The organism is Pseudomonas sp. 10S5 (genome assembly GCF_035019745.1).
Classification (GTDB): domain Bacteria; phylum Pseudomonadota; class Gammaproteobacteria; order Pseudomonadales; family Pseudomonadaceae; genus Aquipseudomonas.
Genome location: NZ_JASJVL010000018.1, coordinates 1 through 107,111 on the forward strand (window position 1 = coordinate 1; position 107,111 = coordinate 107,111).

Annotated in this window: 91 protein-coding genes, 1 tRNA gene and 2 pseudogenes; 59 read left to right on the forward strand and 35 right to left on the reverse strand. The window is 54.6% G+C overall.

From position 1 onward, the window contains the following. Positions 1-124: 124 nt before the first annotated feature. The 9 genes from QN378_RS18345 to QN378_RS18385 form a co-directional block, all read right to left on the reverse strand. The gene (locus QN378_RS18345; RefSeq protein ID WP_322166369.1) at positions 125-1,555 is read right to left on the reverse strand and encodes a hypothetical protein; all 1,431 of its coding nucleotides are present in this window, start codon (positions 1,553-1,555) and stop codon (positions 125-127) included. 84 nt (positions 1,556-1,639) lie between these two features. After that, positions 1,640-2,788 carry an iron-containing alcohol dehydrogenase gene (locus QN378_RS18350; RefSeq protein ID WP_322166370.1) on the reverse strand — a complete coding sequence of 383 codons (1,149 nt, stop codon included), beginning with the start codon at positions 2,786-2,788 and terminating at the stop codon, positions 1,640-1,642. Between the two features lie 170 nt (positions 2,789-2,958). Continuing rightward, positions 2,959-4,332 carry a sigma-54 interaction domain-containing protein gene (locus QN378_RS18355; protein WP_323550772.1) on the reverse strand — a complete coding sequence of 458 codons (1,374 nt, stop codon included), beginning with the start codon at positions 4,330-4,332 and terminating at the stop codon, positions 2,959-2,961. 99 nt (positions 4,333-4,431) lie between these two features. Beyond that, positions 4,432-5,256: an ABC transporter permease gene (locus QN378_RS18360; RefSeq protein WP_322205633.1), complete on the reverse strand. Its 825-nt coding sequence runs from the start codon at positions 5,254-5,256 to the stop codon at positions 4,432-4,434. Between the two features lie 11 nt (positions 5,257-5,267). After that, positions 5,268-6,515 (reverse strand): ABC transporter permease, encoded by a 1,248-nt coding sequence (locus tag QN378_RS18365; RefSeq protein WP_322205634.1) that lies wholly within the window; start codon positions 6,513-6,515, stop codon positions 5,268-5,270. An 84-nt stretch (positions 6,516-6,599) separates the two neighbouring features. After that, positions 6,600-7,637, reverse strand: a complete 1,038-nt coding sequence (locus QN378_RS18370) for an ABC transporter substrate-binding protein (RefSeq protein WP_322205635.1) — start codon at positions 7,635-7,637, stop codon at positions 6,600-6,602. Positions 7,638-7,701: 64 nt separating this feature from the next. Next, positions 7,702-8,826, reverse strand: coding sequence for an ABC transporter ATP-binding protein (locus QN378_RS18375; protein ID WP_322205636.1), 1,125 nt, complete (start codon positions 8,824-8,826; stop codon positions 7,702-7,704). Between the two features lie 256 nt (positions 8,827-9,082). Then, complete coding sequence (locus QN378_RS18380) at positions 9,083-9,712, reverse strand: response regulator transcription factor (RefSeq protein ID WP_322205637.1); 630 nt, start codon at positions 9,710-9,712, stop codon at positions 9,083-9,085. 32 nt (positions 9,713-9,744) lie between these two features. Continuing rightward, positions 9,745-12,105, reverse strand: a complete 2,361-nt coding sequence (locus QN378_RS18385; RefSeq protein WP_416350631.1) for a PAS domain S-box protein — start codon at positions 12,103-12,105, stop codon at positions 9,745-9,747. Positions 12,106-12,286: 181 nt separating this feature from the next. Here QN378_RS18385 and QN378_RS18390 point away from each other — a divergent pair, with 181 nt between their 5' ends. Then, entirely contained in the window at positions 12,287-13,261 is a 975-nt protein-coding gene (locus tag QN378_RS18390; protein WP_323550770.1) for an alpha/beta hydrolase family protein, read from the forward strand. A 93-nt stretch (positions 13,262-13,354) separates the two neighbouring features. On the opposite strand, the gene QN378_RS18395 is transcribed toward QN378_RS18390, so the two are convergent. From QN378_RS18395 to QN378_RS18405, 3 genes are read right to left on the reverse strand one after another with little or no spacing between them, the layout of a single operon-like run. Next, positions 13,355-14,122 carry a DnaJ domain-containing protein gene (locus QN378_RS18395; protein ID WP_322205640.1) on the reverse strand — a complete coding sequence of 256 codons (768 nt, stop codon included), beginning with the start codon at positions 14,120-14,122 and terminating at the stop codon, positions 13,355-13,357. Then, positions 14,123-14,791, reverse strand: a complete 669-nt coding sequence (gene murU / locus QN378_RS18400; RefSeq protein ID WP_322205641.1) for an N-acetylmuramate alpha-1-phosphate uridylyltransferase MurU — start codon at positions 14,789-14,791, stop codon at positions 14,123-14,125. A gap of 19 nt (positions 14,792-14,810) precedes the next feature. Next, positions 14,811-15,836 (reverse strand): aminoglycoside phosphotransferase family protein, encoded by a 1,026-nt coding sequence (locus QN378_RS18405; protein WP_322205642.1) that lies wholly within the window; start codon positions 15,834-15,836, stop codon positions 14,811-14,813. Between the two features lie 129 nt (positions 15,837-15,965). Between QN378_RS18405 and QN378_RS23665 the strand changes: the two are divergent. From QN378_RS23665 to QN378_RS18460, 12 genes and pseudogenes are all read left to right on the forward strand, one after another. Beyond that, positions 15,966-16,161: pseudogene (locus QN378_RS23665) on the forward strand (hypothetical protein); the annotation flags it as partial. A gap of 74 nt (positions 16,162-16,235) precedes the next feature. Beyond that, positions 16,236-18,779 (forward strand): annotated as a pseudogene (locus QN378_RS18410) (LPS-assembly protein LptD); the annotation flags it as partial. After that, the gene (locus QN378_RS18415) at positions 18,754-20,100 is read left to right on the forward strand and encodes a peptidylprolyl isomerase (RefSeq protein WP_322205644.1); all 1,347 of its coding nucleotides are present in this window, start codon (positions 18,754-18,756) and stop codon (positions 20,098-20,100) included. The pseudogene QN378_RS18410 and the gene QN378_RS18415, both read left to right, overlap by 26 nt. Then, positions 20,097-21,086, forward strand: a complete 990-nt coding sequence (gene pdxA / locus QN378_RS18420) for a 4-hydroxythreonine-4-phosphate dehydrogenase PdxA (RefSeq protein WP_322205645.1) — start codon at positions 20,097-20,099, stop codon at positions 21,084-21,086. Before QN378_RS18415 ends, pdxA begins: the two co-directional genes overlap by 4 nt. After that, on the forward strand, positions 21,083-21,889 hold the full coding sequence (rsmA, locus tag QN378_RS18425; protein WP_322205646.1) for a 16S rRNA (adenine(1518)-N(6)/adenine(1519)-N(6))-dimethyltransferase RsmA: 807 nt from the start codon (positions 21,083-21,085) through the stop codon (positions 21,887-21,889). The genes pdxA and rsmA overlap by 4 nt, the downstream gene beginning before the upstream one ends. Positions 21,890-22,037: 148 nt before the next feature. Continuing rightward, positions 22,038-22,418, forward strand: coding sequence for a Co2+/Mg2+ efflux protein ApaG (gene apaG, locus QN378_RS18430; RefSeq protein ID WP_322205647.1), 381 nt, complete (start codon positions 22,038-22,040; stop codon positions 22,416-22,418). Then, positions 22,418-23,299 carry a symmetrical bis(5'-nucleosyl)-tetraphosphatase gene (locus tag QN378_RS18435; RefSeq protein WP_322205648.1) on the forward strand — a complete coding sequence of 294 codons (882 nt, stop codon included), beginning with the start codon at positions 22,418-22,420 and terminating at the stop codon, positions 23,297-23,299. Before apaG ends, QN378_RS18435 begins: the two co-directional genes overlap by 1 nt. A 35-nt stretch (positions 23,300-23,334) precedes the next feature. Further along, entirely contained in the window at positions 23,335-23,658 is a 324-nt protein-coding gene (glpE, locus tag QN378_RS18440) for a thiosulfate sulfurtransferase GlpE (RefSeq protein WP_323550769.1), read from the forward strand. A 286-nt stretch (positions 23,659-23,944) separates the two neighbouring features. Beyond that, positions 23,945-25,867 carry a PrkA family serine protein kinase gene (locus QN378_RS18445; RefSeq protein ID WP_322171194.1) on the forward strand — a complete coding sequence of 641 codons (1,923 nt, stop codon included), beginning with the start codon at positions 23,945-23,947 and terminating at the stop codon, positions 25,865-25,867. 139 nt (positions 25,868-26,006) lie between these two features. Continuing rightward, positions 26,007-27,278, forward strand: coding sequence for a YeaH/YhbH family protein (locus QN378_RS18450; RefSeq protein ID WP_323550768.1), 1,272 nt, complete (start codon positions 26,007-26,009; stop codon positions 27,276-27,278). Continuing rightward, on the forward strand, positions 27,275-28,837 hold the full coding sequence (locus QN378_RS18455) for a SpoVR family protein (protein WP_322205652.1): 1,563 nt from the start codon (positions 27,275-27,277) through the stop codon (positions 28,835-28,837). The genes QN378_RS18450 and QN378_RS18455 overlap by 4 nt, the downstream gene beginning before the upstream one ends. A gap of 136 nt (positions 28,838-28,973) precedes the next feature. Beyond that, positions 28,974-30,203 carry a multifunctional CCA addition/repair protein gene (locus QN378_RS18460; RefSeq protein WP_323550767.1) on the forward strand — a complete coding sequence of 410 codons (1,230 nt, stop codon included), beginning with the start codon at positions 28,974-28,976 and terminating at the stop codon, positions 30,201-30,203. A gap of 113 nt (positions 30,204-30,316) precedes the next feature. Here the strand turns inward: QN378_RS18460 and folK are convergent, their stop codons facing one another. Then, on the reverse strand, positions 30,317-30,823 hold the full coding sequence (folK, locus tag QN378_RS18465; protein ID WP_322205654.1) for a 2-amino-4-hydroxy-6-hydroxymethyldihydropteridine diphosphokinase: 507 nt from the start codon (positions 30,821-30,823) through the stop codon (positions 30,317-30,319). Then, positions 30,814-31,167, reverse strand: a complete 354-nt coding sequence (gene folB / locus QN378_RS18470; RefSeq protein ID WP_322205655.1) for a dihydroneopterin aldolase — start codon at positions 31,165-31,167, stop codon at positions 30,814-30,816. Before folB ends, folK begins: the two co-directional genes overlap by 10 nt. A gap of 74 nt (positions 31,168-31,241) precedes the next feature. On the opposite strand from folB, the gene plsY reads away from it, so the two are divergent. Further along, entirely contained in the window at positions 31,242-31,811 is a 570-nt protein-coding gene (plsY, locus tag QN378_RS18475) for a glycerol-3-phosphate 1-O-acyltransferase PlsY (protein WP_322205656.1), read from the forward strand. Positions 31,812-31,841: 30 nt separating this feature from the next. On the opposite strand, the gene tsaD is transcribed toward plsY, so the two are convergent. Next, entirely contained in the window at positions 31,842-32,867 is a 1,026-nt protein-coding gene (gene tsaD / locus QN378_RS18480; RefSeq protein WP_323550766.1) for a tRNA (adenosine(37)-N6)-threonylcarbamoyltransferase complex transferase subunit TsaD, read from the reverse strand. A 196-nt stretch (positions 32,868-33,063) separates the two neighbouring features. On the opposite strand from tsaD, the gene rpsU reads away from it, so the two are divergent. The 20 genes from rpsU to QN378_RS18580 all read left to right on the forward strand — a co-directional run bounded on the left by rpsU (position 33,064) and on the right by QN378_RS18580 (position 56,002). After that, positions 33,064-33,279: a 30S ribosomal protein S21 gene (gene rpsU / locus QN378_RS18485; protein WP_002551877.1), complete on the forward strand. Its 216-nt coding sequence runs from the start codon at positions 33,064-33,066 to the stop codon at positions 33,277-33,279. Between the two features lie 373 nt (positions 33,280-33,652). After that, on the forward strand, positions 33,653-35,599 hold the full coding sequence (gene dnaG, locus QN378_RS18490) for a DNA primase (RefSeq protein WP_323550726.1): 1,947 nt from the start codon (positions 33,653-33,655) through the stop codon (positions 35,597-35,599). A 67-nt stretch (positions 35,600-35,666) separates the two neighbouring features. After that, the gene (rpoD, locus tag QN378_RS18495; protein WP_322205659.1) at positions 35,667-37,517 is read left to right on the forward strand and encodes an RNA polymerase sigma factor RpoD; all 1,851 of its coding nucleotides are present in this window, start codon (positions 35,667-35,669) and stop codon (positions 37,515-37,517) included. A 133-nt stretch (positions 37,518-37,650) separates the two neighbouring features. Beyond that, positions 37,651-41,394: an EAL domain-containing protein gene (locus QN378_RS18500; RefSeq protein ID WP_323550725.1), complete on the forward strand. Its 3,744-nt coding sequence runs from the start codon at positions 37,651-37,653 to the stop codon at positions 41,392-41,394. A gap of 15 nt (positions 41,395-41,409) precedes the next feature. After that, positions 41,410-41,486, forward strand: a tRNA-Ile gene (locus tag QN378_RS18505). A gap of 125 nt (positions 41,487-41,611) precedes the next feature. Continuing rightward, the gene (locus tag QN378_RS18510) at positions 41,612-42,667 is read left to right on the forward strand and encodes a site-specific integrase (protein WP_323550724.1); all 1,056 of its coding nucleotides are present in this window, start codon (positions 41,612-41,614) and stop codon (positions 42,665-42,667) included. Positions 42,668-42,944: 277 nt separating this feature from the next. Next, positions 42,945-43,187: a plasmid-related protein gene (locus QN378_RS18515; RefSeq protein WP_256671992.1), complete on the forward strand. Its 243-nt coding sequence runs from the start codon at positions 42,945-42,947 to the stop codon at positions 43,185-43,187. Next, on the forward strand, positions 43,184-43,963 hold the full coding sequence (locus QN378_RS18520; protein ID WP_323550998.1) for a helix-turn-helix domain-containing protein: 780 nt from the start codon (positions 43,184-43,186) through the stop codon (positions 43,961-43,963). Before QN378_RS18515 ends, QN378_RS18520 begins: the two co-directional genes overlap by 4 nt. Positions 43,964-44,016: 53 nt before the next feature. Further along, positions 44,017-44,271: a hypothetical protein gene (locus tag QN378_RS18525; RefSeq protein ID WP_323550997.1), complete on the forward strand. Its 255-nt coding sequence runs from the start codon at positions 44,017-44,019 to the stop codon at positions 44,269-44,271. 305 nt (positions 44,272-44,576) lie between these two features. Continuing rightward, the gene (locus tag QN378_RS18530) at positions 44,577-45,056 is read left to right on the forward strand and encodes a hypothetical protein (protein ID WP_323550996.1); all 480 of its coding nucleotides are present in this window, start codon (positions 44,577-44,579) and stop codon (positions 45,054-45,056) included. Further along, positions 45,053-45,316, forward strand: a complete 264-nt coding sequence (locus QN378_RS18535) for an EexN family lipoprotein (protein ID WP_323550995.1) — start codon at positions 45,053-45,055, stop codon at positions 45,314-45,316. The genes QN378_RS18530 and QN378_RS18535 overlap by 4 nt, the downstream gene beginning before the upstream one ends. 1 nt (position 45,317) lies before the next feature. Then, positions 45,318-46,394 carry a type IV secretion system protein gene (locus tag QN378_RS18540; protein ID WP_323550994.1) on the forward strand — a complete coding sequence of 359 codons (1,077 nt, stop codon included), beginning with the start codon at positions 45,318-45,320 and terminating at the stop codon, positions 46,392-46,394. 1,208 nt (positions 46,395-47,602) lie between these two features. After that, the gene (locus QN378_RS18545) at positions 47,603-47,875 is read left to right on the forward strand and encodes an antitoxin VbhA family protein (protein ID WP_323550993.1); all 273 of its coding nucleotides are present in this window, start codon (positions 47,603-47,605) and stop codon (positions 47,873-47,875) included. Between the two features lie 323 nt (positions 47,876-48,198). Continuing rightward, on the forward strand, positions 48,199-48,627 hold the full coding sequence (locus tag QN378_RS18550) for a hypothetical protein (RefSeq protein ID WP_323550992.1): 429 nt from the start codon (positions 48,199-48,201) through the stop codon (positions 48,625-48,627). Positions 48,628-49,026: 399 nt separating this feature from the next. After that, positions 49,027-49,569, forward strand: a complete 543-nt coding sequence (locus QN378_RS18555; RefSeq protein ID WP_323550991.1) for a plasmid mobilization relaxosome protein MobC — start codon at positions 49,027-49,029, stop codon at positions 49,567-49,569. A gap of 132 nt (positions 49,570-49,701) precedes the next feature. Next, the gene (locus QN378_RS18560; RefSeq protein ID WP_323550990.1) at positions 49,702-50,688 is read left to right on the forward strand and encodes a hypothetical protein; all 987 of its coding nucleotides are present in this window, start codon (positions 49,702-49,704) and stop codon (positions 50,686-50,688) included. 460 nt (positions 50,689-51,148) lie between these two features. After that, positions 51,149-52,228, forward strand: coding sequence for an AAA family ATPase (locus tag QN378_RS18565; protein WP_323550989.1), 1,080 nt, complete (start codon positions 51,149-51,151; stop codon positions 52,226-52,228). Next, complete coding sequence (locus tag QN378_RS18570; protein ID WP_323550988.1) at positions 52,225-54,423, forward strand: S8 family peptidase; 2,199 nt, start codon at positions 52,225-52,227, stop codon at positions 54,421-54,423. Before QN378_RS18565 ends, QN378_RS18570 begins: the two co-directional genes overlap by 4 nt. A 214-nt stretch (positions 54,424-54,637) precedes the next feature. Continuing rightward, positions 54,638-55,276 (forward strand): DarT ssDNA thymidine ADP-ribosyltransferase family protein, encoded by a 639-nt coding sequence (locus QN378_RS18575; RefSeq protein ID WP_323550987.1) that lies wholly within the window; start codon positions 54,638-54,640, stop codon positions 55,274-55,276. An 18-nt stretch (positions 55,277-55,294) separates the two neighbouring features. Beyond that, positions 55,295-56,002: a DarT1-associated NADAR antitoxin family protein gene (locus tag QN378_RS18580; protein ID WP_323550986.1), complete on the forward strand. Its 708-nt coding sequence runs from the start codon at positions 55,295-55,297 to the stop codon at positions 56,000-56,002. 75 nt (positions 56,003-56,077) lie between these two features. On the opposite strand, the gene QN378_RS18585 is transcribed toward QN378_RS18580, so the two are convergent. From QN378_RS18585 to QN378_RS18600, 4 genes are all read right to left on the reverse strand, one after another. Further along, complete coding sequence (locus QN378_RS18585) at positions 56,078-56,689, reverse strand: SLATT domain-containing protein (protein WP_323550985.1); 612 nt, start codon at positions 56,687-56,689, stop codon at positions 56,078-56,080. Next, positions 56,686-57,993, reverse strand: a complete 1,308-nt coding sequence (locus QN378_RS18590; RefSeq protein WP_323550984.1) for an SMODS domain-containing nucleotidyltransferase — start codon at positions 57,991-57,993, stop codon at positions 56,686-56,688. The genes QN378_RS18585 and QN378_RS18590 overlap by 4 nt, the downstream gene beginning before the upstream one ends. A gap of 243 nt (positions 57,994-58,236) precedes the next feature. Next, a complete protein-coding gene (locus QN378_RS18595) occupies positions 58,237-58,872 on the reverse strand; it encodes a 3'-5' exonuclease (protein ID WP_323550983.1) in 636 nt (211 codons plus the stop codon). A gap of 541 nt (positions 58,873-59,413) precedes the next feature. Then, the gene (locus QN378_RS18600; RefSeq protein ID WP_322205666.1) at positions 59,414-60,115 is read right to left on the reverse strand and encodes a GntR family transcriptional regulator; all 702 of its coding nucleotides are present in this window, start codon (positions 60,113-60,115) and stop codon (positions 59,414-59,416) included. A 179-nt stretch (positions 60,116-60,294) separates the two neighbouring features. Between QN378_RS18600 and QN378_RS18605 the strand changes: the two genes are divergently transcribed. From QN378_RS18605 to QN378_RS18625, 5 genes are all read left to right on the forward strand, one after another. Next, the gene (locus QN378_RS18605) at positions 60,295-61,128 is read left to right on the forward strand and encodes a fumarylacetoacetate hydrolase family protein (RefSeq protein WP_323550982.1); all 834 of its coding nucleotides are present in this window, start codon (positions 60,295-60,297) and stop codon (positions 61,126-61,128) included. An 81-nt stretch (positions 61,129-61,209) separates the two neighbouring features. Further along, a complete protein-coding gene (locus QN378_RS18610) occupies positions 61,210-62,130 on the forward strand; it encodes a VOC family protein (protein ID WP_322205667.1) in 921 nt (306 codons plus the stop codon). 113 nt (positions 62,131-62,243) lie between these two features. Beyond that, on the forward strand, positions 62,244-63,863 hold the full coding sequence (locus QN378_RS18615; protein WP_323567420.1) for a bifunctional 3-(3-hydroxy-phenyl)propionate/3-hydroxycinnamic acid hydroxylase: 1,620 nt from the start codon (positions 62,244-62,246) through the stop codon (positions 63,861-63,863). A 68-nt stretch (positions 63,864-63,931) separates the two neighbouring features. Beyond that, positions 63,932-65,293 (forward strand): outer membrane beta-barrel protein, encoded by a 1,362-nt coding sequence (locus tag QN378_RS18620; protein ID WP_323550792.1) that lies wholly within the window; start codon positions 63,932-63,934, stop codon positions 65,291-65,293. Positions 65,294-65,351: 58 nt separating this feature from the next. Continuing rightward, the gene (locus tag QN378_RS18625) at positions 65,352-66,608 is read left to right on the forward strand and encodes an MFS transporter (protein ID WP_322205670.1); all 1,257 of its coding nucleotides are present in this window, start codon (positions 65,352-65,354) and stop codon (positions 66,606-66,608) included. Between the two features lie 25 nt (positions 66,609-66,633). Here the strand turns inward: QN378_RS18625 and QN378_RS18630 are convergent, their stop codons facing one another. Next, positions 66,634-67,533, reverse strand: coding sequence for a LysR substrate-binding domain-containing protein (locus tag QN378_RS18630; protein WP_323550791.1), 900 nt, complete (start codon positions 67,531-67,533; stop codon positions 66,634-66,636). 113 nt (positions 67,534-67,646) lie between these two features. On the opposite strand from QN378_RS18630, the gene QN378_RS18635 reads away from it, so the two are divergent. The 13 genes from QN378_RS18635 to QN378_RS18695 all read left to right on the forward strand — a co-directional run bounded on the left by QN378_RS18635 (position 67,647) and on the right by QN378_RS18695 (position 81,986). Next, a complete protein-coding gene (locus QN378_RS18635) occupies positions 67,647-68,222 on the forward strand; it encodes a nuclear transport factor 2 family protein (RefSeq protein WP_322205672.1) in 576 nt (191 codons plus the stop codon). 114 nt (positions 68,223-68,336) lie between these two features. Continuing rightward, entirely contained in the window at positions 68,337-69,671 is a 1,335-nt protein-coding gene (locus QN378_RS18640) for an MFS transporter (RefSeq protein ID WP_322205673.1), read from the forward strand. Between the two features lie 54 nt (positions 69,672-69,725). Further along, positions 69,726-71,087: an outer membrane beta-barrel protein gene (locus QN378_RS18645; RefSeq protein WP_323550790.1), complete on the forward strand. Its 1,362-nt coding sequence runs from the start codon at positions 69,726-69,728 to the stop codon at positions 71,085-71,087. A gap of 210 nt (positions 71,088-71,297) precedes the next feature. Then, positions 71,298-71,759, forward strand: a complete 462-nt coding sequence (locus QN378_RS18650; protein WP_322205675.1) for an Lrp/AsnC family transcriptional regulator — start codon at positions 71,298-71,300, stop codon at positions 71,757-71,759. Positions 71,760-71,977: 218 nt separating this feature from the next. Then, the gene (locus tag QN378_RS18655) at positions 71,978-73,657 is read left to right on the forward strand and encodes a flavin monoamine oxidase family protein (RefSeq protein WP_322205676.1); all 1,680 of its coding nucleotides are present in this window, start codon (positions 71,978-71,980) and stop codon (positions 73,655-73,657) included. A gap of 11 nt (positions 73,658-73,668) precedes the next feature. Then, a complete protein-coding gene (locus QN378_RS18660) occupies positions 73,669-74,469 on the forward strand; it encodes a carbon-nitrogen hydrolase family protein (RefSeq protein ID WP_322205677.1) in 801 nt (266 codons plus the stop codon). 65 nt (positions 74,470-74,534) lie between these two features. Next, positions 74,535-76,850 carry a pyrroloquinoline quinone biosynthesis protein PqqF gene (gene pqqF, locus QN378_RS18665; protein WP_323550789.1) on the forward strand — a complete coding sequence of 772 codons (2,316 nt, stop codon included), beginning with the start codon at positions 74,535-74,537 and terminating at the stop codon, positions 76,848-76,850. 121 nt (positions 76,851-76,971) lie between these two features. Continuing rightward, entirely contained in the window at positions 76,972-77,046 is a 75-nt protein-coding gene (gene pqqA, locus QN378_RS18670; RefSeq protein WP_003422658.1) for a pyrroloquinoline quinone precursor peptide PqqA, read from the forward strand. 56 nt (positions 77,047-77,102) lie between these two features. Continuing rightward, positions 77,103-78,014, forward strand: a complete 912-nt coding sequence (gene pqqB, locus QN378_RS18675) for a pyrroloquinoline quinone biosynthesis protein PqqB (RefSeq protein WP_322205679.1) — start codon at positions 77,103-77,105, stop codon at positions 78,012-78,014. Between the two features lie 8 nt (positions 78,015-78,022). Next, entirely contained in the window at positions 78,023-78,778 is a 756-nt protein-coding gene (pqqC, locus tag QN378_RS18680; protein ID WP_322205680.1) for a pyrroloquinoline-quinone synthase PqqC, read from the forward strand. Further along, on the forward strand, positions 78,775-79,050 hold the full coding sequence (gene pqqD, locus QN378_RS18685; protein ID WP_322205681.1) for a pyrroloquinoline quinone biosynthesis peptide chaperone PqqD: 276 nt from the start codon (positions 78,775-78,777) through the stop codon (positions 79,048-79,050). Before pqqC ends, pqqD begins: the two co-directional genes overlap by 4 nt. Positions 79,051-79,057: 7 nt before the next feature. Further along, positions 79,058-80,194, forward strand: a complete 1,137-nt coding sequence (gene pqqE, locus QN378_RS18690; RefSeq protein WP_322206954.1) for a pyrroloquinoline quinone biosynthesis protein PqqE — start codon at positions 79,058-79,060, stop codon at positions 80,192-80,194. After that, positions 80,160-81,986, forward strand: a complete 1,827-nt coding sequence (locus tag QN378_RS18695; RefSeq protein WP_323550788.1) for a S9 family peptidase — start codon at positions 80,160-80,162, stop codon at positions 81,984-81,986. Before pqqE ends, QN378_RS18695 begins: the two co-directional genes overlap by 35 nt. 169 nt (positions 81,987-82,155) lie before the next feature. On the opposite strand, the gene QN378_RS18700 is transcribed toward QN378_RS18695, so the two are convergent. From QN378_RS18700 to QN378_RS18710, 3 genes are all read right to left on the reverse strand, one after another. After that, positions 82,156-82,317, reverse strand: coding sequence for a YqaE/Pmp3 family membrane protein (locus QN378_RS18700; RefSeq protein ID WP_322205683.1), 162 nt, complete (start codon positions 82,315-82,317; stop codon positions 82,156-82,158). Between the two features lie 88 nt (positions 82,318-82,405). Next, complete coding sequence (locus QN378_RS18705) at positions 82,406-83,044, reverse strand: aminotransferase class III-fold pyridoxal phosphate-dependent enzyme (protein ID WP_322205684.1); 639 nt, start codon at positions 83,042-83,044, stop codon at positions 82,406-82,408. Next, positions 83,041-83,739 carry an MOSC domain-containing protein gene (locus tag QN378_RS18710; protein ID WP_323550787.1) on the reverse strand — a complete coding sequence of 233 codons (699 nt, stop codon included), beginning with the start codon at positions 83,737-83,739 and terminating at the stop codon, positions 83,041-83,043. The genes QN378_RS18705 and QN378_RS18710 overlap by 4 nt, the downstream gene beginning before the upstream one ends. A 103-nt stretch (positions 83,740-83,842) precedes the next feature. Between QN378_RS18710 and QN378_RS18715 the strand changes: the two genes are divergently transcribed. After that, positions 83,843-84,760, forward strand: a complete 918-nt coding sequence (locus QN378_RS18715) for a LysR family transcriptional regulator (protein WP_322205686.1) — start codon at positions 83,843-83,845, stop codon at positions 84,758-84,760. 246 nt (positions 84,761-85,006) lie between these two features. Here QN378_RS18715 and QN378_RS18720 read toward each other — a convergent pair whose 3' ends face one another. From QN378_RS18720 to bioB, 10 genes are all read right to left on the reverse strand, one after another. After that, the gene (locus QN378_RS18720; RefSeq protein WP_322205687.1) at positions 85,007-86,785 is read right to left on the reverse strand and encodes an acyl-CoA dehydrogenase C-terminal domain-containing protein; all 1,779 of its coding nucleotides are present in this window, start codon (positions 86,783-86,785) and stop codon (positions 85,007-85,009) included. Positions 86,786-86,908: 123 nt separating this feature from the next. After that, complete coding sequence (locus tag QN378_RS18725) at positions 86,909-88,705, reverse strand: acyl-CoA dehydrogenase C-terminal domain-containing protein (protein ID WP_322205688.1); 1,797 nt, start codon at positions 88,703-88,705, stop codon at positions 86,909-86,911. Between the two features lie 89 nt (positions 88,706-88,794). Beyond that, complete coding sequence (locus QN378_RS18730; RefSeq protein WP_322205689.1) at positions 88,795-90,084, reverse strand: GGDEF domain-containing protein; 1,290 nt, start codon at positions 90,082-90,084, stop codon at positions 88,795-88,797. Between the two features lie 213 nt (positions 90,085-90,297). Then, positions 90,298-92,103: a phenylacyl-CoA dehydrogenase gene (locus QN378_RS18735; protein WP_322205690.1), complete on the reverse strand. Its 1,806-nt coding sequence runs from the start codon at positions 92,101-92,103 to the stop codon at positions 90,298-90,300. Between the two features lie 258 nt (positions 92,104-92,361). Then, the gene (locus QN378_RS18740) at positions 92,362-92,700 is read right to left on the reverse strand and encodes a pyrroloquinoline quinone biosynthesis protein PqqE (protein ID WP_323550786.1); all 339 of its coding nucleotides are present in this window, start codon (positions 92,698-92,700) and stop codon (positions 92,362-92,364) included. A gap of 161 nt (positions 92,701-92,861) precedes the next feature. Next, complete coding sequence (gene bioD, locus QN378_RS18745; protein WP_322205693.1) at positions 92,862-93,542, reverse strand: dethiobiotin synthase; 681 nt, start codon at positions 93,540-93,542, stop codon at positions 92,862-92,864. Positions 93,543-93,557: 15 nt separating this feature from the next. Then, positions 93,558-94,379: a malonyl-ACP O-methyltransferase BioC gene (bioC, locus tag QN378_RS18750; RefSeq protein WP_322205694.1), complete on the reverse strand. Its 822-nt coding sequence runs from the start codon at positions 94,377-94,379 to the stop codon at positions 93,558-93,560. Next, complete coding sequence (locus QN378_RS18755; RefSeq protein ID WP_322205695.1) at positions 94,372-95,118, reverse strand: alpha/beta fold hydrolase; 747 nt, start codon at positions 95,116-95,118, stop codon at positions 94,372-94,374. Before QN378_RS18755 ends, bioC begins: the two co-directional genes overlap by 8 nt. After that, on the reverse strand, positions 95,111-96,301 hold the full coding sequence (bioF, locus tag QN378_RS18760; RefSeq protein WP_322205696.1) for an 8-amino-7-oxononanoate synthase: 1,191 nt from the start codon (positions 96,299-96,301) through the stop codon (positions 95,111-95,113). The genes QN378_RS18755 and bioF overlap by 8 nt, the downstream gene beginning before the upstream one ends. Before the next feature lie 122 nt (positions 96,302-96,423). Next, a complete protein-coding gene (bioB, locus tag QN378_RS18765) occupies positions 96,424-97,482 on the reverse strand; it encodes a biotin synthase BioB (protein WP_322205697.1) in 1,059 nt (352 codons plus the stop codon). 100 nt (positions 97,483-97,582) lie between these two features. Between bioB and QN378_RS18770 the strand changes: the two genes are divergently transcribed. The 3 genes from QN378_RS18770 (at position 97,583) to rarD (ending at position 100,410) form a co-directional block, all read left to right on the forward strand. After that, on the forward strand, positions 97,583-98,317 hold the full coding sequence (locus QN378_RS18770; RefSeq protein ID WP_322205698.1) for a ComF family protein: 735 nt from the start codon (positions 97,583-97,585) through the stop codon (positions 98,315-98,317). Between the two features lie 155 nt (positions 98,318-98,472). After that, positions 98,473-99,447: a serine/threonine protein kinase gene (locus tag QN378_RS18775; protein ID WP_322205699.1), complete on the forward strand. Its 975-nt coding sequence runs from the start codon at positions 98,473-98,475 to the stop codon at positions 99,445-99,447. A gap of 84 nt (positions 99,448-99,531) precedes the next feature. Beyond that, positions 99,532-100,410 (forward strand): EamA family transporter RarD, encoded by an 879-nt coding sequence (gene rarD, locus QN378_RS18780; protein WP_322205700.1) that lies wholly within the window; start codon positions 99,532-99,534, stop codon positions 100,408-100,410. A 165-nt stretch (positions 100,411-100,575) separates the two neighbouring features. Here the strand turns inward: rarD and QN378_RS18785 are convergent, their stop codons facing one another. After that, positions 100,576-101,094 (reverse strand): glycine cleavage system protein R, encoded by a 519-nt coding sequence (locus QN378_RS18785; RefSeq protein WP_322205701.1) that lies wholly within the window; start codon positions 101,092-101,094, stop codon positions 100,576-100,578. A 310-nt stretch (positions 101,095-101,404) separates the two neighbouring features. On the opposite strand from QN378_RS18785, the gene QN378_RS18790 reads away from it, so the two are divergent. Further along, on the forward strand, positions 101,405-103,582 hold the full coding sequence (locus QN378_RS18790) for a malate synthase G (protein ID WP_322205702.1): 2,178 nt from the start codon (positions 101,405-101,407) through the stop codon (positions 103,580-103,582). Between the two features lie 103 nt (positions 103,583-103,685). Here the strand turns inward: QN378_RS18790 and QN378_RS18795 are convergent, their stop codons facing one another. Further along, positions 103,686-104,132 (reverse strand): response regulator, encoded by a 447-nt coding sequence (locus tag QN378_RS18795; protein ID WP_322205704.1) that lies wholly within the window; start codon positions 104,130-104,132, stop codon positions 103,686-103,688. 249 nt (positions 104,133-104,381) lie between these two features. Between QN378_RS18795 and QN378_RS18800 the strand changes: the two genes are divergently transcribed. Together QN378_RS18800 and QN378_RS18805 are read left to right on the forward strand one after the other, a co-directional pair. Further along, the gene (locus QN378_RS18800; protein WP_322205705.1) at positions 104,382-106,316 is read left to right on the forward strand and encodes a putative nucleotidyltransferase substrate binding domain-containing protein; all 1,935 of its coding nucleotides are present in this window, start codon (positions 104,382-104,384) and stop codon (positions 106,314-106,316) included. Further along, positions 106,313-107,020: a 3'-5' exonuclease gene (locus tag QN378_RS18805; RefSeq protein ID WP_322205706.1), complete on the forward strand. Its 708-nt coding sequence runs from the start codon at positions 106,313-106,315 to the stop codon at positions 107,018-107,020. The genes QN378_RS18800 and QN378_RS18805 overlap by 4 nt, the downstream gene beginning before the upstream one ends. Positions 107,021-107,111 lie beyond the last annotated feature (91 nt).

The following is a 107,111-nucleotide window of genomic DNA, read 5'->3' on the forward strand; positions in this document are numbered from 1 at the left end:
GCTTGAGTCCAGTGGCATACAGAACTCAGGCCGCGTAGCTTATTCAATCACTGTCCAACATTTGGGGCGCAGTTCAGGGGATCGTGCTTATCTGTAGGAGCCAACGTGTTGCCGAAGGGTCAGTTCAATCACCCACCGTCTCAGGCACCGCACGCACAACCGGCTTCACCACCACCGGCTTGGCATCAACCGCGCCGACATCCTTGGTAAAGGTCTTGTCGTTCTCGCCCTTGAAGAAGTTTTTACCGTAAATCAGCAGGCACAGCACTACGCCGATGGCGAAGGCCCAACTGGCGCCTTTGACTGCCAACACCGCGCCGATTACCCCGGCTATCCCGAGGTCACGCTGGCTGCGGGCTTCGAGGATGCCCAAACGCACGCTGACATAACCTTGAATCAACAAGGTCAGCGCCAGCGCCACGCCCAAAATGGGTTGCACCAGTGTCACCACCGGCAGCAACAACAGGCCGGTATTGGTCCCCCAACGAAACGAGCCGACGCCGCCGTAAATCGATTTCATCGCCTTTGGCCCACCTTTGAAACGCTCGATCACAACCACCAACATGGCCGCCCATTTCGGCCCGCACATCGCCACGTCTGGACCAAACACGCTCATCAACGCGTTACGCGCTCCGAATATCAGGTGCGCACGGTCGGGGTTGTAGTCCACGTTTTCATCGGTTCGAATCTGCTGCGCTTCGTCGAGCAGCACCTTGGCGCTGAGCACGTCGCCGAAAACGATGATGTACACCGCCAACATGGTCGGGAACGCGGTAATGAACATCGACAGCGGCGGCATACCCAAGCCAAAGATCGTGTAGTTATTCCACAGCCCCATAAAGTCAGGTTTGCTGAAGCCCCACTGAATGGTCGGCCATGGCGCTTCATGGAACAGCGGCGCAATGACCACCGCCAGCAAGATGATCGGCAAAATGCCGAGCTTGGCGAAATTCCACCAGAGTTTGTTGCGCAGTTTCAGGGCTTGGAAGTGCTGGGAGAAAATCAGGTAAAACGCGATACCGATGGTGATCGAGATAGTCCACGGCAGTACGTCGAACTTGCCGCCCACCTGAAACACAGCGCTGACAGCACTCAACCCGGCGCCCATGATAATCCCGGATTTGATCGCCGAGGGCACGTAAGCCACCACTTTCTTCGCCATACCTGTTGCGCCTAGGGCGATGGAAAACACCCCAAGCATCATCTGAAACGCAATCAAGGCGTGCACACGCTCAGGCCCCATCGGGAAGTGCGCGCAGTACGCCATCAATAACGGCACCGCTGGCGTGATCCAGCCGGGCACGGTCGGGTCACCCAATAGATGGTGAGTGAGGTACAGCAGCCCATTGAGCATGACCACGGCCAACGCCACTTCAAAAGGCATGCCCAGCAGTTCGGTCATCAACGGAATGGCCGCCAAGTCCACGGCGCACATCAACAAGCCCTGGAGGTAATCCGGCATCTCGAAGTTGTAGTGAATGAACGGCAAACGCACTTTGAACGGGCCCAGCGGGATGTACGGGCTTTCGAGACCCGGTTCGGAAAGGTTGGACATGAACGGCACCTGTCTTATTGGTTTTAGTTGCGGTGTACGGCAGACGCCCGAAGCCAAGGGCTCGGGCGTCATTCGGGCGATCACTCAGTAAGCGGCGCGGTAGATTTTTTCGATGTCGGCGGCGGTGAGTTTGCGAGGGTTATTGCGCATCAGCCGGTCGATCTTGCTCGCTTCTTCGGCCATGGCTGGAATGGCGTCTTCTGGCACATTGAAGGCGCGCATCCCAGATGGAATGTCCACGGCGATGCACAAATCGGTCATGGCCTGAACAGCTTGATCGGCGGCGTCTTTGTCGCTGAGGTGCGCCGTCCGCACGCCCATGGCTTCGGCGATATCGCGGAAGCGTTCGACGCAGGCCATCTTGTTCCAAGCCATGACGTACGGCAGCAACAAGGCATTGCTGACGCCGTGGGCAATGTTGAAACGCCCACCCAACGGGTAAGCCAGCGCATGCACCGCGCCGACACCGGCATTACCAAATGCCATGCCGGCCATCAGGCTGGCGGTGGCCATGTCTTCGCGGGCGGCCAGGTTGGTCGGGTTGGCGTAAGCCTTGGGCAGCGCCTTGGCGATCAGCTTGATCGCGCCAATGGCCAGCGCGTCGGTAATCGCCGAGCTGTTGACCGATAAATACGATTCGATAGCGTGGACCAACGCATCAACACCGCTGGCCGCGGTCACGCTACGCGGGCAGCTCAGGGTCATGATCGGGCTGACCAACGCGACGTCCGGCAGCAAGTAATCGCTGACGATGCCTTTTTTCAGCTGCGCTTGTTTGTCCGAGAAAATCGCCACGTTGGTCACCTCCGAACCAGTGCCCGCCGTGGTGGGAATCGCAATCAGCGGCGGGCCTTTGCGCTTGACTTGATCGACGCCGAACAGCTCGGTCAACGGCCCATCGTGGTTGGCAAAGGCTGCGACGCCTTTGGCAATATCAATAGCGCTGCCGCCGCCGAGGCCGATCAGGCCGTCATGGCCGCCTTCGCGGTAGGCGCGGGTGCAGTCTTCAACGATGGAGATTTCCGGCTCGGGTTTGACCTGATCGAAAATGCCGTAGCGGCGGTCGCCAAGGTGGGCGAGAGCCAAATCGACAGTACCCGATTTAACCAAGATGGCATCGGTAACGATCAGCGGGTTGTTGATATTCAAGCGGGTCAGCTCAGCGGCCAGTTGCTCAATAGCAGCGGGACCGGTGATCAGTTTGTTGGCGATTTTGAACGCAGAGATACTCATCGGCTCGTCCTTTATTAGTTGTTTTGCGCGAGGGCGTGCCGGATGAATTGCGAAAGCTGTGCCAAAACTCGCAAAGCCCCACGGGGCAAGGGTAAGCACGAAAATGAGACCGTCAAAGGGGGTGGCAGCGATTAGTTTTCTAATCGCCAAATGGGCTACTGATTCAAATCCTAATCAGACCGTTCCCAACGCTTCATCTTCTGCACCACGGTTGCCTGGCTGACGCCCAACGCTTTGGCGGCCAGCCGCGTGGTCTTGTGTACCTGCAGCGCGGCACGAATGGCGGCGCGTTCGGCATTTTCCAGCACCTTGCGCAATGGCAAGCGGCTGTCGTCAGCGTGCAGGGGATTGAGGTTGAGGATTTCTTCGGGCAAGTCCAGTGCTTCGATGATATCGGCATGACTGGTAACCACCAGGCGTTCGACGATATTGATCAGCTCCCGAATATTTCCCGGCCATGCGTAATCGCATAGCACATCGAGGGCTTCGAGGCTCAATTGCACCTGCCGCTGATAACGGGCGTTAAAACTGTCCAGGTAGTAATGCAACAGCGGTGCAACTTCTTCACTGCGCTCGCGCAATGCCGGAATCACGATAGGCACAACGTTGAGCCGGTAATACAGATCGGCCCGGAAGCGTCCATCTGCCACCAGTTGCTTCAAGTCGTGATGGGTGGCGCTGATGATGCGCACGTCTACTTCCTTGAGTTCCAGGCCGCCGACCGGGATGAAGCGATTTTCTTCGATTACCTTGAGCAGCTTGACCTGCACCGCGAGCGGTAAATCGCCAATCTCATCGAGAAACAAGGTGCCGTGGTGGGCTAATTCCAGCAAACCGCGCTTGCCCTTGGGACCAGCACCGGTAAAGGCGCCAGGAGCATAGCCAAACAGCTCGGCTTCAATCAGGTTTTCCGGTAGAGCCCCGCAGTTCAGGGCCAAAAACGGTTCTTGAGCTCGATCACTGGCGTTGTGGATAAAGTGCGCGACCAAGGTTTTACCGACACCGGTTTCCCCTTGCAGCAGCACCTTCACTGTACTGTTGGCGACTTGCCGCGCTAAAGCAAACACTCTGCCGGACACCTCTTGATCGGCCATCAGCGGCGAATGCAACAAATTGTCGCGTTGACCAGCGTGGAGTTTGGCGGTGCTGTTGCGCAGTTGCTTGAGCTGTTGCAGCTCGTCGCGCTCGTGCTTCATGCGCAGCAATTCGGTCATGTCTCGCACAGTGCTGACCACATAGCGAATGCTTTGGTCAGCGCCAAGAATCGGCGTGGCGCTGACCAGTAGTTTCTTGCCCTGATGCAGGCTTTGCATCACCGACATCGGCTTGCCTTCCTGCAACACGCGCAGTGAGGCCGACTGGGAAATCACCCCTTCCTTGACCAGCTCCTTCATCGGTCGACCAATCAAGTCCGCGCTGTTGAGACCTGTCAAACGCTCGTAGGCCTTATTGACCTTCAGCGTCTTGCCGTCGCCGTCCGTGATGTAGACACCATCGTGCAACGCATTGAGCAGCTCTTCGAAACTGGCATCGTTGACGTTCACCTGAGGCTCCATGGCGCGGACGGAAAGGTGAGGATGTTACCTCAACCTTTCGCCAACAACTTGGCTTCTACAGAGGCGAAGCGTTTATACAACGACGACTCAAACCTCCTGCGTCCTCATCTTCTCGCTGCGCCCACGCAACCATTCCAGCACCAGCAGCAACACCACCGAGAACGCAATCAACATGGTTGCGGCAGCGGCAATGGTTGGGCTGAGGTTTTCGCGAATGCCACTGAACATCTGTCGAGGCAAGGTAACTTGTTCAGGGCCGGCGAGAAACAAGGTCACCACCACTTCATCAAAAGAGGTTGCGAAGGCGAACAGTGCTCCGGAAATCACTCCCGGCGCGATCAACGGCAACGTCACGCGGCGGAATGCAGTCAGCGGCGAGGCACCCAAGCTTGCAGCGGCGCGAACCAGATTATGGTTAAACCCCTGCAAGGTCGCTGACACCGTGATTATTACGAACGGAACACCTAGCACGGCGTGGACAAGAATCAGCGAGATGTAGCTATTTCCCATTCCCAGCGGCGCGAAAAACAAATAACTGGCCACGCCAACGATGACCACCGGCACCACCATCGGCGAAATCACCAAGGCCATGACCAACGCCTTGCCGGGAAAGTCACCACGGGTCAAGCCAATGGCAGCCAAGGTACCGAAACCCATGGCCAGAACGGTGGCGGCAGGGGCGATGATCATGCTGTTTTTCAGCGAGCGCATCCATTCCGCCGAGGTAAAAAAGTCCTGATACCAATGCATGGAAAAACCTTGCAGTGGATAAACCAGAAAACTGCCGGAGTTAAACGACAACGGAATGATCACCAGTACCGGCAGTACCAAAAATAACAGCACCAGCCCGCAAAGAATGCGCAGGGCGTAAAACCAGACCCGCTCAATGGGCGACGTGTAAGGGCTCAGCATGTTGACTCTCCTCAGCTCAAGCGCATACGGCTGGCGCCGACTAGCCAGCTATAAATCAGATAAAGCACGACGGTCGCCGTCAGCAGCAAACCGCCCAGCGCCGTGGCCATGCCCCAGTTGATGCTGGTGTTGGTGTAGAAGGCGACGAAGTAGCTGACCATTTGATCGTTCGGGCTGCCAAGCAGCGCCGGGGTGATGTAGTAACCGATCGACAATATGAACACCAGCAGACACCCCGCGCCGATACCTGCGTAGGTCTGCGGGAAGTACACCCGCCAGAAACTGATCATCGGGTGGCAGCCCAAAGAGATGGCGGCGCGCATGTACGTCGGTGAGATACCTTTCATGACGCTGTAAATCGGCAAGATCATGAATGGCAGCATGATGTGCACCATCGATATGTAAACCCCGGCTCGGTTAAACACCAGCTCCAGCGGTTTATCAATAACGCCCATCGACATCAACGCGCTGTTAATCAATCCGCTTGATTGCAGCAACACGATCCAGGCCGCTACTCGCACCAAAATTGAGGTCCAGAACGGTAACAGCACCATGATCATCAGCAAGTTGCTCTGCCGTGAAGGCAGGTTCGCCAGCAAATACGCCAGTGGATAAGCCAACAGCAGGCAGATCACGGTGATGACCAAGCCCATCCAAAAGGTGCGGCCGAAGATATCCAGGTAGATCGCTTGATCGGGGGTCGCGGGCGCCACTTCACCGAGGTCATTGATGCGGTGGTCAACGGCGGCCAACAAATAATAGGGTGTGATGCTACTGACATTACGGCGGATCGCTTGCCAATAGGCCGGATCGCCCCAGCGCTCATCGAGTGCTTCGAGTGCTTCTTTATAAGAGGTCGGTTCTGTTGCGAACGGCAAAGCACGCGCGGTTTTCGTCAGCAAGCTGCGGTAACCGGCCAGTTCCATGTTCAGGCGTTTGGACAGATCGCCCAGCGTTTGATTCTTGCGAGCCAGCGCCAGATCAACGCTCAGCGCTTGATACACCGGTTCAGGCGGCAGGCTTTTTCCGTCCCATTTCGCCACGGCGGCAACCGTATGCGGCAACGTTCCGACGACTTCCGGATTGTCAACGCTCTTGAATAACAGCGCAACGATGGGCACCAGGAACACCAACAGCAAAAACAGCACCAGCGGCGCGATCAATGCTTGAGCCTTCCAGCGATTAACCCGTTCAGCACGAGCCAGACGCTGCTTCAGGGTGGGGCTGGCGCCTTCGGTGAGGGGCACTGCGATGGCCATAACGAACTCCGAAAATCTCTGAACAATGGATGCAGCCCTCCTCTCGAAGAAAGGAGGGACTGGATCTAACTCAACGTAAACTGCTTACTTGGCAGCCCACGCGGTGAAGCGCTGCTCCAGTTGCTCACCGTTGTCAGCCCAGAAGCCGACGTCGATCTGCACTTGGTTTTTGATGTTTTCCGGGGTCGTCGGCATGTCTTTCAAGACGCCTTTGTCCAATAACGGGACAGCTTTGGTGTTAGCTGGGCCGTAAGCAATGTTCTCGGAATAGGTTTTTTGCTGTTCTGGACTAACCGAGTAAGCGATGAACTTCTTCGCTTCGGCTGCATTTTTCGAGCCCTTCGGAATCGCCCACGCGTCGAAGTCGTAGACGCCGCCATTCCAGACCACTTTCAGGTTGCTTTCTTTCTGCACAGCGGCGATACGGCCGTTGTAGGCCGAGCTCATCACCACGTCACCGGACGCGAGGAACTGCGGCGGTTGAGCGCCAGCTTCCCACCATTGGATAAACGGCTTGAGTTCATCGAGCTTTTTGAAAGCGCGGTCTTGACCGTCTTTGCCGGCCAGCACTTTGTAGACGTCTTTCGGTGCAACACCGTCAGCCATCAACGCAAATTCCAAGGTGTACTTGGCGCCTTTACGCAGGCCACGTTTTCCTGGGAATTTTTTGACGTTCCAGAAATCCGCCCAACCTGTTGGTGCGCTGGCCAGCTTGTCGGCGTTGTAAGCCAACACGGTGGACCACACGAAGAAGCCTACGCCGCAGGTCTGGATAGCGCCCGGAACGTAGTCAGCTTTGGTGCCGGGAAGTGAAGCCGGATCGATTTCTTCGAACATGCCTTCGTCGCAACCGCGCGACAGCTCAGGCGACTCGACTTCTACCAGATCCCAAGAAACGCTCTTGGTGTCGACCATGGTTTTGATTTTGGCCATCTCGCCGTTGTATTCACCCGCAATAATCTTACCGTTGCCGGCCTTTTCCCACGGTGCATAGAAAGCTTTTACCTGGGCGTCCTTGTTGGCACCGCCGAAGGAAATAACGGTCAGATCCGTTGCCGCCATGGCATTGGCCGCGCACATCATGCCCAGCGTAATAGCGGTGAACTTCAAAGATTTAAGCATTTATTGTTCTCTCCACAGTGTGCAGTGTTGGTTATACGTGGGGCGATTGATTCGCCTCTGACAGTTACAGCGCTTCCAGCAAGGGATCGAGTGCGCGAACGTGCTCGACCTGCCATCCAATTGGCACAACATCGCCGACAGTCAGCCCCGGATCGAGTTCCGCGACTGGCTGCTTAACGAAGAAGTCGGTTTTTCCTGCAACTTCCAGACGCACACGGACGTGGTCGCCCAGATAAATAAATTCAGCAACGCGACCGGAGAACCGGTTTACGCAGTTTTCACTGTGGCCGTTCACGCGAACGCGCTCAGGGCGGACCGACAGCGTCACCTGATCACCGATTTCGCCGACATTGACCGCCAATGCTTCGACCTTTTCGCCGCGGGCCAAGGCCACGACGCAGCGATCACCGGAGCGGCTGATCAAGTGGCCGTTAAGCCGATTGTTTTCGCCGATGAAGTTAGCGACAAACGTGTTTTTCGGCTCTTCATATAGCGTGCGAGGCGGTGCGATTTGCTGAATTTCGCCCTGATGGAAGACTGCCACCCGGTCCGACATGGTCAGCGCTTCGCCTTGGTCGTGGGTCACGTAAACCACGGTGACGCCAAGGCGCTGGTGAAGGTGCTTGATTTCCATCTGCATGTGTTCACGCAACTGTTTATCCAGCGCCCCCAAAGGCTCGTCCATCAGCACCAACTGCGGTTCAAACACCAACGCACGGGCCAACGCTACACGCTGCTGTTGGCCACCAGAAAGCTGCGCCGGGTAACGATGGGCGAAAGCGTCGAGCTGGACCATGCTTAAGGCACGCTTGACCCGATCGCTAAGATCGGATTTGTTAAAGCCACGCACCGAAAGCGGGAACGCCAGGTTCTCCGAAACCGTCATGTGCGGAAACAACGCATAGTTTTGGAACACCATGCCGATGTCGCGCTTGTGGGGCGGAACGTTGTTGATCGCGCGCCCGGCCAGCTTGATTTCGCCGGCAGTGGGCGTTTCAAAGCCGGCCAACATCATCAGGCTGGTGGTTTTGCCGGACCCGGAAGGCCCAAGCAACGTGAGGAACTCGCCTTTGCGAATTTCCAGATTGAGGTCTTTGACGATCAGGTTTTCGCCGTCGTAGCTTTTCTGTACGCCACGGAAGCTGACCAGAACATCACTCAACCCAGCGCTTGAATCGACGTCGCTCATTACCCACACCTTTGTTTGTCTGCCGTGGATCAAGCCTAGATCAGGCAGCGGCTCAGGCAAATCGGCGGGCGAGAGAGATTGCTGTAGGGATTGCCCTACAGTGATGACGCAAATAGGTATGTAATTGGAAATAGATACTTCGTTTGGAACAACGCTATCGCGATCAAGCCAGACCCTGAGGGCAACAATTACATTGCAGGAGCCGACTGGCTTAGGATGACAGGTGCCAAACATGTCGCAGACGGACATGCTTCCATCACAACAACTTATGCTCCAGCGCGTATTTCACCAAATCAGCCAAAGACGTGATGTGCAGCTTCTGCATCAAGCGCGCTTTGTGGGTGCTAATGGTTTTACTGCTCAGGGCCAACTGCTGGGCGATGTCATTGACGTTGGCACCTTGGGCCAAGCGTTCGAACACCGAGAACTCGCGCTCGGACAATAACGAATGCAGGGGTCGGCTATCGGTCAAGCCCACCTCAAAGACCATACGGTCCGCAAGATCTGGATCAATGTATCGTCCACCGGCTGCGACCCGGCGTATGGCTGTCAGTAGCAACGCGGGGTCACTGTCTTTGGTCGCATAACCGGCAGCGCCGACTTTCAATGCGCGCGCCGCCATTTGCGCTTCATCGTGCATCGAGAGCACCAAAATCGCTGGCGGATTGTTCAGCGCACGAATCCGTGGGATCGCTTCGAGGCCATTGACGCCAGGCATTGAAATGTCTAGCAGCACCACTTCGCATTCGACATGACGCAACGTGTCCAACAACTGCTCGCCGTTGCTGGCCTCACCCACAACTACCAAGTCTTTCGCTAACCCGATCAGCTGTTTAAGCCCTTCGCGGACGATAGTATGGTCTTCAGCTACCAATACACGAATCACTGTTCTCACTCCTGCCCAATGGCGTTGGATAATTAAACGGCCAGCGGAATATAGGCGCGCAAGGTTGTGCCCTCGCCCGACTCACTGTCCAGCTGCAAAGTGCCGCCCAACATCAGTACCCGTTCGCGCATGCCTACAACGCCGAACGAGGTCGACCTACCCTGCTCAGGCACAAAACCTCGTCCATCATCGGCGACGGTCATACACAACACCCCGTTTTCCAGCGTCAGGCTTAGCTCCACCGTGTGCGCTTGAGCGTGTCGCATCACGTTCGTCAGAGCCTCCTGAAGGATACGAAATAAGCCAATGGCCTTAGCATCGCTGAGCGCCGGCAGGTTGTCCGGAACCTCAACTAAACACGGAATCTGGGTTCGGGCTTCGAATCGCCGCGCTTGCCACTCGATGGCGGAAGCGATGCCTGCATCTAGAATCGGCGGACGCAGTGCAGTGGCAACGTCGCGCACCAATTGGAACAGCTGGGAAATGAGGCGCTTCATACTGTTTAGCCGGTCACGCAGGCCAGGATCAAGATCGGCGTAGGCCAATTCGCACATAGAGGTTTCCAGTTTAAGCACGGTCAGCATTTGCCCGAGTTCGTCATGCACTTCGCGGGCGATCCGCGCTTTCTCTTCTTCACGCACGCTTTCCAAGTGCGCCGACAATTCTCGCAATTGCTCGCGAGAGCTGGCCAATTGCAGCTCGATGCGCTTGCTCGCAGTAATGTCCCAAACAATGCCGTCCCAGACCATTCGATCATCGTCCAAGCGGCGAGCAATGGCCTTGATTTCCGCCCAACGCTCTTCGCCTTCCCGGGTCAGAATCCGTCCCTGCCACGCCCAATCGCTGTCGCTTCCCAAAGATCGATCCTGCACCAAGTGGTAACCAATCCGGTCATCGGGGTGTACCAGGTTACGCAACCCCATGCTCGGGTGGCGCAATGCAGCGGGCGCGTAACCCACCAACGTTTCACTGCCCTCGCTGATGTAGGCAAACTCCGGCTCACCACCGGATTGCGCACGCTCCAAACGAAATACCAGCCCCGGCACGTTAGCCGCGATGCCCTGCAATCGCGCTTCGCTTTCCTGAAGCGCCGCCACGGCACGTCTTCGATCAGTGACATCGGTGAGGAATACGACTAGGTATTCCGCATCCCTGAACCGCATAAAGCTGAGGGAGACATCAACCGGTAAAAAGCTGCCGTCGGCGCAAATACAGTTGGTTTCGAAGCTCTGCGGGCTTTCTTCGGTGGAACGGGCACGCTTCCAAAGGTTCAGCCAGCGGTCCATGTGCAGACCCGGCTCGAAATCAATCAGTGGCCGATCAACAACGCCGCCCTCGGCATACCCCAACATCGCTTCGGCGGCGTGATTGGCATAACGCACATGGCTGTCCCAATTGACCCAAAGAATGCCAACGGTGCTTTGGTCGATGGAAAACTGCGTCAAGCGCAGGGCTTTTTCGCTGGCTTGACGCCGTGCGATGTCTTCACGGGCAGCGTCAAGACTTTGCTCTAGAGCGTGTTGCTGACGACGCTGCCAGACCACAATCGCAAAGCATGCTAGGAACATGACAGTAACCAGCAACGTCAGGTTTTGCCAAAACCCGGGAGACTCGCTCAGCCGTGGGTATTTAGGCTGCAACCAGCGCGAGTGAAGTTGTTCAAGGTCGCGCGCGGGAATCGCATGCAGGGCGGCGGTAATAATGCCCGCCAACTCAGGCCAATCTTTGCGCGACGCCACCCGCAACAACTGTGGCAAACCGATGTCGCCCACTACCGCGAGCCCGATAAAATCCGGTTCGACGGACAACCGGCTGAGCTGCGCTTCATCGACTACGGCGTATTTAGCTTGCTGGCTCAGCAGTAGTTGCAACGCTTGACGCTCCAGCGGAACGCCTTGCAAGTTCAGATGGGTGTAGGTGCTGCGCAGATAATCCGCTACCGGGCTGGGCATCCGGACTGCGACGCGGTCATGACCGTCAAGTTTTTCAAGGTCCACCCCACCACCACTGCTGCGCTCACCCACGATTAGATTCGGGACGCGCATATATGGGTCGGAAAACAGCCAAAGCCGCAAGCTAGCGGGCGTTTGGGTCAAGCCAGGAGCGAGATCGATAGCACCTTGCTCTAAAGCAGTATCCAGCGCTGCTTGATCGGGATAGTTACGCCAGAGCAATTCAACTTGAAGGGTTTTCTCCAGCTCTTTCATTAGGTCGACGTTTGCACCCGACAATAGCTGCAATCGCTTGTCCAGTTGGGCGTAGGGCGCTTGCAACACCAATCCGATGCGCAACTGACCCCGCTGATTGAGCCAGGCACGCTGCTCCTGGCTCAACGCTGAAGCGGCCGCAACCGGCTGAGATGCGGCATGAGCCAAAAAAGGCAGCCCCGCCATAAGTAAAATCATTACAAAAAAAAGGCGCTGGCCGACGACCCGTATGCGCATCAATCGAATCATAAACGTGTCATTCCGTTGCTCCGTGAATTGCCGCTACTGCTGCGGTACGACCCAAACGCCTGACAAACACTGAACAACCCATTAGGCTGCAATAACGTTTCTGGCCATGGAATATCGGATGTCCTACACCTTTCGCGCATCGCTTCCCACATTGTGCCTGTCGCTGATTCTACCGTGTGCTCTGCCCGTGATGGCGGCTACTCAGGCGCCCACTAAAGATTCAGCCACTCAAGCCGCACCGCCTGAACGTCAACGGTTGCTTGAGCGCAGTCAGGAGGATGCTGCGGCCCTACGACGCCAACTGCCGTCTGAAGAAGTGCAGCAGCTGCAAGCGGGTGATGAAACGTTTGTCGCGTTGTGGAAACCGGCGAACATCGACCAACCCAAAGGCGTGGTCATTATCGTCCCAGGCGCGGACGAGTCGGCAGATTGGCCTCAAGTTGTCGGTCCATTGCGACGCAGGTTCCCTGATGAAGGCTGGGGTAGCTTAAGTCTCTCACTGCCGGATACACCAAATACCGGCAGTTTGCCGCGTATTGAGGACGTAGTGGCCGCAGCGCCGGCTAAAGACGCTAAAGTTGCCACCGCTCCAAAAAGCACAGAACCCGACAACACCGCCGAAGCTGACGCTGCGGCCAGCGTAGCCCGCGCGGCGGCGGCGGATGAACAGGCTAAAGCCGAAGCAGAGCGTATCTTCGCCCGAATCGAAAGTGGCATTGCTTATGCGAAACAGCAAAAGGCGCGCGGCATCGTATTGCTTGGGCACGGTAGCGGGGCCTATTGGGCCGCCCGATTCGTCAATGAGCGACCTTTGCCGTTGGTACAAAAACTGATATTGGTCAGCGCGCAAGAACCTCTGAACGCCAAGCCCACCTTGGACAAGTTTGCGACGACGCTCAAAGTCAAAACTGCGGATTTCGTTTACCAGGATTTGACGCAAAACCGCAATACAGCGCAGCAACGTCTAAAGGCCAGTAAACGCACGAAAAACCCTGGTTATACGCAAGTGACCTTGACCACACTGCCCGGAGACAGCCCCGCGCAGCAGGAACAGCTATTACGCCGCGTTCGAGGATGGCTGGAGCCCAAATAGACCGGACCATCCTATTGGCGAATGAATTGCTCTCACAGATCAAGCAATTTATCGGCGCGAGCCAATTCATTCGCAAAGTTGGCTTGTATCGCGTTAGCGGAAATTCCGTTGTTCACGAATCAAGGTGTAGGCCTGATGCAGCTCTTGGGTTCTGTCGGTCGCCTCTCGCACCTGCAAGACACTGGCCCCATTCCCTGCGACTTTGTCGGGATGATGGCGACTGAGTAGACGTCGGTAGGCGCGTTTGATCTGTGTCGGCTCAGCGTCCGCCTGCACACCCAACAAGCGCAACGCATCTTGATAAACATCAACGCTGACACCGAGCGGCCTTTTCTGCGGGTCATATTCACTGGCCAGTGTCTGAACCTTTATAGTCGTCCAGCCGAGCCACTTGCCCCATAGCAGGATCAACTCGCGCTCCTCCAGTGAAACTTTGCCGTCAGCCCAGGCCATGCGCCAACACGCTCGCAATAATCCTTCGGCCGCATGCGGCTGGGTTTTCATACGACGCAAATAGCCGCGTAGCCGTTCACGTCCTTTTTTGCCTCGATTGAACGCCAAGATCGCCCGCCGTTGAGCTGGCTCACTCAAGTCCATTCGACGCATTTCCTCGCGCGCCTGCTGAATGTGACCATCCACAACCCGGCCATTGTTCTTCGCCAGACGACCCAACAGGATGAACAGCAACTCGTCGTCACGGGGTACAGAACGGCCCCCCAATCGCTGACGCATATGGGCCCAGCTGTGCAGCGCCATACGCCGGTCCAAGGCTTGACCGAGCAGTGCACCCAGTAGCGCCCCCGGAATACTGGCGATAGCAAACCCGACTCCGGCGCCGATCACGGTAGTAGGCCACAGCATCTAGCAACTCACCGCAATCAATCGCTCAACTTCAGCAATCCGTTCATGTGTACCGACATCCACCCAGCGTCCGACGAAATGCTCACCTGAAACCAAATCGTGCGCCATGGCCGAGCGTAACAACGGCGCTAGCTTGAAAGCTCCCGCCTCGCAGCCGTCGAACAGCTGCGGATGCACAATGGCCATGCCACTGTAGGTCAACCGCGGAACCGTCTGACTGGGTTCAACCCGACCTTCCACCAGCGCGAAGTCACCTGCCAGGTGATGCGCAGGATTATCCACGAGCACTAAGTGCGCCAAACCGGCGATAGGCCGATGTAAGTTGGTGAAATCGTAGTCGGTCCAGATGTCTCCGTTGACGACCAGAAACGGTCTATCGCCCAGTAAGGGCAGAGCGCGAAAAATTCCGCCACCGGTTTCCAACGGCTCGCTCTCTGGCGAGTAACGAATGCTTAGGCCAAACCGTTCCCCGTCGCCGAGGCAGTCCTCGATCTGTTGACCAAGCCATGCGTGGTTAATCACTACCTCGGTAAAGCCGGCCGCGTACAAGGCCCGCAGGTGATATTCAATCAATGGCGCGTTCCCCACACGCACCAACGGCTTAGGTGTGTGCAAGGTCAAAGGACGTAAGCGTTCACCCTTGCCTGCGGCGAGAATCATCGCCTTCATGCGTTAACTACCTTCATTTTCATAAAACCGCTCCAACGGGTTGACGCAGACTTGCCAACAGTTCGCCCAGCTCAGCCAATTCCGGTCGTCGTGCCAATACAACTTCTATATAAGCAAAAAAACGGGGCACATCGGCCATGTAGCGGGGTTTACCGTCACGATGGCAAATACGCGCAAAAATGCCGATCACTTTCAAATGCCGCTGCACGCCCATCAGATCGCTGGCCCGCAGAAAATCTTCAAAGGTCTCTTGCACCGGAATACCCAAACTCAAAGCCGCCCGCCAATACGTCAGCAGCCAACCCTGGACCCGTTCTTCAGGCCAACTCAGAAACGCATCCTTGAACAGACACGTCACGTCATAAGTCACAGGCCCGTAGACCGCATCCTGAAAATCCAGCACCCCAGGATTGGGCTCACTGACCATCAAATTGCGCGGCATGTAGTCACGGTGTACCAATACCTTCGGCTGCGCCAATGCACTGTCGATCAGACGATCACTGGCTCGCTCCCAAAGCGCCAACTGTGCCGAGTCCATCTCGATACCCAAATGGCGCTTTACGTACCATTCAGGAAACAGTTCAAGCTCGCGACGCAGCAACGCAACGTCATAGCTGGGCAGCGGCGCATCCATAGGCAACTGTTGATAGGCCAACAACGTATCGAACGCATCGGCAAACAATGCGTCTGCATTTTGGGCATCGATCACATCGAGATAGGTCTTGTGACCCAGGTCGTTGAGCAAAAGAAAGCCACGAGTAAGGTCTTCGGCATATATTTTCGGAACATTAATTCCTGATTTACTTAATAAATTAGCGATATCCACGAACGGTTTACAGTTTTCTTGGGGTGGAGGTGCGTCCATGACAATAAAAGTTTGACCGGCACCCTCCCAACGGAAATACCGTCGAAAACTGGCATCGCTACTGGCCGCAGTCAACGTGGCCGGGGGTACGGCGCCCCAATCTTGCGCCGTGAACAACGCTGACAACTGCTTATCGAGCCAAACTTTCAGGTGTTGCAGGCGTACATCTTGATCTGGCATTACAAGGGTCTCCGACGGCGCTAGCCGTCAAGCGGGTCATGCTTTATTATCCGTCATCTTTTTCAGCCCATCGAGAGGCGTGCGGCCCCCCCGCGGGCCGATGGCGCGCAGGAAGCCCGGATTAATAAGATGGCATTGAAATCCCACGCATTTCGTAAAAAATTTCCGTTGCTCGTAACCGGCAGTTTGCTGGCGATGCAACCTTTGGCCACTCCATTCGCAGTAGCCGCAGAACAGTATGACTGTTCAGTCTCTGCTGCGGGTGCTTGGGATTGCGCGCCGAAAGTGAACGCAGTTCAGCTGCCACCGCGCCCCGTGCACAGCGTGGACGGTATCAGTACGAACGGCCAAAGCACTCCGGACGCTGGCTCAACGGCCGGCGAAAAAGTGCCCATCACGCTCGTCACCCAAGCGAAAGGCTATGGTCTGAAGTCGCGCAGTGCTGACTACAGCCACCTCGATTGGGTTCCTCGAGATAAGCTCACTCCCGCGCAATTGGCCGAAACTGGCCCCTATTGCTCTGGAGCGTATGTAGAGCCTATCCGTCCGGGCATGAACGACAACACGAAGATGAGCGACGCACCGATGTTTGTCGGTGCCAAAGCATCTCGTTATGAGCAAGAAGCTCAGGTCGCGACGCTGGCCGGTGACGTTGTATTGCGTCAAGGCAGCATGCAGGTCCAGTCCCAGGAGGCCAGCCTGTATCAGGCTGAAAACCGTGGCGAACTGAACGGCGATGTCCGCTTGCGTCAAAATGGGGCCTTGATCGTCGGTGACCACGCGCAGATCCAGCTCGACACCGGTGAAGCCCAAGTCGACAACGCTGAATACGTGATGCACAAGTCCAACGTGCGCGGCAGCGCTCTCTACGCCAAGCGTGCCGAGAACGCGATCATCCGCCTCAAGGACGGTACGTACACCACTTGCGAACCCAACAGTAACGCTTGGGAAATCAAGGGCAATAACATTACTCTGAACCCCGCAACCGGTTTCGGTACAGCGACTAACGCCACACTGCGAGTCCACGACATACCGGTGTTCTACACCCCGTATCTCTATTTTCCGATCGACAGCCGTCGCCAGTCAGGTTTCCTGCCCCCGAGCGTTTCAAGCGGCGGCAATTCCGGTGCAACACTGGTCACGCCGTACTACTTCAACCTGGCACCAAATTACGATGCCACGTTGTATCCTCGCTTCATGACCAAGCGTGGCACCATGCTGGAAGGCGAGTTCCGCTACCTGACCAAGTCGAGCGAAGGCACTATAGGTGGCGCGTTCCTCAATGATAAGGACAACGATCGTAAGCTGCAGACTGACGCCAAAGACACCCGTTGGATGGTCAACGTACAGGAGAAAAGCGGGCTGAATTCACGCTTGACGACGGACGTTGATTACACGGACATAAGCGATCCGTACTACTTTCAGGATCTTCAAAGCGACGTAATCGGTGTCGAGAAGCGCGACTATATCAACCAGCAAGGTGCTGTGAACTGGCGGGGCGACACCTACACCGCTCGCCTGAATCTGCAGGGTTACAAACTGGCCAGCGTCTCCGACATCACCCCATATAACCGTCTGCCGCAGATCACCTTTAACGGTGCGCTGCCATACCACCCCGGCGGATTGGATTTCGCGTATGAAACTGAAGCAGTGCGGTTTCAACGTGATTTGCAGTCGGGTAACTATTTCGACAAAGATGGTGTTGGTACCTCTCGGCTTGATAACAACGTCACCGGTCTCGCCCGATCAGACGGCGATCGCCTGAATCTTGCGCCGTCCATGAGCCTTCCAATGAGTTGGACCTACGGCTTTGTTACACCGAAGCTCAAGTACGTGTACACCAAATATGATCTGAGTTTAAGCGGGCTAGGACAGCAGCAGATCGTTGACGCCCAAACTGCCGCTGCGGCAGCGAACACCAAATACCTGAATGGCGAATTCAATAGCTCTATTGACCGCAGCATTCCGGTGTTCAGCGTCGACAGCGGTCTGTACTTCGACAGAAACACTCAATGGTTTGGCAAAAACTATCGTCAAACATTGGAACCGCGTCTGTACTACCTGAACGTTCCGTATAAAGACCAGAGTGACATCCCGATTTTCGACTCGGGTGAAACCACGTTCAACTACGGGTCACTGTTCCGCGACAATCGTTTTGTTGGCTCCGACCGTATTGGTGATGAAAACAAACTATCGCTGGGTATTACCAACCGCTGGATTGAAGATAACGGCTTTGAACGCCAGACCTTCAGTATCGGTGAAGCGGTGTACTTCAAGGATCGTAAAGTACAACTGCCAGGTATTGATTACGCCACTCGCGCAGATTCAACAGCCGGTCGCTCGCCGTATGCACTTGAATACGCTTACCGCTTTAACAGGGACTGGCGCGCGACGTCCGACTTCAACTGGGATCCGGACAGCAAGAAAACTCGTTCGGGCAGTGCGATGATGCACTACCAACCTGAAGACAACCCAAACAAGGTTGTTAACATTGGCTATCGCTATCGCAACGACCAGATTCGCTATGACCAGAACACCGGTACGTGGAAAGTGGGCGGTGGCGATCTTGGCACGCCAGGGCAACCGGGCTATATCAAGGATTACTACAAAATCCAGCAGCATGATTTTTCGGTCATCTGGCCGGTTGCTCCTCAATGGAACGTCATTAGCCGCTGGCAGTACGATTACAACCGCAACCGCACCCTCGAAGCCTTTGGTGGTTTTGAATATGACAACTGTTGCTGGAAGCTACGTCTGATTGATCGTTACTGGATTAACTATGACGAATTCAGCCAGGACATTACTCAGAACGAAAAAGGCGACCATGGCATCTTCTTACAAGTCGTACTGAAGGGACTTGGCGGTGTTCTCGGCCAAAAAGTTGAAAGTTTCCTCGACAAAGGCATCCAAGGTTATCGTGAACGTGAAGACCAAGCTTTCTAACTGTCTGCGCCCACTGATGTTGGGCGCGTTACTCCTGGGCACCGCAGCAAATGCTGAAGTGCAGTCCCTCGACAAGGTTGTGGCCATCGTCGACAACGACGTGATCATGCAAAGTCAACTGGATAAACGAGTCCACGAAGTTCAGCAGACCATCGCCAAACGCGGTGGCGGCGTGCCTCCAGCGAGTGTGCTGGATCAGCAAGTGATGGAGCGTTTGATCGTTGAGAACCTGCAACTGCAAATCGGTGATCGCTCCGGTATACGAATCACCGACGAAGAGCTGAACCAAGCGGTTGGCACTATCGCCCAACGTAACAATATGTCGATAGATCAGTTTCGTGCTGCGCTGACTCATGACGGCTTGTCTTATGAAGACGCTCGTGACCAGATTCGCCGGGAAATGATCATCAGCCGCGTCCGTCAACGTCGAGTGGCAGAGCGCATTCAAGTGTCGGAGCAAGAAGTGAAAAACTTCTTGGCATCCGACATGGGCAAGATGCAAATGTCCGAGGAGTATCACCTCGCCAACATTCTGATCGCGACCCCGGACAGTGCTTCCTCGGACGCCATCCAGGCCGCGAGCCATCAAGCTCAGGATATTTACCAGCAGCTTAAGAAGGGCGCTGACTTCAGCCAGTTGGCCATCGCTAAATCCAAAAGCGACAATGCGCTCGACGGCGGTGATATGGGCTGGCGCAAAGGCGCGCAGTTGCCACCTCCCTTTGACACGTTGCTCAGCAACATGACAGTTGGTGACATCACCCAACCCACGCGCACTCCCGGCGGTTTTATTATTTTGAAACTGATGGAAAAGCGCGGCGGCCAGGGCCAAGCACAGATGAAAGACGAAGTTCACGTTCGCCACATCCTGATCAAACCGAGTGAAATTCGTAGCGAAGACGAAACTCATCGCCTGGCTGAGCGCTTGTATGAGCGCATCAAAAATGGCGAAGATTTCAGTGAGTTGGCAAAAAGTTTCTCCGAAGACCCTGGCTCGGCGCTCAACGGCGGCGATCTGAATTGGGTTGATCCGAACCAACTGGTGCCGGAATTCCGCGCTGTCATGGCCGACAGCCCAGTAGGTGTGTTGTCCAAACCGTTCAAGACTGCTTACGGTTGGCACATCCTGGAAGTCCTTGGCCGTCGCGCTACCGACAGCAGTACCGAAGCGCGTGAAGAACAAGCCAAAACTGCGTTACGTAATCGTAAATACGATGAAGAGCTGCAAACCTGGCTACGCCAGATTCGTGATGAAGCTTACGTTGAAATCAAGCTTCCTCCTGCCGATCAGCCAGACCAGGCTGACCAGGCAACAAAGTGAAAGCAAAACGTTTTGCTCTAACACCCGGCGAGCCGGCAGGCATAGGTCCAGACCTATGCCTGTTGCTCGCGTCACACCCTCAGCCGCACCCCCTGATTGCCATTACCAGCCACGATCTGCTTATCGAGCGGGCCGTGCAACTGGGCGTGGCTGTCAATTTAATCAGGGTAACGCCTGACGCTTGGCCAGACCTACCCGCCCCGGCAGGCAGCCTGTATGTATGGGATACGCCGCTGAATATAAGCGTCGTTGCCGGGGAGCTGAATAAAGCCAACGCAGCGTTCGTGCTGCAAACCCTGGCCCGTGCAGGACAAGGCTGTATCGACGGCGACTTTGCGGGAATGATCACCGCCCCTGTGCACAAGGGTGTGATCAACGACTCCGGCATTCCTTTTTCAGGCCATACCGAATTCCTGGCCGACCTGACGCACACCGAACAGGTTGTGATGATGCTCGCTACCGGGGACTTGCGGGTTGCGCTGGTCACGACTCACTTGCCATTGCGTGCTGTTGCTGACGCGATCACTTCTGAGCGCCTCGAGCGGGTCACGCGAATACTGCACGCCGACTTAGTCCATAAATTCGGCATCGCCCAACCACGTATTCTGGTCTGCGGGCTTAACCCTCATGCCGGAGAAGGTGGCCATTTGGGCCGCGAAGAAATCGACATTATTGAACCTACTCTGGAGCGCCTGCGCAGCGAGGGCCTTGATTTACGGGGCCCGCTGCCTGCCGACACTCTGTTTACCCCCAAATATCTGGAGCACTGCGATGCAGTGCTGGCGATGTACCATGACCAGGGTTTGCCTGTACTGAAGTACAAAGGTTTCGGCGCCGCCGTCAACGTGACCCTCGGCCTGCCGATCATCCGCACGTCGGTGGATCATGGCACCGCGCTGGATCTAGCTGGCAGTGGCAAGGTCGATACCGGCAGTTTGAAGGTTGCCCTGGAAACCGCCTATCAGATGGCCGAGACCCGTCAATGACCGAGTTATTTCAACACAAGGCGCGTAAGCGTTTTGGACAAAACTTCCTGCACGACGCTGGCGTAATCGACAAAATCCTGCGGGCTATTCGTGCAAAACCGGAAGACCGTTTACTGGAAATCGGGCCGGGCCAAGGCGCCCTGACCGAAGGCCTGCTGAGCAGCGATGCGCAACTGGACGTGGTTGAGTTGGACAAGGATTTGATCCCAATTCTGATTCACCAATTCGGGAGTAAGCCCAACTTTCGTTTGCATCAAGGTGATGCATTGAAGTTCGACTTCACCAGCCTGAATGCTGCACCGAGTAGCTTGCGCGTAGTGGGAAACCTCCCATACAACATCTCGACACCGCTCATCTTCTTGCTGTTGCAAAACGCGGGCTTGATTCGCGACATGCACTTCATGCTGCAAAAAGAAGTGGTTCAACGCATGGCTGCAGGCCCAGGCGGTGGTGACTACGGCCGCCTGTCGATCATGGTCCAGTACCATTGCCGCGTTGAACACTTGTTCAACGTTGGCCCCGGTGCGTTCAACCCGCCGCCGAAAGTTGACTCAGCGATTGTCCGTCTGGTACCACATGAAATCTTGCCACACCCGGCAAAGGATCACCGTGCGCTTGAGCGTGTTGTCCGCGAAGCCTTTAACCAGCGTCGGAAAACCTTGCGCAATACCCTAAAAGCTCTGCTGACCAACGACGAGATCATTGCTGCTGGCGTCGATGGCAGTCTGCGACCTGAACAACTGGATCTCGCCGCCTTCGTCCGACTCGCGGATAAACTCAGTGATCAACCTATCACCGAGTAGAGCCCAAGGCCTTCATCGAGGCCAACGGCCGGCACATTGCTAACAAGGATTGGTTTTTATCTCGGCTTTTTTTATGTTGAGAATGCCCTAAACTGAATTTCACCGGTATTGTCCGAATTTTTCCGCTTTTGCTTTTAAGGCGTATTGCATGTCCGATCCTCGCTATCAAGTAGACGTCAGCGTCGTTACGCGCTTCCTCGTAGAGCAGTCACAACCCGAGCAAAATCGTTTTGCTTTTGCATACACGGTCACCGTTCATAACAGTGGAGAGTTACCGGCCAAGTTGCTTTCCAGGCACTGGGTCATCACCGACGGTGATGGCCATGTCGAGGAAGTTCGTGGCGATGGTGTAGTTGGGCAGCAACCCCTGATCAAGTCGGGGCACAGCCATACCTACAGCAGCGGCACCGTAATGATGACTAAAGTCGGCAATATGCAGGGAAGTTATCAAATGCTTGCAGAAGACGGTAAGCGCTTCGACGCCGTGATAGCCCCATTTCGTCTGGCCATGCCGGGCGCCCTGCACTGATGGCAGTGTATGCCGTAGGTGACCTTCAAGGCTGTCTGGAACCGCTGCAGTGTTTGCTTGAACACGTTGCCTTTGATCCGACCAAGGACCACCTCTGGTTAGTAGGGGATCTGGTAAACCGTGGCCCGGCCTCGCTGGAGACCTTGCGTTTCCTCTACGGCATGCGCAATTCGCTAGTATGTGTTTTGGGCAATCATGATCTGCATTTGCTGGCCGCAGCTCGTACTATCGAGCGGCTAAAGAAGAACGACACGTTGCGCGAGGTGCTCGAAGCCGCCGACCGCGACCTATTACTTGAATGGCTGCGCCAACAGAAACTAATGCACTACGACCCGGTGCGTAAAATTGCGATGGTTCATGCGGGAATCGCCCCACAATGGACACTAAACAAAGCCCTTTCGTATGCTAAAGAAGTTGAATCTGCTCTGCGCGATGACAATTTAGTCGAGCCGTTTCTCGATGGCATGTACGGCAACGAGCCCGCCAAATGGCAGTCCAGCTTGCAAGGCGTAACCCGCTTACGGGTAATCACCAACTATTTTACCCGCATGCGCTTTTGCACCAGTGACGGAACCCTTGATCTGAAAACCAAAGAAGGTGTTGGTACCGCCCTCCCAGGTTACGCCCCTTGGTTCAGTCACCCGGAACGCAAGACTAAAGGCCAAAAAATAATTTTTGGACACTGGGCCGCACTTGAAGGCAAATGCACCGAACCCGGCATATTTGCCCTCGATACCGGCTGCGTCTGGGGCGGTGCAATGACACTACTTAACGTTGATACTCTCGAACGCCATAGCTGCGAATGCGATGCTAAGGGGATGGCCGACGCTAATCCAGTCTCATCAAAGCGCATTGGCCTACACACCATTAGCAAGGGTTAAAATCTACTCGTTGCTAGTCATCAGGAGTTCCGATTATGACCGAATTCAAACGCATCCCCCCTGCACACGCCCACTTGCTACTTGAAGAAGGCGCAGTACTGGTCGATGTCCGAGATCAACAGACATATGCAGCCAATCACATTCCTGGCGCGCAGCATCTGGATAGCCACTCTATGGCCGACTTCATTGCCAACGCCGACTTGGACAAGCCTTTAGTGGTAGTTTGCTATCACGGCAACTCCAGCCAAAGCGCTGCCGCCTACCTCATCGGCCAAGGTTTTTCGGATGTCTACAGCATGGACGGCGGTTTCGAGCTATGGCGAAATACCTATCCCGATGAAACCGTTCAGGCGCGTTGAAATATTTTTTTTACCCCCCTTCTATCCCGCACCCTGAGCGGGCTCGCAAGCAAACTGACGAACGGCTAGCGTTACTAATCAATCAATACTCGTTGATCTCTGTAATTCCGAACTATCCTTAACCTCAGGCCATCCAAATCAGGGGAGAGCCGGTACACCGGCGCGCGGGTCATCGGTAGTAATTTTATGGTGTTCTGGGGGGTAAACTGCATCTGGACTTTTCAGCTGCATGCCAGCATCGACTGACGATCCGCCGCCGGCTCAACGTATCGAGCGAGGTGACGTCATGAGTATTTTTAGCCACTTCCAACAACGCTTCGAATCAACACGTCAGGAAGAGCTCTCGCTACAGGAGTATCTTGAGCTCTGCAAAAGTGATCGCAGTGCTTACGCGTCAGCAGCAGAACGTCTTCTGTTGGCTATCGGCGAACCTGAGTTGCTCGACACGTCGGCCAACTCTCGGTTGTCGCGCATATTTTCCAACAAAGTGATTCGTCGCTACCCGGCGTTCGAAGACTTCCATGGCATGGAAGAGTGCATTGACCAGATCGTCTCTTACTTCCGCCACGCCGCTCAGGGCCTGGAGGAGAAGAAACAAATCCTCTATCTGCTCGGCCCGGTGGGCGGCGGTAAGTCCTCGCTGGCAGAAAAACTCAAACAGCTGATCGAAAAAGTACCGTTCTATGCCATTAAGGGTTCTCCGGTATTTGAATCGCCGTTGGGCTTGTTCAATGCCACCGAAGATGGCGAGATCCTCGAAGAGGACTTCGGTATTCCCCGACGCTACCTCAGTACGATCATGTCGCCGTGGGCGACCAAACGTCTGGCTGAGTTCGGGGGCGACATCAGCCAATTCAAAGTGGTCAAACTGTACCCATCTATTTTGAATCAAATTGCCGTAGCGAAAACCGAACCCGGCGATGAAAACAACCAGGATATTTCTGCGTTGGTCGGTAAGGTCGATATTCGCAAATTGGAAGAATTCCCACAAAACGACGCCGACGCTTACAGCTACTCGGGCGCACTCTGCCGGGCTAACCAAGGCCTGATGGAATTCGTCGAAATGTTCAAGGCGCCGATTAAGGTCTTGCACCCTCTGCTTACCGCCACCCAAGAAGGTAACTACAACAGCACCGAAGGGCTCGGGTCGATCCCGTTCACCGGCATCCTGTTGGCCCACTCCAACGAATCGGAATGGCACAGTTTCCGCAATAACAAGAACAACGAAGCCTTCATTGACCGGATTTACATCGTCAAAGTGCCGTACTGCGTACGGGTCAGTGATGAAATTAAAATTTATGACAAGCTGCTCTTCAACAGCTCCCTGGCCAAAGCCCACTGCGCGCCCGACACCCTGAAAATGCTCGCGCAATTCACCACGCTGTCACGTCTCAAGGAGCCTGAGAACTCGAACATCTATTCGAAGATGCGCGTTTACGATGGCGAAAACCTGAAAGACACTGATCCGAAGGCCAAATCAATTCAGGAGTACCGCGACAACGCAGGCGTGGATGAAGGCATGAATGGCCTGTCAACGCGCTTCGCGTTCAAGATTTTGTCGAAAGTCTTTAACTTCGATCCGCACGAAATCGCGGCCAACCCCGTGCATCTGCTGTACGTACTGGAACAACAAATCGAGCAGGAACAGTTCCAGGCCGAGACCCGTGAGCGCTACCTGCGCTTTATCAAAGAGTATTTGGCGCCGCGGTACATCGAGTTCATCGGCAAGGAAATCCAGACCGCGTACCTGGAGTCCTACAGCGAATACGGACAAAACATTTTTGACCGCTACGTGCTTTATGCAGACTTCTGGATTCAGGATCAGGAATATCGTGATCCTGAAACCGGTGAAATTCTTAACCGAGTTGCGCTGAACGAGGAGCTGGAAAAAATCGAGAAACCGGCTGGCATTAGTAATCCGAAGGATTTCCGCAACGAAATCGTTAACTTCGTGCTGCGTGCTCGAGCCAATAACAACGGCAAAAATCCTACTTGGCTCAGCTACGAAAAGCTGCGGGTCGTCATCGAGAAGAAAATGTTCTCGAACACGGAGGATCTGCTGCCAGTCATCAGCTTCAACGCCAAAGCCAGCAAAGAGGATCAGCAAAAACACAACGACTTCGTTACGCGAATGGTCGAGCGTGGTTACACCGACAAACAGGTACGGCTGCTGTCCGAGTGGTATCTGCGGGTTAGAAAATCGCAATAAGGCAGCGGCAAGCGGTAGGTTGCAAGCCACAGGTACGTGCACGCGGGCGTGCCTGCGCTTATTGCGGCTGACCGCTTGTCTTTAAGCTTCCAGCTTACGGCTTGAAGCTTGTAACTTAATGCTGCCCGGAGGGCCACGTATGAGTTATGTGATCGACCGACGTCTCAATGGCAAAAATAAAAGCACGGTGAATCGCCAGCGCTTCCTGAGGCGATACCGTGACCACATTAAAAAAGCAGTCGAAGAAGCCGTCAGTCGCCGCTCCATCACTGACATGGAACACGGCGAACAGATCAGTATTCCCGGGCGTGACATCGACGAACCCGTTCTGCACCACGGGCGCGGTGGTAAGCAAACCGTCGTCCATCCCGGTAATAAAGAATTTACCACGGGCGAGCACATCGCCAGGCCTCAGGGCGGCGGCGGTGGAAAAGGCCCAGGCAAAGCAAGCAATTCCGGCGAAGGCACCGACGAGTTCGTGTTTCAGATTAGCCAGGAAGAGTTTCTGGAGTTCATGTTTGAAGACCTTGAGCTTCCTAACTTGGTAAAACGCAACCTGACGGGTACCGACACGTTCAAAACAGTGCGGGCCGGCATTAGCAACGAAGGCAACCCGTCGCGCATCAATATCATCCGAACCCTACGTTCAGCCCACGCACGACGCATTGCACTCTCGGGCAGCAGCCGCGCTAAGTTGCGTGAATCAATCACCGAGCTGGAACGCATGAAGCGTGAAGAGCCGGACAATTTCGGCGATATTCGCGACTTGGAAGCCGAAATAGAGCGATTGAAAACGCGCATCCATCGGGTGCCTTATTTAGATACTTTTGACCTTAAATACAATCTGCTGGTCAAACAACCCAGCCCCAGCTCCAAAGCGGTCATGTTTTGCTTAATGGACGTTTCTGGCTCCATGACTCAAGCAACTAAAGACATTGCAAAACGCTTTTTCATTCTGTTGTATCTGTTCCTCAAGCGTAACTACGACAAGATCGAAGTCGTGTTCATCCGCCACCACACCAGCGCGCGCGAAGTGGATGAAGAGGAGTTTTTTTATTCACGGGAAACCGGCGGCACCATTGTTTCCAGCGCACTGAAACTGATGCAGGAGATCATGGCCGAGCGCTACCCGACGAACGAATGGAACATTTACGCGGCCCAAGCTTCTGACGGCGATAACTGGAACGATGACTCACCGATCTGTCGCGATATTTTAATCAGGCAGATCATGCCCTTCGTGCAGTACTACACTTATGTAGAAATCACTCCACGCGAACACCAAGCGCTGTGGTTCGAATACGAACGCATCAATGACGCATTCCCCGACACGTTTGCCCAGCAACAGCTGGTATCTGCCGGTGATATTTATCCGGTATTCCGAGAACTCTTCCAGCGCAGGTTAGCGACATGACCGCTAGAGAGCAGAAGCGTCAACCGCTGTCCACGGGTTCAGAATGGACGTTCGAGCTGATCCAGGCCTACGACCGGGAAATCAGCCGCATTGCCGAACGTTATGCGCTGGACACTTACCCCAACCAGATCGAGGTGATCACTGCCGAGCAGATGATGGACGCTTATGCGTCTGTCGGCATGCCGCTGGGCTATCACCATTGGTCCTACGGCAAACACTTCCTCAGTACCGAGAAGTCCTATAGCCGAGGCCAAATGGGCCTGGCGTACGAGATCGTGATCAACTCCGATCCATGCATCGCTTACTTGATGGAAGAGAACACCATTTGTATGCAGGCATTGGTGGTGGCGCACGCCTGCTACGGACATAACAGCTTCTTCAAGGGCAATTACCTGTTCCGCACCTGGACGGACGCCAGTTCGATTATTGATTATCTGGTGTTCGCCAAGCAGTACATCATGCAGTGCGAGGAACGCCATGGCATTGATGCAGTGGAAGATTTACTGGATTCCTGCCACGCACTGATGAACTACGGAGTTGACCGATACAAACGTCCCTATCCGATTTCTGCCGAGGAAGAACGCCGTCGGCAGAAAGACCGTGAGGAACATTTGCAGAAGCAGATCAACGATCTGTGGCGCACCATTCCGAAAAGTGCAGATAAAAATAGCGAGAAGGACAATGCTCGCTTCCCTGTCGAACCTCAGGAAAACATCCTCTATTTCATCGAAAAACACGCGCCACTGCTTGAACCGTGGCAGCGTGAAGTGGTGCGGATCGTTCGCAAAATTGCGCAGTATTTCTACCCACAGCGTCAGACTCAGGTCATGAACGAGGGCTGGGCAACCTTCTGGCACTACACGCTAATGAATGATCTCTACGATGAAGGCCTCGTCACCGATGGTTTCATGATGGAGTTCCTGACGTCGCACACCAGCGTTGTTTACCAACCAGGGTTCGACAGTCCTTACTACAGCGGCATTAACCCCTATACGTTAGGGTTTGCCATGTACCGGGATATCCGACGCATTTGCGAGCATCCTACCGATGAAGACCGCCACTGGTTTCCGGACATCGCTGGCAGCGATTGGTTGGCCACCATTAAGTTCGCCATGAGCAGCTTCAAGGACGAAAGCTTCATCCTGCAATATTTGTCGCCCAAGGTAATTCGAGACCTCAAGTTGTTCAGCATCATGGACGACGACCAAAAGGATGATCTGCTAGTGCCGGCCATTCATGATGAACCCGGATATAAGACGATTCGTGAAACATTGGCGGCCCAATACAACTTGGGTAATCGCGAGCCTAACATTCAAATCTACAGCATCGACCGACGCGGCGACCGCTCGCTGACGCTACGTCATCAACAACATGACCGTAAACCGCTGGGTGACTCCACTGACGAGGTGCTTAAACACCTGCATCGCCTATGGGGCTTTGATATTCATCTGGAGACGTTGCAGGGCGATCAAATTATGAAGACCCATCATGTCCCGCCAAGAGGCGACCACGCTGATAGTGAATATCCCCGGCTCGATTTGGCGGTCGTTCACTTATAAGACATAAGAGGCAGGCCTCAAGTTTTTACCGGTAGCTTGAGCTTTGCTCCTTGCCCCCATAACCATTGTTTTTTCGCTTTTGCCTCCGTAAGTAACGACTCAAAGGTTTATCCTGTCGCGCTTACGGAGGTTTTTTATGCAAATTTATAAAGTAGGCGGGGCGGTGCGTGATCGCCTTCTCGGTAAAGCAGTGGCCGACACTGACTGGGTCGTCGTTGGGGCCACTGCCGATGAAATGCTCGACAAGGGGTATCGCCCGGTTGGCTCGGACTTCCCAGTGTTCCTGCACCCCAAAACCGGTGAGGAATATGCCCTCGCCCGTACTGAACGAAAAAGCGGCATTGGCTACGGCGGCTTCACCTTCCATGCGAGTCCAGAAGTAACGCTTGAGGACGATTTGGTCCGGCGAGATTTAACCGTGAACGCGATTGCGGAGGATATTGATGGAAATCTAACCGACCCCTATAACGGCAAAAAAGACCTAAAACTCCGAATTTTACGTCACGTTTCTCCGGCGTTCGCAGAAGATCCATTACGGGTACTCCGCGTCGCTCGCTTCGCCGCCCGTTACGCCCCCGATGGTTTTACAATTGCGTCCGAAACCCTATTGCTGATGCGACAGATCAGTGAGTCAGGCGAATTACAAGCGCTGACGGCCGAGCGTTGCTGGAAAGAAATCTCTCGCGCACTAATGGAGAACCAACCGCAAGTGTTTATCCGCGTACTGCGAGAATGCGGTGCATTGGAGGAGTTATTGCCCGAAATAAATGCGCTGTTTGGAGTACCGCAACCAGCCGTTCACCATCCCGAAATTGATACCGGCGAGCATGTCCTCAGTGTTTTGGAGCAGGCAGCCATTCATCACCAACCTTTGAGCGTCCGCTGGGCTTGCCTACTGCATGATGCGGGCAAAGGTTTAACACCTAAGAACGAATGGCCAAGACATATCGCGCACGAACACACCGGGCTGCGCCTGATTAAAGCGGTCAATACGCGGTTCAAGGTGCCGCGTGAATGCCAGGAGCTGGCGCTGCTGGTCGGTCAGTACCACACGCATAGTCACCGAGCCATTGAACTGAAAGCATCAACTTTGTTCGAGCTGCTGCAAAGCTTCGATATCTATCGTCGACCGCAGCGCTTCGAAGAATTTATCGCTGCCTGCGAAATGGATGCGCGGGGTCGGCTTGGATTCGAACTGCGCAATTATCCACAAGCGGACTATCTTCGCGGCGCGGCTAACGCAGCGCGAGGTGTGCCGGTACAGCCGTTGCGCGAGCATGGATTTGAAGGGCCCCAGCTGGGTGAAGCGCTAAAACGTGAACGCCTGAACGCAGTCAAAACGTACAAAGACAACTGGCTCGATTAGCCTGCGAAGCTAGCTTCGATCTGCGGACCGAATTCATTCTGAACGGCGTCAAATCTGGCATTGACGTCGCCGGGAGGTAACCTATCCCTGAATAAATTCGACACCACTATTGCCTAAGAGGTCAATTGCCGCCCGCGCCACTCAAACGAAACCGGCGCCAACACCTGGTCAATTCGCGACTCTCGCCATAACACATCAAACGTCTTATTAACCCCAGGATGCAGCCGTCCCGGCGCGATTAACGACAGTGGCCATAGAACAAAGGCATTTTTGAGAATTTCTGCGCGAGGCAAGATCAGGCCATCGAAATTACCGACCTGCTCGCCAAACAGGAGCACATCAATGTCCAACGGCAAGCCCTTACGCTCAGGGGCGTAACGGCCATTGTCCGCTTCGATTAACTTCAAACGACGGTCTAGTTCTATCAGTGACAGATCGGTGTACGCCGTCACCACCAGATTGAAAAATGGACCGCTTTTGATACCTACCGGCTGGCTTTCAAATACCGAAGAACAGGTAACGCCCAGCAAAAAACCGTCGAGCGCCTCGAGTCCCGCGTGCAGGTTTTTCTCGCGCTCTATATTGCTGCCCAAACCAAGGAATATCTGAGTTAGCGGCATCCGCGCTCGATCTCCACGCCCACGCCCGACGCCGCTGCAACGGCGCCGGGCTTGGTCAATCTGAGGTGCATCCAAGGAATATGGAACTCACTCATCAGCACCTCGGCTAGCCGCTCGGCGAACGTCTCCACCAACTGAAATTGTGCCTGTTCGGCAAAGACCTGAATTCGCGCCGAAACGCTGGCGTAATCGAGCGCTTTACTCAGGTCATCACCTGCCGCAGCAGGCTGATTGTCCCAAGCAAAGCTCAGGTCGAGACGCAGGCACTGGCGAATGCCACGCTCCCAGTCGTAGGCACCGATAACGGTATCGACTTCCAGACCCTCGATGAAAACTCTGTCCAAGCACTGTTCTCCGCTGCACGACAAGGGCGCAATGCGCCGTTAGAATCAGGGCAAACTCGCCCGGAGTGGTTAGCATGTTCTGGTTACTTGCAATCCTTGCCTACCTACTTGGCTCACTGTCCTTCGCTATCTGGCTCAGCCAACTCACCGGCAGCCCAGACCCGCGCGCCAGTGGTTCAAAGAACGCCGGCGCGACCAATATGTTGCGCCTGGCCGGCAAAAAACTCGCGGCATTGACCCTCATCGGCGACTTGTGCAAAGGCCTGCTTGCCGTGCTCGCCGCCAAACTGCTTGGTCTCAACCTACAAGAACAAGCATGGATAGGTATTTGCGCCGTGCTCGGTCATCTTTTTCCAGTGTACTTTCACTTTCGTGGCGGCAAGGGCGTTGCAACAGCCGCCGGCGTGCTGGTAGGCCTCTATCCACCCGCCGCTGCCGTAGCGTTCTGCGCCTGGGTGCTGGTATTACTGCTGACTCGTACAAGCTCACTTGCCGCGCTGATTGCGCTGCCACTGACTTTGCCAGTGCTGGCTTGGCAGGAGCCGCAAGCGCTGCTGCCCATGAGCCTTCTCACCGTACTTATCGTATGGCGCCATCGCGGTAATTTACGCGACCTGCTGACAGGGCGCGAACGGCATTTCTGAAAGTTCGCGAAGCCCCCGCTTTGACACCCATTACAACCCAGTCAGTTGCTCCATGGGCCACCGCGCCTGCACACTGATACTCAGTGCTTCTTTTTGCCCGGCTTGCAAACGCTGACACCCGGCGAACGCGATCATCGCACCGTTATCGGTGCAGAACTCGGGCCGCGCATAGAACACCTCGCCTTTTAGCTCGCCGAGCATTTTTTCCAGCGACGCGCGCAAAGCCTTGTTAGCACTCACGCCACCAGCGATGACCAGTCGTTTGAGACCGGCTTGCTTGAGTGCGCGCTTGCACTTGATGGTCAAAGTCTCTACCACCGCATGCTGGAAGGCCAGAGAGATGTCGCAACGGGTTTGCTCACCGTCGTCTCCAGCACTTTGCCGCTGTTGCCAGATGTTCAGAGCGGAGGTCTTCAACCCACTGAAACTGAAATCCAAGCCTGGCCGATCAGTCATAGGGCGCGGAAAAACAAAACGCCCCGGTACACCCTGACTGGCCAGCCTTGCGATTTCTGGACCGCCGGGATAATGCAGACCCATCATCTTCGCCGTCTTGTCGAATGCCTCACCCGCCGCATCGTCCAGCGTCTCGCCCATCAACTCGTAAACACCAATGCCGTCGACGCGGACCAGTTGTGTATGGCCGCCAGACACCAACAAAGCGACGAACGGAAATTCTGGTGGTCGCTCCTCCAGCATAGGTGCCAGCAAGTGCCCTTCCATGTGATGCACACCCAGCGCGGGAATATCCCAAGCAAATGCCAGCGCTTGGGCACACGACGCACCTACCAATAAGGCACCCACCAGGCCCGGACCAGCCGTGTACGCGATGGCATCGATATCGGTGGCCGCACACTCGGCTTCGGCCAATACCTGCCGAATTAACGGCAACATCCGCTTGACGTGATCCCTTGACGCCAATTCAGGCACAACGCCACCATACGCCCGATGTAGATCGATCTGGCTGAATAACGCGTCGGCCAGCAATCCTTTTTCACTGTCGTATAGTGCGACACCCGTTTCGTCGCACGATGTCTCTAATCCCAGTACTAGCATGGGTTTGCGCCTTTCAGAGGCTGAATCGAAGGCGCGCATAATAGTCGCCGCTCTATGCGCCGACCAGCGCTTTTCGATCAGAGGCTTTGCATTCCTCTCAATGAGGGGTTAACATCCGCAACCCTTAAAAACCGACGTACTTAAGTGCAGTTTTGCACCAGACGTTGACCCCGGTAATGAAAGAAGGTAGCTCTGGATGCCAGCCGTCAAAGTTAAAGAGAACGAACCCTTCGACGTAGCTCTGCGTCGTTTCAAGCGCTCCTGCGAAAAAGCCGGTGTTCTGGCTGAAGTTCGTAGCCGCGAATTTTACGAGAAGCCGACTTCTGAGCGTAAGCGTAAAGCAGCAGCCGCTGTTAAGCGTCATGCCAAGAAAGTACAGCGCGAACAGCGCCGCGCCGTTCGTCTGTATTAATTTACAGACAACCGTCGCAAGCTTCTGCCAAGCCCGGCCTTCCAAGCCGGGCTGTTGGCAGTTGCATATAAAGCCCCACGCTTTATTGACAGAAGCTGTCTAAGCCGCCGGTGCACGCTGACTGCGACTCGGACAAATCCCGTCAAAATACGTCAGCTCTGATTCCGAAAAGACTCAGGCGGTATTGATCACGTCTACACTGACAATGACCAATGCATATGACGAGCACGCCTAATTGATCTTCGCGAGGAGTTCAATCAGGCAGCGTCTCCCAATGTCAGCTTAGTGAACACACTGGCCCGCAATGGCCGTTGTTGTTACGTTTTAGTTTCGCCGCGAGTTTGCTGGCGAGCAGTCTGATAATGAGAACGCCATGGCAGGGCTAATTCCCCAGAGCTTCATTGACGACCTTCTGAACCGCACCGACATTGTCGATGTTGTCAGCTCACGTCTGCAATTGAAGAAAACCGGGAAAAATTACAGCGCCTGCTGTCCGTTTCACAAAGAAAAAACCCCATCGTTTAGTGTCAGCCCCGACAAGCAGTTTTATTATTGCTTTGGCTGCGGCGCAGGTGGCAACGCACTGGGCTTCATGATGGATCACGACAACCTGGATTTCCCCCAGGCCGTTGAAGAACTTGCTAAAGCCGCAGGCATGGAAGTGCCGCGCGAGCAGAGCGTTAAAGGACAAAAGCCCCGTCAGCCAACCGACTCACCGCTTTACCCGCTGCTGACGGCAGCCGCCGAATTTTATCGTCAGGCACTGAAAAGCCATCCGACACGCAAAGCCGCCGTCGACTATTTGAAAGGTCGTGGCTTGTCAGGTGAAATCGCTCGCGATTTCGGCCTTGGCTTTGCTCCACCCGGCTGGGACAACCTGCACAAACACTTGAGCAGTGACACGCTTCAGCAGAAGACCATGATCGATGCGGGCCTGCTGATCGAAAATGCCGAGACCGGCAAACGCTACGACCGTTTTCGTGACCGCGTGATGTTCCCCATCCGCGACAGTCGCGGACGCGTCATCGCCTTTGGCGGCCGGGTACTGGGCGATGACAAACCCAAGTATTTGAACTCACCGGAAACGCCGGTATTTCATAAAGGACAAGAGCTGTACGGCTTGTTCGAAGCGCGAAAGTACAACCGCAGCCTCGATGAAATAATCGTCGTCGAGGGTTACATGGACGTCATCGCCCTCGCCCAACAAGGCTTGCGCAATGCCGTGGCCACGCTAGGCACCGCTACCAGCGAAGACCACCTGAAAAAGCTTTTTCGAGTGGTACCCAACGTACTGTTTTGTTTTGACGGCGATCAAGCGGGCCGTAATGCCGCTTGGCGCGCCCTCGAGGCAGCGCTGTCGAGCCTTCAGGATGGACGCCGCGCACGCTTTTTGTTCCTGCCCGAGGGTGAAGATCCGGACACGTTGGTCCGCTCAGAAGGGACAGACGCGTTCAAGGCGCGGATCAATCAGCACGCGCAACCGCTGGCTGACTACTTCTTCGAGCAGTTGACCAAAGAAGCCGACCCGCGTTCGCTGGAGGGCAAAGCCCATATGGCAACCTTGGCCGCGCCGCTGATCGACAAAGTGCCGGGCGCCAACTTACGCACACTCATGCGGCAGCGCCTGAGTGAAATAACCGGGCTCAATACCCAAGACATGCATCAGCTGGTGCAGAGCGCCCCGCAAGCGGCCTTGGCTAGTTACGACCCTAACATCGACTATGATGCCCTACCGGACTACGCTGATTTTCAGCCAACTAATGCTTATGAAGCGCAGCCGGAATGGGTCAACAAAACCAGTGGTCAGAAAAAGTGGGATAAAAAACCTTGGGACAAGAAGGGCAAACGACCTGACTTCGAACCCCGTGGACCTCGTACTCCCGCGACAGTAGAACCGCCGACACTGACCGCACTCAGAACGCTTCTACATCATCCGCAACTGGCAGAGAAAGTCGAAGATGCCAGCCACTTTGCTGCAGAAGATCATATTTACGCGCAATTACTGGTCGCTCTGCTTGAAGCACTGCAGAAAAATCCGAAGCTGCGTTCACTTCAATTGATTGCGCGCTGGCATGGCACAGAACAAGGCCGACTGTTACGCGCATTAGCAGAGAAAGAATGGCTGATTGAGGCCGACAACCTTGAACAACAGTTTTTCGACACTATAACTAGGTTATCCGTCCGCCAACGCGAGCGCAGTCTTGAACAGCTAATCAGGAAAGAAAAACAGGCAGGGCTGAGTGCTGAAGAGAAAATTCAGCTTCTTGCTCTGTTAAATCGCAAAGTTCCTGCACAAAACCCGACCTCAACTGGCGCGTGAGGTCATAGCTCGGGTATAATCCTCGGCTTGTTTTTTGCCCGCCAAGACCTTCAGTGGATAGGGTGTTATGTCCGGAAAAGCGCAACAGCAGTCTCGCCTCAAAGAGTTGATCACCCGAGGTCGTGAGCAGGGTTACCTGACTTACGCGGAGGTCAACGACCACCTGCCCGAAGATATTTCAGATCCGGAGCAAGTGGAAGACATCATCCGCATGATTAACGACATGGGGATCAACGTATTCGAGAGTGCCCCGGATGCGGATGCACTACTGTTGGCCCAAGCTGACACCGATGAGGCGGCCGCAGAAGAAGCGGCCGCAGCGTTGGCGGCAGTCGAGACCGACATTGGTCGCACCACCGACCCCGTGCGCATGTATATGCGTGAAATGGGTACGGTCGAGCTTCTGACTCGTGAAGGCGAAATTGAAATCGCCAAGCGTATTGAAGAAGGCATCCGTGAAGTGATGGGCGCAATTGCGCACTTCCCTGGCACGGTTGACCATATTCTTTCCGAGTACACACGTGTCACGACCGAAGGTGGACGCCTTTCTGACGTTCTGAGCGGTTATATCGACCCGGACGACGGCATCGCGGCTCCCGCCGAGGTTCCACCTCCTGTAGACCCCAAAGCGGCGAAGCCAGAAGGCGACGACGACGAGGAAGAAAAGGAAGAGGGAGCAACCGAGGAAGAAGAAGAGGTTGAAAGCGGCCCTGACCCGATCATCGCAGCAGCGCGCTTCGGTGCGGTTTCCGATCAAATGGAAATCGCCCGCAAGGTGCTGAAAAAGCATGGTCGCGGCAGCAAGCAAGCAACTGCCGAACTGGTAGCGCTGGCTTTGCTGTTCATGCCGATCAAACTGGTTCCTAAACAGTTTGAAGGTTTGGTCGAGCGTGTTCGCGGTGCTCTTGAGCGGCTACGTGCTCAGGAACGCGCCATCATGCAGCTTTGTGTGCGTGATGCACGTATGCCGCGCGCCGACTTCCTTCGCCAGTTCCCAGGCAACGAAGTCGACGAAAGCTGGACCGACGCGCTGGCTAAAGGCAAAAGCAAATACGCTGAAGCTATTGGCCGCTTGCAAGTCGACATCCAGCGTTGCCAGCAGAAGCTGACCGCACTTGAAACTGAAACAGGTTTGAAGATTTCCGAGATCAAGGACATCAACCGTCGCATGTCGATCGGGGAGGCCAAGGCCCGCCGCGCGAAGAAAGAGATGGTTGAAGCGAACTTGCGACTGGTGATCTCCATCGCCAAAAAGTACACCAACCGTGGCCTGCAATTCCTGGATTTGATTCAGGAAGGCAACATAGGCTTGATGAAAGCGGTGGACAAGTTCGAATATCGTCGTGGATACAAGTTCTCGACTTATGCTACCTGGTGGATTCGTCAGGCGATCACTCGCTCGATCGCTGACCAGGCTCGCACCATTCGTATTCCGGTGCACATGATCGAGACGATCAACAAGCTCAACCGTATTTCTCGGCAGATGTTGCAGGAAATGGGCCGCGAACCGACCCCGGAAGAGCTGGGCGAACGCATGGAAATGCCTGAGGATAAAATCCGTAAGGTATTGAAGATCGCTAAAGAGCCGATCTCCATGGAGACGCCGATTGGTGACGACGAAGATTCGCACTTGGGTGATTTCATCGAAGACTCGACTATGCAGTCGCCAATCGATGTCGCCACGGTCGAAAGCCTCAAAGAAGCGACGCGCGAAGTGCTCTCGGGCCTTACCGCTCGCGAAGCCAAAGTACTGCGTATGCGCTTCGGCATCGACATGAATACTGACCACACGCTGGAAGAGGTTGGTAAACAGTTTGACGTAACGCGTGAGCGAATCCGTCAAATCGAAGCCAAGGCACTGCGCAAGCTGCGGCACCCGACGCGAAGCGAGCACCTGCGCTCGTTCCTCGACGAGTAAGTAGACAGGCAACACCAAACCCCCGGCTTGCCGGGGGTTTTGCGTTATGCAGAATTAACTTTTCGTGCGCCTTCTTACCGGCTTGGGCCCGACTACACTCGTCTCACTCCTGACTGCCTGGATTGAGAACGCCATGTCACGACTGTCGGCCGTTATTTTTCTCTACATGATTGGCACGACAGTAACGGCTAACGCGCTGACGCTTTCAGATGAGGAGCGAAACTGGCTTGGCTCACACAAGGAACTTCGTCTGGGCGTCAACGGTACATGGCCGCCATTCGAGTTTCTCGACGCACAAGGTAACCACCGAGGGCTCGCGTCGGAATATGTAGCGCTCATTGAAAAACGCCTTTCCATAACGTTTAAGCCCGTTACGTCAGAGAATTGGAATCAGGTACTCAATAGAGCCAAAGCGGGCGACATCGATCTACTGCCCGGTGTTATGTCAACGCCAGAGCGGCAGCGATACTTGTCGTTTACCCTTCCCTACCTCGATTTCCCGATTGTTATCCTCGCTCACGAACACGGGATGCACCCGCACAACGTAAAAGAGTTACAAAACCTGAAGATTGCCGTCGTTAAAAACGGTGCTCCCCATGAACTGCTTCGCACACAACACCCCGAACTTAATCTGATTCCCTTCCCCAACGTCAGCTCTGCCCTGCAAGCCTTGGCCACAGACGAGGTTGACGCGATAGTGGGTGATCTGGCGTCCAGCGTCTGGAGCCTGCGCCAGCTCAAACTGGACGGCATTTATGTCAGCGGCAAGACGCCCTATCGTTATCAACTGGCTATGGCCGTTCCGCAAAGCCAGCAAATATTGGTCGGCATTTTGAACAAGGTGTTCGCTGAACTAAGCCCTTCGGAAGTTGATGCCATCCAAGAGCGCTGGGTCGGAAGTTCATTTGATCACCCCCAGTTTTGGCAGGATTTTCTGTTCTATGGCCTTCCCGGCCTGTTGTTACTCTCTACCGTACTGGCAGTGGTCATTCGCATCAATCGCCGATTGAGCACAGAGATCGACCGGCGGGTCACGCTTGAACAAGACCTGCGAACCAGCGAATACCATTATCGAGGCCTCATTGAGAGTCTTTCAGCCATCGCGTGGGAAGCCAATGTCAGTGATTACACTTACAGCTACGTATCACCTCACGCAGTTGCCTTGCTTGGCTATCCATTGGCTCAATGGCTGAGCCCCGGTTTTTGGCGAAGCATCGTACACCCAAGCGATATCATTCAAGCGCAGCAATTTTGTGACCAGGAAACGCACCTCGGTCGAGGCCATAGCCTGGACTATCGCGTGTTTCGCGCCGACGGAAAAGTTATCTGGATTCGCGATATAGTCAGCTTGATCGAGCAGGGCTCAGCAAAAATAATGCGTGGCCTGATGATCGACATCAGTGAAGCCAAACAAACTGAAGATGCTCTGCGTTCGTCCGAGGGGAAGTTTGCCTCGGTATTTACTCAATGCCCCGACATTCTGCTAATCGCTCGGTTGTGCGACGGCTGTGTACTCGAAGCTAACAAAGCCTTCGAAGAGCAGATTGGTTTAAAGGCAGATCAGGTCATTGGTCGAGCCGCCACCGACCTGAATATCTGGGGAATACCCGGTATAGGTCCTAGCCTGTTAATGCGCTTGCAGAGCGGCAGCATTCGTAATCTGGAAATGCCTTTTCGGCGTGTAGATGGCCGAATGTTCACTGGCCTGATTTCAGCCAAAACCTTCGACTTGGATTCAACACCCGCACTGGTGGTAGTTGTCCGCGATATCAGTCCGCTTAAAGAAGCCCAGCAGCAGTTACAAATTTCCGAAGAAAAATTCGCCAAAGCCTTCCACTCGTCCCCAGACGGAATGCTGATCACCCGTCAAAGCGATGGCCTATTGATTGAGGTCAATGACGGTTTTACCCGCATCACGGGCTACATCAGCGCGATGTCTTTGGACAACTCGACTATCGACCTTGGCATCTGGGTAGATCTGAAAGAGCGCGACCAGATGATCAAGCTGCTCAAACGCGACGGGTTTGTGCGCGACTTTATAAGCCATATCCGCAGAAGGGACGGCCAAGTAAGGCTGTGTGAAGTTTCCGCGAGACCGCTGCCCATTGGTGGCGAAGATTGCATGCTGACCATTGCTCGAGACATCACCGAGCGCCAGCAGATGCAGGAAAAACTGCTGTTGGCTGCTACCGTATTTGAAAGCACCGCAGAAGGGGTATTGATAACCGACACCCAGCAACGAATCAACGCAGTCAATCGCGCCTTTACAGAAATCACCGGCTACAGCGAACAAGAGGCCCTCAACCAGACCCCCCGATTGCTTGCCTCGGGCCAGCATGACAGCGCGTTTTATGCCGCCATGTGGTACCAGCTGACTGCTGAAGGGCATTGGCAGGGAGAAATCAGCAATCGTCGCAAGAACGGCGAGCTTTATCCCAGCTGGCTGACTATCAGCGCCGTACGAAACCCAGAGCAAATCATTACGCACTTCGTCGCCGTGTTCGCGGACATCTCCAGCCTCAAACATGCCCAAGCGAGCCTCGACTATCAGGCGCACCATGACCCGCTAACCGGCCTGCCCAATCGCACCCTATTCGAAAGCCGTTTGCAAGCGGCGCTCGGTCACAGCCATGAAGCCATTGGCCAAGGTGCAGTTCTATTTCTCGATCTGGATCGCTTCAAACACATTAATGACAGCCTAGGTCATCCGGTAGGCGATCTGCTGCTTAAAGGCATTGCGCTGCGCCTCAAGGAGCAACTACGCGACGTCGATACCGTCTCGCGCTTAGGCGGCGACGAGTTTATTATTTTGCTGCCCGGCCTGCTGCATGCCAACGACGCAGAAACCGTCGCGAACAAACTACTGGCTTGCTTCGGTGCACCGTTTCAAGCGGGAGAGCATGAATTCTTCATCAGTGCCAGCATCGGTACCTGCCTGTTCCCAGCGGATGGGACTGACGTTGCGACGCTAATCAAAAACGCCGACGCCGCTATGTACCGCTCCAAAGCCAAAGGCCGCAACCGAGTGGAAAGTTACACTCGCGACCTGACCTCCCAAGCCAGCGAGCGGATCGCGCTGGAGCATGAGCTAAGACGTGCAATCGAGCGTAATCAACTGAGCCTTTACTATCAGCCGAAATTAAGCCTGCTATCACAAAGTCTCGTCGGCGCCGAAGCACTCATCCGCTGGCACCATCCCACATTTGGCGACGTGCCCCCCGAACACTTCATCCCGTTGGCCGAAGAAAACGGCACCATCATGCAAATCGGCGACTGGGTACTGGAGCAGGCCTGCCGTCAACTGTGCGAGTGGAACAAAACCTACCAACCGTTTGGACCACTCTCCGTAAACCTGGCAGGCGCACAATTGCGCCAACCTAACCTTCTACGCCGCATCGAACAGCTGCTTAAAGAATGCAATTTATGTCCTGGCTGCCTACAGCTGGAAATCACTGAAAATTTCATCATGAGCCAAGCCGAAGAAGCCTTGGCCGTGCTGCACAAGCTAAAAAAAATTGGTGTCCAACTGGCCATAGACGACTTCGGCACAGGATATTCGTCACTCAGCTACCTCAAGCGCCTGCCATTGGACATCCTCAAGATCGACCAATCATTCGTCCGAGGCCTCCCCGACGACCCCCACGATGCCGCCATCGTCCGCGCCATCATCGCCCTAGGTCGCAGCATGCAACTGACCGTGATTGCCGAAGGTGTTGAAACCATTGAGCAGCAGGAGTTTCTCACGCTGGAAGGTTGTGAGCAGATCCAAGGTTTCATCGTCAGCCTGCCCCTGCGCGCCGAAGAATTCTGCGCTAGGTTTCTTCGTATGAATGTTTCGGACTTTTCGGATAGCACTGCCGAGAAACCATCGCTATAATCCGCGACCTACTGAGGGCCTATAGCTCAGTTGGTTAGAGCAGGGGACTCATAATCCCTTGGTCGTAGGTTCGAGTCCTACTGGGCCCACCATACTCAAAGCCGCGCACTGCGCGGCTTTTGTGCTTTTGGATTGGTCCCTGTTTTTACAGTCCTACGCTCCACGGGTACAAATTAGGTACAGTGCTGGTTCGCCAGCCGCCTAGGAGCACCCTCTCATGGCAACACTCGTCAAAACTCCTTCCGGCACCTGGAAGGCTCTGATTCGCAAAACTGGCTGGCCAACCGTGGCTAAAACCTTCCGCACCAAGCGTGATGCGGAGGACTGGTCTCGACGTACCGAAGACGAAATGGTCCAAGGCATCTATATCCGGCGCAGCGGCTCCGAACGCATGACCCTTGAGGCTGCACTCAAGCGCTACCTGAGCGACATCACCCCCACCAAGAAGCCCAGCACCCAGCGCGGTGAAATCACCAAAGCCAAGAAGCTCATAGCGCACCTGGGTAAATACTCTCTTGCCGCCCTCTCCGCTGAAATCATTGCCGGCTACCGCGACAAGCGACTGAACGAGCCCGGCCGCGATGGAAATATCAGCAACAATACTGTGCGCCTTGAGCTGGCTCTGTTGAGCCACCTGTACACCGTCGCTATTCAGGAATGGGGATTGGGCCTGACGTTCAATCCAGTGCTGAACATTCGCAAGCCAAGCCCGGGAGATGGTCGTGACCGACGACTATCGTCGGACGAAGAACGCCATTTGCTCGCGGCCGTGAATCGACACAGCAACCCTATGCTGGGTTGGATTGTGCGCATCGCCCTGGAAACGGGTATGCGCTCGTCTGAGATCTCATCCCTGCGACGGCCTCAGGTGGATTTGGCAAAGCGCGTCATACGCCTCTCAGACACAAAGAACGACGCTTCCCGAACAGTTCCACTGAGCAAACGCGCTACTGAAGTGTTCAAAGCTGCGATGGACAACCCAGTGCGACCAATCGACTGCAACCTGGTGTTTTTTGGTGAGCCTGGAAAGGACAAGAAACGTCGACCGTATACCTTCACTAAAATTTGGGGACAGCTGAAGAAGAAGCTCGATCTGCCTGACTTCAGGTTTCACGACCTGCGCCATGAAGCTGTGAGTCGGCTTGTCGAAGGTGGATTATCTGACCAAGAGGTTTCAGCCATCAGTGGTCATAAGTCAATGCAGATGCTCAAGCGATATACCCACCTTCGAGCTGAAGATCTGGTGGATAAACTGGACAAAATCTCAAGATGACTAAGTCCTCATAAAAAATCGTGAAAAAATGCGGCTATTTTTATAGTCGCATCATCGAAAACTAAAAAACACTAGCTAACACCCGGCATATATAGGCCTTATCAGATATCCACCATTTAACTTCAAAACCAACATAGCCAACCCAAGACTACCAAGACGTATAAATCAATCAACCAAGATACTATATATTGGTAGTTTCGACGCATTAGCCAGTTTGACAATACGCCAATACCCCTCAAGAATTCGCAGACCTTCTCCAGACACTGCGAACTTACACATGACAACTGAAGAGTATCTACTTAACCGTTTCGGCCCCTTGATGAGCATTCCAGACATCGCCACGTTACTAGGGCGCTCTCCTGATGGAGTGAGGGTCTCTCTTTATTCCGACACTGACATCTCCCGAAAACTCAAACCGGCAATGATCCGGATCGGCCGTCGCGTATATTTTAGGACAATGCAGATCAATGATGCGTTGAACTTAGATATTGAGGTAAGTCCTCAGGGCAAATTGCAATGAGCTACAAAGCCTACGACTGGGTCTGGACGCACGAATTCGGCTCTCCTACTGCAAAGCTTGTAATGATGGCATTAGCAAAACATGCGGACGAAAACGGAAAAAGCTGGCCAAAAGTGCAAACCCTCGCAAAGTTTTGCGGCATTTCCTCCAGAACAGTGCAACGTCAAATTAAGGAATTTGAGCGGGCAGGCCTATTAACCATCCAAAAAGAATATCGTGACGATGGCGGTCAGACGACGAATAGATACTTCATCAACCTTCCCTCTGTAAAAGCCTTGGCCCCCACTGACAACGCTGTCACAGGGGGGATGACATCTACGACACCCCTACCCCAGACAGCGTTGTGTCACGGGGGGAATGACACAGCGATGACATACCAAGAACTACCAAGAGAACCAAAAAAAGAACTACTACAGACTACCGGGAATAATCTGAGCCTGCCCAAGGGCCTAAAGGATGGTGATCGCGCATGGATTGTTCAACTCTTGAACGACATACCTAGACATGATCACCAAATGCTTGTCGATGAGCTCTCGGAGGCATTGAGATCCGGAAAGATCACCACAACACCTCAGCGGTGGTTTTATGGATTGAAGAAAAATTATTTGAAAGGCAATTTTTGCCCTCTTGCAAAACCGAGTAAGCCGAAACCAAAATTTGAAATCCCTCTCAAAACTAACAACAGCGATAAGCCATTATGGATGCGCACTGTAGACAAACAAGAAAGCATAAATGCATTGAAGCGATTAATAAGAAACAAAGTACAACCTCAGTAACCGTCAATCACTTGAACCACACACCAAATAATCAGCATTGAAAGGACAGAGAAATGTCACTCCACTTCAAGCAGCTTGAAAGCTATTGCGACAGCCTGGACAGAACAGGCGACATACAAGTTATCCTACGAGCACACTACAAAAACGGCTTCGCGCTCAGCGTATCGGACGGTGTAATTGATCACACAGTCATCGACGAAGAAAACCGCCCCTACTGGTTTAGAACAGTAGAAATGGCATTAGATGAGCTTGCAAACATTCCGTATATTGCTGACCAGATTGTAATTGACCGAAAATTCTGGTCTTGAATAAAAGTGAAGCAAACGACCACTGAGCGCAGCTTATTTATACCCTAAGAACGCCCCTGCGTACTGGGTGCCGGGACTGAAAAGAAAGCCCCTGACAGGTGGGAATAGCAGCTCGATAGAAAGAGCCACCGGACAAGCAGCGGAAAGACGCGCCGTATAGACCACATCCCAAGAGCGCCACGAAAGCGCACTGGATACGGGCCTTAAACAAGCCCTGACTGGCGGGAAAAGTAGCTCGATATAAAGAGTCGCCGGACGGCTGGAAAGACAGCACTGCGTTCGCCCTTAACCAAAGGAGCAACACAATGATTTCGTATCTCTACCTACCGATTCTCACCTTTTGCACGTTCGCGCTCATATCCATCCGCCGATACTGGGTGTGTGTAGACCGGCTCGGATACATGAAAGAGATCTCTAGACGGGCGCCGTCGTTATTGCAACGAGACCTCATGGCAGCTGTACTTGCGATGGTGCCGTTTTCAATGGCTGCCATCGACTGGTTCGAAATAACGCTTCCCCGCCAGTCAGCCCCCATTCCTCCAGGCTTCGCTGCCCTGCTCTCAGTCTGCTGTGTGTGCGCCTGCATAGGCCTTCTCAACAATACCTTTGAACGTCTAGCGGGAAGTTGGGCCGGAACCAGGGAAAGCGCACTTCGTACGGTCGCGGCGCTACGAATCATTGATCAAGCAGAACTGGCCTCAGCGCTGAATGTCCTGAGCAATCGTAACGCGAAAATGACGAGCGCTGATTCAACCAGCAACACTGATCGCACGGTGAAAAAATGAAAAGTATTCCTGCTCTCCTACTCATCACAACGTCAATTCTCGCTGGCTGCGAACGACAAGAATCTGTTCAAACCGTCGACTGGTACAAGGCAAATACATCTGAGCGTTTAAAGGTGCTGGAGAGGTGCAAGGCTAGCCCTGGAGAGCTTTCGATTTCTGCGAACTGCATCAACGCTTCATCGGCCGCGAATGCAATAACGCTGGAGCTACGTGGTTACAAACACCGCGAGCCAATCAATTTTTCTTCTCAGGGAAAATAGAATGACGACCACGACGGGAATATTCGAATGGATGGCGGGGAGCATGGACCAAACCCTCCAGACCTTCATACGCGTCACGTCCAGCCAAGTCATCGATGACTTTTCACTAACGGTAACGCTTTGTGGAACGCTCTATTTGACCATGATGGGCTTCATGATGATCACCGGCACAATCGAGCAACCCGCATCCCATTTCCTCAAGACCTGCGGAAAGTTTCTGCTTATCAGCGGGCTGGCAATGAACGCGGACACGTATATGTCGTGGGTAGTGGAGGCACTACACGGCCTTGAAACAGGGGTTGCTTCTGCCTTTTCAGCTACTGGCGACTCAACGGTCTCAAGGTCTGTATTTCAGGTAGTGGACAATGCCATGTCCGATGGCTGGGCAATAGGCGCCGATATTCTAACGAAGATGGGACTTCGTGCTGGGTACGACGTCGGAATGATATTTTTTGATTTGTTGACCGCCATAATTGTATACGCGGCAACACTTATTATCGCGGTTCCAGCGGGGGCAATGATCATCGTTGCAAAGGGAATGCTGTCGATCATGCTCGGCATCGGGCCAATTTTTATCATGATGCTGTTGTTTGGGCAGTTCACCTCCAAATGGTTCGATAGCTGGTTCGCCCAAGTCATAACATACATCCTGCAAATCGCGCTGGTTGTCACGGTACTCAGCTTCGGGATCAAGTTTTTCTCTTCGCTAACTAGTGACATACTCGCAACACCCGGTGACTACCCCATATCCACCTTCCTGGAGCTTTTGGTGGTGACAGTCGTTGTGCTGTACATGCTGCAACAAGCCAATGCCGTCGCTGGCAGCCTTGCAGGGGGAATATCAAGCGCAGGGCTCACCCTTCGCGGAATCGCAAGCGGTGCCGCCTCACCGATCACCAAGGGGCTCAACCGACAGTCCACGCGCCGCGACATGCAGTCGGGGCAAATGGTCACTGCTGGACGCTTGAACCACCTCGCGGCCGGTAACACAGCCTGGAACCCAGCCTACCGACAGCACGTCATGCAGAACATGGGCAAAAACTGGGGGAGTGCTACCGGGGGCAGAGTAAATCAGTAGCCCCTGACGCACGGCTCATCAGACCTCGCTTCGGCGGGGTCTTTTTCTGAGTACCTTCAACAAGCGGATGGCGGGTCAAGGGGTTGGTGCGGCCCGCAGGAGCGAAGCGACGAGGACTCGGCCCCTTGACGCGGCAGGAGCGACCAACGCTCACGGCATGGGTGTAGGGGATCAAGGCCGGAGGCCTACCCTGCACCCTTGACGACAGAGGGCGACTCGCTCCCTTCCTGCTTGCGGGAAGGGCGGGGGGATGGGATATGAAAGAACGTTAACTCTATGAATTTAAATAACTAATAGCAAAAACAAGACAATTTCAGCGTTGTTGTTTTGATGACTCATGCGTGCAAATCCGTCCCGGGCCGGTTGGTCACTTGGTCCGGTAGATCCGTCGAAACCAAGTCTTACCCGTATAAAGGCGCTTACAGATCTTTATGGACAGAATGCCTACAAGTGCGAAGACGACCCCAAACACAGGCCACAGGAAAGTCGAATTGGTAGACAGGTGATCGTGAACGAGTTTCGCTGCATACCAGCCTGCTGCCACCGAAACGATAATGAAAAAGACGATGTTTGCCCGAGGGGTGCCATAGGAGATTTCAGCATGACAGCCTCTACAAACTGAGGCGCCCCATGGAACGTTGTTCATGCAATGTGGGCAACTTACGGTTTGGTTGGTTTGCACCGATTCACTCCTTTGAAATGCTTCCTTAAAGAATCGCTAGTCTAACTGAGGCTCCCCTCGGTGAGACACCGGGAGGGGACGCTTACACCGATCAGAAATCCAAGCGGTGGGGATGTTTGAACACCAGTCCTGAAGCTCCGCGCTCCGCTTGGGCAACCCCTTCGGTTGCATCCCGTGTCCGAACTTGCCGGACGGGCTGCGGGGCAGGCACGGCGGGCGGAGCCCTTGACCTACCCCTAGCGATAGGCTGAGCGCTTCCTGTGGTGTCAAGGGTGCGGCTACGCCCGTCATCCTCACCCGTTCGGTGCTCGCCTTCGGCTCCGCTCCGCATGCGGCCTCCGGTGCCGCCCTTGACACCACATCCAGCAAAAACCTTGGTACTTTGATCAATGCACGCTTTCACATGTGCCATGTACCTCCATCACATTCGCGGTTTACAAGGCGTGCTTGCGCGCAACCAGGAATGCTTCAAATCTGAACTCCTTGTTCATGAACAAGACTTCTCAAAACTCGTCAGGAAAACAGCATGACTTCAGAAAATCATAAAACCACTCAACAACAAGATAACGCTGCCCCCTCAGCCGAGATTGACCAGCTCAAGGAACACCAGATATCGGAGTCTGAGCAGGGCAAACGAAAGGAAACCGTGGACTTTGCCAACTCCTCAGTAAAACTGTCTGGATTTGAAGTCACTAAGGGTATGAAACGCCTCGGCGAGCGCTACATCAGCGGCGAAATTGATCTGGACGAGTTTGTGTCGATCTCGCAGCAAGAGAACGCTTCTTCCCTACCGAAGTGAGCGTAAGTTCACCGATGCTTGAACATCTTGAGCCGCATGCCCGACATTTGTCGAACTAACAAGGCAACAACTGCATGCTGACTGACAGCGCAGCAGCGAAAAAGCAAGAAGCATATGCCTGAGAAAGGACCCCCTATGCATTACCCCACAACAGATTTCACCGGCCCACTGAGAGAAGGGGGATGGCAAGCATGCAGCGCCCACGCCTAAAGCCTCCAGCGTCAATCTGGAGACGAATCGATAGCTCCCCGGAACGTCTGATCTCTCTCGCCGCACTTGCCGTTGCGTTTGGCGCCCTATGCGTGTCGTTATGGCAGCTTGATATGGCTAAGCAGCACAATGTGCTTTCCGTAAGACCTTACCTGATGGTCACGCCTCACCTCGCAGGAGCCAACGGAAAGAACGGGCTGTATCTCACCAATGAAGGTATCGGTCTCGGGATACTTACTTCCCTGAGCGTTTCCGTATCGGGGAAAGTCTATGCAGGCTTAGGCAAGAATCAGTGGCCGAAAATCTTGCGCGATATGGGCTTGGAACCGCTTTGCTTTTCTATTGGCTGGCCAACCAAGGTTGCCGCCTTAAGGCCCGGAATGGAAATCGAAATTCTGGGCAAGTCAAAACTGTTCAACTCTGGTTGCGAGCTTGCGCTGGCTACGTTCCTAACAACGAAAGACGTCTCGATTGAGCTGCGTTACACCTCGCTTTACGAAGAAGAACACACATTTTCAGGTGATACGTTCTTGAATCTATAGCGCCAGGCTCCGCAGCTGAATCCGTCCGGGCTTTGTTCATGAACAAGAACTTAGCCTATTGGAGATCTAGTGCAGGATAGGCTTCCACCGGGAATGTGACACCCACTACCCCTGCCTTCGCTCTACCCCAGCTATCCGACACACTGCATCAAGGAAAGCTTGTTCATGAACAAATGCTTGGGGGATATGAGACCTAGTGCAGGATAGGCTTTCACCGGAAAGCTGTATTACACAACGCCACCTCCACTACGATTTTTCCTTGTTCATGAACAAATTTGAAAGACGGTGGAGCACTAGTGCAGGATAGGCTAACCGCCGGTAAACTACCCCGGTAGTTTCTGATCGCCCTGCCGGGGCCTTACTCATTGGAGGCGCTAGTCACGTATGGAGAAAGCGAAGGTGTCGAAGTCGGCTCAGTACCTGGACGTGTACTTGGGCGCGCTCAAAGAGCCATGGGCCGATTACTGCAAGGCTCTCGGTAAGAAGCCCGGCGCGGCAATCAAAGAGGCTATCGAGCAGCAGTTGGCGAAGGCGGCCGCAAATCCGCAGCCGAAGATTTACCATCAGATCCACGAAGCACCTGCCGCCGAGCCTAAACAACGATTTGAAATCCTACTGACCGCTTCTGAAAAAGCGGCAGTAAAAGAACGAGCGCGGGTGGAAAGGTGTTCAATGCGCCGGTGGATTGTGGATGCCATCCGAGCTGGACTGACTCATGAGCCGCAATTTGGTATGAGTGAGATCGACGCACTGGGTGAGTCGAACTACCAGCTTTTGGCCCTTGGCCGCAACCTGAACCAGATCTCTCGTCGCCTGAACGAAGGTGCATACGAGCCGGTAACTGTCGAGCGGATCGAAGCGCTAACCCGTATCGTTGATAACCATACAGACATCGTCAACAGAGCTATAAGGGCAAGCCTAGAGCGATGGAATGTCGAGTGATAATTTCGTTGAAGAGGTACTGCTTAGCGCTCACCAGCCACCTTCATCCATCGAGTCGAGCCACGTATGCCTCGCAATAAGAGAGTGCTCATGCTGCTCCGATAATCAGTTCAATATCCAATGGATAGCGCTATGAAATCACGTGGCTTTTTCAGCTTCATTAAAGACGCCCCTGCCTACAAAGACTCTGAAAAGAACTGGTACGTCGAACTAGCCGACTATACGGTCTTTTGGTTCGATCTCGTGATCAATTCGCCACCAGGAATTGACTTCCAGAAAGTAGCCACTGCATACCTAAAGGACTATCGCGACGCAGTAAAAAAAAGTAATGACAAACGTTTTGTGTATTTCATAGCCGCCAGACAAAAAGTACGATTCAGCACTAGAAAGCCCCCGAAATACAGCCTAACAAAACGAGAGATAATAATTTATCTAGAAATAGGCAAGAAGCGAAAAGTTAGAAACGTCCGCTTCCCGGCATCGCCGTCCCTTAGCGGCAGACGACTGCCCATTATCGTTGATAATGGACGATTCATTTCAATTTGGGGCAGCGATCAGGGCAAGCCTGTAGGAATATCAGTGCATGAGTTTTTAATGGGGGAGAATATTAATCTTGGGATCGATACTGAAATTTTATACGTTGGCTCCACCGATGACCCCGCAACCCGCCCGTTGAAGAGAGACCACCGAGGCTACAGTGATTCGCTATATGGCACGCCCACCGATGAAAGAGACATTTTTGTCTATTACAACCTGCTGAAAGCGACGGCAGTTACACAGACAAACCCATATCTCATGAGCTTCGCAGTTAGCAACTCCGCAATAGATGAAGTACAAAAAATGGAGGAAGGCATGCTGCTGGAGCATGGACTCATCCATTATTTCGGAACTAAAAGCCAGGAGAAAAGCAAGGCCCTGGAGTACGGAAGACTAAGGGAGGGGCTAAAACGATTTTCTGCCAATTACAAAATTGAGTCTGTTACTTACTATATCCAGGCGGAGACGCCTACTGAATACTGGCATCTCTATTCCAGGCAAGTGCCAGCAAACCATCGACACGGCTTCTCTCTTAGCCTCGCAGGCGAAGAAGTGTTATTGGGAGAGCCAGTGGAATTCTGAAGCCGTCTAGTCAACACTAGAGATATCTCTCAAGTTGCTTAATACTGACAGGAAAGACCATCAGCATTAACTCGCTTGAGCACCCGAAACATTGCCTATCATCTACTGACCTAACTCGATGCCATCGAGTCCGCTGATCAGAATTCTGCGTAGCCCCTCCAGCCCCCCTGCTGTTGATCTGGATTTTCGCGGGCTCTAGGAATGCGCCGGATGTCTGCCTCCCACGTGCGCCCCCAGTTCTTTGCGTTGACACTAGATTAACGCAGCCCTCTCTATTTTTCGGTTCGACCACCGCTCGTCGGTCTTCGAGCCAGCCCAACACCGAAGCGCACCCGTCAAACGGTAAACAAAAACCAAAAAGATCTAGCAAATTTACCATTTATGGTAAACTCAGGCCGAGAAATGGTAACTTTTACGGCATCTCATCTATGGGTCAGAGCCGTGCGCTTCCGGAGCACACATGGACAGCAAAGCAATTCTAAGCCTCATAGACCTAGCGCTAGGTGGAGATCCGCGCACTCTACGCATGCATCTTCACAAAATGGCGGTCAAAACCGGCCACCGGGATCCAGAGTTATCTGAAAAAATCCTGTCACGATTATCGACCAACGGCCTTAGATCAGCTCAGCCAGCGAAACCTATCCCAGTGGATTCAGACAGCCGACTAAATTTAGTCAGGGTCGAAAATCCGGTAGTCATGGATGACGCCCCCATTTATTCCGAAGAAATCCTGGCACTGCTAGACCAAGTCGTTCTTGAGCGAAAGTCGGCATCAAAGCTATTAGCCGAAGGTTTGGCTCCTGCTAAATCACTATTATTCCAAGGGCCACCTGGAGTCGGTAAAACGATGACGGCACGGTGGCTTGCATCAAGACTAGGCCTCCCGTTTTTAACGCTCGACCTAGCAACTGTCATGAGCAGCTTTCTAGGAAAAACCGGAAATAATATCAAGGCAGTTATTGATCATGCGTCTTCATTTCCCTGCGTGTTGCTTCTTGACGAGTTCGATGCAGTAGCTAAGCGGCGAGATGACGACAGGGAACTAGGAGAACTTAAACGATTGGTAACTGTACTGTTACAGGCTATTGATGAATGGCCTGAATCGTCGGTATTAATAGCTGCAACAAATCACGGCGACCTCTTGGATCCTGCCATCTGGCGTCGGTTTGATCTGGAAATATCATTTGATCTTCCAAGCGAACAAATGCGAAAAGCTTATATCATTAGCTACTGGCCAGAACTAACTAAACACGCGGATAATCTCGCACGTTTTTTTGGTGAAATTTCCTACAGCGATATTGATCGAAGCCTAAGGAAAGCCAAAAAGAAAAGCATATTAAATGAGTGTAGCTTTATCACCTGCATCACTGGAGCCATCGAGAACAAACCAGGAAACAAAGTTGAGCTAAAAAAGAAAGATGTCATTAAATTAGCAGCAGAAGGAATGTCTCAGAGAGCCATATCTATCGCACTGGAAATAAGCAGACCAACCGTAAAAAAAATTATGGACCAACACGTCGAATGTAAGGAAACCCAATGAACAATTTTATAGTCGGATATGGCGAAACGCTTACAACAAAGGTAGATATCGGTGGTGGTGGTGGCGACAAAAAACATCCATACTCAATATCCGACGCGATAAAGCGCATTAGTTCTCAGCTTGAAGAAATAATATCTAAAATAGAAAACAAACCAGATACAGAGTGCGCTGGCGGTAAGGTAGTCATAAAATTTATTCAGCACCCTTCCTATCTAGCAAAATCTTATTATCCGAGAAAACTGTTCTCTGCCTACGGAATGGAAGATATTGGTTCCCGGGCGGTAACCGTAAAACCTGAGCAATGGGGTGTCAAAAAGCACCCGGAAGCTGGATTGGCTAGCTGTGTGTTTGTATCTGGTGAAAAAAGTCAATACAGGAAATTATTAACTGATCTAACGTCAAACTCTTTAACAAGAGCATCCGAAGACGTTCTAAGAACTCTTGAACGTATCGAATATTTTGATGCAGCCGAAAAGATAAAAAGCATCGATACGTCTGGCGACAGCTTGAATCTTGAAGTGGTTATACACGCATCCGCTGACGACGAGTATGTTGTTCGCGCTTTCGACGATTATGCTTCTCTCAACGGCGGAGCAGTAAGACGAGAAAAAGCCAAAGTCGTAGGTGGATTGACATTTTTGCCTGTAATTATTCCACGTGGCAAGGAACAAGTTCTGGCAAAATTTGCTCAACTCAGAGTACTCAGAAGCATTCCAAAGTTGAGAATGAATAAACCGGAAACACTACGCAGCCCTGTGAGCAACCCGGTAATTCTTCCTAACTGGAATCCAGACATCTTGAATCGTGATTTCAAGGTTTGCATTTTCGATGGAGGCTTAGGAGACGGAAATCATATATCTAACTGGGTGACCGAGATCGTACCAGAAGGAATGGAAGGTTCACATCCAGAGTATCTTGCTCACGGCAGCGAAGTTTGCTCTGCATACTTATTCGGACCAGCGTTGGGTTCGGACTGTACGCTGGGATCTCCGTACACTACCGTCGACATAGTCAGAGTTATTTCCCAGGGTGACGACGACCCTGACCTATTTGATGTACTCACTCGCATTGAAGATACCCTGAAGCTCAAAACTTATAAATATGTAAACCTGAGCCTCGGACCTAATATTGCGATTGACGATGACGAAGTTCACGTGTGGACATCCGTTATCGATGCGCTTCTTCAGGACGGTGACTGCCTCGCAGTCGTCGCAGTAGGGAACGACGGTGACCTACCAGGCGATTATGGTCGTGTACAACCACCTAGTGATATGGTCAACAGCCTTTCGGTTGGAGCAAGTGACGGGGAAGTCCAAGGGTGGGCAAGAGCCCCTTACAGCTGTATGGGGCCAGGACGTAGTCCTGGAGTAGTCAAACCTGATGGTGTGATATTCGGTGGCGCGCCTCACAACCTGTTCAGAGTCTACTCACCAAGGATCCATTCTTTCGTAGACACTATGGGCACAAGCTATGCTGCTCCATACGCATTACGTGTGGCTGCCGGCATTGACGCCATCACAGACTTCAATCTATCCACAAACACAGTTAAAGCTCTGATGGTGCACTCTGCGAAACCGGATGAACATGATCTGAAAAATGTAGGCTGGGGTAGATTCCCTACCTCACCTGAATCGGTAATTACATGCCTTGATGATGAGGCGACTATCGTATTCCAAGGCGAGCTTGAGAACTCAAAGCATCTCCGAATCCCAGTACCTCTTCCGGCATCAACTGATTCAACATGGGTACATTTAAGTGCTACATTCTGTATAAGTGCCATCGTGGATCCTGAACATCCATTGCACTACACCAGATCTGGTCTTGAAATTTCTTTTCGGGCGAATGAAGATCGGTTTACGTTGGACGGAGCTAATGCTGACACCAAGCCATTTTTTTCGCTAGGAAAACTATACCCGAGTGAGTATGAGTTGAGAGAGGATGCACACAAATGGGAAACCACTCTTTCTAGACATCAACGCTTTAAACGATCTACGCTTCAATCCCCAGTTTTTGATGTTAAATATCACGCCCGCGAGCAAGGCGGAACAATTAGCGAAGATCTACCTGCCATTCGCTATACATTGATACTTACAATACGCGCAGAAGGTGACAACAGTATCTACAACAAGATATTGCAAGAAAACCAAACGTTACAGGCTATTAATGTAAGAACCAGAGTTGAGATTAAATCCTAGATTGATTGAGTTCTATAAACAATGAGCAACCCAACAGGGTTGCTCAGTCCACCGAGCTTAGCGAAGACTAGTTGTTTCCAACTCATAATCGATCGCTTCCTGGCTCGTGCCCCGGGCCACTTTTTTATGGCAGCTCAACGCCATGGACGTTTGCTCTGAATTGGATTAGCCTCGGCATACAGGCAATGTCGAATAGCCATTACGGAGAAAAATTATGCCAAGGCAGGCGATTCAAGCTCACTCCGCCGCTCGTGGTATCCCTTACCTACTCCATTTCACACGAGCATCGAACCTTCCTACAATCCTTCAACATGGGCTATACCCGATAGGCAGGACCCATGAGGTCGGCTTAGCTCCCCAGATCAACGATCAACTGCGCCTTGACGGTCACAAAGATAGCAACTCGGTTTCAATCGGATTTCCAAACAGCCAGATGCTGTACAAGTACCGAATGGCCGAGCCCCTCGTCGACTGGGTCGTTCTGGTCCTGCACCCCAGCATTTTATGGGTAAAAGATTGCGCATTCTGCAAGCACAATGCCGCTGATGGCCGAATCAGTTGCTGCCCGCTCCCCAAACTGATGACTCCTGAATCGCTCTTGGGTATGTTCGAGGAAATCGACGGATGCTTGCCGCGGGTTGAGCAACGGTTGAAAATATCAGACCCTACAGACGTTCAAGCGGAGGTTTTGGTTTTCGATGTAATCGAGCCGCAGTACATTGTCGGAGTTATTTACGAGAAAGCCCTTGTCCGTGATGCCCATGCACATTTGCTAGGCGACCGAAAGCCGTATGTGCATTCGAACAACAAAGGCATGTTCGCAAACCGTAAATATGCTCGCACATGGGGCTGAGAAAAAATTAGGATTTTTATGGCGTCTAGACCGATTTTTATCCCGAACAGCACAGGACCTACGCTAGTAGACACTAGGCATGTCGAATTCAAATGGTTTCCAGGATTATCAGCATCTCAAAAACAGAAATCTATTGAGTCGCTGCACCAAGCTGCAAAGGAACAGATCCCCTCACTTACCGACGTCCTTGAGGTGTCCAGTAAATCGAAGCTCGACCTTGGGATCGCTCTAAGTGCTTTCAACCTCACCATTACCACGCTCAAAAACAATCTGACATTTAGTGTTGAATGTGCATTTCAGGGCAGCAAGGTTTTTGAGCACGGCGGACCTTATCGCGATATTTTTTCCCTAACCTCCCGGGAAGCCAAGAAAGATGAGAGGCTAAAATCTTCGGGAAGGCTCACAGCGTTTCAGTTTTTCGGCACTGAATGGCCACTCGAGCCAAGAACCGCATTCTATGATTGGCTATACATCAACGCGCTCAAAAAGCATCCATTGATCGCAACTCAGCTAACGTTATATTCAGCGTTTACAGATATTGAGTTTAATCCTGAGCGCTCGATAAATTGCCAGGCGTACTCTGTAGCGCTGTTCATAGCGCTTGAGCAGCGCGGCCTACTTGAACAGGCCTCCTGTTCGAAAGATGCATTTCTGGAGATCGTAGAAAGCGCAAAGGTCAGCAATACGCATCGCGACGACACCATTCAAGGCGATTTGCTGAGTTAGGCTGTAAAGGCTCGGTCCGACCTCGCCGTCATAGAAAACCGCCAATGCCGCTATCCTTCCAAACTCCGGCATGGGTCAGGCAATACCGAAACAACTCTTGACTGAGTCTATGTGTAAAGCGAAGCAGGTGGCGATCGACACGATAATTGCGGCCGTAGCTAGCCATGCCGTAAGTGGCACTTTGTCTCTCCAAAAGCTAAAACTCTTCTGGTTTGCTACCCAGTCAATTTGATACTGCCAGAAGAATTTGTAGTGAGCGTACCAGTCGCTGAATAGGATCTGTTTGCTGATAGAGGCACCGTAATACTGAGATTCAAATGTGGCCAGTCGTGCCCAATAGATGGAAAGATCTGCATTCGCCGCCAGCGCTTCAACCTCGCGGTACAGGTCACGCAGACCATTGAAAATCTTGGTTATCTCCACGGCAGACTTCTCGTAGTCCGATTTTTTTGAATCATAAACCGAGATATAAATACCGATAACGCCAAAAACGGCCATAACTGCAGAGACGTTTTTGGCTGACAGTGACTCGTAGACCAGAGAGAAAATACCCACGGCAGTGCCAATGAATCCAATCAACCCTGGGATCTTGTCTACGATGTCATACGTAGCCCAGTGCTTGCGGCCACCAAAGCCAACGTTATAGCCCGTTTCTGCGATACTTTTGAGCAACGACGCTTGGCTCATATGCTTTCACTAATAGGTACGGTTATTTCGCTACGGGCTGCGACAACACCATCCTTGAGGATATAGCACTCAACCAAGTGGTCGCCTTTAAAGCTCGTGGATTCCTGGATTGTCTCATGGCCCAGGTCGGCAGTTATGTACCCGCGGATGCAATCTCGTTTCTCAGCTTCTTGCCCGATATTGAGCACTTTCCATTTAACGGTGTACGGCTTTGGAACGTCGTTTCGAGCAATCTTGAATTTGAGTGTCTTGCGCGCCTGGAGGGGCAATCCTAGTGCAATCAAATCACTCAGCAACCGTTCTCGAAAACCTTTTTGCTCCACATCACAGTCGAGTACCAAGGGGTAGCGGACATCGATAGGGGCGAGATCCTCGATAAATTCCTCTGTGTCCCTGAAGGTATAAAGGGACTTGGCCAGTGACTCCATAGCGGCACGTGCGGCTGTGCGTGTGGTCGGAAAGTCGCGACCAAATACTTTCTTCCACCGCTCTCCCTCATTTTCCTTACCCGCAGCTTCAATGGCCTTCAGGGATAGCTCATATGCACGCTTGGCCGGCTTTTGAAATTTCTGTTTCACTTTGACGTGCTGGCGACTGCCCAGCGCCGCGTAACGTTCCTGTTGTGGAAGGTTTGATGCGTAGTAAAAGAAATCCCTGACCATGCAGTCGTATGAGGCGAAACTTTTTTCAGCATAATCGTCCGTCTGCGTGAGGAAATTATGTGCCAACGTGTCGATCAGGAGGCCCCCAATCCCGATGCCATGCTTGTTCTTCCACGCCCGAAGCATTTTGCAGAGGCGACGCAGGTTTCCATTTTGGTCATCATCGACGTCGCTGGTAGCCTTGATTTCATCTTTGGGCTTAGTGATCTTCCACGATCCGCCGTTGTACGTATCAGGATATTTGAAGCTGCCGTCGTCTTGCTTGAAAACGGGCTGAACCTCGACGTTAAAATTCTGGAACTTGACGCATACCACCAGGCGGTCAACCGTAATCGTGGTCGTGGAGTACCGTTCCTGGATTGCAGCCTTGGTATCTGAAAGCAGCTTCGACTGCCCCCCCTCCTTGTTGTACCTATCCCAATCACTGTCGGGCATGATGTACAACATATCGAGGTCGGAAACGCCTTTGATGGCTGTCCACCGGCCATACGAGCCTACTTGGAGGTTATTGGCGGTGGAATCCAACGTCCGAAAATACTTATTCAGCGAGCGCGTGATACCAGCGTAACGATCTTCAATCGTTACGTGGTTGGTGATGCGCAGATTGGATACAAAATCCTTAAAAATAACAGCAACTGACATCGGCATCCCTACTGGTCAAGTCCCCAATCACGCTCTGTTGGAGTACGCGCATAGTAGCCGACGGCTATCATAAAGGTCTATCGCCTGACATTTGAGTGGGCTGCCCGGGTAAGAGCCGGCGCAACCTACTAACCCATAGTCTCGCGAACGGCAAAAAATTACCGAGAGCTCATAATTGCCCATCGACAGGAGGGTTCCGGCTAGGATCGGAGCACACTTTCGATAGGCACCGGGAACAAGCAGCTACGAGATGCATCGAGCCTTTTCCAACAGCAGCGTAACCATATTGGCGAGATTCCTAGCGTCATCGATGCCTCGGTGGTACCGGCCGCTCCAAGCTAGGCCAAGCGCTTCGACTGCGGGCCTCAACCCTATTGATGGACATGCAAATATTTCGCAATAGCGTCGTTCAAGATCCAAGTACTCAATTCCAGGCAGTACCGGCGTGCAATTGGCTCTCAGGACATCAGCCGCAAGCTGGTCAGCATCGTAATGTCCCCAAGAGCCCCACAATGCGCTGGGATATTTTTGTAGGAGCGCAGTGACCTCCATTGCGACCTCCGAGAATGCTTGGGCGGCATCCACATCAGCTTGCTTAATTGAGGTCAGGCTGGTACAGAACGCTGTCAGAGTAGGGTGAAGGACCGGGCGAACATAGCGCTGAAACATTTCAACAGTTTCCAGTGTTCGCAGATCCACCACGGCTAGCCCTATCTCGATGGTTTCCATCTCATCCGGCCTTACGATCAGTGCTCGAGGAGTCTCGGACTCCATGAGCTCGTCGCATGTCGCCTCAAGGTCGACGCATAGCATAAAATCGAAAGCACTTATAAATGTCTCGAACGCGTGCAATTGTTGGGTATTGGGGAGAGTTTTCATCTGGCCTTCCTGGAATCCGGATCTTTGACACTCCGTTGGCGTAGAGGGTGACGAACCGGGTCTTGAAGCGCAGGGCTTGCTGAATGGCAGAGAAAAGTGACTCATCTGCCAACCTTCTTATTGAGTAAGACCTCATCGCCAACCATCCGTTTAGCCCTTCGAGAAAGAAGGGACCACTACAAAGTTCTACAGATCTAGTGAGCGTCACCGCCTGCGAGTTTGCCTTGGAGTCGATCCTTGCTTACAAATGTGCACGAGCTGCAAAAACAGTACCTTTGCGGTACAGTGCCCAGCTTGAACAACCTCCTCAAAATTACGCTCAACGCCAAGTAACACGGGACCTCCAGCTATGCCAACCTACGTTCACTTACGAACGCTTTCTCTAGGCATACCAGCTCGCCCGGCAACTCATAATCCCTTGGTCGTAGGTTCGAGTCCTACTGGGCCCACCATATAAAAAAATGGCTTACGTCTAATTAACGTAAGCCATTTTTTATTCGTTTCGCCCATCAATCCACCAAGCGTCGAGAAGATGTCAGTGCTACCCCAGTAGTGCATGCTTGAGCACTGAATCCGTTGTGGTTTGATAGTGACTGGACAGCAGCTCACAGGCCTTGTCGATGTCTTTGGCCAGCACTGCGTCCATCAACTGACGGTGTTCGTTGGGCACATCGCGTGCGCTGCTGTCAGCGTAGTGCATCGACAAAAAACGATAGCGGGCCGTCTGATCTCTCAAGGACGAGCACAGGCGCAGCAGCGTGGGCGAGTTGCAACTGGAGATTAGCGCCTGATGAAAAACTTCGTGAGCGTTTTCCCATTCGGGCTTGAGCAGTCGCTCCGGGCCTTCAACGATCGTCAGACGATCCAGTCGATGGTGGGCCGCAAGAACGCGGCTCTCCCACTCCACATCGCCCTGACGAATCGAATCGGCCAGCGTCTTGCACTCAATGTGCAGTCGAGCGGCGGTGATGTCGGCAATTTCTGCCGCAGATATACGGCCGACACTGAAACCTTTTTGATCGGCCGCCGAGACGAAGCCGCTGCTCGCAAGGCGCGACAGCGCTTCACGCAACGGGATGACCCCACCCTCATAAGATTCTGCCAACTCCTTGAGGCGCAGGCGACTGCCTGGCGCTAACTGGCCATTGATGATGTCCTGACGAATCCGGGCTTCCAACTGCGAAGCCATGGTGCGCTTTTCAGGGGGATCAGCCGATTGCCAGTTAATTAGAGGGGAATTCACGGTCGACTCCATCTTCACATGTCTGTGCGGATAATACACAGGGCTGATAATTTATCAAATTCCATAAAATATATATTTTTTTGTTGACGATATATTTTTTTGGCTCTAGCTTTGTAACCACGCAGTCGGTGCTGCCCTTCATGACCGACGCTTACTAAAACCAATAAGAGAAATCTTTCATGCGTTACGTTAGCTTCCTCAATCAAGGTCAACCTGTCCTAGGTGTCGTCACTGCAAGCGGCGTACGCGTACTAGGAACCGAATCTCTAGAATCGTTGTTAGCGCGAGGCGTCGATCTGAGCACCTACGGTGCCGATGCCAGCGGTGAATTGGTCAACATTGCTGAAGATGCATATCTGCCATTGATGCAGCGTCCGACCAAAATTGTTTGCGTGGGCTTGAACTACGCCGACCACACGAAAGAGTCCCCTTACGCACAACCGACCTACCCGACATTATTCCCTCGTTGGAATTCCAGCCTTACGGCCCACAACAAGCCGCTGATTCGTCCGCGAATCTCCGACACCCTCGACTACGAAGGTGAAATGGCTGTGGTACTTAAAAGTGGCGGGCGTCATATCTGCAAGGAAGACGCACTCGATCACGTCGCCGGTTATGCGCTTTTCAACGAAGGCTCGGTACGTGATTATCAATTCATTTCGCCCCAGTGGACCGTTGGCAAGAATTTCGATAACACGGGCGCATTCGGACCGGTACTAGTAACAGCCGACGAGCTACCTGCCGGGGGCAAAGGCTTGTTGCTCGAAACACGCGTCAACGGCAAGGTTGTACAGTCGGCCAATACCACGGACATGCTGTTCGACGTCGCCACAATCATTTCGACGCTGAGCGAAGCAGTAACGCTCGAAGCTGGCGACGTGATTGTCAGCGGCACCCCCGCCGGGGTCGGTTTTGGTATGAATCCGAAGGTCTACCTGAAAGCGGGTGATGTGGTCGAGGTATCGATCGAAGGCATCGGCAAACTAGTTAATCCAGTCATTGATGAAGTCTGATACCTAACACTGATTTGAACTCAGCTCAGGGCCGATATTGCCCCTGGGCCCCACAATAAGAATAATTTAATGGAGGCAATCATGAGCGTGTCCCATGGTGTGCATTCAATCGATCATTACGCGTTGAACGTTCCGTCACTGGCCGAAGCCTACCAATTCTTCAAAAGCTTCGGCCTCGATGTTCAACGTGAACCCAATCAACTCCTATTGAAAGCAATTGACGGCCATGTCTCGGCAAAAATATTTCCCGCCGCGTCCAAGTCGCTCGCGTATCTGAGTTTCAACTGCTACGAGCAGGATTTCAGCGCCCTACGTCAGCAGATCGAAACCGCTGGTGGACGTTTTGCAGACCGTCCCGAACCGGGAATTTGGTTCCATGACCCTGACGGTAACCTGTTGCAGGTCAAGGTCGGCGAAAAAACCATGCCAAATCAAAAGTCCGATCACCAAAACACTATCACCCCGCCCAACCGCCGCGGCGCAACGACCCGCGACGCCATGGTACAAATCCGACCTCGCCGCTTGTCCCATGTTCTGTTGTTCACCCCCAATGTGCTTGGCGCGCTGCATTTTTACGAGCAGGCCCTAGGCTTGAAGCTTTCAGACAAGTCGATGGACATCATCGCCTTCAGTCACGCACCCCACGGGTGTGACCACCATCTGGTGGCGTTCGCCAAGAGTAGTGCCAAGGGCTGGCACCACGCGGCTTGGGAAGTGGACAGCATCGACGAAGTCGGCGCAGGCGCGTCGCAAATGGCGAAGGCAGGGCACACGAAGGGCTGGGGCACCGGTCGTCATTGCTTGGGCTCGAACTACTTTCACTACGTGCAGGATCCGTGGGGTTCGTTCTGCGAGTATTCGGCAGACATGGACTACATTGGCGAAGGCGTTGAATGGCCTGCCGGCGACTATCCGCCGGAAAACTCGCTGTACCTCTGGGGACCAGACGTGCCGGACAACTTCATTTTCAACACTGAAGCGGATACCCCGGCACCTGCCTGAGTCGCTCGGCTCTTATTACAAAATTGACACTCCTGCATTGCGCTAGCCTCCCCGCTCGCGCGACGGGTCCGGCCCTGCCCGGAAATCATTGAGAAGTACACGAGGCACAGATCATGAATCAGCAAACTACAGTCGATATTGCCATTGCCGGATACGGCCCAGTTGGCCAGACGCTGGCCATCCTGTTAGGCCAGATGGGCTACTCGGTCGCCGTATTCGAACGCTGGCCCGCGCTATATCCGCTCCCGCGTGCAGTATTTTACGATCATGAAATTCGGCGAATCTTCCTCTCTATGGGACTTGGCGAGGAACTGGCAAAAATCTCTCAACCTTCGGCACGTTATCAGTGGTTCAACGCTGATTGGAAAGTCTTGGTAGAGATAGATTGGTCCGCCGAATCGATCAGTGACGGGCCGTTCGGTTACTTGTTCAATCAACCATTGTTGGAAGCTGCCCTGGACCGCAAAGCCAAAAGCATCGGCAATGTGCAAGTCCATCAGGGTTGGGAAGCGACAGCGCTGAAACAAGATAACCACGGCTGCGACATGGTTCTTAATCGGGTTATTCGCCAAGACGGTAAGTTTTTACTCGGTGAAGAACAGCAAAGTGTTCGAGCGCGCTATGTGATCGGCGCCGACGGCGCCAATAGCTTCGTGCGCCAGTCGCTAGGCATTGAATGGCAGGATCTGGGCTTTCAGGAAGACTGGCTGGTGGTCGATCTGCAACCCAAGCCCGGTGTACCACTGGATGTTCCGGATATCGGCCAGTGGTGCAACCCCGAACGCCCCACCACAATGGTTCCCGGCGGACCTGGTTATCGGCGTTGGGAGTTTATGCGTCTGCCCCACGAAGCCATTGAAGACCTTCAAGATACCGACAAGGTCTGGTCGTTGCTGTCGCGCTGGGTCACGCCGGACACTGCAACGTTGGTGCGCCACGCGGTCTACCAGTTTCGTTCGCGAATTGCCTCCAATTGGCACAGCGGTCGGGTGATGTTGGCTGGCGATGCGGCCCACGTGATGCCACCGTTCATGGGCCAAGGTATGTGCTCGGGAATCCGCGACGCATGGAATCTATCCTGGCGGCTCGATTTGCTGATGCGCGGCTTGGCCGATGAAACGCTGTTGGACGGCTATACACTTGAGCGCAAACCGCAGATCCGCGCCGTTATAGAAGCGTCCATGGCGATGGGGAAAGTTGTCTGCGTATCAGACCCGGTCGAGGCGGCCGAACGCGACGCCGCCTACCTGAGCGGTAATGTTGCGCCGCTGCCGCCGTTCCCGGGTTTGACCGATGGACTACTGCCAAAGGCTGGCCCATTGCGCGGCACGCTTGGAGTGCATGGATCAATCGAGATCGGTGGCAAGGTCAGCCGCTATGACGACGTCATCGGACGCGGTTTTCACTTGCTGGTGAGTGGCGAGCTTGACCCTTTGCTGCTGCTCAGCTCGGAACAGTCGAGATTTATTAGCGACTACGATCTGAAGGTCGTTCGACTTGCACAAACGGCGGACAGTAGCCAAGGCATCTATCGAGACGTCTCTGGAAAATACCTGCGATTCATGGCAGAGGCCGGACTCGAAGCCCTCATCGTGCGACCTGACTACTACTGCTATGGCGGCGTGGCAGCGTTGTCGGCGCTGCCACAATTAATCGACACCCTGCGCGATCAGCTACAAAGCAGCGGCCAGCAAACCCGTACCAACAACGACACAAAGACCTGTCACGCCTGACACCTGTTTTCCGGGGGCATGGATGCCCCGACCTCCCAAACTCTGACAACAAAAATAAGAGACAGATAATGATCAACATCAAGGTGAAAACGCTTGGTGCGGTTCTGGCCGCCTTTGCAACGCTTAACGCTCACGCCGCCCAGATCCCTGAGACAGGTGAAGGCACGGTATTTCGAAGCCTTTTTGGTGACACCTTGGAAAAGGATTATGGGATTGAGGTTTCTGGCCTGTTTGACGTTGCTTACTCTCGTAACAATCGCTCGACCCATGCTGAGCGTCAGCAAGGCTTAAGCAATCTTCCGGTCGTTGGTTTCGCGGACGAGGGCCTGGAATGGGGGAGCTTGCATCTATTCATCGACAAGCCACTGAAGGGCAACATGGTGCCACGTATCACACCGTTGCCAGGGCCATCGCCGAGCGAAGCATCTTTCGGATTTACATTCGAATTGAACTACGGGCGTAATGCCCAATTCGCTCGCACTACAGGCTGGGACATGCACTGGGATGTCAACTCGCCTGGTGATACCAACCTTGCCAAGGCCCAGCGCGACAAACAAAAATTCCTCGCGATTCCCAACATCGCTGCCACCGCCTATCTGCCTTATGGTCCTGGTATCACGGCCATGGCTGGGATATTCGGACCGGCCATGGGCTATGAAATCCCGCCCAACATTCGCGCTGCTCGTAATCCGTTTGCGAGCAAGACCTATGCCTTCGTTAGCGAGCCGGGAACTGTCAGTGGCGTACTCCTTGGCACTCGCTTGTACAACGGCAAATCATCAATTCTCGGCGCCGAACTAGGGGTAGTCCAAGGGTGGAACAACCTGAGCGATAACAACAAACAGAAGTCGGTGATGGGGGCCTTGCGTTGGCGCACATCAGACATGCAAACCTGGGTCGACTATGAGTTCATCCTCGGCGATGAACAGAATGACACGTCCAACGACGTACAGGCTCCAACGTCGCGCCTGATATCGCCAGAAGGTCAGTTCAAACAACAACACTCGCTCAACGGCTGGCATCGCTTCGACTCAAACTGGTCGATGGGCGCCGAGGTCGTTTATGGCCATCAGGAGGGTGACGGCAAGGCAACAACCATCGACATCATTAACGGTCCTGGTTTTGATGGCGCCCATTGGTGGGGAGCCAACGCGGTACTCACCTATCAGCAACGTACGGATCTCTCCTACTCGGTACGAGCCGAGCATTTTGCCGATCCCGATGGGTTCATCCTGCTGCCGGTATCCACTGCTCGCGGCAATTTCAACTCCCTCACCACGGGCTTGCGCTATGACCTGAACAAGTACGTCTCGTTGCGCCCGGAAGTGCGTTACGACGTATTTGATGGCAATACAAACGATCACCCTTTTGGCGCAGGTCGCAACAGTACGCAGCTGACGGGTCTTGTTGAAGCGCTGTTTTATTTCTAAACCCTTGGCGGCCAAATTACCTAAGGCCATTAATCTCCATTACATCTGAGTAGCAACCATGAATAACAATAAGCATGCGTGGGATGTGCGGTACGAGTTTACAGCGGTCGCCCTCTTGGCCTTAGGCTTCGGCCTTGTGGGACTGGACCGATTCATCATCCTGCCGCTATTCCCGGTGATGATGAAAGACTTGGGCTTGAACTATCAGGACCTGGGGAACGTTACAGCAATACTCGGTTTGGCGTGGGGCATTTCTTCGATTTTCATGGGACGGCTATCTGATCGTATCGGTCGGCGCAACGTGCTGATTCCAGCAGTACTGGTATTTTCACTTCTTGCGGGCCTCTCGGGCCTGGCGACCGGTATGGGCGGGTTATTGCTGATCCGGGCGATTATGGGCATCTCCGAAGGCGCCTTTACTCCAACTGCGTTAGCGGCTACGGCGGAGTCGTCCCATCCGCGACGTCGGGGTATGAACATTGGCATTCAACAGGCGTTCTTCCCGATCCTGGGTCTTGGCCTTGCGCCAATTCTCGCCACCCAATTGCTAACGATAGTACCGTCCTGGCGCTGGGTGTTCATGATAGTTTCACTGCCAGGTTTTCTATTGGCATTGGCTATGTACTTTTACTTGCGGGAAACCCGAGCGATCACGCCCAAGAAATCTGGAATCAGTTCTGCAGTCAAGCACCCGAGCTGGCTGGATGCACTGCGCTATCGCAACGTCTTGCTGAACATTGTCGGCATGTTTTGCATGCTGACCTGCCTGTTCGTGATTAGCGTGATGATGCCTAACTACCTGATGGACTTTTTACACCTCCCAGTGCAGCAAATGGGCTTCGTCATGTCGGCCATCGGTTTGGGTGGTTTTCTCGGGCAATTGATCATGCCTGCCGTGTCGGACCGCATCGGTCGTAAACCAGTGGTTCTCGTATCATTCATCGCCACCGGTGTGTTTCTCTGGTTGCTGATGGGTACAGGCGCCGAACCGGTAAAGTTGTTCGCGCTACTGTTTCTGACGATTTTCTTCAACTTCAGCATGATCTGCATGACGGTCGGTCCACTCACCAGCGAGTCCGTTCCGGCCGCACTGACGTCGACCGCTACAGGATTAGTGGTGGGAATTGGTGAGATTTTTGGCGGCGGGGTCGCTCCAGCTATTGCAGGATATATCGCTCAGCACCACGGGATCGAAAACACAATGTACCTGGCACTCGGCGCAGTGCTGGTGGGATTGCTAGTCGCAACATGTTTACGGGAAACCGCACCGGCCAAAGTGGCCGAGCCTCCCGTCGAAGGAATAGATCGTGCGTAAAAATCCACTCTTCACGAGATGAGCGCTATTGGGTTGCTGTCAACCTTCCACCTTGATGTGCAACCTTCAGGAACGCCCGCACGGCACCACCAATTTCGTTGACGCGGCTAATAAGCAACAAGTCGGTGTGGGGCTCTATGTCTTCGAATGTCCGGTAGACCAGCCCGGGAATGTTTACCCGCATCAGGGGCGCGGGGACCATCGCTACCCCCATGCCGGCGGCGACTAACGCGAGCACGCTCAAGGTGCTGGTAGTGCGCTGAACCTTCGGCTCCCGCCCCAATGCTTTACGCAGACCGGCCAGCATGTATTCATCTGCTCCGTGAGCGGCATAGATGATCAACGACTCCGCCCTCAACATCGGCACGCGCAATGTTGGCTGGTTCGCCAACGGATGGTCTTCAGGCAATGCAACCACCAGCGGCCAAGTCCCAATGCGCTCAAACAACAAAGCGTTGTCTAGGGCCTGACCGCCATGACTTGGCGCATATCCCAGATCCAGTTGCCCGTTTTGTATCGCCTCGACCTGCTGCTGAGGCGCCAGCTCGCGCAAGATAATCTCAGCATCCGGATAAGCTTTACGAAAGGCGCGAACGTCGGCCATCAACCGACCGCTGAACACGGCGTTGCCGGCAAAACCGATTCGCACACTACCCATCTCTCCACGTAGCGAGCGCTGCACCACGCGTTGCGCATGCGCTGCCTGATCAAGGGTGCGCTGTGCTTCGGCACGCAGCAGTACTCCGGCTTCTGTGAGCTCCACACGACGGCTCGTGCGCAAGAATAAAGCCCCCCCAAGTTCCTCTTCCAGGCCACGTATCTGCATGCTCAGGGCTGACTGAACAATATGTAGACGCTGAGCGGCCCGGCCGAAATGCCCCTCCTCGGCGACTGCGAGAAAATAACGCAAATGACGCAAGTCCATAGGTCTCCTTATCCATCACAAATAGTGATCAATCGTTCATATCAATCTATTTGAAGTTATCTGTCCAGAAGAAGAAGCTGAAGCTCACATCCACCACCTGCCAAGGTCACCGCATGCAGACTTACCTAGAAGACCGCCTTCAAATTACCGACCTGATTACCGGCTGGATACATCGCGACTTAGGCCAATGGGACCAACTGGCGAACTTGGCCCATCCTGACGGAACCATCGAAGTCACTTGGTTTGAAGGCCCGTTTGCCGAGTTCGTCGAAGGGTCAAAGCGCATGGGCAAGTCAGACTTGCGCACCAAGCATTTGATTGGCACGCCGGTAGTGAGCCTCAATGGCAACAAGGCCATTGTCGAAACCAACGCGGTGATCGTTGCCGATAACACCCGGCTGAACCTGGGTTGCAATGGACACAACCGTTTTTATGACCTGGTCGAGAAACGCCAAGGCCTGTGGAAGCTGGTCAAGCGTCAAAGCATCTATGACATGGCGGGCTTCACCTTCCCTCAAGGCTTAGTCGAGATTGACCATGAAACCGTGGCGCGCTACCCGCGTGAATATGCGCCGCTTGCCTACCTTCTGGAAAAAAGCGGCTTTGCGCCCAATCGGGTATTCGCCACGCGCGGCAGCGACCTGGAACTGACCATGCGAGCCGAGGCCAGCGCGTGGCTCGCTGACTGATAAGCCACTGTCACCGACATTCACAACTGAGATTTTTCTGCACCGACCGCCACATCGATCTTGCGTCCCGAACAGCTCCACTACCGAAAATAATTACAACAGAGGTATTCGCTCGTGAACAATCAACTCGACATCTGCGCGATCGTCGAAAGGAGCCGCCTGAGCGCCTTTCAGATGCTTGTGCTTGGTCAATGCTTTCTGTGCATGGTCGTTGATGGGTTCGACATTCAAGCCATGGCCTACGCGGCACCAAGCCTCATCGCTCAATGGGGTATCCCTAAAGCCAACTTGGGACCGGTGTTCAGCATTAGCATGTTAGGCATGTTGATCGGCTCACTTGCTCTGGGTGCAATCGCCGATCGCGTCGGTCGACGGCCAGTACTGGTTAGCGCCTCGCTGACGATGGCGGTTCTGATGTACTTGACCGCTCAAACCACGACGGTGGACGGACTCCTTGCACTGCGCTTTTTTACCGGTATCGCCATGGGGGCAATCGTGCCTAACGCCGCCACTCTGGTGACGGAGTATGCCCCTGGGCACAACCGCGTGATGTTGTTGACGCTGGTGTCCTCTGGACTGGTCGTGGGTGGTCTCGTCGGTGGCGCGCTCGCTGCTGCACTGATTCCGCAATATGGCTGGCAAGTGGTGTTCTATTTGGGCGCCTTTGCGCCTTTGTGTGTGGGCGTAATAATGCTCTTCGCACTTCCAGAATCGTTGCAGTGGTGCGTGTTGCGCGAACGCCAGCTTGACCGTGTCAGGGCAATCCTCACACGGATCGAGCCCGGCCTGCGAATCAATGAGCACACGACATTACTCATCGCCGAACCGCGCAGAAAAGGCCTGTCGCTTGCTCACTTGTTTGCGGATGGCAGGCTGCCGGGCACGCTGTTGCTGTGGCTGATCAACTTCATGAACATGCTTTGCATTTACTTTCTCGCCTCATGGACACCCGTGCTGATGAGCGGCGCAGGCCATACACCCTCGCAAGCTGTGTTGGCGGGAACCTCCATGTGGCTGGGTGGCTTGGCAGGCGGTTGGCTACTGGGTTGGTTTGTCGACCGACACGGTTTCGGCGCCGTACTGGTTCCGACCTTTATTGTCTCTGCCGTGGCCATTGTGCTGTTCAGCCACTACTACAACTCAATCAACCTCGCTTACCTGACCATAGCCGTTGCCGGCTTCGGCATCCTCGGCGGCCAAGCGGCACTGAACGCCATGACTTCCACCTTTTATCCGACTGCACTGCGCGCAACCGGCACGGGTTGGACGCTGGGACTCGGTCGTCTAGGGGGCATTTGCGGTCCTTTCGTAGGTGCCACGCTGCTGCATCTGCAATGGTCGACGAGTGAACTGTTGGTGGCTGCAGCCATTCCCGCCAGCATCGCAGCCATCGGCATTATCGGCTTCTGGCGCCTGAATCGAACAACGGCTGTACCCATGCCCAACTAAAGCTCCAAGCAGTGGCCAGCGGATGGCCCCCAAATAAAAACAAGAGAAAAACGCATGAAGAACATCATGGTCAAATCGTTTGGCGCGGTTCTGTTCGTCTTTGCAACGAGTCATTGCCTGGCGAGCGAGCCCGTAGAGCTCGGAGAAGGTACATTGTTTCGCAGCCTGTTCGGCGACTCATTGGAGCGCGACTATGGCATCAAGATATCCGGCCTGCTGGATGCTGGTTATTCACGCAACAACAACTCATCTCATAAAGACCGCGAGTCAGGGCTGACCAACACCCCGGTCGCCGGGTTCGGCGACGAAGGGTTTGAACTGGGCAATCTTCACCTGTTCGCCGACAAAGCGCTAAAGACCAATTTTATCCCGCGTGTCACCCCTCTGCCTGGACCGTCACCCACTGAAGCTTCTTGGGGCTTCACGTTTGAGGCTGCCTACGGCCGCAATGCGCAACAGGCCCGCACTTATGGTTGGGACATGCACTGGGGAATAAACTCGCCGGGCGACAATGATCCAGATAAGGCCCGACGCGATAAACAAAATTTTCTCGCCGTGCCCAACATCGCCGCCACGGCCTACTTGCCTTACGCGGGCGGTTTCACCGCAATCGCTGGCATCTTTGGCTCAGGGCTGGGCTATGAGATTCCCCCGAACATCCGTGCCGCACGCAACCCGTTCGCCAGCCGCAGTTACGCGTTCATGACTGAATCAGGTACAGTGTCCGGCTTTTTGTTGGGCAAACGCCTGATTAACAACCAGAGCATACTGTTGGGTGCTGAATTCGGTGTGGTTCAGGGCCAGGGTAATCTGCGCGACAACAACGACGGAAAATCTCTACTGGGCGCACTGCGCTGGCGCACGCCAGACATGAATACCTGGATCGACTACGAGTTCCTCGTCGGTGATTCAGAGAACGAAAGTCGCAGTGATATTCAAACACCTCGCGGCCGAGTGATTTCTAGCGCGGGCCAGTTCAAGCAACAGCATTCGCTCAATGGCTGGCATCGGTTCGATGAAAAATGGTCCATGGGCGGTGAAATGGTTTATGGCCGTCAAGCGGGTGACGGCCAAGCCTCGACCGTCGACATCGTCACCGGCCCCGGTTTTAATGGAGCGCACTGGTGGGGAGCCAACCTGGTATTGACCTACCAGCAACGCAAAGACTTGTCTTTCTCAGCACGAGCCGAGCATTTCAACGACCCAGAAGGCTACATTTTGTTCCCCTCTTCTACCTCTAGGGGCGCGTTCAATGCGCTGACAACTGGGCTGCGGTACGATTTCAGCAAGTACCTGTCACTTCGTCCGGAACTGCGCTACGACTGGTTTGACGGCCGCGACGGGGGGCGCCCATTTGGGCAACGTGATGCGCGCAACCAACTGACCGGAACAGTAGAAGCACTGGTGTATTTCTGAGGTCTACCACCCGCCTGCATCAGGACTCTGGACCTGAATGACCTCTAGACCAGGCACGGCTAAAAACCGGTGCCTGGTGTCGGTACCCATGCACCTCATCTAGCATCCAAATCTGCGCAGAGGCGAAACGAAAACGCCGGCATGGCGCTGATGATAAGAATTGACCGTTACAGGTAACATGCTCGCTCCGCTGTACCAATGGAGATGACCTTGCCCGATAGCCGCCCACTCGCTCTCGACGAAATTGACCGCCAGTTGATTGCCGCGTTGCAGATCAATGCCCGCGAAAGCGTCGCGATGCTTGCCCGCCGACTGGGGATAGCCCGAACCACGGTGACTTCACGCTTGGCCCGACTGGAAAAGGCCAAGGTCATCACCGGTTATGGGGTGCGTTTGAGTCAGCGCGTAGTTGATGGCGGGTTGCAGGCCTACGTGGGCATCACCGTACAACCGCGCTCAGGCAAAGAGGTGCTGCGCCGGTTGAGCGCCATCGCTCAAGTTCAGCAGCTGTGTGCGGTGAGCGGCGAATTCGATTACGTGGCGTGGCTGCGCACCGACTCACCCGAACAACTGGACCAATTGCTGGATCTGATTGGTAGTGTAGATGGGGTAGAAAAAACCACCACCTCTATCATCCTTAGCAGCAAAATTGATCGAGGGCAGCCAGTTTAAGCCGACCTGGAGCCAATTTGTGGGTGAATAATTCACTGCGGTGTGCAAAACCCAGGGCTCGCCACCACGTTTTCCACCAACGGCTAAACAATCAATATGACCACCAAGCTCGTCATAACGCAGCGCCAGCATTAATAACGACACCATTTTGCGTCTTATTAACGTATCCGCTCTTATCTAGACTGTCCTCTTTTGGTTCCAGCCGAGCAAGGTCAGTCATGAACAACAATCGCCATCCTGCAGACGGTAAAAAACCGATCACCATGTTCGGCCCGGACTTCCCTTTCGCTTTTGACGACTGGATTGAACACCCGGCTGGTTTAGGCAGTATTCCGGCAGAAAATCATGGTGCGGAAGTCGCTGTGGTTGGCGCGGGAATTGCGGGTTTGGTAGCAGCCTATGAGCTGATGAAGTTGGGCTTTAAACCGGTTATTTACGAAGCCTCAAAAATGGGCGGACGTCTGCGCTCACAGGCCTTTGCTGGCACTGACGGCATTGTTGCCGAACTGGGCGGCATGCGTTTCCCGGTCTCCTCTACAGCGTTCTATCACTACGTTGACAAACTTGGCCTGGAGTCAAAACCCTTTCCGAATCCGCTGACTGCCGCGTCCGGTAGCACCGTAATCGATCTGGAAGGCAGCACGTATTACGCACAAAAACTGTCGGATCTTCCTGCACTCTTCCAAGAAGTCGCGGATGCATGGGCTGACGCGTTGGAAGCCGGTTCGCAATTCGCCGAGATCCAGCAAGCCATCCGCGACCGTGACGTCCCCCGCCTTAAAAGCCTATGGAACACACTGGTTCCGTTATGGGATGACCGGACGTTTTACGATTTCGTCGCCACCTCCAAAGCTTTTGCCAAATTGTCCTTCACCCACCGTGAAGTGTTCGGCCAAGTAGGATTCGGCACCGGTGGCTGGGACTCGGACTTCCCTAACTCGATGCTGGAAATCTTCCGAGTGGTCATGACCAACTGCGACGATCACCAGCACCTGATTGTCGGCGGCGTGGAACAAGTGCCACTGGGCATCTGGCGCCATGTGCCCGAGCGTTGTGTGCATTGGCCGGAAGGCACCAGCCTGGCTTCGCTGCACCGTGGCGCACCGCGTTCCGGGGTGAAACGCATCGCGCGTGCTGACGATGGCCGTTTCGAAGTCACCGACACGTGGGGCCACACGCTCCACTACGCTGCCGTGTTGACCACCTGTCAAAGCTGGCTGCTGACCACTCAAATCGACTGTGACGAGTCATTGTTTTCGCAGAAAATGTGGATGGCGTTGGACCGCACGCGCTATATGCAATCGTCGAAGACCTTCGTCATGGTCGACCGCCCGTTCTGGAAAGACAAAGACCCAGAAACCGGCCGCGATTTGATGAGCATGACCCTCACCGACCGCTTGACCCGTGGCACCTACCTGTTCGATAACGGCGACAACAAGCCGGGCGTTATTTGCTTGTCCTACTCCTGGATGAGCGACGCGCTGAAGATGCTCCCGCATCCGGTGGAAAAGCGCGTGAAACTGGCCCTCGACGCCCTGAAAAAGATCTACCCGAAAGTCGACATTGCAGCGCACATCATTGGCGAACCCATCACCGTCTCGTGGGAAGCCGATCCGCATTTCCTCGGTGCGTTCAAAGGTGCCTTGCCCGGCCACTACCGTTATAACCAGCGAATGTTCGCGCACTTTATGCAGCAGGACATGCCTGACGAGCAGCGGGGAATTTTCATTGCCGGCGATGATGTTTCATGGACCCCCGCATGGGTCGAAGGCGCAGTACAGACCTCGCTGAATGCAGTGTGGGGCATCATGAAGCACTTCGGCGGCAGCACTCATCCAGAAAATCCAGGCCCCGGCGATGTGTTCCATGAAATCGGCCCCATCGCCTTGGCAGACTGAGGAACATCGTCATGCGCATCGCCCTGTACCAATGCCCGCCGCTGCCGCTGGACGTCAGCGGCAACCTTGAACGCCTGGCACTGAAAGCGTCGCAAGCAGCGACCCAGGGCGCGGACCTGTTGGTGTTCCCCGAAATGTTTTTGACCGGATACAACATTGGCGCAAAAGCGGCATTTTACTTGGCCGAAGCCCGTGACGGTGAATCGGCGCAACGGGTCATGGCGATTGCTCAGGCCGCAGGCATTGCCATTCTGTACGGCTATCCCGAACGGTCCAGCGAAGGGCAGATTTACAACTCGGTGCAGTTGATTGACGCGCAGGGAAAAAGTCTCGCTCATTACCGTAAAACCCATCTATACGGTGACTTGGACCAGTCGATGTTTACGGCGGGCGGCGATGACTTTCCGGTTATCGAACTGAACGGCTGGCGTCTGGGCTTGCTGATTTGTTACGACCTGGAGTTTCCAGAAAACACTCGCAGGCTGGCCTTGGCCGGTGCTGAGTTGATCGTCGTGCCGACCGCCAATATGAAACCGTATGACTTCGTCGCTGAAGTCACGGTGCGTGCCCGGGCGTTTGAAAACCAATGCTACGTGGCGTATGCCAACTATTGCGGCAGCGAGGGCGACATTCATTATTGCGGGTTAAGCAGTATTGCCGCGCCGGACGGCAGTCGAATTGCTCAGGCTGCCGAAGATGAAACATTGATCATAGGTACGCTGGACCGACAGCTGATGAACGGCTCTCGGGCCATCAACACCTACTTCAACGATCGACGTCCGGACTTGTATATCGGGTTGAGTCGCGGCTGATTGTCCTAAACCGAAACATTTCCGCTAGCATGTTGGCTTCCCTCGCTCAAACGCCGGAAGCCTGAATGCCTGCGCTAAACACCCCCGCCGTCGAACACCTCACGTTGCCCAACGGGTTGCACGTGGTGCTTAGCCATGTGCCTGGATTGAAGCGATGTGCGGCGGCGTTGCGAGTAGCAGCTGGCAGTCATGATGTACCGGCACAATGGCCTGGTTTGGCACATTTTCTCGAACATTTGTTTTTTCTGGGCACCGAGCGCTTTCCGGCGGCCGATAATTTGATGGCCTTTGTTCAACGTCATGGCGGACAGGTCAACGCCAGCACTCGCGAACGCACCACAGAGTTTTTTTTCGAGCTCCCCCAGCCGGTGTTTGACCAAGGGTTGGAGCGTTTGTGCGAGATGCTCAGCCATCCGCGCCTTGCGCTGGCCGATCAACGACGAGAGCGCGAAGTGCTGCACGCGGAATTTATCGCTTGGTCGCAGGACGCCGAATCCCGGTATCAAACGATGTTGCTGCAACCGCTTTCAGCTCACCACCCATTGCGTAGGTTTCATGCGGGCAATCGCTACAGCCTTCCTGTTCCGCGTCAGGCTTTCCAGCAGGCGTTGCAGGACTTTTATCGACGCTTCTATCATGCGGGGCAGATGGAATTGAGCCTTGTCGGTCCGCAATCATTGGACGATTTGAGGGCGCTGGCAACACGCTACGGCAATGTTTTTGTCAGCGGAAAAAAGTCCACGCAAACTCCAGCGCCACCTCTTTTGGGAACATCGTCTGACCCTCAGCCCATTACCGACCCGCGTCGGCTGCATCTGATTTTTGCGTGCGAAGGCTTTCCTGAGCAGGGTCTCGAAGCATTGGAAGTTTTCCAGACATGGCTGACGGACTCACAACCCGGCGGCTTACTATTCGAGCTGCTTAAACGCGACTTGATCGACTCGCTCAAGATCGAGCCGCTGTACCTTTTTGAAGTTCAATTGCTGCTGAATATTGAATTCGCGCTCACCGAAGTCGGTGCTGCTCAACGCAGTGTTGTCGCCGGATTATTTTTTGACTGGTTGTCGTTTTTCAAGACAAATAGCAGCCATCCGAAACTGCAAAAGGAATACGCGCTGATTCAAGACCGAAGACGAGCGATCAAGGGGGCACTGGCGATTGCGCGGTGTTTCGGGAACCCGTCAAATCCCTCCGCATCCACGCTAAAAGCACTGCTGGACCAGATACGCCCCTCGCAGCTGCTTGATCCGCAGGCTGTGGATAACTTAGCCATTCAACCCACTTCTTGGCGCCTGCCCGCGCCTAATCCTTTTCTAAGCGCCAACATCGATGATGGCACCGAGGGGTCGATTTTCCTGCGCTGGCGTTTGAGCTCGGCGCATTCCGGCTTATGGCAGATGCTAGACAACAGCCTGGGCTCGGTCGTCATCGCGGCACGACAGGCGGGCGTCGATCTCGCTTTCAGCCGGTACGGCCATTTTTGGCAGCTTAAGCTCAGTGGCATTTCGGCACCTATGCCCGCTGTGATCAAACACACGCTGCATGTACTGACTATGCCCAAGCCTGAAACCTTGGGGCGCTACGGACAGCCTCGTCGAGAATCCGCATTGATTCCGATTCGCCACTTGCTCAAGCAACTGCCGGATGCTTGTCTGAGCACAGTGGGCCAGATCGAGGGCAACAACCACGAGCTGTCATCTGTGTGGGCAGATGCGCGGTGGACTACGTTTTCAGTCGGTTTATCCAAAGAAACCGATTTAGCGCTGACCGCAGAACTTGGCGAGATGCCCGGCACCGTCGATGATCGACCGCTAAGGGCCATTGACGTTAAGCCGGGTAAACAGCGGGTAATCGACACGTCTGATGCTTGCGAAAATGCTGTGCTTTTATTCTGCCCCGCGCCAAGCCGATGCGTGGAAGACGAAGCAGCGTGGCGGCTGTTAGCGCACCTTGGTCAAGCGCCTTTCTATCAGCGGCTGCGGGTGGAATTGCAGTTGGGCTACGCGGTATTCAGCGGTTTCCGACAAATAGCCGGGCAAGGGGGCTGGTTGTTTGGGGTGCAATCACCCAGTGCGTCTACAGAAGAAATCGTCGGACATCTGGAGGCGTTTATAAAGCACCTACCTGCGCTAATCGAGACTGTCGATTTAGCACAGCGGCGCCAAGTGTTGGCCGCACAATTCGACATTGCCACGATGGACCCGCTGCAAACCAGTGAATGGCTCTGGCAGGCGCATCTCGCTGGGCATGGCGCACGTTACGCCCAGCGGTTGCAAGCCGCGCTTCTGCGTACTGAAAAATGCGAATTGCTTACTGCTGTTTGTCGATTAGTAAGCGCCGCCGGCGGTTGGCTAATCCTAAGCAACAGGGGCGTTTCTTGAGGACGATGGCGTAGATAAAAAAACCTCTAGTAAGATAGCTGCCTAACCATCTGAACGTCTTCGCTTGGTAAGTGACTAACGAAGGTCATCAACCGCTGTATCTACCTGGAAGGAGTCTCCTATGTCGTGGACTAAACCTGCTTACACTGATCTGCGTATCGGCTTTGAAGTCACCATGTACTTCGCAAGCCGTTGATTCTGACGTGGTGCAACGCCTCGGTTCGCCGGGGCGTTTTTATTCATGGAGCGTAAATGTTCATTCAGATACTAGGTTCTGCTGCTGGCGGCGGCTTCCCTCAGTGGAACTGCAACTGTGCCAACTGCGCAGGCTTTCGCGACGGTAGCCTGCGGGCTCAAGCGCGCACTCAATCGTCCATTGCCCTGTCCGACGACGGCGTACATTGGGTGTTATGCAACGCCTCCCCCGACATCCGCGCGCAATTGCAGGACTTTAAGCCCATGCAACCGGCCCGGACCCTGCGTGACACCGGCATCAGCGCGATCATTTTGATGGACAGCCAGATTGACCACACGACTGGGCTGCTCAGCTTGCGCGAAGGCTGCCCGCATCAAGTGTGGTGTACCGACATGGTTCACGAAGATCTGAGCACCGGTTTTCCGTTATTCCCGATGCTGACCCACTGGAACGGCGGCTTACGTTGGAACCGCATCGCACTGGAAGGCAGCTTTGTCATCCCTGCCTGCCCAAAGCTACGCTTTACGCCGTTCCCCTTACGCAGCGCCGCGCCGCCGTATTCACCGCATCGTTTTGATCCGCACCCCGGCGACAACATTGGCTTGATCGTCGAAGACCTGAAAACCGGTGGTAAGTTGTTCTACGCGCCGGGGCTGGGCAAAATCGATGAAGCGCTGATGCAGCAAATGGCCGCTGCTGACTGTCTGTTGGTGGACGGCACGATGTGGAGCGACGATGAAATGCAGCGTCGCGGCGTCGGCACCCGCACCGGGCGTGAGATGGGCCACTTGGCGCAAAGCGGTCCCGGCGGCATGCTTGAAGTGTTGGAGCAGTTACCCGACCCACGCAAAGTGCTTATTCACATCAACAACACCAACCCGATCCTCGATGAAGACTCCCCGGAGCGCGCTGAGTTGGTCCGCCGTAACGTTGAAGTTGCCTACGACGGCATGAGTATCGAGCTTTAGGAGCCCTTATGAGCGACGCCACTGCATTGCTACCCGCTGAATTCGAGGCAGCCCTGCGCGCCAAGGGTGCCTATTACCATATCCATCACCCGTTTCATGTGGCGATGTACGAAGGCCGCGCAACCCGTGAACAGGTTCAGGGCTGGGTCGCCAACCGCTTTTATTATCAGGTCAATATCCCGTTGAAAGACGCTGCGATTCTGGCCAACTGCCCGGACCGTGAAATTCGCCGGGAGTGGATTCAACGCCTGCTTGATCACGATGGCGCCCCCGGAGAAGACGGCGGCATCGAAGCGTGGCTGCGTCTGGGCCAAGCTGTGGGCCTCGACCCGGACCAATTGCGCTCGCAGGAATTAGTGCTGCCCGGTGTACGATTTGCCGTCGATGCTTACGTCAACTTCGCCCGCCGCGCCAATTGGCAGGAAGCCGCCAGCAGCTCATTGACCGAATTGTTCGCGCCGCAGATTCACCAATCGCGACTGGACAGTTGGCCGCAGCACTATCCGTGGATCGACCCCGCCGGCTACGAATACTTCCGTACTCGTCTTGGTCAGGCGCGACGCGATGTCGAGCATGGTCTGACCATCACCTTGCAGCACTACACCACCTACGAAGGCCAGCAGCGAATGCTGGAAATTCTTCAGTTCAAACTGGACATTCTGTGGAGCATGCTTGATGCCATGAGCATGGCCTATGAACTGAATCGTCCGCCGTATCACAGCGTTACCGACCAACGCGTCTGGCATAAGGGGATCGCATTGTGAGCTTCAATCGACAGTTGATTCCACGCTGGCGCCAGGGTTATCGCTATCAGTTTGAACCAGCGCAAAACAGCCATGTGTTGCTGTACCCGGAAGGCATGATCAAGCTCAACGAGAGTGCCAGCGCCATTGGTGGCCTGATAGATGGCGAGCGCACGGTAGACGCGATTATCGATGCGCTAGACCAACTGTTTCCAGGCTTCCCAGAGCTCGGCGCCGACGTCGAGCAGTTTATGGAGGTCGCCCGTGCTGAACGCTGGATCGAACTTGCCTGACACCACCGTGCGGATTCCGCCGACGCCCGAAACCGGTTTGCCGTTATGGCTGCTGGCCGAGCTGACCTATCGCTGCCCGCTGCAATGCCCGTACTGCTCTAACCCGCTGGATTTCGCCGCGCAAGGTCAGGAACTGACCACCGCAGAATGGTTCAAGGTGATGCGTGAAGCCCGGGAAATGGGCGCGGCGCAAATCGGTTTTTCCGGCGGCGAACCCCTGGTGCGCCAAGACTTGGCCCAGCTGATTGCCGAAGCACGGCGACTCGGCTTTTACACCAACCTGATCACCTCGGGTATCGGCCTTACCGAACAGAAAATCATCGATTTCAAAAAAGCCGGGCTGGACCATATCCAGATCAGTTTCCAAGCCAGTGACGAGCAAGTGAACAACATGCTGGCGGGGTCGAAAAAGGCTTTCGCGCAAAAGTTGGAAATGGCCCGGGCAGTGAAAGCCCATGGTTACCCCATGGTGCTGAACTTCGTTACCCACCGGCATAACATCGACAAAATCGACCGTATCATTGAGCTGTGCATTGCGCTGGAAGCGGACTTCGTTGAGCTGGCCACCTGTCAGTTCTATGGCTGGGCGAAACTCAATCGCGAGGGCCTGTTGCCGACCCGCGATCAACTCGTACGCGCCGAACGCATCACCAATGAATACCGGGCGAAGCTCGCCGCCGAAGACCATCCGTGCAAACTGATTTTTGTCACGCCGGATTATTACGAAGAACGCCCAAAAGGCTGCATGAACGGTTGGGGCAGCGTGTTTTTGACCGTAACCCCAGACGGCACTGCCCTGCCTTGCCATGGCGCGCGCCAGTTACCGATCCAGTTTCCCAATGTGCGCGAGCACAGCATGCAGCACATCTGGTACGACTCGTTTGGCTTCAATCGCTTTCGCGGATATGCCTGGATGCCCGAACCGTGTCGTTCGTGCGACGAAAAGGAGAAAGACTTCGGTGGCTGCCGCTGTCAGGCGTTTATGTTGACCGGCGATGCGAGCAATGCCGATCCGGTTTGTGGAAAATCCCCCCATCACGGGATCATTACTCAGGCCCGCGAAGAAGCCGAGTATGCTACTCAAACCATTGAACAGTTGGCCTTCCGTAATGAACGCAATTCCCGGCTTATCATCAAATCCTGAACCCTTCAGCGCCGCGCAGGCGGTCGCTGCGGGCGTCGACTTTGCAGAACTGGCCGTCAACGCGGCGGGCGTGTTCTGGAACGAATACCGTCCCGAAGACGCGGCTTCGCGGATTTGGCGCTGGCACGAAGGCCGGGCACAGTGCTTGACGCCTGAAGGCTTCAGCGTGCGCAGTCGGGTTTATGAATACGGCGGGGGATCGTTTTGTTTGAGCGACGATGCCGTGATGTTCGTCAACGAGGCCGATCAACAGCTGTATCGACAACTATTTGATGCCTCGGAACCCGAAAGGCTCAGCCACGGCAGCCGACACTACGGTGATCTACGGTTCGGCCAAGGTTGGGTGTTTGCCGTCGAAGAAGAGGGCGACGTTCACCGCTTGGTGGCGTTCGACGCAGTGACCGGTCAACGCCAGTTATTGGTTGAAGGCGCTGATTTTTATGCCGCACCCACGCTCAGCCCAGACGGCCAGCGCTTAGCCTGGATCGAGTGGCAGCGTCCGCATCAGCCGTGGACCTCAACTCAATTAATGTGTGCTGAACGTCAAGGCGATGGCCAATGGGCGACAGCGCGCTGTGTCGCCGGGCTAGACGACGAAGAGTCGATACAACAACCGTGCTTTGATGCTCAAGGCCAATTGTTTTGCCTGACTGATCGCGGGGGGTTTTGGCAGCCTTGGGTCGAGTCTTCCAACGGCTTGGCTGCATTACCCGCTGCTACGGCGGATCACTCACCTGCGCCGTGGCAATTGGGCGGCTGCACTTGGTTACCACTTGCCGGGCACAGCTACGTGGCGACGTGGTCCGAGGAAGGTTTTGGGCAACTCGCTATTCGTTCTGCTGACGGTTTGACAGACGACTTCACCGGAGAATACAGCCGCTTTCGCAGTCTAGCGGTGGACGAGCAGTTTATTTATTGCATCGCTGCTTCGGCGATCAGTCCGTCGGCGGTTATCGTCATTGATCGCCAGAATCATCAGGTTCAAGTATTGGCCGGAGGCGTAGCACCGCTCCCGGCTGAACGTATCACGCGCCCACAAGCCCTGCGTTATCCCAGTGGCACTGGCGAGGCGCACGGCTTTTTTTATCCTGCCATTAATGGGCTGGAGATGCCGCCGCTGGTGGTATTTATCCACGGCGGCCCGACCTCGGCGTGTTATCCGGTACTGGACCCACGCATTCAGTATTGGAGCCAGCGTGGATTCGCTGTTGCCGACCTCAACTACCGAGGCAGCACCGGTTATGGACGCGCCTATCGGCAGGCCTTGCATCTGAACTGGGGCGATGTCGACGTAGAGGATGCCTGCGCGGTGGTGGCTTACTTGGCCGAGCGTCAGATGATCAATCCCGACCAAGCCTTCATCCGCGGCGGCAGCGCGGGCGGGTACACCACCTTATGCGCACTGGCCTACCATCAGGTATTTCGTGCAGGGGCCAGTTTGTATGGCGTTAGCGATCCTATCGCGTTGGCCCGGGCCACGCATAAATTCGAAGGCGATTACCTGGACTGGCTGATCGGTGATCCCGATAAAGATGCCGAGCGTTACAAAGCCCGCACACCATTACTGCATGCTGACCACATCACAGTGCCGGTTATCTTCTTCCAAGGCGAACTGGACGCAGTGGTTGTGCCGAAACAGACCCGTGACATGCTCAAGGCGCTCCTCGACAACGGCATTGCAGCCGAAGGCCACTTCTACCCTGATGAGCGCCATGGTTTTCGCAAGGCCAGCAATCAGGCCCACGCGCTTGAGCAAGAGTGCAATTTCTATCAGCGGATAATGGACAACTGATGGCGTTGGCCCGATACCAAAAACTACCGTAAGAGCGCTGTCCCCGGATGGCGCGCAAAGCGATCCCAACTATCCCGTTCCACGGGAAGATCTGGGCTGCCAGATTTACGAGTGCGTGCAGCCGATCATGGGCAAACGCGCGCCTATAACGGCCGTGTTTGCTAAACGGTTAATCGCGTTTGGCGATGATGTACACCGCATGGATGACACCGGGGAAGTAGCCCAGCAATGTGAGCAAAATATTTAACCAAAAAGCACCGGCGAAACCGACCTGTAGGAATACACCCAGCGGTGGCAGCAAGATGGCGATGATGATGCGGACGATATCCATAAGGTAGGGCTCCAGGTTAAGACGGCTTTCACAACCGTACAGCTAATCGACCCGCTGCCAAGGACAGGGTTCAACACCGCCTTAACCCTTAAGCCGCAACAGTACCCCAATTTCCGGGTACCGATCCCAGGGAGCGCTTTTCTGCAACAGGAGTGCCTCGCGCCAGAACCGCCGCTCCTAACCTGCCGCCTTCTGTGACACTGCTCAGCACTACAATATCGGCGCGAATAGCGTAGCGGTCCTCGCACAGCAAGGTCTCATGACGGCCCAGGCCGGTACGGGTTTCGTCGAGGATCAACAGGATTTTCAATTCCCGGCACAGCTGCGCGGCACCTTGGAAATACGTGAAGGTCGCCGCCATATCAACATCGCTATTAAGGCGGGGCTCAAGGACGACGGCGACGGTCCGCGAATCTACCGCAGCATGCAGCGCTGCCAGATCGTTGAGCGCTGCGCCCATTGAATGTGGGCTACTGTTACAGGTCGAGACAATACCAATCGCGCCTCTGCGATGCAGCTGACCCCATTTTCGGGTCAAACCAACGGCCACTTCTCTAGCCTCGGCCCCGGTGTCGACAAGGTGTACGTGATCGTTGCTAGTGCTGCGGCGTAACAGCTCCGCAAGACTGGGGCCAGCGTCATCATCGCTACTGTCCCGTTCCAACCTGGCAGAAGGGGACGAAGTGTCCAGCTCTCGACGATTGAACAGCAACTTGAACAGACTCATGCGCGCAGCCCTTCCAACGGCAGTCCGAGTAGGCGCTCGGACCAGTCCTCAACGCTACCAGTGCGCAGACGCTTGAGCGCAATGTCACGCCAGCGAGACGACAGCGCCGGGCAATCCACCAGTTTCTTCAGGCCGGCATGTTCCAGCGGCTCGATATAAAAGCTGCGTAACGCCCATGCCACGGTCAAGCCGGGGTAGCTGCGTTGCATCAATTCAAACGGATCAGTGTCGCTGATAAATCCCGGCTTAAGCACACGGTAGAACCAGCCGCAACGGCCGCTGTTCTGAGCCTCTTGCGGCATGTGATCCAAGCCCCAACGGTGAGTCAAGCGATAGCATGGGGATCGCGGCTGACTTATCTGTACCAACGCATTGCCCCAGCGAAATATATCGCCCAGACAGGCGTGCTCTTCAGTGATGCCGTGGGTAGAAAGGTTTTCGCCGAATGCAGGGGCACTCCAATCGACGTGCGGGTAAAGCTTGCGCCAATAGGCGTAATGTTCAGCGGGGTAATGATGCAAGGCGCGTTCTGGACCAGTATGAAAGCGTGGGTCACCGTGTTCGTCGGTGCCTAAGCCCTGCGGCCACAGCCACGTACGGCGTTCCAGGCGTTGCTTATCGATGTCACTTACCAATCCATGGCCGAGGTTTTTTGCTCTCCCTATGTAAACACCGTCGACACATATGCTGTTCATTGCTGTTTCTGGGCCTGTAAGCCTTGAGGAATAGGGCTAGACTAAGCCCTCATCATGGCCCGAGGCCATTTCGTTTTAGTAACATTTTCGATAAGATTTTCTTATGGATTTTCGGCAACTGCGTTATTTTGTCGCGGTGTATGAAGAAGGCCATGTCGGACGCGCAGCAGAGCGGCTTTCTCTGTCGCAACCTGCGCTTTCGCAGCAGATTCGCCAGCTGGAACACAGTCTCGATGTCAGCCTGTTTGAACGTACCAGCAAACGTTTATTGCCTACTTTGGCCGCGCATACGCTATACAACCACGCGCTGCCGCTGCTCGACGGCATGCAAAGAGCCCGCGAGGCGCTACGCAATTTCCGCGGGCAGTCCGTACGAACGTTAGCCATTGGCGTGCTGCAGACCGTGCTCTACCTCGTGCCGCAACTTCTGGAGCAATTGCGCAAAGCGCAGCCGCATCTTGTGGTGCACATTTACGAGTTGTCTGGTCTGGAAATAGAACGACGCCTGCTCAACGGTGCGTTAGATATAGGCATCAGTTTTTTGCCCGCCCATCAACCGGGCCTGCACAGCCTGGTGCTCTACGAAGACGAGTTGCAACTGGTGATCCCGGCCGATCATTCGCTGCGGGAGTTTAAGAAAGTGTCCGTCAGCCAGGCAGCAGAGTTACCGATGTTGTTATTGGGTGAGGAATATCAGGTGCGGCAGATCTGGCAGGCACAGCTGACTACCCTCGGGCGCCGCCCCCACGTGCAAGCCGAACTCAATAGCATGGCTGGCATTCTCGACAGTTTGCTCAATACTTCCCTAGCGACAGTACTGCCGGGCCGGGTGCAACAGGTTCAGGGGGACAGTTCGTTACTGTGGAAACCGCTGACCGAACCCCGTGTACCGCTCAAAGTGGGACTGGTGTATCGCGATGCGCAACGGCATCAACCTGTGTTGGAACTGCTGCGGACGCTTTTAGAGGATGGAGGCGCGGGTAGATCAGGAGTACCGGGGCCACTGGACGTGATCAACTGACGCCCGCAGGTTAAATCGCGCACAAAGAAAACCCCGCCGAAGCGGGGTTTTGCAGACTGTTTCCCTGACATCCTTTTCGCCCCACCATCCTGGCAGGCATCCCTACGTGTCCCTGTTATGTTTTTGCGCTTCCTGCGCTACGTCCCTGTTAAGTAGATTAACTTTGGATCCACCTAAGCGATAGGGGCAAAGGTCAGTACGTCATGTAAGTAAATGCTTACACAGCAGAGATCTGCCCTACAACATTTAAAACTGTGAAGCGTCTAGCAGATACAACGACTCGCTGCCGGCTTTGACCGACGCACTCAACGAGTGAATACGCGGTAGCAGCCTTGCGAAGTAAAAACGAGCGGTGCCCAGCTTGCTGGCATAAAAATCTTCCTGCGATTGCTTGCCAAGTGCGGCGCGGGCCATCAATGCCCACATGTAGGCATAGGCGGTGTAGCCGAACGCATGCAAGTACTCGACTGAGGCAGCGCCGATTTCATTGGCGTCGGTGCGGGATCTATCCAACACCCACGCCGTCAGTTCATCGAGATTGTCGAGGGCTGCGCTCAGCGGTGTAGTGAATTCAGCCATCTCGCTACCAGCTTGCGCGGTGAATTTACGTATCTCATCAGCGAACAACGCATAGTAAGCGCCGCCATTTCCGACGATTTTGCGCCCAACCAAATCCAGTGCCTGAATGCCGTTGGTGCCCTCGTAGATTTGGGTGATACGCACGTCACGGACCAGTTGCTCCTGACCCCACTCCCGAATAAAGCCGTGGCCGCCGAATATTTGCTGACCATGTACCGTGGTTTCCAGCCCCAAATCGGTGAGAAACGCCTTGGCGACCGGCGTCAGCAGGGCGACCAGATCGTCGGCACGTTTACGCGCGGCGGGGTCTTCGCTGAATTTTGCAATGTCCAATTGCATCGCCACGTAGGTGGAAAACGCCCGGCCACCTTCATTGGACGCTTTCATGGTCAACAGCATGCGACGCACGTCCGGGTGAACGATGATCGGATCAGCCACCTTGTCCTTGGCTTGAACGCCAGTCGGCGAGCGACTTTGCAGACGATCACGAGCATATTCGATAGCATTTTGATACGAACGCTCGCCAGACGCCAAGCCTTGAATGCCTACCCCCAAACGCTCGTAGTTCATCATGGTAAACATGGCCGCCAGGCCACGGTTGGGTTCGCCAACCAGATAACCTACAGCACTATCGAAATTCATCACGCACGTTGCCGAGGCCTGAATCCCCATTTTGTGCTCAATCGACCCGCAGGTGACCGGGTTACGTACGCCCAAACTACCGTCGGTGTTGACCATAAACTTGGGCACCAGAAACAGCGAAATACCTTTCGGTCCAGCAGGCGCATCCGGCAGCTTAGCCAGCACAAGGTGAATGATATTTTCGGTCAGGTCGTGCTCGCCACCTGTGATGAAAATCTTGGTGCCGCTGACTTTATAAGATCCATCGGATTGCGGCTCGGCCTTGGTGCGAATAATCCCAAGATCAGTACCGGCATGGGATTCGGTCAAACACATGGAGCCAGCCCAAAGCCCGGAGTACATGTTGGGCAGGTAAGTTGCTTTCAGATCTTCACTGGCATGTGTGCTGATGGACACGCAGGCCCCGGAGGTGAGCATGGGGTACAAGCCAAAAGCCAAACTGGAGGAATTGATCATTTCTTCGACTTGCGCCGAAACTGCTTTGGGCATGCCCATCCCGCCAAATTCCGGATCGCCGCCTACGCCAACCCAACCGCCGTCGGCATAAGTTTGATAAGCCTGGGGGAAACCTGCCGGGGTAGTGACTACGCCATCGTTCCAATGGCAGCCTTCTTCATCGGCGCTTCTGCTGAGCGGAGCGATGCTTTTACTGGTGACTTTGCCTGCTTCTTCAAGGATTGCTTCTACCGTCTCGGCATCGACTGTTTCGGCCAGTGCCGGGAGTTGAGCCCAGAGCTTGGCAACCTCGAAAACCTCATTGAGGACGAAACGCATATCGCGCAGGGGCGCTTTATAGTCAGCCATGGCAAACCTCCCGGAATTGAGCCGTTAACATGAAGGCTCCGAGTGTACCCGAACACCATTTGCGACACATAGGGTCAGTGTGTGACCGTATAGCCACATACAGTCACACTTACATCCCACTCATTACAGCGCGAACATCTCCGCTGGTAGTTGCATCAGACAGTCACTGCCCGCTTCAATTGCCGCTTGATGCGCGGAGGTGCGTGGTAGAAGCCGCTTGAAATAAAACTCGCAGGTCGCCAACTTGCCTTGGCAATAGGCAGAATCGCCGCTGCCTTCATCCAGTTGGGTTTGGGCGACCAATGCCATGCGTAACCATAGGTACCCGAGAATGATGTAACCGCTGTACATCAGATAATCAAGGGCCGCCGCGCCCACTTCATCAGGGTTTTTCATCGCAGCTATACCGACTTTTGTAGTCAGTTCGCCCCACTGCTTATTCAAGGCATTGAGCTGACTGACGAAGCCCTTGAGCTGCGGGTGTTCGGCATTAGTTTCACAAAACTTATGCACAATTTCGGTAAAACCACGCAGTAACTTTCCTTGGCTGCCTAATACTTTACGGCCGAGTAAATCCAGTGCCTGGATACCATTGGTACCCTCATAAATAGGGGCGATACGGCAGTCACGAACCAGTTGCTCCATACCCCACTCGCGGATAAAGCCGTGCCCCCCAAAAACCTGCATCCCAAGATTGGTGACTTCTAAACCGGTTTCGGTCATGAATGCCTTGCAGATCGGCGTGAGGAACGCCAAGAGGTTTTCCGCGTCTTCGCGTTGACCCGCATCGTCGCTCATGTGCGCAGTGTCGAGCATCTGCGCGGTGAAATAGGTCAATGCGCGATTACCCTCGTTGAAGGCTTTCATGGTCAGCAACATGCGGCGCACGTCCGGGTGAACGATGATAGGGTCCGCAGCCTTGTCCGGCGCTTTAGGTCCGGTCAGGGAGCGCATTTGCAGGCGTTCGTTGGCGTACTTAATCGCCCCCTGGAAACTGGTTTCGCCCAGACACATGCCCTGCATGCCAGTGCCCAAGCGGGCATGATTCATCATGGTAAACATACAGTTGAGGCCTTTATTGGCCTCGCCGATCAAATATCCGGTGGCGTTATCGAAGTTGATCACGCAGGTTGCAGAAGCCTTTATGCCCATCTTGTGTTCGATGGAACCACACGACACACCGTTGCGCTGGCCGGCATTGCCCGCAGCGTCTGGCAGAAATTTAGGCACGATAAACAACGAAATGCCACGGGTTCCCGCCGGGGCATCTGGCAGTTTCGCCAGCACCAAGTGGACGATGTTCTGGCTCATGTCGTGCTCGCCAGCCGAGATGAAAATCTTGCTACCGGAAATACCATAACTGCCGTCGGCTTGCGGCACAGCGCGGGTTTTGATGATTCCCAAGTCGGTGCCGCAATGGGCTTCGGTCAGGCACATAGTCCCTGTCCATTCGCCTTCGGTGAGCTTGGTCAGGTACGTTTGCTTCTGATCTTCGGTGCCGTGGGTATGAATGGCCGACATCGCGCCGTGGGTCAATCCTGGGTACATGCCCCATGAAGTATTGCTGGAGGCGATCATTTCGCTGATAGCCAGCCCCAGCGATAACGGCAAACCTTGACCACCGTAAGCCGGGTCCGCCGACAAGCCATGCCAACCGCCTTCGACGTATTGAGCAAAGGCTTCTTTGAAACCCTTGGGCGTGGTGACGACACCCTGGTCGAAATGACAGCCTTCTTCATCGCCGGGACGGTTCAGCGGCGACAGCACTTGTTCGCAGAACTTAGCGCCCTCTTCCAGAATCGCGCTGACCATGTCTGGACTGGCGTCATGGGCGCCGAGCGCCTGGTAATGAGCAGGGAAATCGAAAACGTTGTTGATCAAGAAGCGCATATCGCGCAGGGGGGCTTTGTACTCAGGCATGGTCATTTCTCCGGCAGCAGATACCCCAACCTACTGCGCGAAGGGGGTCCGAACAATCACAGTCCAGACGCTGAATACAGGCTCATAACTTAACTGGCAGCGCCAACTAAACGCACCGCGCCGCGCCGATTACGGCCATGCGCAACGACACAATTTCGCCCCGCGCCCTTGGCGCTGTAAAGCGCCTCGTCGGCTGACTTGAGCACTTCCTCGGGCGTACGCTGGTCAACTTGCCGTTCGGCTACGCCAATGCTGACGGTGACCGATACACTCGACGCCTTCGCACCGCTTCGGCGCTGACGCCCTTGCTGGTCGTCATTCGGTCGGTCCTGATTGCGCAATTGAATGTTGTAAACCGCGATAGCGTCGCGCACCGACTCCAGATGCGGCATGCACTCTTCCAGCGTCTGCCCGGCAAACACCAGTGCAAACTCTTCGCCGCCATACCGGTAGGCTCGACCGCCACCGGTCACTTTCGATAACTTGCTCGCCACCAGTCGCAGCACTTGATCGCCAACATCATGCCCATGGGTGTCGTTGAATTTCTTGAAGTGATCGACGTCGGCCATGGCTAGCACGTAACTGCGTCCCAACCTTTGCAGTCGTTCATTGAGTGCACGACGTCCCGGCAATCCTGTCAGCTCATCGCGGAACGCCATTTGATAAGCCTCATGGGCGACCGCGGCGGCAATCATCAGCATCACCTCACTGCACATGATGTTGAGGGTGAACGGCAAAATGAAGGTCCTCGGCAACGCCCAAAAAAGACCAATCAAACCGACGATTTGCGCCGCGTGCAGCGGCCGGGGCTTACGCACGTATTGCACAATAATTAACAGGAAGCTGCAAAAGAACACGGGGTAAGCCAGTTGAATCAAACTCATCCAATCGCCGTATAAAGCCGGCCAGCGGATCTCTGCCAACCAATTCAGCAGGGCTTTAGGAAAGCTTTGTTCTAGCGCCAACGCAACGCTGCCAAAGGCGAGGAACACGGCAAATCGGGCAATCATGTCCCGGAACAGGTGCGTACGTTCCTCCCATATGGCGAAAAGTCCGTAGAGCAGTGGCAAAAAGAGACAGCACAAATGAAAAACCACGGCGGCGTCATCACGCACTTTGCCGTAATCGCGGTAGTAGTCGGTTTGCGTATCCAACAGAAAGTACGCGGTGTAAACAGTGATCATCAAAAACAGCTCACGCTGGCGACGATAAACCGAGCAATACGCACCGCCCAACAACAGCACCAAAGTCGGCAGTACATTGAACAGCGACGTAAAAAATACATTAAGGTCTTTTACATACGCGGCCGCGAGCCCCGCTAATAGTAATAGCAGCGAGGGAACGAAATGACTGAAACGTGCGGTCGAAAAACGCTGCAAAGAGGATGGCTCCTGCCCAACATGAAACGTTGCATGGCATTGTGCCTGTACCGTTTCAGTTAAGCACTCAAATGGCTCAAATACCTGACTAATCCTCTTTAACGGCCGTGAACTTAAGAAGTTGACGATAACGCCTGCAACTACCCTCAGCCACCAGATACAAAATAACCGCTTCCCCAAAAGGAAAAGCGGTTATTTAAAAACGACGCAGCTTTAATAGCCCAGTGCGAAGTTCTCTTCTTTCATGTCCATCAGGTTGTTAGCGCCTGAAAGCATGGTCACCACGTGAGTACGGGTGCGCGGCAAGATACGCTGGAAGTAGAAGCGCGCCGTTTGTAACTTGGCCGTATAGAACGCTTCTTCGGTAGTACCGGCAGCCAATTTTTCAGCTGCCAGTCGCGCCATGTCAGCCCAGAAATAAGCCAGGCAGGCATAACCGGAGTACATCAGGTAATCCACCGAAGCGGCACCGACTTCTTCACGGTCTTTCATAGCGGCCATACCGACCTTCATGGTCAACTCGCCCCATTCTTTATTCAGCGCAGCCAAGGGTTCGACGAACTCTTTAACCGCTTCATTGCCTTCGTTGGTCTGGCAGAACTTGTGGACGATCTTGGTGAAGCCTTTCAGCGCTTCGCCTTGAGTCATCAACACTTTGCGGCCCAACAGGTCCAGCGCCTGGATGCCGGTGGTGCCTTCGTACAGCATCGAAATGCGGCTGTCGCGGACGTTTTGCTCCATGCCCCACTCCGCGATAAAACCGTGGCCGCCGTAGATTTGCACGCCATGGTTAGCCGCTTCGAAGCCGACCTCAGTCATGAAGGCTTTGGCGATCGGGGTCATGAACGCCAACAGGCCGTCCGCTTGCTTCTTCTGCTCATCGTCTTGACCGTACTTAACGATATCGACCAGCTTGGCAGTGAAGTAAACCATTGCCCGGTTGCCTTCAGCGAAGGCTTTCATGGTCAACAGCATGCGGCGTACATCAGGGTGAACGATGATCGGGTCTGCGGCTTTCTCGGGCGCTTTCGGGCCGGTTAGCGAACGCATTTGCAAACGATCACGGGCATATTTCAAGCCGCCCTGAAAGCCGATCTCGGCGTGGGCAAGGCCCTGAAGTGCAGTCCCCAAACGCGCGGTGTTCATGAACGTAAACATGCAGTTCAGGCCTTTGTTCGGCGCGCCGATCAAGAAGCCCGTGGCTGCATCGAAGTTCATCACGCACGTCGCGTTACCGTGGATACCCATTTTGTGTTCCAGGGAACCGCAGCTGACCGCATTGCGAGCGCCAACGCTACCGTCAGCGTTTGGCATGAACTTAGGCACGATGAACAGCGAAATACCTTTAGTGCCCGCCGGTGCATCCGGCAGGCGGGCCAGCACGATATGGACGATGTTGTCGGCCATGTCGTGTTCGCCAGCAGAAATGAAGATCTTGGTGCCGGTCACTTTGTAGGAGCCGTCAGCTTGCGGTTCGGCCTTGGTGCGCAACATGCCCAAGTCGGTACCGCAGTGCGATTCGGTCAAGCACATGGTGCCGGTCCATTCGCCCGAAACCAGCTTGGTCAGGTAAGCCTGTTGCTGTTCTTCAGTACCGTGCTCGGAAATGGTGTTCATCGCGCCGTGCGACAGGCCGGGGTACATGCCCCACGACCAGTTGGCTTCGCCGACCATTTCACTGACAGCCAGGCCGAGTGACTCTGGCAGGCCTTGACCGCCATGGGCCACGTCGTGCGCCAAGCTAGGCCAGCCGCCTTCCACGAATTGCTGGTAAGCCTGCTTGAAGCCCGTCGGGGTTTTCACGCCGGACTCGCTCCAGGTGCAGCCTTCAGAGTCGCCGACACGATTCAACGGTGCCAACACCTGCTCACAAAACTTGGCGCCTTCTTCAAGAATGGCGTCAACCATGTCTGGAGTAGCGTCCTGGCAAGCCGGCAGGCTTTGATAATGCGCTTCGTAGCCGAGCAACTCGTCACGAACGAAGCGAATATCACGCAAGGGGGCCTTGTAGTCCGGCATAGCGATAACCTCTGCTGAGAATCCTGGAGCGAATGATCGGTCGATCAAACAGTTGTTTGAAACATACGTTTACGTCTAAACCTTGTCAAGCGCAGCGCGTGCTCCGTTCATCGCCCACAAGGCTTTAAAATGTCCACGCGAACGCCGCAGCCGTAGCGCAGGCACGCTATCAGGCCGATTAAGTTTAGTTGAGTGAAACGCAAATGCAGGAGCTAGAGGAGTAACCGGGTGCGACGAGGCGCACCGCGAAGGCAGCGATCAGGCGTGAGTATCGATAAACGTGCCGAGCATTTCGTCGGAAGCCTTGGCCACTTTAACGCCGAGTTCGGCTTGGATTTTAGCCAAGGAGAGTTCTACTGCGCTGGTCGCTAGATCAGTTTGCTGACTGCGGTCAACCGAATGCAGACGCTCGACTTGTTGGTTCGACGATTGACTCCTAGCGGAAGCATCGCCCGTACTTGTGGAGACGCTGCCGTTGGACGCATCGCTGGAAACGCTAGCGTTGGCAATTTGTACAGCTGCTTGATCAACCCGCGCCAACCCGGCCTGGACCAGGCTAATACCCGAAGAAAAAGCGCTGTTGCTGGAAATTTGCATGGAATTAACCTCAGTTCATATAACGAACAGCCACCATTGAAACAGACCAAGCCGTAAAAGACTCGACAAAAAGACTAATGGCAATTGGCCGGTTGATAGTTAAAACAGGCTGCCCTTGTTGAATGTAAATTGCAAAGGCCCTACCCAATATAAATAGACCCCTAATCCAACAACTCCAAATGCAGAAACTCAGCCACCGCTTCCGCTGTCGGTTTTTTCAACCGTGGCACACGGCCCAAACACGGCGCGGGCAAACGTTCAGCCAAGGTGGCGAGATTTTCTTCCAGACGTGAAGTCTTGCCGTCGATGATATTGGCCACCCACCCCGCCAATGGAAGGCCGTCGCGGGCGATGGCTTCGGCCGTCAGCAGCGCATGGTTGATGCAGCCCAAACGGACACCGACCACCAGAATCACGGGCAACTGCAACGCCACTGCAAGGTCTGACAGGTTAGCCTGGTCAGCCAGCGGTACTCGCCAACCTCCAGCACCTTCGATCAGGGTGAAGTCGGCCCCCTTGTTCAGCACATTGCGCATGGGTTCGAGCAGCGCTTGCACGGACAGCACTACACCTGCTTCGCGCGCAGCCAGGTGCGGGGCAATGGCCGGTTCGAACGCTATCGGATTGACTTCGTCGTACGTCAGTTTTACCGAACATTCCGCCATCAGCGCCAACGCGTCACTGTTGCGCAAGCCATCCGGTCCGACAATGCAGTCTGAAGCGACCGGTTTACCGGCTGCAGTGCTTAAACCGGCCTGTCGTGCAGCATGCAGCAGCCCGGTCGCAATGGTGGTTTTACCGACATCCGTATCGGTGCCCGTGATGAAGTACGAACTGCTCATCTCAGTGCCTGCTATTCATGGTTTTTCCAACACCGCGTAGACCACTTGGTAAGTGGCCGGCAGCCCTTCGCTGTGGCGAAACCGTTCATAAGCGTTGATCAGCCCCATTATGCGCGCGCGACCGGTCAAACCACCGGGCCGACCCGGATTTAGATTGTGGGCGCCCAAGGCTTTCAACTCATGGGTCAGGCTGCGAACATCAGGGTAATACAACACATGTGGCTGCACGCCTAAACTGTGAATTCGCAAGCCACTGGAGGCACAGAGCTGCTGATAATCCTCGAATTGACGGAAGCGATTGACATGGACCATTCCATCTACCGCTTGCCAGCTCTCTCGCAGTTCATACAAGGTGCCCACGCATAGACTGGCAAACGCCAACACACCGCCCGGTTGTAATACCCGCCGCGCTTCGCTAAGCACCGCGCCAAAGTCCGCACACCACTGCACCGCTAGGCTGGAAAAAATCAGCCCGCAACCTTGATCCCTCAGCGGCATTTGCTCGGCATCACCCGCCACAAAATGCTCGGCACCGCCCAAGGGGCGCGCATGGCGCAACATGCCTTCGGCTATGTCCAGAGCAACACCTTCGCTCTCGGTGAACGTTTGCGCCAGGATGCGGCTGAAATAACCGGTGCCGCTGCCCAGGTCCAGCCAGCGCGACGGTTTCAATTCAGCGGGAAAACGTGCCAGCAGTTCGCTTCCGACCGCGCGTTGTAACTCGGCCACGCTGTCGTAACTGGCGGCGGCGCGGGAAAAAGACGCCGCTACCTGACGCTTGTCGGGCAACGCGCCGGTCTCGACGCTGGTTTTTTTGAAGAAGGACAAATCAGTCATCACCGGACTCATGTAAAAACGCCTGGATTGCCGCAGCCACCCCGTGTGGATTTTCCAGAATGAAGGCGTGGCTGGCCTGTTCGATCAGGCCGATTTCCACATCGGGCAGAATACTCAGTAGATCGCTTGCCGCTTCGGCCGGCACCAGTGCATCAAGGCCCGCAAACAGATGCAGTTGAGGCCCGCGATAAGCTTGCAAAGCATTGCGGGTGTCGAGTTGTGCCAGCAATTTCAAGCCATGCAGCAGCCCATCGGGCGAGGTATGCGGGGCGGCAGCGTTTAACAACCGGGCCAAACCACGAGGGTCTTCGGCGCCTTGAACGCACAGCAGGCTGAAACGTTTTAGTGTGCCCTGCGGATCAACCGAGCACCCGGCGAGAAACGCATCGAATGCCTCGGGCGACATCGCATGGGGCCAGTCGCTACGAGAAACGAAGGAGCTGTTACTGGCGAACGTCAGCAGACCACAGCAACGATCGGCACGACGCGCGGCCAGTTCCGTCGCCAACATCCCACCTAAAGACCAGCCGCCGAGCCAAGCATTGTCGGGCAATGTGGCATCGAGTTCATCAAGCACTTCGCTCAGCTCGATGTCGCCGAAAGCCGACAATTGGACATCGGGCAACGGTTCGATTTCTACCCGCAAATGCTCGTCGAGACCGCGCAACGCAGCGGCCAACGGCTCTAACGGTGAGATCCCTAAACCCCAGCCTGGTAGCAAAATCAGACGATCACGCATGGTCCACTTCCACCAATTCGTGTTCACCGAGCAGCGGATAACACTGCGCCAATGCATTCAACAATAGCTGCACTTGCGCTTCGCTGTGGGCGGCGGACAAGGTGACACGTAAACGCGCACCGCCGGCAGGGACGGTTGGCGGGCGAATAGCGGTCACCAGCAGGCCACGATCACGCAACATCTGCGACAGATGCAAAGCGCGGCCACTGTCACCGATCAGAATTGGCTGGATCGGCGTAAAGCTGTCCACCAACTGCAGACCGATCTGTTCGGCACCATGGCGGAACTGCTGAATCAAACGTCGCAGGTGCTCGCGACGCCAGTGTTCGCGGCGCAGTATTTCAAGGCTTTTTAGCGTGGCGCAGGCCAGCGCAGGGGGTTGGCTAGTGGTGTAAATGTAGGGCCGAGCGAACTGGATAAGGGTTTCGATCAACTCTTCACTGCCCGCGACAAAAGCACCGGCAGTGCCGAAGGCTTTGCCCAACGTCCCGACCAACACCGGCACGTCTTCCATGCTCAAACCGAAATGTTCTACAGCGCCCGCACCGTTGGCGCCCAGCGGGCCAAACCCATGGGCGTCGTCCACCATCAGCCATGCACCTTTGGCTTTCGCCGCTTGGGCCAACGTCGGCAGGTCAGCTAAATCGCCATCCATGCTGAACACGCCATCGGTGACCACCAGCGTATTGCCGCTGGCTGTCTCCAAGCGTGAGGCAAGGCTGTTGGCATCGTTGTGCAGATAGCGTGAAAACCGCGCGCCGCTGAGCAAACCCGCATCCAGCAAAGACGCATGATTGAGCCGGTCTTCCAGCACCGTATCGCCCTTCCCGACCAGCGCGGTGACCGCACCAAGGTTGGCCATGTAGCCGTTGGAAAACAGCAAGGCACGGGGACGACCGGTCAAGTCGGCCAAGGCTTCTTCGAGTTCGTGATGCGGGCTGCTGTGACCGATCACCAGGTGCGAAGCGCCGCCGCCCACACCCCACCGATCAGCCCCCACTTGCCAGGCAGCAATCACTTCAGGGTGATTGGCCAAACCGAGGTAGTCGTTATTACAGAACGCCAACAGCGGCTGGCCATCGACCACTACTTCAGGGCCTTGGGGACTTTGAAGCAATGGGCGATGACGATAAAGCTGTTCAGCGCGACGAGCGGCCAGACGCGTGCGGAGATCGAAAGACATGCAGGCCTCGTGGGTGTTTGGGTAGCGTTCCTGTAGGAGCCAACGTGTTGGCGATAGGCCTTGCGCGGTGTATCAGACACGCCGCCTCGCCAACGTTGGCTCCTACAGAGGTAAAGGCAGAATCAGACCGCAGTAGCGTCGTAAAACATTTCGCTGCTCTTTTGCTCGATCAACGCCTGCTCGATAGCGGCCTGATGCACTTCGTCTGAATGCTCCACCCCGGCCTCCGGAAGAATGCCCAGACGCGCAAACAGCTGCATGTCCTTGTCGGCCTGCGGGTTAGCAGTAGTCAGCAGCTTGTCGCCGTAGAAAATCGAGTTGGCACCGGCAAAGAAGGCCAATGCTTGCATCTGTTCATTCATCGCTTCGCGGCCCGCGGACAGGCGCACGTGAGATTGCGGCATCATGATGCGCGCCACCGCCAGCATCCGAATAAAGTCGAATGGGTCAATGTCTTCAGCATTTTCCAGCGGCGTACCGGCCACCTTGACCAACATGTTGATCGGCACCGACTCAGGATGCTCCGGCAGGTTGGCCAATTGCATCAGTAGCCCGGCACGGTCATCAAGGCTTTCGCCCATGCCAAGGATTCCGCCGGAACAGATCTTCATTCCCGACTCACGCACATAGGCCAAGGTTTGCAAACGCTCGCTATAGGTGCGGGTGGTAATGATGCTGCCGTAGAACTCAGGCGAGGTATCTAGGTTGTGGTTGTAGTAATCCAGCCCGGCGGTGGCCAATGCGGCGGTTTGATCCTGGTCGAGACGGCCCAAGGTCATGCAAGTTTCCAGGCCCATGGCCTTAACGCCTTTGACCATTTCGAGCACGTATGGCATGTCTTTGGCAGAAGGATGCTTCCAGGCCGCCCCCATGCAAAACCGCGTGGAGCCGATGGATTTAGCGCGAGCGGCCTCCTCCAGAACTTTCTGCACTTCCAGCAGCTTCTCTTTTTCCAGCCCGGTGTTGTAGTGGCCAGACTGCGGGCAGTATTTGCAATCTTCCGGGCAGGCACCCGTTTTGATCGAAAGCAGCGTTGATACCTGAACCCGGTTGGCGTCGAAATGAGCACGGTGCACGGTCTGCGCCTGAAATAACAGGTCATTGAATGGCTGTACGAACAGCGCTCTGACCTCGGCTAAAGTCCAGTCGTGACGCAGAGTGGCGGTGATGCTGGCGCTCATTGGGCGGCTCCTTGTTTGTTCTTGGCTTGCGCGAATGAGCGCGGTTAGAACACACGGTCATTCGGACTACACGGATGTTCGGCATATTTAAGGAAGAGCCATGCGCTGTCAACCACAGAGCACGCATCAGGTTTACATCTGGTTAAAAAACAAACAAACATGTTTATTGTGCGACGAGACCACAGACGCGTTATTTCCTATCTGTACCGGCTGTGAAACCGACCTGCCTTGGCTTGGGGACAGCTGCGAACGTTGCGCGCTGCCCATGCCAATGGCCGGTCTGACCTGCGGCCAATGCCGCCGACAGCCACCCGCATTCAGTGACGTCGTGGTGCCATGGCGTTACGACTTCCCCGTTGATAGCTTGGTTACACGCTTCAAGCATCAGGGGAAATGGCCCATGGGGCGGCTGCTCGCGCAGTTGCTTGGGCAAGCTCTGCAGCACCGTTTCGCTGAAGGTCTTGCGCGTCCGGATTGCCTGCTGCCGGTGCCGCTTGCGAACAAAAGGCTACGCCAGCGTGGTTATAACCAAGCCGAGATGCTAGCTCGCTGGCTCGGTACGCAATTGGATGTGATAACAGACGAACATTTGTTGCTTCGGGTATTGGATACTCCAGCGCAGCAAGGATTGGACGCCAAAGCCCGTCAAAGCAATTTGCGCAAAGCGTTTGCCATCCGTCCCGGAGCACAGATAAAGGGCAAACATTTTGCGGTGGTGGACGATGTGTTAACCACCGGCGCAACGGTGAACGCCCTGTCGCGCTTGCTCCTGGACGGGGGAGCAAGGCGGGTGGATATTTATTGCCTCGCGCGAACGCCAAAGCCTCAGGACTGATGCATGGCCAAGTCTCAACCTGTTTGCGGGGCTGACTTCTTCGCCAACACGTTGGCTCCTGCAGCGTCGGGCAAATCAGCGAATGTGTCAGGCGCAGCCTCATTGCGCTAACATATCGGGCCCGACGCGGCAGCCTGCTGCGCGCAGGAGTAAGCATGGCCCACCCGTTTGCAACACTCACGCCTGATCTGGTGCTTGATGCTGTCGAAAGCATCGGCTTTCTCAGCGACGCCCGCATCCTTGCGCTCAACAGTTACGAAAACCGTGTGTATCAAGTCGGCATCGAAGACGGCGAGCCGCTGATTGCCAAGTTCTACCGGCCACAGCGCTGGACCAACGACGCGATTCTCGAAGAACACAGCTTCACCTTCGAATTGGCCGAAGTTGATATCCCAGTGGTTGCGCCCATGATCCATAACGGCCAAACCCTGCATGAACACGCGGGCTTTCGCTTCACCCTGTTCCCACGTCGCGGCGGGCGGGCGCCAGAGCCGGGCAACCTGGATCAACTGTATCGCCTCGGGCAACTGCTAGGCCGCATACACGCAGTGGGCGCCACCAAGCCGTTCGAGCACCGCGAAGCGCTCGGCGTTAAAAACTTCGGTCACGACTCGCTGGCGTTTCTGCTGGAAAACAACTGCATTCCGCGCAGCTTGTTGCCGGCCTATGAATCAGTCGCTCGCGATTTGCTCAAGCGAGTCGAAGACGTTTACGCCGCCACGCCGCATAAAAACATCCGTATGCACGGTGATTGCCACCCCGGCAACATGATGGCCCGCGATGAAATGTTCCACATCGTCGACCTCGATGATTGCCGCATGGGCCCGGCAGCACAGGACATCTGGATGATGCTCGCCGGTGATCGCCAGGAATGCCTGAGCCAGTTGTCAGAACTGATGGATGGCTACAGCGAGTTTCACGATTTCAACCCCCGCGAACTGGCGTTGATCGAACCGTTGCGCGCGTTGCGCCTGATGCACTACAGCGCATGGCTCGCCCGGCGTTGGGATGACCCCGCCTTTCCACACAGCTTCCCTTGGTTCGGTACCGAGCGTTATTGGGGCGATCAGGTGCTGGCATTGCGAGAACAATTGTCGGCGCTCAACGAAGAACCGCTGAAGCTGTTTTAAGCCGTCAATCCAGCGCCGCGGCCTGCGGGTAACGGCCCTATTCAAAGAAAAACTGCCCGACCATTCGCTGCGTAAGGAACATGCATGCAAGCCGTCAACCCGCGTCGCGGGTACATTCTGGGCCTAACGGCCTACATCACGTGGGGCTTGTTCCCGCTTTATTTCAAAGCCATCGCCACTGTCCCGTCAGTAGAGATTATTGTCCATAGGGTGCTGTGGTCCGCACTGTGTGGCTCCTTGCTGTTGCTGGTGTGGAAACACCCAGGTTGGTGGCGAGAGCTGCGTAACAATCCACGTCGCTTGGCCATCCTCACGCTGAGCGGAAGCCTAATCGCCATCAATTGGCTGACCTATGTCTGGGCGGTCAATAACGGACGCATGGTTGAAGCCAGTCTGGGCTACTACATCAACCCACTGGTCAATGTCTTGCTGGGCATGCTGCTGTTGGGCGAACGCTTACGGCCTTTGCAATGGCTGGCGGTAATTCTGGCAACGGTGGGCGTTGCGCAGCAAGTATGGCAAGTGGGCAGTCTGCCGTGGGTATCGCTGGTACTGGCGTTAAGTTTTGCCTTTTACGGGTTGATCCGCAAAAAGGCGCCCGTGGCGGCACTGCCGGGACTGGTGGTGGAAACTTGGTTACTGGTGCCATTGGCAATTGGCTGGATGTTGTTTAATCCTGCGGCCGTCAGCGCTCAACCCAGTTTCTGGACCACCTCTGAGGCTTGGTGGCTGGCAGCTGCCGGGCCAATAACGGTCATGCCACTGATTTGTTTCAACGCGGCAGCGCGGCACTTGCCCTACACCACTCTGGGCTTTCTACAATACGTAGCGCCTACACTGGTGTTGGCGTTGGCCGTGCGGGTTTATGGCGAGCACCTTTCAAGTACCACATTGCTAGCCTTTGCCTTCATATGGGCGGGACTGGCGGTTTACAGCGTCGATATCTGGCTGCGATCTCGCTGAAGCAATCTTTAATTACTGGTCAATAAATGAACATCGCGGTGTAAGCCACAAGGCGCGTGGCTTCCGGCGGTCTCTCCAGGTTATCCACGGGCAGATGCAGGTAAAAAGTGGATAACCTTTGTTGGTAATTAACAAGCGGCGCGATTTGTCTGAAAGTCCGCGGCTTTATTCTTCGACTTTCAACACCAGCTCTACCATCAAATCGTCTGCCAAAGTTTCCAGGCGTTTTTGCAGCACGTCTAATGACAGCGTCAGCGGCACGCCCAGGATCGCGTCGGCGTGGAACAGCAACTCGCTGCTCATGGGTGCAGGGCTCACGCTGGTGACCAATCGCTCAAGATTAACGCCCTGCTCCGCCAGCACCCGAGTAATGTCACGGACGATGCCAGGTCGATCATTGCCCACCAACTCCATCGCAATGGGTTTCCAACTGCACGACTGTTCAATCTCACTCTGGGCGACCAGTACCCGAATGCCGTGAGCCGATAAGGCTTGCAAGGCATCCAACATTGCCTCTTGGGATTGGGCAGGCACGCCGACCCTTACTACCCCGGCAAATTGCCCGGCCAAGCGTGACATCCGGCTTTCCAACCAATTACCGCCATGTTCAGCGATGCATTCAGCAATGCGTTCAACCTGTCCCGGTTGATCGGGGGCAAATACAGTGATGACGAGATGATCCACGGTCAATCCTCTTATTCTGGAAGCGCCAACTCGGTGAAGACGCAATGCCACTGGGTGGTCGATCAAGTATAGGCATGGGCCGTAATCTATGAGGCCAAACTAATCGTGTACTATTTTAATAATTATCTGGAACAATCCTTGCCGTTTTTGAGAACATCCTTTTCTTAAATGGCTCGTACTTGTTGTGAGCCACTTAATGACGTTATTACCCAGATTTTCACAACTCAATGCTTCATGTAGTATGCCGCAGCACGCACTACATAACGTTTGATCGATGAAAAGCTAACCGCTGAACAGAGTGAGGCAAGCAATGACTGAACACCTTCAAGTCGGTGGCCTTCAGGTCGCCAAAGTCCTGTTGGACTTCGTTAATAACGAAGCCATTCCAGGAACCGGCCTTGATGCCGCCACGTTCTGGACCAGTACCGAAAAGCTCATCAATGAGCTTGCGCCGAAGAACAAAGCTCTACTCGTCAAACGCGATGATTTTCAGGCGCGTATAGATGCCTGGCATCAGTCTCAAGCAGGCGCTGCCCACGACGCGACGGCCTATAAAGCCTTCCTGCAAGAAATAGGCTATTTGTTGCCAGAAGCAGCGAATTTCCAGATCACTACACAAAACGTCGACGATGAAGTTGCCCGTATGGCGGGTCCACAGTTAGTGGTCCCGGTTATGAATGCGCGCTTCGCACTCAACGCATCCAATGCACGTTGGGGTTCGCTTTACGACGCTTTGTACGGCACCGACGCTATCAGCGAAGCCGGGGGCGCGGAAAAAACCAAAGGCTACAACAAGGTTCGCGGCGATAAGGTCATCGCCTTCGCCCGCGCCTTCCTCGACGAAGCCGCGCCATTGGCTGCCGGCTCCCACGTCGACTCCACCGGCTATAAGCTGATTGACAGCAAGCTGGTCGTTTCGCTTAAGGGCGGTAGCAACTCGGGCCTGGCCGACGATGCACAACTGATTGGCTTCCGCGGCGAAGGCTCGGCGCCTAGCGCCATCGGGCTTAAACACAACGGTCTGCATTTCGAGATCCAGATCGACGCTAACAGCCCCGTTGGCAAGACCGATGCGGCGGGTGTCAAAGACGTGCTGATGGAGGCTGCACTGACCACCATCATGGACTGCGAAGATTCAATTGCCGCCGTCGATGCCGACGACAAAGTCGTGGTGTACCGCAACTGGCTCGGCCTGATGAAAGGCGACTTGGCCGAACAAGTGTCCAAAGGCGGCGAAACTTTCACCCGCACCATGAACGCCGACCGCACCTACACCGCACCCAACGGTGGCGAGGTCAGCTTGCATGGCCGCTCGCTGTTGTTCATCCGCAACGTCGGTCACCTGATGACCATCGATGCGATTCTCGACAAAGACGGTAACGAAGTCCCGGAAGGTATTCTCGACGGCTTGCTCACCAGCCTGGCCGCCATCCACAGCCTCAACGGCGAAAGCTCCCGCACGAACAGCCGCACCGGTTCGGTCTATATCGTCAAACCGAAAATGCACGGTCCGGAAGAAGCAGCGTTCACCAACGAGCTGTTTGGCCGTGTCGAAGATGTGCTCAAGCTGCCACGCAACACGCTAAAAGTCGGGATCATGGACGAAGAGCGCCGCACTACGGTCAACCTCAAGGCCTGTATTCAGGCGGCGAGCGAGCGCGTGGTGTTTATCAATACCGGTTTTCTTGATCGCACGGGCGATGAAATCCATACGTCCATGGAAGCAGGTCCGGTGGTGCGTAAAGCACAGATGAAAGCCGAGAAATGGATCAGCGCATACGAAAACTCGAACGTCGATATCGGCTTGAGCTGCGGCCTGCAAGGTCGTGCACAAATCGGTAAAGGCATGTGGGCCATGCCTGACCTGATGGCCGCAATGCTTGAGCAGAAAATCGCTCACCCATTGGCGGGCGCGAACACCGCGTGGGTGCCTTCGCCAACGGCTGCTGTGTTGCACGCGCTGCATTACCACAAAGTTGATGTGTTCGCCCGCCAGGCAGAGTTGGCCAAACGCGCTCTTGCGTCAGTTGACGACATTCTGTCCATTCCACTGGCACCGAACACCAACTGGACGCCCGAAGAAATAAAGAACGAATTAGACAACAATGCTCAGGGCATCCTTGGCTATGTAGTGCGCTGGATTGATCAGGGTATTGGTTGCTCGAAAGTGCCGGATATCAACGATATTGGCCTGATGGAAGACCGCGCCACACTGCGAATTTCCAGCCAGCACATCGCCAACTGGCTACGCCATGACGTGGTTAACGAGCATCAGGTACTCGAAAGCCTCAAGCGCATGGCGCCTGTAGTCGACCGGCAGAATATCAATGACCCGCTGTACCGGCCCTTGGCGCCGGATTTCGACAGTAACATCGCGTTCCAGGCAGCACTTGAACTGGTAATCGAAGGGACTAAACAACCCAACGGCTATACCGAGCCCGTGCTGCACCGTCGACGTCGTGAGTTCAAGGCAAAAAACGGGCTGTAATTAAAGGTTCCTTGCGGTCTATCGCGATCGCGAGGAGCTGCATTCGCGAATAAATTCGCTCCCACTGAGATTTCTGTGGGAGCGAATTCATTCGCGACGCCTTTTAAGCGATTCTCAACTCCTTGCGGATCAACTCCAGTAACCGCTGGTTATCAATCGGCTTCAGCAAAAAATCCACAACGCTCAAATGCATTGCCTCAATGGCATCTTTAACGTCGGCTTCGCCAGACACTATGATGATTGGCAACCCCGCCCTTGGCGATTCCCTAACCTGACGGATCAGGTCCAGACCACTGCAAGGCGCCATACGCAAGTCAGTGATCAACAGCCCAATGGACCTGCGGTGTTCAAGCAAACTAAGTGCCGACGTACAATCGCTAGCGGTAAGGCAACTAATGCCATTCAAATTAAGAAATTCGGCAAGCAGCCCCCGTTCGTCTTTGTTGTCATCGACGATAAGCACTCGTTGTTGCTCGAGCGGATCGGACGTTTGCATCGCCTCGTTGATCGCTTCGCGCTCTTCTTCACTCAACAGGTCGAGCTCAGTCATACAGGTCTCATTGATTCCTCGCACTTATAGGACAGCGAATCAAAGATGATGCGCTGTACGCTTCGCCCGCTTTGTACCTGATCTTCACTCAAAACTCACGCAAAAATCCGAGCACACGAGTCAGGTATTCATACTCTAGCCCATTAACTCGACCCTAGACTTACGTCCAATGGGCACTTGCCCGCTAGCGGTCGACCATGAGTGTCGAAAACCGACTCTAAAAATTGTTCTACATAAGCGGTCATGGTCATGAGCAAGGCAGATGCTTTCACCCAGGCAGGAAAGACAGCGGTGCTGCAAAACATACACGGCACCATTCAATTCCTGCAAAAGTTTCCACCGTTCAACCAGATGGAAAACGCCCATCTCGCGTACTTGGTCGAACAGTGCCAACTGCGTTTTTACGCGGCTGATGAAAGCATTATCAAACCCGCAGACGGCCCGGTAGAGCATTTTTACATTGTTAAAACCGGCCGGGTCGTAGGCGAGCGTACGCACCCTGCGAAAAGCGGAACCGAGACCACATTCGAGATTTCCACCGGGGAGTGCTTCCCGCTGGCTGCGTTGCTAGGCGAACGCGCCACCCGCACCGAGCATCTGGCGGCTGAAGACACCTTTTGCCTACAACTGAATAAATTAGCGTTCATCAAATTGTTCGCACTTTCCAGCGTGTTTCGTGACTTCGCTTTACGTGGCGTCAGCAGCCTGCTCGATCAGGTCAACCAACAAGTTCAGCAACGCGCCGCAGAAGCACTCGGCACTCAATATTCGCTGAACACTCGACTCGGCGAACTGGCCATGCGTCACCCCGTGACGTGCAGTCCGGGCACCCCGCTACGCGAAGCGGTCAAGCTGATGCACGAGCAACAAGTCGGCAGCATAGTGATCGTCGATGAACGCAAGGCGCCGCTGGGTATATTCACTCTGCGCGACCTTCGCCAAGTAGTGGCCGACGGCACCGGCGACTTCGGTTTGCCCATTGAAAAAAACATGATTCAGAAACCGTTTTTTCTGAGCCCCGATGCCAGCGCATTTGACGCCGCTATCGCGATGACCGAGCGGCATATCGCACATGTCTGTCTGGTCAAGGAACAGCGCCTGTGCGGCGTGGTATCCGAGCGCGATTTGTTTTCTTTGCAGCGTGTGGACCTGGTGCATTTAGCGCGGACTATTCGTAACGCACCGAAAATTGAAAGCCTGGCCAATTTGCGGGGCGAAATTGTTCAACTGGTCGACCGTATGCTGGCCCACGGCGCTTCGTCGACACAGATCACCCAGATCATCACACTGCTAAACGACCACACAGTGTGCAGAGTTATCGAACTGACGGTGTTGGAAAAAGGCGACCCTGCAATCCCCTTCAGTTGGTTGTGTTTTGGCAGCGAAGGTCGCCGCGAGCAAACGCTGTTCACGGACCAAGACAACGGCATCCTATTTGAAGCCAGTGACGCAGCAGAAGCTGCGGCCATACGCGCGAAATTGCTGCCCTTGGCGCAACAGATCAATCAAAGTCTCGCGCAGTGCGGATTTACCCTGTGCAAAGGCAACATCATGGCCGGCAACCCTGATTTGTGTTTGTCGCGCTTAGAATGGTCACGGCGGTTTGCGGCGTTTATCCGGGAGGCGACACCTGAAAATCTGCTGGCCTCCAGCATCTATTTTGATCTGCGGGTGGTGTGGGGCGATGAACGCAGCGTTGATCAACTGCGCAGCGCCATTCTTGACCAGGTGGCTGACAACAGATTATTTCAACGCATGATGGCCGAGAACGCGCTCCGCCAGCGGCCGCCAGTCGGGCGCTTTCGTGAATTTGTGCTCGCTCGTAAAGGCAGTGAAAAAGCCACACTGGACCTCAAAACCCAAGGTTTGACGCCGTTTGTCGACGGCGCCCGTCTGCTCGCGCTGGCCAATGGCATCGAAGCCAACAACACCCTCGAACGCCTGCGCCAGTTAGTCGACAAAGAAGTCATTGAGCCGCTGGACGGCGCGGCCTATGAAGAGGCGTACCATTTCATTCAGCAAACCCGGATGCAGCAACACCAACTGCAAAGTCGGCAGAACTTACCCTATTCCAATCGTGTCGACCCGGACATTCTCAACCAGCTGGATCGGCGTATTTTGCGCGAGTCGCTGCGTCAGGCTCAACGCCTGCAGAACAGTCTGACGCTGCGCTATCAGCTATGAATTTATTTGCGTGGCTACGCGGTGCTACACCTTCTCTCGACGCCCGCCAACAACAGCGCCTGGAGAATCTGGCGACCTGTGCAACCGTCAATGATCATCCCTTGCGCCAACAACGTTGGGTCGTGCTTGACCTGGAAACCAGTGGCCTGAACCTGAACCGTGACGTGGTGTTATCCATCGGTGCAGTGGTAATCGAGGACGGCGCCATTGATTTGGGCCAGCAATTCGAACGCACGATTCTGCGGTCGGATCACAAGCTCAGCCCCAGCGTGCTGCTGCATGGCTTAGGCCCCAGCGCTATCGCGGCGGGGAGCGACCCTGTCGATGCTTTGTTGGACCTTATGGAGTTTGTCGGCAACAGCCCGTTAATGGCCTTTCACGCCTCATTCGACCAACACATGCTAGGCCGTGCGTTGAAAGATAGTCTTGGGTATCGCTTGCAGCACCGTTTTTTTGACGTGGCGCAAATGGCACCGATGCTGTTCCCTCACGCGAATATCCGGCAAGCAGGCCTTGATGACTGGACCGCATTTTTTGGTTTGCACGCGGGCGAACGTCACCACGCCAGCGCCGATGCGTTGGTCACTGCCGAATTGGCATTGATCCTGTTCAGCCATGCTCGCAAGCAGCAAATGGACAGCTCTGCACGCTTGGAACAAAGCCTCAGCCACTGGCGCAGACGTCAGCAATCGCATTCGTTTTAGGCCCCGCACTGGCGGACAGGAAATTTCCTACGCAACCTATCTGACGCGCCCGATATACATCATCGACAACGCCTCGCAAAGTTGCCGCATC

Excerpts from the sequence above, each read along its gene's own strand:
- QN378_RS18545 (WP_323550993.1), top strand. The coding sequence starts at position 47,603 with ATGACTTCAGAAAATCATAAAACCACTCAACAACAAGATAACGCTGCC.
- QN378_RS18620 (WP_323550792.1), top strand. The coding sequence starts at position 63,932 with ATGATCAACATCAAGGTGAAAACGCTTGGTGCGGTTCTGGCCGCCTTT.
- bioF (WP_322205696.1), bottom strand. The coding sequence starts at position 96,301 with ATGTCTTTCGATCTCCGCACGCGTCTGGCCGCTCGTCGCGCTGAACAG.
- rarD (WP_322205700.1), top strand. The coding sequence starts at position 99,532 with ATGCAAGCCGTCAACCCGCGTCGCGGGTACATTCTGGGCCTAACGGCC.
- bioD (WP_322205693.1), bottom strand. The coding sequence starts at position 93,542 with ATGAGCAGTTCGTACTTCATCACGGGCACCGATACGGATGTCGGTAAA.
- QN378_RS18585 (WP_323550985.1), bottom strand. The coding sequence starts at position 56,689 with ATGAGCCAAGCGTCGTTGCTCAAAAGTATCGCAGAAACGGGCTATAAC.
- QN378_RS18715 (WP_322205686.1), top strand. The coding sequence starts at position 83,843 with ATGGATTTTCGGCAACTGCGTTATTTTGTCGCGGTGTATGAAGAAGGC.
- QN378_RS18805 (WP_322205706.1), top strand. The coding sequence starts at position 106,313 with ATGAATTTATTTGCGTGGCTACGCGGTGCTACACCTTCTCTCGACGCC.
- QN378_RS18580 (WP_323550986.1), top strand. The coding sequence starts at position 55,295 with ATGGCGTCTAGACCGATTTTTATCCCGAACAGCACAGGACCTACGCTA.
- QN378_RS18450 (WP_323550768.1), top strand. The coding sequence starts at position 26,007 with ATGAGTTATGTGATCGACCGACGTCTCAATGGCAAAAATAAAAGCACG.
- plsY (WP_322205656.1), top strand. The coding sequence starts at position 31,242 with ATGTTCTGGTTACTTGCAATCCTTGCCTACCTACTTGGCTCACTGTCC.
- QN378_RS18635 (WP_322205672.1), top strand. The coding sequence starts at position 67,647 with ATGCAGACTTACCTAGAAGACCGCCTTCAAATTACCGACCTGATTACC.
- dnaG (WP_323550726.1), top strand. The coding sequence starts at position 33,653 with ATGGCAGGGCTAATTCCCCAGAGCTTCATTGACGACCTTCTGAACCGC.
- QN378_RS18530 (WP_323550996.1), top strand. The coding sequence starts at position 44,577 with ATGATTTCGTATCTCTACCTACCGATTCTCACCTTTTGCACGTTCGCG.
- pqqC (WP_322205680.1), top strand. The coding sequence starts at position 78,023 with ATGAGCGACGCCACTGCATTGCTACCCGCTGAATTCGAGGCAGCCCTG.
- QN378_RS18625 (WP_322205670.1), top strand. The coding sequence starts at position 65,352 with ATGAATAACAATAAGCATGCGTGGGATGTGCGGTACGAGTTTACAGCG.
- QN378_RS18435 (WP_322205648.1), top strand. The coding sequence starts at position 22,418 with ATGGCAGTGTATGCCGTAGGTGACCTTCAAGGCTGTCTGGAACCGCTG.
- rpsU (WP_002551877.1), top strand. The coding sequence starts at position 33,064 with ATGCCAGCCGTCAAAGTTAAAGAGAACGAACCCTTCGACGTAGCTCTG.
- QN378_RS18515 (WP_256671992.1), top strand. The coding sequence starts at position 42,945 with ATGACAACTGAAGAGTATCTACTTAACCGTTTCGGCCCCTTGATGAGC.
- pqqF (WP_323550789.1), top strand. The coding sequence starts at position 74,535 with ATGCCTGCGCTAAACACCCCCGCCGTCGAACACCTCACGTTGCCCAAC.
- QN378_RS18510 (WP_323550724.1), top strand. The coding sequence starts at position 41,612 with ATGGCAACACTCGTCAAAACTCCTTCCGGCACCTGGAAGGCTCTGATT.
- QN378_RS18795 (WP_322205704.1), bottom strand. The coding sequence starts at position 104,132 with ATGACTGAGCTCGACCTGTTGAGTGAAGAAGAGCGCGAAGCGATCAAC.
- QN378_RS18575 (WP_323550987.1), top strand. The coding sequence starts at position 54,638 with ATGCCAAGGCAGGCGATTCAAGCTCACTCCGCCGCTCGTGGTATCCCT.
- QN378_RS18655 (WP_322205676.1), top strand. The coding sequence starts at position 71,978 with ATGAACAACAATCGCCATCCTGCAGACGGTAAAAAACCGATCACCATG.
- QN378_RS18460 (WP_323550767.1), top strand. The coding sequence starts at position 28,974 with ATGCAAATTTATAAAGTAGGCGGGGCGGTGCGTGATCGCCTTCTCGGT.
- QN378_RS18610 (WP_322205667.1), top strand. The coding sequence starts at position 61,210 with ATGAGCGTGTCCCATGGTGTGCATTCAATCGATCATTACGCGTTGAAC.
- folK (WP_322205654.1), bottom strand. The coding sequence starts at position 30,823 with ATGCCGCTAACTCAGATATTCCTTGGTTTGGGCAGCAATATAGAGCGC.
- QN378_RS18455 (WP_322205652.1), top strand. The coding sequence starts at position 27,275 with ATGACCGCTAGAGAGCAGAAGCGTCAACCGCTGTCCACGGGTTCAGAA.
- QN378_RS18660 (WP_322205677.1), top strand. The coding sequence starts at position 73,669 with ATGCGCATCGCCCTGTACCAATGCCCGCCGCTGCCGCTGGACGTCAGC.
- QN378_RS18645 (WP_323550790.1), top strand. The coding sequence starts at position 69,726 with ATGAAGAACATCATGGTCAAATCGTTTGGCGCGGTTCTGTTCGTCTTT.
- QN378_RS18595 (WP_323550983.1), bottom strand. The coding sequence starts at position 58,872 with ATGAAAACTCTCCCCAATACCCAACAATTGCACGCGTTCGAGACATTT.
- QN378_RS18525 (WP_323550997.1), top strand. The coding sequence starts at position 44,017 with ATGTCACTCCACTTCAAGCAGCTTGAAAGCTATTGCGACAGCCTGGAC.
- QN378_RS18395 (WP_322205640.1), bottom strand. The coding sequence starts at position 14,122 with ATGCTGTGGCCTACTACCGTGATCGGCGCCGGAGTCGGGTTTGCTATC.
- QN378_RS18540 (WP_323550994.1), top strand. The coding sequence starts at position 45,318 with ATGACGACCACGACGGGAATATTCGAATGGATGGCGGGGAGCATGGAC.
- QN378_RS18345 (WP_322166369.1), bottom strand. The coding sequence starts at position 1,555 with ATGTCCAACCTTTCCGAACCGGGTCTCGAAAGCCCGTACATCCCGCTG.
- QN378_RS18735 (WP_322205690.1), bottom strand. The coding sequence starts at position 92,103 with ATGCCGGACTACAAGGCCCCCTTGCGTGATATTCGCTTCGTTCGTGAC.
- QN378_RS18725 (WP_322205688.1), bottom strand. The coding sequence starts at position 88,705 with ATGCCTGAGTACAAAGCCCCCCTGCGCGATATGCGCTTCTTGATCAAC.
- QN378_RS18445 (WP_322171194.1), top strand. The coding sequence starts at position 23,945 with ATGAGTATTTTTAGCCACTTCCAACAACGCTTCGAATCAACACGTCAG.
- QN378_RS18390 (WP_323550770.1), top strand. The coding sequence starts at position 12,287 with ATGTCCTACACCTTTCGCGCATCGCTTCCCACATTGTGCCTGTCGCTG.
- QN378_RS18360 (WP_322205633.1), bottom strand. The coding sequence starts at position 5,256 with ATGCTGAGCCCTTACACGTCGCCCATTGAGCGGGTCTGGTTTTACGCC.
- rsmA (WP_322205646.1), top strand. The coding sequence starts at position 21,083 with ATGACCGAGTTATTTCAACACAAGGCGCGTAAGCGTTTTGGACAAAAC.
- QN378_RS18350 (WP_322166370.1), bottom strand. The coding sequence starts at position 2,788 with ATGAGTATCTCTGCGTTCAAAATCGCCAACAAACTGATCACCGGTCCC.
- QN378_RS18570 (WP_323550988.1), top strand. The coding sequence starts at position 52,225 with ATGAACAATTTTATAGTCGGATATGGCGAAACGCTTACAACAAAGGTA.
- QN378_RS18800 (WP_322205705.1), top strand. The coding sequence starts at position 104,382 with ATGAGCAAGGCAGATGCTTTCACCCAGGCAGGAAAGACAGCGGTGCTG.
- QN378_RS18375 (WP_322205636.1), bottom strand. The coding sequence starts at position 8,826 with ATGAGCGACGTCGATTCAAGCGCTGGGTTGAGTGATGTTCTGGTCAGC.
- QN378_RS18560 (WP_323550990.1), top strand. The coding sequence starts at position 49,702 with ATGAAATCACGTGGCTTTTTCAGCTTCATTAAAGACGCCCCTGCCTAC.
- QN378_RS18705 (WP_322205684.1), bottom strand. The coding sequence starts at position 83,044 with ATGAGTCTGTTCAAGTTGCTGTTCAATCGTCGAGAGCTGGACACTTCG.
- QN378_RS18385 (WP_416350631.1), bottom strand. The coding sequence starts at position 12,105 with ATGGCGGGGCTGCCTTTTTTGGCTCATGCCGCATCTCAGCCGGTTGCG.
- QN378_RS18695 (WP_323550788.1), top strand. The coding sequence starts at position 80,160 with ATGAACGCAATTCCCGGCTTATCATCAAATCCTGAACCCTTCAGCGCC.
- bioB (WP_322205697.1), bottom strand. The coding sequence starts at position 97,482 with ATGAGCGCCAGCATCACCGCCACTCTGCGTCACGACTGGACTTTAGCC.
- QN378_RS18520 (WP_323550998.1), top strand. The coding sequence starts at position 43,184 with ATGAGCTACAAAGCCTACGACTGGGTCTGGACGCACGAATTCGGCTCT.
- QN378_RS18500 (WP_323550725.1), top strand. The coding sequence starts at position 37,651 with ATGTCACGACTGTCGGCCGTTATTTTTCTCTACATGATTGGCACGACA.
- QN378_RS18700 (WP_322205683.1), bottom strand. The coding sequence starts at position 82,317 with ATGGATATCGTCCGCATCATCATCGCCATCTTGCTGCCACCGCTGGGT.
- QN378_RS18365 (WP_322205634.1), bottom strand. The coding sequence starts at position 6,515 with ATGGCCATCGCAGTGCCCCTCACCGAAGGCGCCAGCCCCACCCTGAAG.
- QN378_RS18590 (WP_323550984.1), bottom strand. The coding sequence starts at position 57,993 with ATGTCAGTTGCTGTTATTTTTAAGGATTTTGTATCCAATCTGCGCATC.
- glpE (WP_323550769.1), top strand. The coding sequence starts at position 23,335 with ATGACCGAATTCAAACGCATCCCCCCTGCACACGCCCACTTGCTACTT.
- QN378_RS18770 (WP_322205698.1), top strand. The coding sequence starts at position 97,583 with ATGCGCTGTCAACCACAGAGCACGCATCAGGTTTACATCTGGTTAAAA.
- apaG (WP_322205647.1), top strand. The coding sequence starts at position 22,038 with ATGTCCGATCCTCGCTATCAAGTAGACGTCAGCGTCGTTACGCGCTTC.
- QN378_RS18370 (WP_322205635.1), bottom strand. The coding sequence starts at position 7,637 with ATGCTTAAATCTTTGAAGTTCACCGCTATTACGCTGGGCATGATGTGC.
- tsaD (WP_323550766.1), bottom strand. The coding sequence starts at position 32,867 with ATGCTAGTACTGGGATTAGAGACATCGTGCGACGAAACGGGTGTCGCA.
- QN378_RS18605 (WP_323550982.1), top strand. The coding sequence starts at position 60,295 with ATGCGTTACGTTAGCTTCCTCAATCAAGGTCAACCTGTCCTAGGTGTC.
- QN378_RS18405 (WP_322205642.1), bottom strand. The coding sequence starts at position 15,836 with ATGCCAGATCAAGATGTACGCCTGCAACACCTGAAAGTTTGGCTCGAT.
- QN378_RS18535 (WP_323550995.1), top strand. The coding sequence starts at position 45,053 with ATGAAAAGTATTCCTGCTCTCCTACTCATCACAACGTCAATTCTCGCT.
- QN378_RS18720 (WP_322205687.1), bottom strand. The coding sequence starts at position 86,785 with ATGGCTGACTATAAAGCGCCCCTGCGCGATATGCGTTTCGTCCTCAAT.
- QN378_RS18740 (WP_323550786.1), bottom strand. The coding sequence starts at position 92,700 with ATGCAAATTTCCAGCAACAGCGCTTTTTCTTCGGGTATTAGCCTGGTC.
- QN378_RS18630 (WP_323550791.1), bottom strand. The coding sequence starts at position 67,533 with ATGGACTTGCGTCATTTGCGTTATTTTCTCGCAGTCGCCGAGGAGGGG.
- murU (WP_322205641.1), bottom strand. The coding sequence starts at position 14,791 with ATGAAGGCGATGATTCTCGCCGCAGGCAAGGGTGAACGCTTACGTCCT.
- pqqB (WP_322205679.1), top strand. The coding sequence starts at position 77,103 with ATGTTCATTCAGATACTAGGTTCTGCTGCTGGCGGCGGCTTCCCTCAG.
- QN378_RS18755 (WP_322205695.1), bottom strand. The coding sequence starts at position 95,118 with ATGCGTGATCGTCTGATTTTGCTACCAGGCTGGGGTTTAGGGATCTCA.
- QN378_RS18615 (WP_323567420.1), top strand. The coding sequence starts at position 62,244 with ATGAATCAGCAAACTACAGTCGATATTGCCATTGCCGGATACGGCCCA.
- bioC (WP_322205694.1), bottom strand. The coding sequence starts at position 94,379 with ATGACTGATTTGTCCTTCTTCAAAAAAACCAGCGTCGAGACCGGCGCG.
- QN378_RS18710 (WP_323550787.1), bottom strand. The coding sequence starts at position 83,739 with ATGAACAGCATATGTGTCGACGGTGTTTACATAGGGAGAGCAAAAAAC.
- QN378_RS18790 (WP_322205702.1), top strand. The coding sequence starts at position 101,405 with ATGACTGAACACCTTCAAGTCGGTGGCCTTCAGGTCGCCAAAGTCCTG.
- QN378_RS18550 (WP_323550992.1), top strand. The coding sequence starts at position 48,199 with ATGGCTAAGCAGCACAATGTGCTTTCCGTAAGACCTTACCTGATGGTC.
- QN378_RS18775 (WP_322205699.1), top strand. The coding sequence starts at position 98,473 with ATGGCCCACCCGTTTGCAACACTCACGCCTGATCTGGTGCTTGATGCT.
- QN378_RS18565 (WP_323550989.1), top strand. The coding sequence starts at position 51,149 with ATGGACAGCAAAGCAATTCTAAGCCTCATAGACCTAGCGCTAGGTGGA.
- rpoD (WP_322205659.1), top strand. The coding sequence starts at position 35,667 with ATGTCCGGAAAAGCGCAACAGCAGTCTCGCCTCAAAGAGTTGATCACC.